We start from the raw sequence: 113,031 nt of genomic DNA, 5'->3' as shown, positions 1-113,031 counted from the left end.
GGAAGGTTCGTGCTTCTTTCAGAGTCGGATTCGAGGCCGACCAGAGCCGAGCTGACCTGCCAGAGGCGGTCAATATCGGACTGGCTGTAGCTGCGTTTTGATGATTTCTTGGGAGTGCTGCTGGCAAAGTACTGGCCGGTGACGTTTTCGAGCTCCGGCGCCGAGGCAAGGTAGATGGAGGTCCGGGCGCCCTGCTCGGGGGTTTTCATCCACCGCTGAACCAGCGGTGTCAGGAACTCTTGCAGCCGGCCCGGATCTTCGGCTCCGAACGCCGTCGCCACGACTCCGGGGTGGAGCACATTTGCGGTGACGCGGGTGCCGGAGAGACGTGCGGCGAGTCCGTAAGTGAACAAGACGTTGGCCAGTTTCGACTGGTTGTACGCCCGCTGCCCCGAGTAGGACCGTTCGGCCAGCAGGTCCGCGAAGTCCATCCGGGCCATGGCCTGGGCGCCGGACGAGACCGTTACGATCCGCGCCGGTCCGCTCTCCTTCAACCGTTCAAGGAGCAGGTTGGTGAGCAGGAAAGGAGCAAGGTGGTTAAGGGCGAAGGTGTACTCAAGTCCATCCACGGTGACGCGGCGGGTGTTCCAGAATCCGCCCGCATTGTTGACCAGCACATCGAGGCGGTCCAAGGTATTCAGCACCTCCTCGGCCAGCCTGCGGACTTCCCGCTGGGAGGAGAGATCGGCGGTGAACACCTCGACGGGGGCCGACGCCACAGCGCGGATCTCCTCAGCTGCCCGAGATGCCCTGTCAGCGTTGCGGCCGGTGATGGCAACCCGCGCACCCAGGGCGGCCAGACCCAGAGCCGTGGCCTTGCCGATCCCGCCGGTGCCTCCGGTGATCAGAACTGTCTTTCCTGCCATTGACAGCATTCGGTTCTCGCTCTCGGTGTTCGTTGCCGCAAAGCTGCATGAGTGGGGTGTAGACAGGTTTGTCTACATCGGGAACGAAGGTATCAGACAGAACTGTCTGTGCACAAGCAGCGGCCGGCCCTGCTCCACCGCGGGGCGTTCGGGTCGGCTGACGGGCTCCGCAGTGGCCGTCCGGGCGGCCGCCGGGCGTATGCTCTTGGCATGGCGAGATACTTCGATGTGCACCCCGAGAACCCCCAGCACCGTTCGATCCTCCAGGCGGTGGACATCGTGCGCTCAGGCGGCCTGATCGCTTACCCCACGGATTCCTGCTATGCGCTGGGCGCTCAGCTGGGCAACCGGGAGGCCCTGGACCGGATCCGGACCATCCGGCAGTTGGACGGCAAGCATCATTTCACCCTCGTCTGCAAGGACTTCGCCCAGTTGGGCCAGTTCGTCCAGATCGACAACGATGTGTTCCGCAGCATCAAGGCCGTCACGCCCGGCAGCTATACCTTCATCCTGCCGGCGACCAGGGAGGTCCCGAAACGTCTGCTGCACCCGAAGAAAAAGACCGTTGGCGTGCGCATCCCGGACAACCACGTCGTGCAGGCGCTGCTCGCTGAGCTCGGCGAGCCGCTGCTGTCGAGCACTTTGCTGCTTCCCGATGAGGAAGAGCCACTCACTCAGGGGTGGGAGATCAAGGAACGCCTGGACCACGTGGTGGACGCCGTGATCGATTCCGGCGACTGTGGTGCCGAGCCAACCACGGTGATCGACTACTCCAGCGGCGTCGCGGAAATCGTCCGGCGCGGCATGGGTGATCCGTCGCGCTTCGAGTAACAGTCGCGCTTCGGTTAACAGACGACGCCGGCAACGGCATGGCGCCGGCCGGGCGCCGGGGCGGACCAGGCGGGGCGGACCAGGCGGGGCGGACCAGGCGGGGCGGACCAGGCGGGGCGGACTAGGCGGATTCCGCCGTGGCCGCCTGCCGGTTCCGCAGCCACCGGCGCACGAGGTCGATGGCGGCGACAAGCCCGGCCAGGGGCGAGAGCACCGCTGCGGCGTAGACGAACATCATCCACGTCAGGGTGGTCACCGGGCTTTGGCGGGTGCTCAGGAGGGACAGTCCGCCGAAGAGGCCCAGGACCCAGAACAGGATGACTCCGGACAGCACAGCGGCTGCGGGGAAGTACTCGTTCGTGACGACTTTCTTCAAGGTTTCCATGGGCCCTCCTCACACCTGGCGGTGGGACTGCCCGCCGGGGATATTCCCAGTATGGGGCCCGGCGCGGCGGAATTCCCCGAGAATCCCGGCCACGTGACGAAGCTAACGCCCGCGTCCGGTTGGCGGCCATCCCGGTCATCAATTGGGCGCCGCCGGTCCACCGGTGGCGGCCCCGCGGGGGTCAGACCGCGGCCCGGACGCGCTGGAGGAAGGAATCAAGCACCCGCCCGGCGTTCTCATGCATGCGCCGGGACTCGGCCGCCGGCAGCTGCCGGCTCTTGGGCCCGTTCAATCGCTCGCCCAGATAGAGCAGCGCCGCCAGTACCTCGGAGAGTTCGGAGTTGCTTTCCGCACGCTGCCGCAGGAGCCGCAGATGAGCTTCCTGGAGGGCCGGACCGGGGCTGCAGCCAAGGTCGCGGTCGAAGAGCCGCCGGCAGCGGTCATAGGCCGAGAGGCCCTCCGCCGGCAGGCCTGCCTGTTCATAGGCCGTCACCAGCACCGTCCAGGCCCGCTCGTTCAGGGGCTCCGCGCGAATGGCAGCCTGGACCAGGTTGACGGCATCGTCTGGTTTGTCCAGCAGAGCCGCCGTTTCTGCCGCGAGGATCTGCAGCGCCACCTTTTCGGCTGTATGACGTGCGCGCGCCTCTTCGGCCCAATCGGAGGCAAGTTCGAACCCGAGCAGCGGCTCCGCGGAAATCTCCAGGGCCTCGAGCATCAGGGGGTAGGCCTCCGCCGGAGGCAGCTCACCCGCGTCGCGGACCAGGTCACGGAACCGGAACAGATCGAGGTCCACGAGCGTAGGGTCCAGCACGTAGCCACTGTTGGCCGTGCGGAGCGGGCCGGTCTTAGTCTGCCCCGGCTGGATGGCACGGCGGATACCGCTGATATAGCTCTCGAGGGTCGCTACGGAGCCGTCACTGGCTCCTGCTCCCCAGAGAAGATCGATCAGGCGGGTCTTGGACACGGGCGTGCCAAGGTTCAGGAGAAGGATTTCCAGTATGTGCCGGGGCTTGCATCCGCCCATGTCGGCGGCGGTGAGCGCCACGCCGTCCCGGCGCACTTCGAATGATCCGAAGAGGCGGACCGAAATGGAAGGTGCTGTTTCCTTTGGGCTATCCACGATGTTCTCCGATTTCCCCAGGTAAAACGAACTCAATCGTCTATGGAGAGCCGGATCAACATTGAAACCAGGCCGTACTGAGGCTCTGTTCCCTCCGGCTTTCCAATGACACCGTGACACGCCCGGCGGGGCGCAACAAGGCATGCCGCTACCCGATCTTTCGCCCAAAGAAAGACGCGTACAGGGGTCAGTACCGCTGAGTAAGCGGGCGGAGCGGAGGGCAGGTGATTGCGGCGCCAACCAAGTAATTCCGCGGGCCGCCGCCATGCGGACCCAAGTAGTTTAGGCGGGCAAGGAATTGGCCCCCGGCGGCCAAATTCCAGCACGTTGAACCGCGGGTCCGGACCGGGTTCCCTACTGGTTATCGGTCATCTCGGCGGGCACAGCCACCAGTCGCAGGTCCGCGCCGTCCCGGAGCACGGCAAGGTCCAGCGGCTCCCCGATCGCTTCGGCGAACAGCAGTTTCTGCAGGCTCTCGGCGTTGGACACATACATGTGTCCAACCTTCAGGAGGATGTCGCCGGCCCGTAGCCCGGCCCGCTCGGCGGGGGAATCCGGAAGGACTTCGACCACGAGCAGGCCCTCCCTGCGGCCCGTCCGGACGACGGCGCTCGGCTGCAACTGGATGGGTGTGTTGACCAGGCCCAGGTAGGCCCGGCGGACGCGGCCGTCCTTGAGCAGCGAAGCGATGATCCGCCGGGACGTCGCGTTGATGGGAACGGCCAGGCCGAGCCCAACACCGGCCACGGCCGTATTGATGCCGACGATCCGCCCGCGGGCGTCTGCCAGCGCCCCGCCGGAGCTGCCGGGGTTGAGGGCCGCGTCGGTCTGGATGACGTCCTCGATCACGCGCCGGCTCCGTCCGGACCAGACCGGGATCGAACGGCCCAGCCCGCTGACCACCCCGGCGGTGACGGAGCCGGCAAGCCCGAGCGGATTGCCCACGGCAATGACCAGCTGGCCGACCCGAAGGGACTCGGCATCGCCGAGTTCAGCCGGTGCAGCGGTGGGTGCCCTGCCGTGGACCACGGCAAGATCGGAGAGCGGGTCGGCGCCCACCACGTCAACAGCCGTGCTGGTGCCGTCGGCGAAGACTGCGTGGCCGGACTGGGCGCCTCCCACTACGTGGGCGTTCGTCAGCAGATATCCGTCCGTGGTGAACAGCACGGCCGACCCCGCACCGACCCTCAACCTGCCGTTGCGCCCGTTGCCGGTCATCTCGAGCGCGGCGACGTGCTGGGTGACAGCCTCGGCCACGCGGATGACCGTTGCGGAATAGGAATCCAGCGGGTCTTCGGACACATCGGATCCGGATACCCTGCTGATTGACGCGGCCACGGTGCACCTCCTGCTGAACGGTACTCATCCAAGTCAACCACCGCCGTCCCGGGAGTAGTCCTGGCGGGCATACGCCGTCAGAGAAATACGCAGGATGAAGCGGCGGCGGTGCAACAGTTCAGCCCGGCGCGGATCCGCGGCTAGGCTCGGACGTAGATCCGCCCGACAGCCCAGGAGAACCTACGTGACACCAACGTCCGCCTCCCCCGCCCCGCTGCCCCTGCCGGGTCTGACCTGGGGCATCAAGCGCAGCTTTATGGATTACATTTCGGGACTCCCGGACGGTGCTGTTTCCGCGGCCGACGGCGCCACGGTCACTGCGTCCGGAGAGTTCTGTTTCGCTCCCGCCGGTTCCGAGTACGATCCCGCCAGTGGCACCGGGGTGCTGCGGTTCCGCGGCGATGTCCGCGTCGCCGGGCACCACGGAATGATGTTCGTCCGGCTGCTGGATCCATGGGTCGAGTTCGCGGCCGGGCACGGGGTCCTGTCCATCAGCACGGGCGACGGCGGCGGGACCGACCGCTCGGATGTCGGCACCCTGCGCACTGCCGCGCCCCGCAACATGGAAGGGTTTCTCGTCTGGGAGCGCGTCGAGGTCGCCATCTCCCAGGCCGGTTCGGAACTGTTCGACGGCCAGTACGCCGACGGCCAGGCGATGGACCCCCTCGTCATCCGGGTGCCGGCGTAGTCAGGACGGGCCACTGCGCGGAAGCTAGCGTGGAGGCACCGGACGCACCCTCACCGGCGCGATGATCCCGATCAGGGCCACGGCGGTCATGGAACCTGCCGCCATGATCGAGGCGAGGACGACGATCTGGAAGCGGCCCGCTTCCAACGGTGAAAGGCCGCCGAAGATCGCACCCACAAACGCCCCGGGCAGGGTGACAAGTCCCGTCGTCTTAGTCTGGTCGGTCGAAGGAATGAGGGCTGAATAGACGGCGCGCCGGGCCAGCTCCAACGTCGACTGACGCCGCGTCGCCCCCAAAGCCAGCCACGCTTCAACCTCATCCCAACGTTCATTCACCGACTCGGCAAAGTGCCGGCCGGCCAGGGTGGCGATGGTCATCGCATTGCCGATCACGATCCCCCCAATTGCCAGCGCGTAGCGGGGCGTCAGGGCTATCGCGCCCGTGCCGAAAACGATCGCCAGGGTCACCAGGATGCCGGCCGCCATCGAGCCGCCCACTACCGCCAGGCGGCCCCAACTCCACCCCAGGCGACGCGCGGCCGTCACTGCGGCCACCGAAAACATCACGAGAAGTGCGGCGCCGACCCAGACCGGACTGGTGATGACAGTGCCCAGTATGAGGCTGATGACAGCCAGTTGCACAGCCCCGCGCAGGATGGCCAGCGCCGGCGCCGTTCGGTGCGGGATCCGGAAAACCGCAAGCAACCCCACGGTGACCAGCATCAGGAGCCCGACGCCCAGCAGCGTGGGCAGGAGATCAGTCAGGGCGGTCATCACGCCAGCCTATAGACCTTCCCGGCAGCACCATGGGCGGCATCGGCTGTCGGCTGCCTTCCCCCGCCGGACACGGCTGCCGTGCTGGGCACCCGCGCGTCCGTCTGCAAGGATGTGAACGGTCGTCGCGCCGTCGGGGATTGAAACTGGTCAAAGGAGATGCTCCATGGTTGAACCCGCCCTCTTAGCAGACGGCGTCGACAGCGAGGCCCGCCGGCATGTGCTCCGGGCCTTAGCGGCGGGCACGGGCATCGGGTGGGACGGCGCGGACCGGGCCGTCTTCGAAGAGCGCTTCGACCGTCATTTCCCGGCCTTGTTCCGGCTGTTCCACGATCTCTACGGCGCACGGCCGGATTGGCTGGATCAGCTCACCGACCTTGTGATGCAGTCTGCCCGCTCGTGGGCAGAGAGGCCTGCCGCGCTCAAGGGCCTCGACGCCGAACGGGAACACAACAGCGGCTGGTTCCAGTCCAACACCATGCTCGGCGGCGTTTGCTACGTCGACAGATACGCCAGGGACCTCGAAGGCGTCCGCGCCCGGATCCCCTATTTCAAGGAACTGGGCCTGACCTATCTGCACCTGATGCCGCTGTTCCTGGCCCCCGAACCGCACTCCGACGGCGGCTACGCCGTTTCCAGTTACCGGGACGTCAATCCCGGGCTGGGCACCATGGAGCAGCTGCGCGACCTCGCCGCCGAGCTGCGGGAGAACGGTATCAGCCTCGTGGTCGACTTCATCTTCAACCACACCTCCGACGAGCACGAATGGGCCCGGAAGGCGGCCGCGGGCGAGCCGGCCTACAGCGACTACTACTGGATCTTCCCGGACAGGTCCATGCCGGACGCGTTCGAGCAAACTGTGCGCGAAATCTTCCCGGACGACCATCCCGGCTCATTTGTGGATTTGCCGGACGGACGGTGGGTCTGGACCACGTTCCACACCTTCCAGTGGGACCTGAACTACTCCAACCCGGACGTGTTCCGGGCCATGGCGGGCGAGATGCTGTTCCTGGCCAACCAAGGCGTGGACATTCTCCGGATGGACGCCGTCGCCTTCATTTGGAAGCAGCTCGGCACACCCTGTGAGAACCTTCCCGAAGCCCACACGCTGCTGCAGGCGTTCAACGCCGTGTGCCGGCTGGCGGCGCCGTCGCTGCTGTTCAAGTCCGAGGCGATCGTCCACCCCGACGAGGTGGCCCGCTACATTGACCCCGCCGAGTGCCAGCTCTCCTACAACCCCCTGCAGATGGCGCTGACCTGGGAGGCGCTGGCCACCCGCGACGTGTCCCTGCTCACCCAGGCCCTGGAGCGGCGCCACAATATTCCGGACGGCACGGCGTGGGTGAACTATGTCCGCAGCCATGACGACATCGGCTGGACGTTTGCGGATGAGGACGCTGCCGAGCTTGGCATCAATGCCTTCGAGCACCGGCGGTTCCTCAATTCCTTCTTCGTCAACCGTTTCCCTGGCAGCTTCGCCCGCGGCGTGCCTTTTCAGGACAACCCCCGCACCGGCGACTGCCGGATTTCCGGCACAACGGCGTCGCTCTGCGGGCTCGAGGGCGGAACCGCTGCGGCGGTGGACCGGATCCTGCTGGCCCACTCGGTGGCCTTCAGCACCGGGGGCATCCCGCTGCTGTATCTCGGTGACGAGGTCGGCCAGTTCAACGACTACGGGTACGCCGCCGAGGAAGGCCACGGAACGGACAGCCGCTGGGTGCACCGGCCGCACTACCCGGCCGCAGGGTACGCGCGGCGCGCGGAGCCGGAAACCCCCGCCGGGGCGGTCTTTGCCGGGCTGCGCCGGATGGTGTCCGTACGGTCCGCGACGCCGGAACTGGCCGGGACCCGGCTGGTCGGGTTCGCCACGAACAACCCGGGTGTCCTGGGGTACCAGCGTCCCGGAAATGGAACGCTGATCCTCGCCCTGGCCAACTTCAGCGACGACCCCGAGGAGGTAACGGCGTTGACGCTCTCCGGCTTCGCGGCCGGCGCCGTCGACGTCCTGACCGGCGCCCACGTGTGCCTCGACGCGGGACTGGTCCTGGACGCCCGGCAGTTCGTCTGGCTCCGGGTGACGCCCCGGCCTTGAGGCGCTGGCCCGCGGCTTATCGGCATGGAATATCGGTAGCGGCTGTGTCGGCGTCCGCTGCGCCGCTTCGCCCGGGTGCCGTGTCCGGCCGCACACTGGTTGAGGAGAGCGTGCGGCCGGAATCTGTGGACGAACGGCCCCGTGGCGGCCGGCGGCCGGTCTTATGCGGCCTATTTCCACTCTCCCCCATCCCGCTGAGAAGAGACTGAGAGCAGCCTCTCCCTGGGGACGTGCGCGCATGCAGGAGCGCTCCGGCCACCGCCGGGGGTGCCGGCCGGGCGGGCGGCGCCGGCAATGCGGCCGCGGTGGTTGTCCCGAACCGCGCATTGACGCATTCTTGGAGCATGGCACTGGGCAAACGGGCCCCCTCCGGCCCCGGCACGGGCGAGATTCGATGGGGCGTGCGGAAGCGCTCGACGGCGGTCGCCGTCGGCGTCGTAGCCGTGGCGCTGCTGCTCGGCGGCGTCGTCCTTCTGGTCCTGCTGCAGGCGTCCCTGGCGCGGTCGAGCGACGCCGCAGCCCAGCAGAAGGCCCTGGACGTGGTCGCCGAGATGGAGGACATGGACATCGAGGATGCCCGCGCCTACATCATTGACACCGCGCATGCGGGCCAGTTCGTCCAGGTGCTGGATGCCGAAGGGTATGTCCTGGCCAGCTCGGACCCCGAGGTCGCCAACGCCCCGCTCTCAGCCCAGCGGCCCAGCCCGGGCCACACCATGACCCAGGACGTCTCGAGCCTTCCGAGCATCGGGGACACCGACGACTACCACATCGTCACCGTGGGAGCACGGACCGGCACGTTGAGCTATACCGTGGTGGTGGCCCAGGCATCACAGATACAGGCGGACACCATTTCCACCGTTGCGTGGTTCATGCTGGGAGCCACGCCGCTGCTGCTCGGGACCGTGGCCGTGGCCGTATGGCTCCTGGTGGGGCGTTCCCTCCGCCAGGTTGAGCGGATCCGTGGCCAGGTGGCCCGGATCAAGGCCGAGCGGCTGGACGGGCGCGTCGACGTCCCGCCCACCAACGACGAAATCCACGCCCTGGCGCTGACCATGAACACCATGCTGGACCGGCTGCAGGCCTCGGACACCGAACAGCGCAGATTCGTCTCGGACGCCAGCCACGAGCTGCGCAGCCCGCTGGCCACGCTGAGGGCCGGGATCGAGATCGCGGCGGCGGACCCGACCGGGGCGATGTGGCTTCAGATGAAGGATGTCCTCTCCGAGGAGACGGCCCGCATGAGCTTCCTCGTGGAGGACCTGCTGACACTGGCCAAGGCCAACGACGGCGGCCTGCGCGTGGAGCAGAAGGACGTCGATCTTGACGACGTGCTGGACCAGGAGATCCGCCGGCTGCGGTCCACCAGCCGGAACCAGATCTCGGTGCAGCTCGTTCCGACCCGGATCCGCGGCGACGCCCGGCGGCTGGCGCAGGTCCTGCGGAATGTCCTGGACAACGCGGACCGCCACGCCCTGTCCCGGATCGCCGTGGACCTGCACACCGCCGGGGACCGGGTCATCCTCACTGTCGACAACGACGGCGACCCCATCCCGGAGGCGGACCGGGAACGGATCTTCGAACGGTTTGTCCGGCTCGATGGCAGCCGTTCCCGGGAAGGCGGCGGCAGCGGACTTGGCCTGGCCATCGCGGCTGGAATTGTGGCCGCCCATCATGGGAGCATCCGTCCGACGGACGGACCGGCGGGTCACTGCCGCTTTGAGATCACATTTCCCCTTCCGGAACCTGTGGAGCCGGCCGACGTCACTCCTCGGAACTCCCGGCGGCACGGGGTTCAGGGGTCGGGTCGGCGCTGAGCAGATAGCCCATGCCGCGCACCGTGGTCAGGCTGTGGATCCCGAACGGGACATCAATCTTGCGCCGAAGGTAGCCGATGTACACCTCCACCACATTGTTCGCGCCCTCGAAAGCCGGATCCCAGACGTTTTGCAGGATTTCCGCCTTTGAGACGATCTGGTCATGCCGGCGCATCAGATAATGCAGGAGCCCGTACTCCCTGGCCGTGAGGCTGATGAGGGTGTCGCCGCGGCGCACACTGTGGCTGACGGGGTCCAGGGACAGCGTGCCAAGTGTCATGATGACAGGCCTGGCGGGCGCTCCGCGCCGGATCAACGCCCTGATCCGGGCCACCAGCACCAGGAAGCTGAACGGCTTGGTGAGGTAGTCATCAGCGCCCAGGTCGAAGGCATCGGTCTGGTCGTATTCGCCGTCCTTGGCCGTGAGCATCAGCACCGGAGTCCACACCTTGCGTTGCCGCAGTTCCTTCAAGACGTCGTAGCCGTTCATCCGCGGCAGCATGAGGTCCAGCAGGATGGCATCGTACGCGTTCTCCAGCGCCGCCGCGAGTCCCCGCACGCCGTCGTGGGCGACGTCGACGACGAACCCCTCGTTCTTCAGCCCGCGGCGGACTGTTTCCGCCAGGGCATGCTCATCCTCCACCATCAGGATCCGCAATCCAGCCCCCTCTCTTTGGGCCAGTATGGCCCTTCCGGGGCCGGGCTGGAAGGAACCTGGCGGGTCCAGTGGGAGGGGATGCCCGTCGCTGTTCGGTCAGGCCTGTTGGGGAGGACCGAACAGCCACCCCGAAACGTCGCTGCGCAGGACCACGTGCGGTCCGCCGGTGGAACTGACGCTCCCGTTGGGGACGTAGTAGCCGCGCCCGGCTCCGGGGCCGCCGGCTGCGCGGTCGATGGCGTCGGTCAGGCGCCGGGTCAGGTGCCCGCTGGGGCCCAGGGACCGCAGTTCATTGAGTTCGTCCTGCGTGAGCCGTCCCAGCACTGCAGCAATATCGGCCATGGTGAATCCTCCCGACGGATGGTGCGGATGGTGCCCAAGGTGGATGGTGCCTAAAGAATCAGGCTAGGGCACCCAAATTAACGGCGCGTGACGCCCCGGTGACGAGTGGCGAACAAAGCAGGAAGGCCGGCGTCGGGGGCGTCCGCCTCCGGGTGTCATGAGCGTCACTGCCGCGACTGCCCCGGTCCCCAGCATTTACACGGCGTCATGCTGTACGGTTCAATCCCGGAGATCCGGAGATCCGGAGATACAGAGATACGTAGATCCGGCGACACGTAGATCCGGAGAGACTCCGAATCACACGCCCAGCAACTGAAATGAGTATCACCAGGTGGCAACCGATTATGACGAAGTACGCTCCGACGTCGCGGAATCCCGCAACGCTTCCCTGGAGGCGCTCCGTTCGGCGAATGCGCCTGACGCGCGAAGCGTTGTCCGCGAACTCGACGAGGCCGATACCTCCGAAGGCGTGGAACTGCCGGGGGCAGACCTGTCCGGCGAGGAACTGACCGTCACGGTCATCCCGCAAAAGGAAGACGAATTCACCTGCTATTCCTGTTTCCTGGTGCGCCACCGGTCCCAGCTGGCCAAGGAGAAGGCCGGCCACGCCTACTGCGCAGACTGCCTCAGCTAGAGCCCCCGGCAGGACCGGCTCAGCCGGTCCGGGGACGTTCAGCGCGGCAGGTGTGGTTCCGGCACCGGACGCTACCCGCCGGGCCACCCGTCGAATACACTTCTGTCACATGCTTCACAATAGTGTCGGGAGGCGGCCGGACATGACCAGCCGGGGCAGGTTCGGCTACGCTCCTGTTTGACGATGCGGCGATTGCCGGCACACGGCCGGAGGCTGATCATGCGTAAATCCACCAGCAGCTTGGCTGACCCTGCTGCTGTGCCGCCGTCGGCCGCCGCCAACGACGCCAGTGGACCCGAACGATCCGACGGGCCGGCCATGCCGTTTGAAGGGCCGGCGGGCACCCGTACCCCCCGCACCGGCAAACCCGCCCGCGCAGGGAGCCTGCAGCGCGAATGGTCCAGGGCATTCATCCTGGTGATCCTTGCCCTGCTCGCAGGGGCCGCGGTAACTCTGGTCGGCGTCCGTTTTGTCACGGACCAGATCCAGCACGCCGCCGCACAGCACCGCGTCGAGTCGGAGGCCATCTCCGAGCTCCGGACCGGCATCGAGACCCACGAACAAGCCGGACTCCAGCTGTTGTCCGCAGGACCCGCAGATCCGGCCGCCTTTTTGCTGCAACAAAAGGACCTCTCCGCCCAGTTCGATGCCACCGCCCGGATCCTGCCGGAGGCGTACGGCATGCGGGCCACAGTCCGCGGGGCCCGGGCCGCCTGGCAGGAGGGACTGTCCGCGCACAATCTCTGGGGAAGCCAGGTGGCCACTCTCCACGGCAACCGAGTGGCGGAGGCGCCGGCGTTCGCCGAATCCAGCGCCAAGGCCCGCGCCCTGCTCGCCGACGTCCGTCGCGCTTCGCTCGACGCGCTTGACGACGGCGTCGCCCGTGGGGCCGGGCTTCAGCAGATGGTATCGACCGTCCGCACGGCCCTCTTTGCGCTGGCCGCGGGCGGGGTGTTCTTTTTCCGCCGGCGGATGACCAAGTACCTGATGCGCCCTGTGGAGGGTCTGTACCGCGGGGTCGTGAAGCTGCAGTCCGGTGATTACAGCCACCGGATCAGCGTTGTCCGCAATGACGAACTTGGCCAGCTGGCCGAGGCCTTCAATTCCATGGCGGCCACCGTGCACGACAACCACCTGGAACTGACCTTCCGCGCCACCCACGACCCGCTCACGGGACTGGCCAACCGGGCAGTCCTCACCGAACGCCTCTCCGCCGCGTTCGACCCCGGAACAAAGAACCCGGAAACAGCTGGCGCCGAGGTCTGCGACGGGCGTGAAGGCCTGCTGGTCATCGACGTCGACGACTTCAAAGACGTCAACGACTCGCTGGGCCATGAGGGCGGCGACGCGTTGCTCATCCAGCTGGCCCAACGGCTGCGGGGCTGCGTGCGCGGACATGACCTCGTCGCCCGGCTGGGCGGCGACGAATTCGCGATCGTCGTGACGGATGAGGGCGGCACGGCGACGGACGACGTCGCACGGCGCATCCAGGACACGCTGCGGGACCCTTTCTGCATCGATGACGTCCGGCTGAAGGTAACCGTCAGCATGGGCGCCGCCCAGCGCAGCGCCGCCACTGCAGATCCGGCCGAGTTGATGCGGCAGGCGGACTTCGCCATGTACATGGCCAAGCACGGCGGCAAAGGCCGCTACCAGCTCTTCGATGCCCGGGGATATGACGAAATGACCTACCGGGCCGCTCTCCGGGCGGACCTCGCCACAGCCGTGCAGGCCGGGCAGTTGCGCCTCGACTACCAGCCCGTCGTGAATCTCGGCACCGGCCAGATTGCCGGGGTGGAGGCCCTGGTCCGCTGGGAGCACCCGACCCTGGGCAGGCTGGGACCGGCCGACTTCATCCCCTTGGCCGAGGAAACCGGCGAGATAGGGCCCATCGGCTGCTGGGTCCTGGACACCGCAAGCCGTCACGTCGCCGGCTGGCGCCGGTCCCCCGGCACTGCCGAAGACTTCTGGGTCTCGGTCAATCTTTCCACTCTTCAGCTATCGAGTGACCGGAACCTGGCAGCCCTGGAGCGCATCCTGGCCCACCCCGCCTCGCAGGCCGACAAGGTGATCCTCGAGGTCACCGAATCGGCCCTGGCCACGAGCGCCGACGGCGGGGTCGCTGCCCTGAACCGGCTGAAGAGCTTCGGCGTCCGCATCGCAATCGACGACTTCGGGACCGGCTTCTCCTCGCTCAGCACGCTCGCTGCGCTGCCCGCGGACATTCTCAAGATCGACCGTGCCTTCCTGTCCGGGCTGCCTGGGGACGCCCCGGCCGCGGCGATGCTCGAGGGCATTCTGGAAGTGGCCCGGAAACTGGACCTGGCTGTCATCGCCGAGGGCATCGAGCACACCGGGCAGCTGGATCTCCTGCGCTCGCTCGGCTGCGGCATGGGCCAGGGCTTCCTTCTGGCCAGTCCCAGCCCGTCCCCCGTTCTCGAGGCGCTGCTGGCCTCCGGGGCCCGCCTGCAGCCACCGGCCGGCATGGACGCGACGGCGGCAGGCGCCTGAGCCAGCCGAAGGACCGGACCCGGAGGTCGGCGTTGTGCTCAAACGGCGGGGAAGACCAACGAGGGCTCGTCCGCGGTGGCCAGTGTCAGGACGGCCTCTTCCACCGTTTCGTGGTCCTCAAGTTCGCGTTCAACGCGGCGTAGGGCCGCGGCGACGTCGTGTTCCCGGAGGTCCCCCTGTATGTCCACGGCCGCCACGACGTAAAGCTTGCGCGGGCCGACGTATTCGAGATGCAGGTACGTGATGCGTTCGATCGCTGGGTGCTCGAGGAGGCGGCGGGCCATGGTGCCCTCGATATCGCCGGTCACGGCTTGCCCCACCAGGAAGCGCCGGTTCCGGTCGATCAGCACGACGGCAACCACGGCCAGGAGGATGCCCACCAGAATGGACCCCACGGCGTCCGGCACGGAGGACCCCGTGACCTGGTGCAGGAATATCCCGGCGAAGGCGATGAGCAGGCCAACAAGCGCTGCCCCGTCCTCGGCGAAGACGGCGCGCAGCGTGGGGTCGGAGCCCTTGAGGACCTGCTCCAGGGTGTTCCGGTCCAGCTCTCGCGCCGCCTTCCGGTTTTGCCGGAACGCCTGGATGAAGGACACGCCTTCAAGGACGAACGCGATGGTCAGCACCAGGTAGGCGATCCCATAGTCACCTGGCGGTTCCGGGGTGATCAGCTGCTGGATGCCGTGCATCACCGACACCACCGCGCCGGCCGTAAACAAGCCAAAGGCGGCGATCATTGACCATACGTAGGCCTCGCGCCCGTAACCCATGGGGTGGGCTTTGTCGCGTTTCCGCGCGGCTTTCCGTTCGGCGATGAGCAGGAAGACCTGGTTGCCGGTATCGGCCCAGGAGTGGGCCGCCTCGGCAGTCATGGACGCCGAGCCAGAGATAAGTGCGGCCACTGTCTTGGCTGCCGCGACAAGGACGTTCGCTGCAAAGGCAATCAGCACCGTGAGCGATGCGGACCAGGACTTCTTACGCTTCACGCCATTTTCCTCCCTCGGCTGCAGGATGCATGCCAGGGACTACGCTATCTCCCCGGGCTGTCCCGGACCGGCGTTCGACGCAGACTGGTTCCATTCGTGCCGGTCAGGCGCACAATATAGCTAGTACGTTCATCCGCTCGTTTCCTCAAGCCGCTCGGGGTGGTGCGCAATGAATGCTCGTCGGAAGCTGTCATCGCTATGGGTGCTCCTGATCTTGCTGGGCGCCGGCGGGTGCGCCGGCGGCAGCGGATCGCCGGCGTCGACGTCGGCGCCCCCACCCGGCCCCGCCTACGGGGCCGGCCCGACGGCGGGCACCGCCGCCGCCACCACCATCACCATCAAGGACTTCGCCTACGGCGACCCGCTCACCGTGGCCCCCGGCGCGGCGGTCACCGTAACCAACATGGATGCCGCGGCGCACACGGTCACGGCTGACGAAGGCTCAGCGTTCGATGCCCAGGTCAAGGGCGGCGGCACTGCCACCTTCACCGCGCCGACGAAGCCCGGATCCTACGCGTATCACTGCACCTACCATCCGGGCATGCACGGGACGCTGGTGGTCAAATGAGCGCCCAGAGCCCCGGACGGGCCGTGCGGGTCCATACGGCCGGCATGACACTGCGAATCCTCACGGCCGTTGCCCTGTTCATTGACGCCGCCGTCCACATCCACCTGGCCCCGGGCTACCAGGCGGGGAACTCCGCGGGAATCGGCCAAGGGAACCTGTTCCTGCTGGAATCAGCTGCCGCTGTGCTGGCCGGGTTGTACGTGCTGCTGCGCGGCAGCAGGGCGGCCTTCGCCGTCGCATTCGTCGTCGCGCTGAGCGCCTTCATGGCCGTGGTGGCATACCGTTACGTGAATATTCCCGCGTTCGGGCCTTTCCCGTCCATGTACGAGCCCATCTGGTTCTTCGAGAAGTCTGTCAGCGCCGTGGCTGAAGGCGCCGGAGCCGTCCTGGCAGCCATCGGTTTCGTCCGGGCCGGACGGCGGACGAACGGGCAGGGCACCCAGTCCAAGCATTGACCAACCCCGGGCCGCGGACTTGCTAGCATGTGGGCGGGGTGGTTCAGGCTGAAGTCGTTTGCAGAAGGCACGAAACAAGAGGACACGGCGTCTACAGGCACGGGGTCAGCAAACGTGCCTGGAATCCGGCCTGCAGAACCGACGAGGGGCACCGCTTCCCCGGCGCCAGGGCAGACCGGGCCGGGATCGGCAGCCGCCCGCCGTGCCGTGGCGGATGCCGGCACCGCCGTCGGCGCCTATCTCGTGGTGTGGGCCTGGCTCGGCGCGGCGGTCCTCACGGATCCTGTGCCCTGGCTCCTGGCCCTGGCGGCGGGGGCCGCGGTGATCACCCGGGCCGCCGGCTCCGTTCTGCGGCGGAAACCCCCTTTTTCCACCCCCGCGGACCGCGTCACCCTCGGCAGGGCCGGCATCGTGGCCTGCTGTGCCGCCGAAACGGTGGTGGGGTTGATCGCCGGAGCCGGAACCGGACCAGACCTTCTGGTGGTGGTCCTGGGCACGGCCGCGTTCCTGCTCGATGCCGTCGACGGACGGGTGGCCCGGTTCACGGGATGTGCCACGGCCGAGGGTTCACGCCTGGATTCGGATACGGACGCCGCGCTGGTCCTGGTGCTGTCCTGCGCCGCGGCGGGAAAGTTCGGCCTGTGGCCCCTGGGCATCGGCCTGATGTACTACGCGTTCCTCGCAGCGGCCTGGTTCCGGGCGTCCCTGAAGAACCCGCTGCCGTCCAGCACGGTCCGCAGGGTCATCGGAGCCACCCAGCCGGCCGCCCTGCTGTTCGCCCTGTTGCCGGGGGTGCCTCCGCCGCTGGGAGCCATGGTGCTCGGGCCGGCGCTTGGGCTGCTGGCCTTTTCATTCGGGCGGGACGTGGTCAAGCTGGAACGGCTCCGGGCAAGCCGCGCTTCGGCCGCCGGCTCCCCCGCCATACGGGCCGGAACACCGGCAGGAACCTAACGCGGTGCGGGTCTCGGCGCCAGGTCCATCGTCGCCGGGCCCTGGATGACGGCGCCGTCGGCGGAAAACCGCGAGCCGTGGCAGGGGCAGTCCCACGTCGAATCGTCCGCGTTGAACGCGACCGTGCAACCCAGATGCGTGCAGATGGCCGAGACGGCGAGGAGGCCCCCGACAGCGCCAGCGTAGACGGCGGTCATTTCGCCATCGATCTCCACGACGGTGCCTTCGCCGGGTCGCAGCCCGGCGACGGCCGGTTGATCCGGCAGCCGGTGTGGGGGCGGCTGGTCCGGTTGCTGCCGCACCCCGCCGGCCTGGCCGGCGGAAGGGCGGTTGGTATCGAATACCGCGGCCCAGGGGTTGTGACGGCCCGACAGGGTGTCGGCCAGGATCAGGGCGGCCGCGGTGCCGTTGGTCAGGCCCCATTTGCGCAGGCCGGTGATCACATGAAGGTGCGCCGCCGTCGGAGTCAAAGTCCCGGCGTAGGGCAACCCGTCGACGGGCATGTTGTCCTGCGTGGACCAGCGGAAGCTGGTCTCCCCGGTGCCGAGGCGTTCCCGGGAGAAAGCCGCGAGGCGGCGGTACCGCTCGGCGGCATCGCTGGCCTCGGCGGCACGGTGCCCCTCGCCGCCGGTGAGAACGAATCGGGAACCCTCAATGTCGATCGCCAGGATGGAGCGCATCGGCTCGTCGAAGCTGATGAAGGTTCCGTCCAGGGGCACGGCGGGTGCCAGGCTGGCAACGACGTAGGAACGGTGCAGGTAGCAGCGCTCGGCAAACAGGCCGGCGTCGCCTACGGGGACGTTGGTGGCAATGATCACCTCGCGCGCCCGGACGGTGCCGCTCCCGGTCCCGACGACGGCGGGCACCCCGTCGTGGACCGAGGTGACGCGCGAGTCCTCCAGTACGTGGCTTCCGCTCCCGTCCACGGCGCGGGCGAGGCCTTGGAGGTACTTGACCGCGTGAAGCTGCGCCTGGCCGTCGAACCGGACTGCGCCCCGGGCACCGAACGGCAGCGGCACCTCGGAGGTAAAGACGGCTGGCAGGCCGAGCCGCCCGGCCAGGGCCGCCTCGCCGCGGACCCGGGCGAGGGCGTCGTCGGATTCTGCGTAGGTGTAATTGGATACCCTGCGGAAGTCGCAGTCGATGCCCTCCTCCGCGACGACACGCGCAATGTGCTCGATGGCGGCCTGGTTGGCCTGCCCGTACGTGCCCGCGACGTCCGGTCCGTGCCGGTCCGCGAGTTCGGTGTAGGCCAGCCGGTGCAGGGAGGTGACCTTGCCGGTGGTGTGCCCAGTGACGCCGGTGCCAATGCGGGCTGCCTCCAGGACCGCGACGGTGCTGCCGGCGCGCTTGAGTGCCAGCGCCGCCGTCAGGCCGGCGATCCCTCCCCCGACGACGGCGACGTCGACCTCAAGATCCGTGTCCAGGGAGGGATAGCGGGTGGTACCGGTTGTGGCGATCCAGAGCGAAACCTGCCGTCCTTCGAGCATCCGCGATCAGAGGCCCTCAGTAGCTTCCAGCCGCCCTGAGCGAACCGCGTCGGCGAAGGCCTGGTAGTCCTTTTCGTTCTGGTCCGCGTACCGCTCGGAGAAGTCGGTGATGGAGCGTTCGAACTTGTCGCTCTTGCCCAAGTAAGTGGCGATTGCGATCGGGTCCCCTGACCGGGCGTGGGCACGGGCGAGGGTCCAGCCGCAGGCGTTGGCGTAGAAACCCATGCCGAGCGGTTTCATGCCTTCCACAATGGCTGAGCCCTTCATGTCACGCAGTTGGCGCCAGTAGAGGTACCGGTTGTCCTGCACGCCCTTGGTCCACCCCAGGAAGATGTCGCTCGCGGCCTGCATCATCCGCTGGCCCTGCACCACGCGCTCGCCCGGCTGCTTGAACTTGCTCTTCGGCAGGTGGTCCTCGAGCACTGACCTTGTGGCCTCCTTGACCTGCAGAAACAGCGGATCCTGCTCATCGCGGCCCTGGAGCAAGGCGATGAACGCCCGTGTGCCGACGCTGCCGACGCCCACCACCTTGCGGGCGACATCGATGACCTCGAAGCGCTCCAGCAAGATTCGTCGGTCGTCTGGCAGCGTGGCCCGGTAGGAACGGAGCTGCTCACGAACCGCTTTCTGAATCCCATCCGCAGACATGCCGAATGATTCCCCCAGCTCCCGTGAGGGAATGACGATCGGCGGCTGGCTGACGATCCGGTACTCCCCGTCCACCCGCTCGGCGAGCTTGGAGAGTGCCTGCAGGCTGTCGCGGGTGTGGGCCTTGGCGACGTTCTGTTTCGCCGTCTTTTCCATGCCGTGGGCTGCCTTCTTGAGGGCCTTGCCCTTTTGGGTTGCCACGGCCAGCTCAATGGTTTCCATCAGCTGTTCCTCGGACAGACGGGCGTACCAGATGTCCAGGGTGCCCATCTGTGCGAACTCTGCCATCGCCTCGCGGTAAGCCCGAACGGCGGTGAGTGTCGCGTCGCGCGTTTCTTCCTTGGTGAACGCGTTGTTGCGGGCCGCGATAGTGAAGCTCGCGGCCATGCGTTTGACGTCGTACTCAAATGGGCCGGGAAGTGTTTCGTCGAAATCGTTGAGATCGAACAACAGGGTTCGCTCTGGTGAGGCGAAGACTCCAAAGTTGGAAAGATGGGCGTCGCCGCACAGTTGGGATACCAGGCCGGCCCGGGGGGTGTCTTTCAGATCGGTTGCCATGATCTTGGCGGCGCCCCGGTAAAACGTGAACGGTGAGACCAGCATCCGGCCGTGCCGCACCGGCACGAGGTCTTGTTCGCGGGTGAGGTTCTGTTCCTCGAGCAGCGCGACCGGATCCGGGCGGTCGGGCGCGGGAACCCAGCCTGTGTGGCTGGAGACGGGCGTTTTTTCCCGGCGGCCCTTGCCCTTCGCAGCACGCTCCTCGACACTCGGATGCTTGACTTTTTTGGTCTCGGCCATGATCGGCGACCTCCCTGTTAGGTCCGGAACCGCCACCGGCACTGCTTGCCTGGGTCAGTCCCCGCCGAGCGCGCCACTGCGTCTCGGCTCAAGCTACTGCGATTCTGGCCCCGAACCGGCCCATCGTCAACGCATCGCTGATGGATCCCGCAGCGCAGGCTCAAAACGCCATCTGTTCCGCAGCCGGGCGACTGACCCATCGATTCATGCGGTTCGGGTGATGCCACCCCTGGTCGTGGCGGGTTACGTTCATGACGAGTCGGGCCGATCCGCTCACGTCGCGTCACTCGGCGCACAACACTGAAACCAGATGGAGACATAACCATGGCCGAAGAAGAAGCACCTGTTCTCGCCGTCCTCGCCGACATCACCGCCGTTTCGCTCGAACGCTCCACCCTTGAGCCTCGCGAACTGATGCTGGCCCGGATTGCGGCGCTCGCGGCAGTCGACGCCCCGGGCGCCTCCTACCTGTTCAACGCCGGTACCGCCGTAGACGTCGGCATCACCTTGGAGGATGTCCGGGGCATCCTGATCGCCGTTGCACCCATCGTCGGCACTCCCCGGATCGTGGCGGCGACCACCAATCTCGTCCAGGCGCTGGGCTTTGCCCTCGAAATGGCGGAGGAAGAACTCGAAGCAGGGACCCCGGACTAGTACCCTTACTTACGAACCGCACGTCACGGCGTCGGCAGTTCCTCGTTGCATCTGCCACGATGCCCTGACTAAAGGCGGCCCATGAACAAGAACCGGCTGGAGGCGTTCAGCGACGGCGTGCTGGCGATCGTCATCACCATCATGGTGCTGGAGCTTCACGTCCCCGCCGAACCGACCTGGCCGGCCCTGCTTCACGAGCTTCCAACGCTGCTCAGCTACCTGCTGAGCTTCATCTATGTCGGGATCTACTGGAACAACCACCACCACATGCTGCATCTGGCCGGGCGGATCAACGGTGGGGTGCTCTGGGCAAACCTGCATCTGCTGTTCTGGCTCTCCCTCATCCCCTTCACCACCCGGTGGATAAATGACACGGGCCTGGCGGAGGTACCCGTCCTCGTCTATGGGCTGGACCTGCTGTTCGCCGCCATTGCCTACTACATCCTGAAAACAACCCTGATCCGCCAGCAGGGACGCGGCGGCGCGCTGGACCGGGCCATGGGGCAGGACTGGAAGGGCAAGGGATCGCCGGCGCTCTACATCGCCGGGATGGGGCTCAGCCTGGTGAACCCGCTCTTGGGGATCGCCGCCTATTCGGTGGTCGCCGCGATCTGGCTCATCCCGGACCGGCGTGTGGAGCGGTTCATCGCACACACGTGAGTCCAGAGGCGCAGGTGTGTCCCGGAGCGGCTACTGCCGGACGCGTTGGGCCAGCGAGGCGCTCAGGAACCGCAGATGCGCCGGTGCCGGCGGTACCACGTGGGCCGCATAGCCCGGGTGCTTGCCCAAGTACTTCTTGATGTAGGGACACACCGGAACGATCGTGAGGCCCGCGGCGATAGTCTCATCGAGTGCCTGCTCGGCCAGCACCCCGGCCAGCCCGCGGCCGCCATATTCCTCGTTGATCTCCGTGTGGTAGAAAATCCGCTGGCCCGCCCCGACGTCGTCCACGTAAGCGGCCTGGCCGATCACGGTGCCGGCGTCGAGCACTTCGAAACGGCTGCGCTGCGGGTTGTTACTGATGGTGATCGTGGTCAATATGGTCTCCTTGAGCGGGCCGGATTGGCCAGGCAGTCGGGCTTACGGGTGCAGGGCTGGCTGGGCCTGCCGGAATGAACAGGTCAGCCGCGGGGCCGGATGCGGGCATTCGGCAGGGCCGGGGCAGGGAGAGCGGCGGGGCCGCCGGGCGGGAACGGGCCGAACCGCAGGTCGGATGCTCCCCCGCCGGCGTCCGCGCCGGAGTCCTCAGTGCCGGCGCCCGCGCTGGAGTCCGCAGGGCCGGCGTCCGCGCCGATCTCGGACTGCCACTGGTCCCTGTACGCGACGATCTCCTCATGGCTGCGGCCGACGAAGTTCCACCACATCACGATTTTTTCGCCCAGCGGCTCTCCGCCAATGAGGAGAACGCGGGCTCCCTCGCTGCCCGCGACCAGGGTCAGGGACCCGTGGCCGACGGGCAGGTACGCGAGGTTGTCCGTCGGGACCGGCTGCCCGTCCAAGGCAAGGTTGCCCGAGTCTACGAGCAGGCCGTGTTCGAAGGACACATCTGTTGCAAGCGTCAGCTCCGTCCCCGCTTCGAGCAGGAGCTCGGCACCGAGCAGGGGCGTGTGGGTGGTGACGGGCGAGACGGACCCGGCGAGTGCGCCCAGGAAGACGCGCATGGTCCAGCCGTTTCCGCTGACCGGCTCCGGACGGTAGTGCTCAAAAGTGGGCGCCATGTGGCGTGCCGTGTCCGGCAGCGCCACCCACAGCTGCGCGCCGTGCAGGACGGTGGTGTCCGGGGTGGAAAATTCCGAATGGCTGATGCCGCGGCCGGCGGTCATGAGGTTCACTTCACCGGGCCGCACCGCTGCGTGGAAGCCGGCCGAATCCCGGTGTTCGATTTCGCCTGTGAACAGCCAGCTGACGGTTTGAAGCCCGGTGTGCGGGTGGCGCGGGACTTTCATGCCGCCGGAATCGCCGACCTGGTCCGGGCCGTAGTGGTCCAGGAAGCACCACGCCCCGATGAGGCTGCGCTGGCGCTGCGGAAGGGTGCGCCGCACATCCATCGCGCGGGGGCCGCCCAGCGGGACCTGCCGCGGAACCAGGAGTTCGACGCCGGCGCAGGTCCCGTCCGTTTCGCAAAGGATTTCCTGGGGCGCGACTTCGGTATTGCTCATGATGACAGCCTAGCTTCGCGCGGTCCGCGGGTCAGCCTTCGGCACACGGCCTGGACTTCCAGGACCGGGCCTCACATCCAGGCCGAACGGCGCAATGGGGGTTCCGCGCCGCCCGGGCGCTGGACCAGGATCTGGTTCACGCCCGTGATGCCAGCCTCGAAGCCGAGTGCGCTCGCGGCCATGTAGAGCCGCCACACCCGGGCCCTTCCCAGCCCGGCCAAGCGCACGGCCTCGTCCCAGTGCTCCTCCAGGTTCCGCACCCACGCCCTGAGCGTCAGGGCATAGTGGGGCCGCAACGCCTCGACGTCCATGATCTCCAGGCCCGCCGATTCGAGTGCCGCGACCATCTCCGAGAGGCTGAGCATCTCGCCGTCCGGGAAGACATAACGGGGAATGAAGGAGTCAGGGTCCGGCGGGGTCGCGCCGGCGTTCCAGGAAATCGCGTGGTTGAGCAGCCGTCCTCCCGGGCGGAGCAGGCCCTGCAGGTGGGAAGAATAGTGCTGGATCTGCTCGCGCCCCACATGCTCTGACATGCCGATGGAGCTGATCGCGTCGAACGGCCCGTCGTCCACGTCGCGGTAGTCCTGCACCCGGATGTCCACCCGGTCCGTGAGTCCGGCGTCGGCCGCCCGCTTGCGGGCCCGGGCCGCCTGTTCGACCGAGAGCGTCACCCCGACGACGTCGGCCCCATAGTGTTGCGCGGCATGCAGCGCCAGGCTGCCCCAACCGCATCCCACATCCAGCACCCGCATGCCCGGCTGGAGCCCCAACTTGCGGCAGACCAGATCGAGCTTGGCGTTCTGGGCGGCGTCTAGCCCGGTCTCGTCCGACTCCCAGACCGCGCACGAGTACACCATGGAAGGGCCCAGGACGAGGGCGTAAAAGTCGTTCCCGACGTCGTAATGGTGGGAAATGGCCGCGGCATCGCGCCCCTTGGAATGCCGCCGGCCGTGCCGGCTCACGCGCGCTTCCTCCGGCGGCGGCGCCGGGTTCGTTCCGAGCGCGCCGAGCCGGACAGCTGTTTTGACCAGCGCGAACACCTCGCCGGGCGTCGGCGGCCGGAACGGTCCGGGCTCGGCGAACTTTCCCGCCGCACTGATGGCCGCGAAGGCAGCGAAGATGTCGCCGGGTGCCTCGATATCGCCGGCCACGTAGGCGCGGCTCAGTCCAAGCTGTCCCGGGGACCACAGCATCCGTCGAAGTGCCCGCCGGGACCGGAAAACGACGACTGGAGCGTCTTCCGGTCCCGCTTCCGAGCCGTCCCAGGCCTTCAGCCGCAGGGGGATGCCGTCGGTGCCAAGGATGATCGCCAGCGCGTCAGCCAGCCGTGAAGCCGCATTCGTGGATGCCGTCATGTCCAGTGCCTCAATTCCAGTGCCTCGTCTCCGGTGCTGCGGGCTGAGCCCGCCAGTTCCAAATCTAAGGGCATGACACGCCCGGCAACCAGAGCTTTGGTGCCGATTCCTTTCCCCGCCCCCTCCCGTCTTCCCTGCACACCACGCCTGCCCAAAGCATCAGCGGCGGACGCCTCTGGCGCGTGGGGGTGCTGTTGCCTATGGTGTGTCCTATGTCTGAGTCTTTCTCGTCCCTCGTGGACACGTTCAAGAATGTCGGTGTGTCCCGGGCCTACGGGCCCGCCGTGAACATCGCAGGAGAAGAGATCGTCCCGGTAGCGGTGGTGTCCTTCGGCTTCGGCGGAGGCAGCAGCCCGGAAGACGCCCAGCCCGGCAGCGGCGGAAGTGGAGGCGGGGGCGGCGGCTTCGTCTTGCCCCTGGGCGTCTACGCCAAGGGCTCCTCGGGCCGCATGACGTTCCGGCCGAACACCGTCGTCCTTCTGGTGGCGCTGGCCCCTCTGGTGTGCGCCGTTGGCGTTTCGATCCGCGGCATTCTTCGCACTGTCCGTTCCCACCGCTAGCACCGCGGCCGCAGGGCCAAGGATTCCCCAAGCCCGTCCGGGCATCGTTGGGTCTGGCAGCCTGGGTCTCGGGCAGCCCTGTGGTCGGGCGTCGGACGGACTTGATCGACGATGAACTTATTCAGAACTGCATGTGCAGCAAGCCTGGGCGCGGCGCTCCTGATGACGGGTTGCGGCGCTCCCCCGGCCATACCGGGCCCCACAACCACGGTGACGGCGACGGCCCCGCCGTCGGTGGTGGTCTTCGATCCGCAGACCAGCGGCAAGGTTCTGGCCGAGCGGATCAAGGCCCGCGCCAAACCCACGGACCCTGGTGTCACGATTTCCGAAGTGGAGTGCAAGAACTTCCCGGATATCAAGGTCAACACGCATACGGATTGCCAGATGGTGGTTAACGGGGTCAAACGCGGGTACCGGGCCACGTTCACCGAGCGGGACGGCCACTACGTAATAAAGGCCCAGGAACTTACCTGGTAGGGGTCCCGGCGTAGGACATGGCGGGTTCCCGGTCGTCGTCGGCGTCGACCCAGGCCGCGAAGTCCTTCAGCGACATGAAGCAGTAGTAGTCGCAATACCGCAGGTTCTTCTTCTCCGACTTGCTCATGCCGGTAATTCGATGCAGGAGCGGCCACGGATGGGCCGGCGGGTGTTGCCCGTCCGCGCGGGCAGCCTCAGCCGCTGTTGCGCGCCCGGCTCGGCTGCACCCGCGGCGGTTCCCCCGGCATCTTCGGGAAGTCCGGCGGGAACGGCAGCTCCCCCAGCCCGGCTTCGAGGTCTCTGTTCCACCATTCCAGCAAAAGATCGACGGAGCCGGCGCCGCCTGCGTGCATGCCCTCCCACGGATCGCCGGAAACTTTGAGCCGCTCCGGAACGGTGGCGATCGTGAAATCAGCCGGGTCGACGGACCCGAGCTCTTCCCAGCGGATCGGGCACGACACCGTCGCGTTGGCGAGTGCGCGCGGGCTGTAGGCCCCCGCGATCGTGCGGTCGCGGTTCGCCTGGTTGAAGTCGACGAAGATGCGGGCGCCGCGTTCCTCTTTCCACCACGCGGTGGTGACTTGCGCGGGCATCCGACGCTCGAGTTCGCGGGCTGCCGCGATGACGGCGTGGCGCACGTCCAGGAACTCCCGGGTCGGCTCGATCGGGGCAAAGACGTGAAGCCCCCGGTTCCCCGAGGTCTTGATGAAGGCCTCCAGCCCGGCCTCCGCGAGTACGCGCCGCAACTCCCGTGCAACCGGAACGGCCTCGGCGAACCCGGTACCGGGCTGCGGGTCGAGGTCGATCCGCAACTCGTCCGGATAATCCGGTTTGCCGGCCCGGGAGGCCCAGGGGTGGAAGACCACCGTATTCATCTGCACCGCCCACACCGCTGCGGCGATTTCGTCAATGACCAGCTGGGGATGCGTGCGTCCGCTTGGATAGACGACGTCGACCGCGCGGATGAAGTCCGGCGCACCCTTGGGCGGGTTCTTGGAGAAGAATTGCTCGCCGTCCACCGTGTCCTTGAACCGCTGGAGCGTTACCGGCCGGTCCCCGTTCGCGGCCAGGAAGGCGTCCCCGACGTCCACCAGGTACCGGGCCAGGTCCAGCTTGGTCAGTCCCGGGCCGGGCCAGAGAACCCTCGCCGGGCTGGACACCCTCAACTCCCGGTCGCCGTGCGGACCGCTGACGGTGAGGTGGACTTCTTCCTTGGCCATGGGGACAACCTACCCCGGCGGCGTGGACAGTTGAAGAGCGGAACAGTTGTCCACCCGGCATGATGGACACATGACAACGCCCGAGTTCCCGATCACCCTTGAAGCCGGCGAAGCCGCAGTGTCAGGCGTCTTTGCCGGGCCCGAGGACTCCTTCGCAACCCTGGTTGTTGCCCACGGCGCCGGGGCGGGAATGGACCATCCGTTCCTTGTGGGCTTCACCCGCGCCCTGAACGAACTCGGCGTCGCCACCCTGCGCTTCAACTTCCCCTACCGCGAGGCAGGACGAAAATTCCCGGACCGGCCGCCGGCAGCCATCGCCACCTGGCGGGCGGCCATGGCCGCCGCCGCGTCCCGTTCCGCGGGCCGGCCGCTGTGGGCCGCCGGGAAATCGTTCGGCGGACGCATGGCCTCAATGGCCGTCGCGGAAGGCATGCCTGCCGCCGGGTTGGTCTATCTGGGCTACCCGCTGCACCCGCCGGGGAAACCGGAAAAGCTCCGCGACGAGCACCTCTACGGGCTGACGCTGCCGATGCTGTTCCTGCAGGGCACGCGGGACACGTTCGCCACCCCGGAACTGCTCGAGGCCGTGGCGGCCAAAATCGGGCCGTCCGCGACCGTGGAGTGGCGCGAAGGCGGGGACCACTCCTTTGCCGTTGCCGGCGCGAAGCGCAGTGCCGACGAGGCGGGGGCGTCACTGGCGGCGACGGTCGCCGACTTCCTGAAAACACACGGCGATAATCCCGCGGCCGCGCTCCCCTGACCGGTCTGGCGTCACGGCCCGGCCTAACCGACGTCGCCGAACCGGCCCGCCCCGTGCTGCACACGCGCCTCGATGGCGTCGGCGGCAGCCACGGCCCCTCCCGCGCTGCGGACAACATCGCGCATCGCGGCCAGGTTGCGCCGGACCAGCTCGTCCGTATGGACCGCGGTGACCGCGGCCCGGAGCGCGTCGGACCCGACGTCCTCCGGCGCAAGGCGCCTGCCCAGACCCAGTTCTTCCAGCCGGCGGGCGGTGGCCGCCTGTTCCGGCTGCTGGGGCACGGCCACCATTGGGACGGCGTAATACAGCGCTTCCATGGTCGAATTCATGCCGGCRTGGGTGATGAAGACGGCGGTCTGGCGCAGTACCTGCAACTGCGGGAAGAACGGCCGGACCCGGACGTTCGGCGCAATCGTGCCGAGATCGGCCAGGCTGGTCTGGTCCCCAACGGCCATCGCGACGTTCCACTCGCTTCCGCCGAAGGCATCAAGGCACATCCGGAAGAAGTCCGGCCGGCGGTTCAGCGGGGTGGTGCCCAGCGAAATAAACAACAGCGGTCCCGTTCCCTCACGCTCCCATTCGCCGTCGGTATCCCGGCCGCCGACGCTGGGACCCACAAACCGGAACCGGTCATCGAAGGTCGCCCCCATGGGCTGGAATTCGCGGGGTAGGAACACGATGTTGAACGGCGCAGGCGGACCATCGAACATCCGCGGTGTCCGCACGCCCTGCCCGGCCGCGAACTCCGCCAGCAATCGGCCCATGGCCAGCGCAACCTTGGCCATCTCATCGGCGCCGTCCGGTGGCGGGGCAGGCATCAGCGATCTCAGCGAGAAGTGCTCGTTGGTGGCATAGGTGGGCATGAGGGCAATGGCCGGGGCGCCGATCTTTTCCGCCGCCATGCTGCCGCTAAGCGTCATCGCGTCAAAGCAGATAGCGTCCGGCGGGTCCTGGCGGAGTTGCTCGACCAACGCCGGAAAGCTGGTTCTGAGGTCCTCGAACACGCGGTGCATGATCGGCAGCATCAGGTGCGCCTGTGCCCGCTGCCCGGGCCCCAGGGCGGGCAGCGATGCCATCCAGTTCCCGCCGGACGCGTGAAAGTCCGCGCCGGCCTTGCGGATCAGCGGTCCGAAGTCGGCGGACGTGAAATATGTGACCCTGTGCCCCCGCGCCACGAGCTCCGCCACCAGCGGCAGGGTCGGGTTCACGTGTCCGTAGGCGGGAATGGAGACGAACGCAAGGTGCATGGCCATCACTCTTCATCGCGTGGCTGATTTTTGTTTGACGGGCAGGTTTGACCGGCCCGTTTGACCGGCCTGTTTGCCCGGCGTCCCGCGGGCCGGGAGGCCCGCCGGTGTCGTGCTCCTTCATCATGCCCCTGTTGCCCGGGCGGCGCGAGTGGTCAGTTGGCAGCGCCGGGCTGCTGGTCCGGCGTCAGTTCCGCGGCTTGGTCCGGGCTGTCGCGGGTGCGGTCCATGGGTCTTCTGGCCACGGGTGCCGCGGATAGCGGCCGCGCATTTCGGCCCGGACCTGGGCATAGGGCCCGGACCAGAAGGACGCGAGATCGTCTGTCACGGCCAGGGGCCGGCGGGCCGGCGAGAGCAGATGGAACAGCACCGGCACGCGCCCGTCGGCCAGTCGCGGCGTCTCGGCCCAGCCAAAGCACTCCTGCAGCTTGACGGCCACTACAGGCCGGCCGGTGGCGTCTGCCGCGTCCGGGTAATCGATCCGGATCCGGGATCCGCTGGGGACCGCCAGCGACTCGGGTGCCAGTTCGCCCAGCCGGGTCGCCTCGGGCCACGGCAGCAGCCGGCTCAGCGGGCCGGCGAGGTCGATCCCGCCCGTCGACGCCCCGCCGGCCAACGCCGCGAGCTCCGGGGCCAGCCAGTCCTGCAGCCGGGCCAGCAACGCCGGTTCGGAAACGTCGGGCCATGCCCCGCCCAGCTCCCGGTGCAGTAGGGCAAGACGGCGGCGCAAGCCGTCCGCCGCGTTCGACCATCCGATGGTGGCCAGCCCCTCGCTGGCCAGGGCGCGGGCCACGGCTGCGCGGCCCTCCTCCGCAGGAGGCCGCACCGGGGTGGACGAGAGCACGATCGCGCCCAGGCGGCGCTCCCGCCGGGCCGAGACCCGGCCCTGGCTAAACCGCGCCTGCAGCGTGTCGCTCAGGAGGTTGCCGGCGGCGGCCTCTGCGGTGTCCGCGGTCAGCGGCGCCGCAGAGCGGATGACGGCACCGGTCCCCGCGGCGTCGCGCCCTTGTGCGCGGGACACTTCGGCCACTCCCAGCCATTCGTGCCCGGACAGGGCGCTGCCGGCCGGCAACCCGGCCCGCGTTCCGGAGGTCAGCAGGTATTGCGCCGGCCCCTGGCCCGGAACGCGGCGCGCCACCCGGTCCGGGAAAGCCAGGGCGACGACGAACCCGACCGCCTCCGCGGCACCAACGGCCCCAGCAGATGCAAGCGGCGCGGCGCCGGATGGCTTCTGATGCCCGCCACCGGTGGATTCCTGCCGGGCGATTGACTCCATCCGCCGGACGTCCTCCGACCAGCGCCGGGATCCGGGATCCCGGCCCGTCCGCAGCGCGGCAAGCAACCTGGAGAGGTCTGCGCCCGGTGCGCGCTGGTCCCCCGAGACCAGGGCAACGGCCTCGGCCGCCGTGCGGTAGCCCACCGTCGCGGCGCCGTCCAGCAGGGCGCGGGCCAGCCGGGGATCAGTCGGGACCCGGGCCAGGGTCTTGCCCACCTCGGTTGCGTGACCGTCCGCGGTGACGGCGCCGAGTTCCCGCAGCACTTCGACGGCCTCGTCCATCGCGGCCCGGGGCGGCGCGTCCGGCAGCGCCAGTCCCCGGCCGCCGGGGGCTCCCCAGCAGGCCAGGACCAGGGCGGCGCCGGTCAGGTCAGCTGCCGCGATCTCCGGCGTCGGGTGCGCCGGCGCGGCGCCAAAGGCCCGCTGGTCATAGCAGCGGATCACCGTGCCCGGGCCCTGGCGTGCGGCACGGCCGGCACGCTGGTCCGCGGACGCCCGGGAGCAGGACACCGTCACGAGTCCGGACATTCCGCGGCCGGCGTCGCGCCGCGGCTCGCGGGACAGCCCGGAATCGATAACCAGCCGGACGCCCGGAACAGTGAGGGAGGACTCGGCGAGTGCGGTGGAAACGATGATCCGGGCAGCCCCGCCGGGCTCACGCCCGGAGACGGCGCGGTCCTGCTCCGCCGGCGGGGCCTGGCCGTGGAGTTCAAGAACCTCGGCGCGGCTCCGGCCGCGGAGCCGCGCAGCCACGTAGGAAACCTCCCAGGCGCCGGGAACAAACACCAGGGCGTCCAGATCCCGTCCGCCAGCCAACGCGGCCGCGTGCCCGGCCGCTGCCGTGTCGGCCACATGGTCCAGGAAGGCCCGGGCCACGCCCCGCTCATCCAGCCGCGGCGCCGGCGCGGGGGCCCATTCCACGTCCAGCGGAAACAGCACGGACGGACAGTCGATGACCGGTGCCGGGCCGCCGCCGTCGTCAATTCCGTCCGCCGCCCCACCGATCGGTGCGTCTCCAATCAAGGCGGCGAAGCGGGGGGCATCGAGGGTGGCCGACATGGCGACGAGGGCGAGGTCGCCGCGCAACTGGCGGACTTCGGCGAGCATGCCAACGAGTAGGTCGGTCTCCAGCCCGCGTTCGTGGACCTCATCGAGGATCACGGCGTCCGTGCCCTCGAGCCCCGGGTCCGCGAGGAGGCGGCGCAACAGGATGCCGGGGGTAACGAACTCGATCACGGTACCCGGGCCGGTCTGGCGTTCCCCGCGGACCGTGTAGCCCACGCGGTCGCCGAGCCGGGTGCCGTCCAGGGCGGCCATGCGCCGGGCGGCCGCACGGGCAGCGACGCGGCGCGGCTGGGTGACCACGATCCGCGGGCGCCCGCCCCCCACGCCGGCGGCGATGTTGGCGAGCAGCGGCGGCACCAGTGTTGTCTTGCCTGTCCCAGGAGGCGCCTGCACCACCGCGGACGCCCCCGCACCGCCGGCCTGCAATGCCGCCGCGAGGGCTCCCAGCGATTCAGCAAAAGCCAGGCCCGCCCCGATGGCGCCGAGATCGAAAAGCCCCTTCGCGCAGGCTGGGTCCAGGGGTGCGGTCGCGGAAGTCACGCCTCCATTGTCCCTGCAATGGAGTCCTGGCCATCCATCCGGCGCCGCGCCGCTGATCCGGCGCTACGGGCGCGCGGCCAGCAGCGTCTTGCCGCTCGCGACGGCACGGATTTCAATGCTGCGGATATCGGCTCTCGGGACAACCGTGGTGGCCGTCGGCGTCGCCACTGTCCCCGGCGTTGCTGTCCAAGTGGCCACCTGGGTCGTGGCGCCGCGGGAGTCGACAACCACCAATCCGTACTCCTCCGGCGCGCGGAGACCGCCCGGCAAAGCGTAGTCGGCCGGGGACGGCGTGTACGTGCACTGCCAGTCGATCTGCGTTCCCCACGGCTGCGTGGTCAGGGATCCGGTGGCCACCATGGCGCTGTCGGCGACCGGCGTGAAGTTCAGGGCCGTCGCGGATGCGGCCTGGATCTGGGCAGCCGGGGGCGGGGAGGCCGTGACCTCAACGTAAACCGCGCCTGCGGCGGCAGCGGCACCCAGCATGATCCCGGCGACAGCCAGGCGGGTGCGCCGGCGGCCGCGTTGGACCTTATGCGCCAGCCCGGGCTGCAACGTCGGCGTCCGCCGTTCGCCGTCCGTCCGCCCGAGGGACTGGGCTTCCTCGGGTGAGAGTGCTGCCAGCAGCGACGGCAGTCCGGCAAGGTCGGCGACGGCGGCCCTGCAGCCCGCGCAGCCGGACAGGTGCTCCTCGAACTCGCGCCGCTCGGAGGAGATGAGGGAACCCAGCACGTACGCGGCATCCCAGCGGCGGTACTCATCGGTTCCGTTCTGGTTCATGGCGTCACGCCTCCCTCCTGCAGGGCCAGCCGCATCGCCCTCAGCGCGTAGTGCAGGCGCGACTTCACCGTTCCCTCGGCCAGTTGAAGATTTTGCGCGATCTCGGCGGTCGTCTCCCGCAAATAGTACGAATGAATGACGACGGCCCGGTGCTCGGCGGACAGCCCGGCGAGCGCATCCGAGACAAGCCACCCGTCCAGGATCCTGTCGACCCGGTCCGCCTCCGGAATCTCAGGCAGCTGATCGGTTCCCGTTTCGTGCCGGCGCCGGGCGCTGCGCCGGTCATCGATGACGAGGTTGCGGGCAACCGTGTAAAGCCAGGCCCGCACCGCCGTCTCCGGGCGCCGCAGAATCGCCGGGTGTTTCCACGCGCGGATCAGCGTCTCCTGCACGACGTCATCCGCCAGGGCAATGTCACGGGTCATCCCCATGACGAACCGCCATAGCGCCGGGCCGTAAGCCTCCTGCAGCGATCGCAGTAACTCGGCCTCCTGATCGGACATTTCCGCCTCCTTGGAGGTAGGACGACGCCGGGCGGCAAACAGTTCACTTGCGCCCGGCGCGGTTAATGGCCGCAGCCAGCGTTGAACCTGCAGGCTGCCGGAACCGTTGTAGGGACAGGTCCGGCCGCCCCTGGCCGGCCATCCCAAAGGAGAGCACAATGAAGATTCTTCGCCCGGCGACTGCCGCCGCGGCGTTGGGCGCCATCCTGCTGCTGGGGGCCTGCTTCGCCGGGCGCACAGCGATGCCGGCACCGGCCCCCTACACAGTCCCGTCAGTTCCTGTGACGGGGACCCCCACGCCGTCGCCCAAGGACCCAGCCAGTAACGCGGCTCCGCCGTCGACCGTTGCCCCGCCCGTTGTGCCGGCTCCGCCGTCGACCGTTGCCCCGCCCGTTGTGCCGGCTCCGCCGTCGACCGTTGCCCCGCCCGCCCCGGCGCCCATGATCCGGCCGCCGGCGCCCGCCCCGCGGCGCGTCGTTCCACCGGCGCCGCGGCCCATGGTTCCGCCGCCCGCCCGCGTGCCTGCCGGAAACGATCATGATGCCGACAACAACGGAGGACCGGACGACGGTGACGGCAACAGGTAGCAGCCACGGGGCGCTTGGGCCGGGCCCCGGCAGGGGGCTCCTGTTCGGGGTGCCGGCGGCGCTAGCGGCTTTGGCCCTCAGCGCGTGCGGCAGTCCGGCCGGGAACCAGCCGGCGGCGCCTGCCTCCGGCCCCACCCCGTTCGCGTGGTTCCGTGCCGGACCGGCCCCGGCAGGATGGCAGCCGCTGGAGCTTCCGGACACCACAGCCGTGCTGGCCATCCCACCTGATGCCGCTCCCGTGCCGGGCGACCCCGGCAGCGTGTCCGCGACCGTCACCGCCCCCGACGGGGACCTCCAGATCTATCTCAACGCCACGCCGCAGCAAGGCGACGAGTCGCTGGCTAATTGGCCCGAATTCCGGCTGGCCCATCTCACGGGCGAGAACGCCGCATCCGCGAGCCGGCTGCAGTACCGCGCCGGAATGGGGTTCCGGGGAGGCAACGGTTCCTGCGTGGAAGACACCTATGTAACGCGGATCGGTGCCCACAAATACCGTGAAATAGCCTGCCTCGTTGCAGGAACCCGGGGAAGCAGCGTCCTGGTTGTGGCCACGCCGGCCGATTCCTGGGACCGCTTCAGCCCCGTGCTGCAGCAAGCGGTGGACGCGTATGCCCCCGAATAGGGGCACGGCCCCATCCCCATCGAGCAGGGTGGCCTGGACCGTCGAAGGAAGCCGGCTGGTCCTGGCCGGTTGGTTTAGTCACAACGAAGGCGGGAGACTGGATCAACTCGATCACGAAAGTGGGAACCACATGATCAATCTCAAGCAAGACGCCGAGGGGTTCATCCGCATGAACCGGCACTTCCCGGAAAAATCGCTCATCAGCATCACGTTCACCGATGGCTCAGAACACGTCTATTCCGGGCACCGGCTCAACGGCATCTACGACGAGGCCCTGGCAGAGTACCGGGCGCAGAACCACCTGGATGCCAAGGGGTTCTCGCGGGCGCCCAGGAAAACGGTCCAGCCCGCGAACAAGATCGAATTCGTTCCGGTGCACGCCGGAATGGACCCGTAGCGGCGCCCCTGGCCACCCAACGTCCGCCTTGGCCGTTTGCCGCGGCCGGGTCGCCGTGGGCCCGGCCGGATCAGCCGACGCCTACCGCGCCCGGCCCGTGCGCCGGGCGGCGGAGGGCGCGGGCGCGGATCCGGAGGTCGTTGTCGTGCACCCGCCGGTCGACGCCGGGCACCCGCGTCGGAGTGCTTCTCGGCCGCGGTGCCGCCGGACTTACCGGCGGCTCCGGGCACAGATCACTGATCAGCCCCATGCCGGCGTACTCGCGCACCGCGGTGATGCCGGCAACCGCTGCAGGCTTGTCCGCGAAGCCCTTTGACACGGCCAGTACTGCCCCGTCCGGTGCCCTGAGCCGAAACCTGAAGCAGGCATCGGCGTCAACGAAGAGTTCAAATGTGCCGGCCATGACGATCCTCCCGATGCGCGGGCTCCCCGTCCGGGCATCATTGCCACGGGGTGAAGAGGAAAGCGTCGCTGCTGCCCGCTGGTTTGGTTTGTCCCTGAGGGCTGAACGGATGATGTCAGCCCGTCATTAAAGTCTCGCTGCGTCCGTGGAACGCCCACAAGGCAAGTCACGTAAATCCCAGGTAAATAAAAGCCAACAGCCGTGCGCGGGCAGCCGCCGTCTGGGTCCGCCGCGGGCAGGAACACTGGCGCCTCCGCGGTACCCCTACAGGGGCGGCCAATGGTCGCGGCAGTAGTCACCGCGGCTGGCGCCGGGAGACCCTTGCGGGATGACGCGGTCCCAGGAGGGGGCGACGGCCTCGCTCCGCTCTGAAGGCTCGGCTGCCGCCGTGCGGCCTGCGTCGCCGGGAAACCAGGTCATGACTGAATCGTTGGACAACGTACCCCCCATTGTTCTTGGCTGGAGGCGCACCGGCTCGCATTACGGACCGCCATGCGCCTCACGCAAGACTAACCGGGAGCACTGACACCAAAACAGGGACTTTGGACCGTATCGGCGAAAGGCGGCGGGCGCCTACCCGTGACCGCCCGCAGGCCGCCGCCAACGGCTTCCCGGCGCCCAACAGCCCGGAGCGACGGGCAGAAGTGTTTCATCCATTGGAAATGGAAGTCGCAGCGGCGGAGAATCAGGGGCAGTCTTGGGGGCAGCCCGCGCTCCACAGACAGGAAAGAAGGATGCGATGTCCCTCAGCGTTGAGGAAATGAACAAAGAGCTCCCGTTGGCGAATGTGCTGCCGGGCGACGCCGTCCCGTACTACATGGCGTCGGGCGAAGGCGCCCGCTATGAGATCAACGGCCAGCTGGTCACGGTGATCGCCCGTGCGGCGGACACCGGCGGCATTTTCAGCGCCGCCTACATCTCCGGCGGCATGGGGGCCGAATCGCCGTTTGTGAGCCACGCGGTGGAACACAAAACGCTGTATGTCTTCGACGGCATCCTGCACGTCTGGCTGCCGGGCGAAAGCCGCATCCTGACTCCCGGGGATTCCGTGGTGATCCCGCCGGGAACCCCGCACGCGTACCGGATGGCAAGCCACTACACCCGGTTCCTGAACTGGATGACCCCGGGCGGCGCCGAGGCCTACTACGAACGCGTCGGCACACCCATCGATTCGCACGTCCCGCCTGTCACCCCGGGCCGGAAGCCCAGCCTGCAGGAGTGCGCGGCGGTGGGCGCCGAATTCGGCATGACGTTCCCCGACGTCGAACGCGTGGCACCGTCTTTCCGGCAGGACGCCGGGCTGCCGGCGGCCCAGAGCCCGTACTTCCTCAGTGCCGGCGAGGGCGAGCGGATGGTCAGCTACCAGACCATGTTCACTTACCTGTCCCGGCCGGCGAACACGGGATCGAACTACTTCGCCGTCCACACCAAGGGCGCCAAGTCCCCCTACATTCCGCTGCACTTCCACGAACAGCACACGGAAAACTTCCTCTGCACCGAGGGCCGGATGTGGATCTACGCCAACGGCCGCGAAGTGCTGCTCACCAAGGGCGACTTCCTCCACGCCCCGGCCGGGACCATCCACTCCTTCGCCTTCGATTCCCACAACACCCAGATGGTCGGGTTCCTGACGCCGTCGGTCTTCAACGGCTTCTTCGAGTACTTCAACAAGCCCACGGAGGACTACATGTACACCGAGGGCGGCGAGCCCTACATGGACATGGAGGGCTTCGGCCGGGCCCAGGCCGAGATGGACCTGACCGTGGTGGGTCCCCCGCCGCAGCGCAGGGCTGCGCTGGACATCTAGCCGGACCGGGGCATCTGACCCGGTTTTCCGGTCCGGCTGCAGGTCCCACGCGAATGGCCCGGAACCCCCCGCGGAGGGTTCCGGGCCATTCGCGTCTGTGGATGGCTTGTCAGCGGTTCATGATGCGTGCAGAGCCTGGCGCACCAGCTCGCGCCCGTAGTCGTTGCCGTTCGGGGTGCGCAGCACCGTGTGCATGTGGAACGGGGCCGGGGTGTCGTTGCTGAGGAAGACGCCTGTGTGGTGGTCCAGTTCCATGACCAGCACGGGGCTTTGCAGTCGGAAGTAGAAGGCGTCCTGCGCCTCCCATCCGCCGATCCAGCAGAACCAGGTTTCGTCCCAGTGGGCCGCGATCTCCCGCCGGCGGGCGGTCCGCGGCCCGTCGGGGAGGAACGCGATGAAGTCTGCCACGAGCTCGTCCAGGATCGCGCGTGCCGCGGCGGGCATCGCGTTGACCGGGATGCCCTCGTAGGGAATCACGCGGTTGTCCTGGAAGCAGCCGGCCAGGTGCCGTTCGTCCCCGGGGTGCAGCCTGCCCTCCGGCATGGCCGGGTCCTGCATGTCCGCGAAAAGCGTGGCCTCGTCCCGCAGCGGCCCGGGCAGGGATTGCATCAGGCGCCGCGCCAGGGCGATCCGCTCCTTGAAAACGGCCACGCCCTGGTGCGGGCCGGCGTCGATGACGTCCGGTTCGGCGCCGAGGAACACCGGCGAGACCACCAGCTGGGTCCCGGCCACCAGGACGTTGAGCGCCACGTGGTGGCCGAAGAGCTGCCAGCCCCACGGGGCCGTCTCCGACGGGTCACCGTAGAGGGCGAAGTTGTAGCTGAACTCGTTCATCAGCTCCGGCAGCTCCACCAGGCCGCCCAGGAATCCATTGATCCGCATCAGGTTCCGGACCAGCCCGTAGCCGGCCGGACTCAGGCTCTCTGCCAGGACGGCCAGGATCTGTTCGCGCACACCCTGGTCCAGCTCGTCCAGGCGCAGGCCCGTATCATGCTGCAGGAATTCCGGGTTGGCCCAGCTCTGCCATTCGTGCGCGTCCACCCCGTAGCGGAGCTGTTCGGCCTGGGCCGGCGTGAGTCGTGCCAGCAGGTCCCGGGCGGCGGCTGTCATGGCGGCCGCCGGCGCCTCCTCCCCCGCCGGCGCCGGCGCGAGGGGGTACAGCCCGGCTTGGTGGACACCGTCGCTGGTCACCCCGGTGAAAGGCTCGGGGTATTGGGCGGCCCAGCCCTGGATCATGGGACCCGCGAAGGGATCGGTCTTTGCCGCCTCGGCATAGCCGCGGGCATCCAGGCCACGGATCTGCGCCACCCGCGGGTGGTCGGGCGGGTAGAGATAGTCACGGAAGGACGGCACGGACACGTGTTCTCCTGTCGGGGTCTTCGGATGGTGTTGCCAGCGGCCAGCCGGCGGCCACGCCAATGGCCGCGGCGGCCCCCGCGGGGTCGGTCCCCCGCCAGGCGACGTGCTGGTCCGGGCGGACCAGCACCGCGGCGGCCTGCCAGTGCGTGGTCATCGGGGTTCCGTGCTGGTCGGGTCCGACGTCGACGACGGACAGCGGGATTTTGTGGATCGCGGCGGCGGCCAGGACCGCCGCGTAGGCCTGTCCGGCGGCCGCGCCGCCCAGGCTGTCGCGGTCCACCAGGAGGGTGAAGCCGGTGTCCAGCAGGTCATAGAGCGACGTTGTCGCGTCGAGCCAGGCGTGCGGCAGCAGCGATCCGGGGCTGGCGGAGGGGACGTAGCTGACGGGGTCCTCGGCGGGGACGGGCAGGCCGTCCGGGACCACCAGAGGCGAGGAGCCGTACGTGTAGCCCAGCACCAGTCCCAGCGAGTCGAACTCGCTTTGTTTGACGGCCAGCGCCTCCTTGGCGACCCGCCGGGCTGCCTCGCCGTCCGCATCCGCCCGGCCCAGGGCCGGGTCCGCGAAGTGGTAGGCCAGCGACTTCCCGTTGGCGGCGGCGTCGCGGATGGTCCGGGCCGCGACGGGCCGGCGCTCCAGCTCGTAGCTGCCGGGCAGGGCCGGGCCCGCCCAGCCCGCCAGGGCGGCGGCGATCTTCCAGGCCAGGTTGGCGGCGTCGCCGATGCACGTGTTGAACCCGTGCCCGCCCCAGGGCGGATTCAGGTGCGCCGCGTCCCCGACCAGGAACACGCCGTCGTGCCCGTATCCCGGGGCGAGCAGCATGCGGGCCGTCCAGGGGTCGGTGGCGATGACCTCGACGTCGACGTCGGCCCCGACGAGCGAACGGACCAGGCGTCCGGCGTCGGGTGATGCGCTGCCGTCCACGCCCTGGATGATGGCCCACCAGGTGCTGCCGAGGTCCAGCCGCCCCACCATGCCCGAAACCTCGGGTCCCAGGACCCAGTACTGGACGGCCGGGTCCAGGGTGATCGCGGCGGCGAGGGTGTCGGAACGTAACAGGACACTGATGTTGGAGAGCTCGGCGGAGCCCCCGGCGAGGCGGATGTTCAGCCGGCGGCGCACGGTGGAGGAACCGCCGTCGGCCGCGGCGACGAAGCTGCAGTCCACGGCCTTGCGCCGCCCGGTTGCGTCGGACACCGCCACGCGCGAGCCGAAGCGCGGCCGGCCCGGGCCCGGCGTGCCGCCGCCCTGGTTGATGTCCAGGTCTTCCACGCTCAGGCCGGTCAGCAGCGTGATGAGTGGGGATTCGGCGGCGGCCTCCCGCAGCACGGCCTCCATGACGGGCTGCGGGACCTGCTGCCCGCATTCCGGCTGGGGACCATACCGGCCAGGGACGAGCTGGAAGGCCTGGCGGAACCGGGTGACTTCGTGGCCGGTGAGGGCGGAGCAGAAGATGACGTCCTGGGCGTAGGAGACCGGCAGCGGCGCGGCGTCGCGGAGTTTGTCGGCAAGCCCGAGGCGGCGCAGGTGCGTCATGGTGCGGGCGTTCGTGGTCTTGGCGCGCGGCCGGTCCTGGTCAATGGTGGTCCTCGGCTCGATGACGAGGCTGTGGATGCCGCGGTGCGCCAGGTCCAGGGCCAGGAACAGCCCGCTGGGTCCTCCGCCGGCGATCAGCACCGGCACCCGCTCCGGCAGGTCGCCGAGGGCCGCGTTGTTGACGGCCGTCATCAGGCCCGTGCCCGCAGTGACGGGCCGCCCACGGGCGTGGTGAGCGTTCCCAGGGTGTCGATTTCCACTTCGACCGTGTCGCCGGGCTGCAGGAGCCACGGCGGGGTCCGGACGTAGCCGACCCCCTCCGGGGTTCCCGTGGCAATGACGTCACCGGGATGCAGGGTCATCGTCTGGCTGATCAGGGCGATGATGGCCGGGACGGAGAAGATCATGTCCCGGGTGTTGCCGTTCTGGACCTCGGTGCCGTTGACACGGGTCCGGACCTGCAATCCCTCGCGTAGGTCCCCGGCCTCGTCGCGGCTGACCAGCGGGCCGAGGGGGCCGCTGAAGTCGCCGTTCTTTCCCAGGGTCCATTGGGCGGTGAGCTTTTGGGCCCGCCGCGCGGTGAGGTCGTTGAAGGCGGAGTAGCCGAAGACGGCTTCCGCGGCGGTGGCCTCGTCCGCGGATTCGACCCGCCGGCCCACGTAGGCGGCGACTTCGCCTTCCCAGTCCAGCCCGGCCTCGCCCGCGGGCACCGGCGCGGGGACATTGCCGACCGAAAGGGACGCGGTCCACCGGCCGAACAGCGTGGGGTATTCGGGCACGGAGAAGGAACCCTCAGCGGCGTGGGCGCGGTAGTTCAATCCCACGCAGATCACGCGGGCGGTGGGCGGGACCAGCGGGACTTCGGTGGCGTCCGCCCGGTTCAGCGACGCGCCGCCGGCCGTCAGGGACAGGGACTTTTCCTGCCAGCCGGCGGCATCCGCCCAGAAATCCTGGACCGGAGCCAGCGGGTAGACCCGGCTGTCGGCCAGGGCCGCAACCCAGGCCGCGCCGTCGTGGGTGATGCCGATGTACTGCATGTGAAGGGCCTTTCAGGTTCCGCCCGGACGGGCGCGGTGAGGGAAGTGGTGATCGTGGAAAATTGGCACGGCAAAGCTGCCCTGGTCAGGCCGAGGCCTGCACTGGCTTCGCGGGGACGGGTCTGTCAGGGGAGGTGGGCCTGGCGGAGGAAGAAGTCGACGGTGGCATCCATGGCCTTCTCCGCGGCCGCCTGGCTGTGATCGGGCAGTACCCACATGTGGTCCGCGTCCTCGATCAGGAGCAGTTCGACGTCGGTACCGGCGGCTTCCAGCGCCGCCGCGAGGGACGTCGACTGGGCCGGCGGGACGAAGCGGTCGGCGGTCCCGTGGACCAGGAGGAAGGGCGGCGCCGCCGGGGTCACATGGCCCATGGGGCTGGCGGCAGCGGCCTTGCCGGGGGCCTCGGCCAGCACCGCTCCGATGAGCAGTTCTTCGCGTGAGGCGGGGTCGTCGGCACGGGCGACGGCGTTGGGCAGGCTTTGTTCGGCCATCGTGGCCAGGTCCGCGGGCGCGTACCAGGCTGCCACGGCAGCGACCGCGGCGTCGCCGGTGTCGCCAGGGGTGCCAGGGGTGAGCCCCACGAGGCTGGCGAGATGCCCGCCCGCGGAGTCGCCCCACGCGAAGATCCGGTCAGGATCCACGCGGAACTCCGCCGCATGGTTCCGAAGCCAATCCACGGCGGCCTTCGCGTCCTCCAGCTGCGCCGGGAACCGGGCGGCCGTACTGAGCCGGTAGTCCGCGGAGACCACTACGAAGCCTGCGTCCGTGAGCCGCCGGAACGGGCTGAAGCCGAAGCCGTCCAGGACCGGGCCGAGGGAGGATCGCTCCCCCGTCCGCCAGCCGCCGCCGTGGAAGTGCACGATGGCGGGGAACAGTTTCGGGGACGGCCCTTCGGCGGGGTGTTCTTCGGCGGCGGGGAGGTAGACGTCCAGCAGCAGGGGTTCGGCGCCCCCGGGGCAGGCGAACTCGATCCCTTCCAGGATCTGTTCTGCTGTCATCGTCGGCTCCATCTGCTGCTGGCCGGCCTCTCGAGGTGTTCCGGCGTCTGAATCAAGGGTGTCGGATACCGGGCCGTGCCGGCACCGGGCATTTCAATCATTGGAACGGCTTTGCCTCCACCAGGGCCCGGGCCAGGAAGGCGAGGCCGTCCTGCACGATCCTAAGCCCCGCGGAATGGTTGAGATAGCCGTGGACGGCACCGGCTTCGAGGCGGAAGTCGACGTCGGTTCCGGCACGCCGGAGTCCTGCCGCGAAAGCCTCTGCCGAGTGCCGCAGGTCGTCGTATTCGCATGCGATGATCGCCGCGGGGGGCAGGCCGGAGGGGTCCGCGTTGCCGGGCATGGCATAGGAGGACGCCATGGCGACAGGACCGCCGATGTAGTTCTCCACGAGGGCGCGGCAGTCATCGGCAGTGAAGCGCAGCAGCCGCGGAAGCCCCTCGAGCACGCCGGGTAAGGATCCCGGGACGGAACCGGGCCCGGAACCGGCGCCGGATCCGGATTCGGAACTGGAACCGGAACCGGCGCCGGATCCCGGACTGGAAGCGGTGCTGGAACCGGGGTTGGATCCGGTGCTGGGCGCTGGCAGGTCGGCGTGCAGGAACGGGTACGCGAGCAGCAGTTTGGCCGGCAGTGGCAGGCCGGCGTCCTTGAGGAAGAGCGCGGCCCCAACGGCGAGATTGCCGCCCGCGCTGGCGCCGCCCAGGCACACGCGGTCGGGGTCGGCGCCCAGCTCCGCGGCGTGCTCTACGGTCCAGAGCCAGGCGGCCAGGACGTCCTCGTGCGGGACGGGGAAGTGCACGCCGTCGCGGGCCAGCCGGTAGTCCACGGACACCACCACGCCGCCGCTGCGGGCGGCGACTTCCCGGGCCAGTTGGTCCGCTTCGCGCATCTCCGGCCCGCCGCCGGCAAATCCCCCGCCGTGCATCCACACGAGCGCGGGACCGTCATGGCCCGGGGCGCCGCCGTAGACCCTGACAGGGACGGTCCCGTTCGGACCGCGCGCCCCGGTTTCCCGGAAACGGACGGCTGGAGCCTGGTAGGGCACGGCACCGCCGCTGAAGGCCTCGAGCCGGTCCAGGCCGCCGGGCTGGCCCAGGAGGTCAGTGATCGAGCCCGCTCCGACCAGGTGGTGCAGGGCGCCGGCCAGGTCCGGGTCCAGGCTCATGGCCGGGACCCGGTCGCGGTCCGGGCCCAGGGCAGCGGCGCCCCCAAGTCGACACTGTCAACCGTGCCGGTAGCGGCCCCCGCAGCGGCCCCGGACGCGCCGGCGCGTCCGGACCGGGGCAGGGACAGTCCATGGCCAAAGCGGAAGACGGGGTCCTCGGTGTCGAACGGCATGTCTTCCCGGGAGGCTTCGAYGGCGGCCATGGACCGCGGGAGGTCGAACGGCAGACGGCCCTCCGGCACGGCACGCCCGGTGAGGATGTCCGCCAGGGCATCGGAGTCGGATCCGTAGTTGGCCAGCAGGGCCGCGGCGTGGTCGGCGATTTCGGGCAGGACGGCGGGCCGTTCCAGGTTGATGTCGATCACCGTGGGGACGGCCCGGCAGATGGCGGTGACGCGTTCGATCTCCTCCGGCGCGAAGGCCAGGTTGCCGCAGTGGAAGAAGGATTCGAAGCCCTCGCCGCGGACTTCGAACGGGGTCCCCAGCCGGAGGATGGCGAGGTCCGCGGCCTCCGGCGTCGGAACCGGGATGAAGCCCGGCCCCAGGTCCGCGGCCGTAATGCCTTCGAGGTAGACCCTGGCGCCGGCGGCGAGCGGCAGGACGGGGCCGCCGTCGACGTCCTTGTTGGCCAGGAGCGTGTAGGAGCGGCGCTGCATGGCCCGGCCCGCGGCGCGGAACTGCGGGGTCCCCACTGCGGAGTCGGAGGCGGCGGCGTCCACGAGGGGGTTCTCGAAGAGCCCGAGGAGGAACTTCTCCTCCAGCAGTTTGCGGACGGAGACGTCGAGCCGGTCTTCGCTGAGCTTGCCCGCCCGGACGGCGCCGGTCAGGAGGTCGACGCAGCTTTCGCCGCCGATCTGGTCCACGCCGGCGTCCAGCGCCTTGAGCAGCCGTTCCTGCGGTGTCAGGTGTTCCACGCCCCAGGCCCTGGCCGGGAACACCCTGCCAAAGATGTCGCCGTCGGTGAGGATGCCCCAGTCCGAGCAGACGATCCCGCCGAAGCCGAGTTCTTCGCGCAGGAGTTCCGTGAGGATGCGCTTGTTGAAGGCGAAGCCCACTTCCTCGTATTCCGTGCCGACCGGCATGCCGTAGTACGGCATGATCTGCCGTGTGCCGGCGGCGACGGCGGACCGGAAGGGCAGCAGGTGATAGTCGAAGTTGCCGCCGGGATAGACCTGTTCGCGGCCGTAGCTGAAGTGCGGGTCCTCGCCGTCGAGCTGGGGGCCGCCGCCGGGGAAATGCTTGGTCATGGTGGACACGGACGCTGTCCCGAACGCGTCGCCCTGGAAGCCGCGGACGTAGGCGCCCACCAGCTCCGCCGCGAGCTCGGCGCTCTCACCGAACGTGGCCGCGCCGCGGGACCAGCGCGGTTCGGTGAAGACGTCCACCTGCGGGTGCAGGGCGGCCCGGATGCCGACGGCGAGGTACTCCTGCCGGGCGATATCGGCGAACTCTTCCACGGCGTCGGGGTCTCCGACGGCGGCGAAGCCGAGCGCCTCGGGCCACTGCGAGAACGGCCCGGCCAGGGCCCCGGTGCCGGGGTTGTCGGTGTAGGCGTGGCGCGGGTCCGTGGAGAGCGTGACCGGGATGCCCCAGCCGGTGTCCAGGGCGAGACGTTGGATGCTGTTGTGCCATTCGGCGAGTTCCCTGGCCTGGGTTGCGGCGCCGATGATGTTGAAGTGGTTCATCCGGCGCCCGCCGATCAACTCCACGGCCGGGCCGGTGCCGAGCGCGAACGGCAGCGCGCCGTGGAACATCAGGCCCGCCTTGTCCTCGAGCGAGAGCCGGGAGAGCAGGTCCTGGACGCGTTGCCCGACCGGCAAAGTGGCGTCCTGGTAAGGGTACCGGGCGGTGGCGGGGGTCATGGCTGGCTCAATTCGTTGGAGAGGAAGGTGATGGCTGTATCCAGGATGCTGTCGATCCGGTCTTCTGCGCCGAAGAAGCAGTGGTCGGCGCCCTCGATGACGACGACGTCGTTGCGGACGCCGGCGGCGCTGAGGGCCTGCGCGAGGAGCTCGCTCTGGGACAGGGGCACGAGGGCGTCGCTGTCGCCGTGGATCAGCAGGAACGGCGGCGCCCCGGCGCTGACGTGGCCGAGCGGACTCGCGGCCGCCAGCCGGTCCGGGTCGCTGGAGCCGCCAACGAGCATGGGTCCCGGTTCCATGCTCATGCCTGCCGGAACGGCGGCCACCATGGGTCCGGTGAGGAGGCCGGCCGGGAGCTGCATCGGGGGCATGAGGGGCAGCGAGGACACGCCGTAGAAGTCCACGACGGCGCTGACGGCGCTGGAGTGTCCCTGCGCCCCGAGTCCGCCCTCGAGGTCTTCGCGGCTGCCGGTCAGACCCAGCAGCGCGGCCAGGTGGCCGCCGGCCGATTCGCCCCAGGCGCCAAAGCGTTCCGGATCGATCCGCAGCTCCTGTGCGTGCGCGCGGAGGTAGCGGACCGCCGCTTTCAGGTCATGCAGCTGGGCCGGGAAGGCGGCTTCGAGGGCCAGCCGGTAGTCGACGGTGGCGCAGGCGATCCCCGCCGCGTTGAGCCGGGAAAAGACGGAGTCCGCGGGGAACGTGGGCGGCAGCTCACGGCGATCCCCCAGCTGGAAGGCGCCGCCGTGGACCCACAGCACCAGCGGAACCGGCCGCGGCACCGGACCCCCGGCCGTCCGCGGAAGCCAGATGTCCATGCTCAGCGGCCGGAACCCGACGGTCCGGGCGTAGCTGACTTCGCGGTGTACCGCGGAGACCTCGGATACCTGCACGGCCGTGCCCGGGCCGTCGAAGGCAGGGAACGCCGGTAACGCTGGACCAGAAGGCGGGCCGTCCTTCCCTGCGGCGGCGTCGGGGCTTGCCTCGGTGTCAGTCGTTGGGGATTCGATTAAGGTCATGGTGCGCTCCTGGTGAGGTGGGGCAGGGATGCCGGGACGGCCGGGCCGTACGGGACGGAGAAGGTGTGCGTTCCGGGCCCGACGACGGCTCCCGCCCGGCCGGGCAGGCGGACTTCGGCGCTGGTGCCGGCCGGGACGACGGCGTTCAGGGTCAGCCCGCCGTCGTCGATCCGCCAGCTGGCCGAAACCAGGCCCTGGGGGCCGCGGTGGGATGTGCTGGCGGATGAGAGGCCGGCGCCCGGGCGCGGTTCGATGATGATTTGTTCGTAGGCCGCGCTCCCCGGCGCCTGCCGGAGTCCGGCGGTGTAGCGGTGCAGGAAGGACACCACGGCGCCCTTGCTGTAGTGGTTCAGGGACTGCTGCGCTGTGCCGTCCGGGCCGATGCCGTTCCAGGCTTCCCACATGGTGGTCGCGCCGCGGTCCACCATCACCAGCCAGGACGGTTCGGTGTCCTGCATGAGCAGCTCATAGGCCAGGTCAAGGTGGCCGTTGTCGGCAAGGACCGGCAACAGGTCTGCGGTGGCGAGGAACCCGGTGCCCAGGTGGGTGCCGGCGTCCCGGATGAGGCCGGCCAGTTGCGCCGCGACCGCCGCCCGGTGCTCGTCGGCGACAAGGCCGAAGGCGAGTGCCCGGACACAGTTTGCCTGGCTGGGGTCGAACAGTTGCCCGGTGTCATTGACGTATTCGCGGGCCCAGGCGTCGCGGACATTGGCGGACAACTCTGCCAGGGCGGCGGCCTCCGTGTCCTTGCCCAGGACGGCGGCGATCCCGGCCATGATGGCGGCGGAGTGCCGGTAGTAGGCGGTGGCCACGATGCCGTGGTCGGCGGACCTGGCCGCGAACAGGTCCGGTTCCGGCCCGTCGGGTTCGAGCCATTCAGCCCAGTGGAAGCCGGTGTCCCAGAGGAACTGCTCGTGTGGTTCCGGCGTAGGTCGGGTGACGGCCCGGGCCGGGTGCCGGGCGCCTCCGGCCGCGCTGCTGATGAACCCGAGCCAGCGGTTCATGGCCTCCCAGTTCTGTTCCAGGATGGCCGTGTCACCCGTGGCCCGGTAGATCTCCCACGGCACCAGGACGATCGCGTCTCCCCAGCCGGCCGAGCCGTTGACAAAGGCCATGTGATCGGCCGCGGTGGCGTCCGGGCCCGCCGACGGCGAAATGTTAACGATCACTCCGTTGTCCCACTGATCAGCCCGGACATCATTGAGCCACTTTCGGGAGAAGCCGGCAACGTCGAAGAGGTAGGCCGCGGTGGGCACGAACACCTGCCAGTCGCCGGTCCAGCCGGCTTTCTCCCGCTGCGGGCAGTCCGTGGGGACCTCGCAGGCGTTGCCGCGGAAGCTCCACTCGACGATCCCGTGCAGCGTGTTGAGCCGGTCATCGCTGCAGCTGAACGTGCCCACGCGTTCGAGGTCGGTCTGCACCATCCGGCCCACGAGATCCCCCGGTTCCAGCGGGTCCGCCAGCCCGCGGACCGAAACGTACCGGAAGCCGTGCGTCGTGTGGCGCGGCTCGAAAATTTCGCCGGGCGCGCCGGAGGACACCACGGAGTCGATCTGCCCGGCGGACAGGAACTGGCCCGGGTTGCGGAAATCGTGCGGCCGCAGGTGCTCCTGCGTGACCTCGCCCGCGTCGTCCAGGGCTTCGCCGTACACCAGCGTCACGGCGTGGCCCGGGGCGCCGAGCCGGGTCAGGCGCACCCAGCCGTTGATGTTCTGGCCCAGGTCCACCACCTGGTGGCCGCTGGCCAGCCGGGTGATGGACACCGGGGCGATGTCCTCCACGGCGCGGGTGGGCGGTGCGACGGGACCCGTCAGTGTTTCGAAGCTGCCGTCACGGAGCACAGCGTGCCCGCGACGGCTTCCGGAGCGAACGCCTGCGGCACGGAAGTCGACACGCTGCCCGGCCATGAGGTCCGCGCTGACAATTTCGGACGGCTCCACCAGCCAGGTGTCATCGGTCCCGACCACCGTCCGACCCGCCGCGGATGCCAGCTCGATCTGTACCAGCAGCGCCGTCGTGGTTCCGTACATGTCGGCGTCGCGCGTGTACCCGAACGTGCCGCGGTACCAGCCGTCGGTGAGGACGCCCGTGACGGTGTTGCTGCCGGTCTGCAGCAGCGTTCCGACGTCGAACGTCTGGACTTGCAGGGTGCTGTGGTAGCTCGTGGAGCCCGGGGTGAGCTCCTGGTCGCCTACCCGGTGGCCGTTGATGAAGAGCTCGTAGATCCCGTGGGCGGTGGCGTACGCCCGGGCCGAGTCCGGGACCGCGTCCAGCTCGAACGTGGTGGACAGTGCGTAGCCCGGGCGCTCGCCGGCCGCGGGGATGGCGGCCTCGCGCGGGCCGATCCACTGTGCGGCCCAGTCGGCGGGGTGCAGCAGGCCCAGTTCGACCGGCATCGGGTCCGCCCACCTTGAGGCTGACTCGCTGCCGTCCGCGGCAAGGTCCCAGGTCCGCACCGTCCATTCAAAGTGGTCCCGGGAGCCCAGCGCCGGGCCGCCGTAGGGCACCAGGCGGTGGGTTCCCGATTCCACCCGGCCGGTGTCCCAGCCGTTGCTGGCGGTGATCTGGTAGGCGCTCTGCCGCACCGTCCCCTCCGGCGGGGTCCAGCTGAGCCGGGGACGGGTGGTGGTGATGCCGAAGGCCTCGCTGAGGTGCTCAACGCGCAGGTGTGTGGGCTGGTTCACGGCTGCCTACCTCGTCCCGTCGAGGGCGGGGACTGACGCCGCCGGCCTGACGGAGGCCGCGAGGGGTCCGGCGAGCGCGTCGCGCGCGTCGCCGGCGTGCCCGGCGGGCGCGATCCTGAAGGTTGTCTCCTCCCCACACCAGCCGCGCCCGGCGTCCCAGTGCTGGAAAGACCGCCCGGGCAGTGTGACCCGGATGTCGCGGCGTTCCCCGGCGGGGATGAGGGCCGTCGCGAAGCCTGTCAGCCAGAACCCGGGCCGGTCCACGTCCGTTTCCGGGGCGTCGGCGTAGATCTGCGCCAGGTATTTTCCGGCCCGGGCACCGGTGTTGCGGACCGTCAGGACGGTGTGCACGTCCTCCCCGGGTGCCGCTTCCTCCAGCTGCGCGAACCCCTCCACGGCGAAGGTGGTGTAGCCCAGTCCGTGGCCGAGCCAATACGCCGGAGCGGCAGCCTGCGTGGATTGCGCGGCTTGTCTTGCCCAGCCGCGGTAGCCGACATCCAGCCGTTCTGTGTACTCGAGCTGGCCGTTCCGGGGGTGCGTGTCGCGGACGGGAGCATCGGCCAGGGCGGCCGGCCAGGTGGTTGGCAGGTGGCCGCCGGGCTCGGCGTCGCCGAACAGCACATCGGCCAGGGCGTTTCCGAATTCCATGCCCGGGAACCAGACCAGGAGCACCGCCGCGGCGTCGTTCCGCCAGGGCATCTCCACCGGGGCGCCGGCGTTGACCACCACCACGGTGCGTGGGTTCGCTTCGATGACGGCGCGGACGAGGTCGTCCTGCCGGCCCGGCAGCGCCAGGGAGGTTCGGTCAAAGCCTTCGCTTTCGACGGCACCGGAGGTCCCGACCATCACGACGGCGACGTCGGCGACGTCGGCGGCGCCGGCCGCGGCAGCCGCCTTGGCGATCTCGCGGTCCGCCGATTCCCGGGGTTCGTCGATGGCCAGCCCTATGCGGAACAGAGTGGCCTCCGGATGCCAGGTGTAGCGCAAGGTCAGTCGCACCGGGGTACCGGCGGTCAGGACGACGCCGGCTGATTCGTCCGGCGCGCCGATCAGCACGGCTCCAACGTCGGCGTAGCGGTCCCGCGAGTCGGCGGCCGCCACGGCGTCGCCGTCGACCTCCAGGCTGGCGCGGCCGATGCCCTTGAATCCCAGCTTCCAGGTGCCGGAGACGTCCGGCGTGAAGATCGTTTCGATGTCGACGGCGGTGGCGCCGGCGGGGATGGCGCCCGCGCCCCGGGTGAGCGTGGTCCGGGGACCGTATTCCTCCGCAACTGTGCCGGCGGGCCCCCGCCAGGTCAGCCGGACGCTTCCCTCCCCCTGGCCCGGGGCGTGGCATTCCGCGTTCCGGGGTTCGCGAAGGCCCCCGGAGAGCCAGGCACCCTGGACGGTCGTGAGCCGGACGCCGTCGCCGGCCCGCGCGCGCAGCCCCGCGGCGGGCGCCACCGTGTAGGCCGGGAACACCGAGGCGCTGCCGCCGCCCTGGGTCCGGGGATCCAGCGCCGCCGGTCCCACCACGGCGATGGAGGTGAGGTCCCCGGGCGAGAGGGGAAGGACGCCGGCCGGATTTTCCAGCAGCACGAATCCTGCCGCCGCGGCCTCCCGGGCCACGGCGGCGCCGGCTTCGGGTGCCGCGGGTTCGTTCCGGCGGCCCTCCTCGACCCGGCGGCCCAGGGTGACGAGCCGGCGCACTTTCTCGTCAATCACGGCCTCGGGGACCAGACCGGCGGAGATGGCTTCGACGAGCCCGTCGCCCCACAGCTTCTCCGGTCCCGGCATGGCGAGGTCCGTGGCCGAAAGGGCGGAGTCCACGGTGGAGTACACCGCGTGCCAGTCCGAGACCACGGCGCCTTCGAATCCCCATTCGGTCTTGAGCGGGTTCTCCGTGAGGGGATTTTCGGTCATGGCCTTGCCGTTCACGCCGTTGTAGGCCGCCATGATCATCCAGGGCCGGGCCTGCCTGACGACGCGTTCAAACGGTGCGAGGTACACCTCATGCAAAGTCCGTTCGTCGAGCACGTTGTTGACGGTGGTCCGCTCGGTCTCGGCCTCGTTGGCGACGAAGTGCTTGGGGCAGGCGCCGATGCCCTGGCCCTGGATGCCGTCCACGTACGCGGCCGCCAGTTCACCGGTGAGGAGCGGGTCCTCGGACAGGCACTCGAAGTTCCGGCCCGCCAGCGGTGAACGGTGCAGGTTCATGGTGGGGCCGAGCACCACGTCCACCTGCTGACGGCGCGCCTCGGCCGCCAGCAGCTTCCCCACCCGCGCCATCAGCCGCCGGTCCCAAGAAGAGGCCAGGCACGTGGCGGACGGCAGGTTCACCGAGCCGGCTGCCTCGGTGTCGCGGTGGCCGCGGACGCCGACGGGCCCGTCGGAAACCGTGATCTTCGGCAGTCCCAGGCGCGGCTCGGCCTGGGTGTGCCACAGGCCGGAGCCGCTCAGGAGCCGGACTTTCTCTGCCACCGGCAGGGTGCGGATCGTTTCTTCGACGTCGGCGTCAAAGCTCGTGGAGGTCATTCGTTGGTGCTCCTGATCGTTGGTTTCGTCAGCTATCAGCATGGGTTTGCGGCGGCGCGCCCGGACAGCGCAGTTTCATTGGTTGACACGGCGCTGGGTGGAATTTAGGAGGCGACGGCCGCTGAGGTGGCGGCGGCGGTCAGGCGGTGCGTGCCCGCCCCCACGCTTCGGCCGTCCTGCCCCGGCAGCCTGATCTCCGCCTCCACGCCGTCGGGGATTTTTGCTTCGACTTCCAGCACCCCGTCGCCGGTGGTCCGCCACTCGACGGCGATGGTGCCGTGCGGGCTGCGCAGGCTGGTCTTGGCCCAATCGATGCCCTCGCCGGGCAGGGGCGCGATCAGCACCCTGGAGTAGCCCGGGGCGAGCGGCCGGATTCCACCGACGTACTTGTGCAACCAATCAGCAATGGCGCCGAGCGCGTAGTGGTTGAAACTGGTCATTTCGCCGGGGTTGATGGTGCCGTCCGGGAGCATGGAGTCCCACCGTTCCCAGACGGTGGTGGCCCCCATGGTCACCGGGTACAGCCATGAGGGGCATTCCTGTTCGAGCAGGAGCCTGTACGCCGCGTCAGTGTGACCGGTATCGGCCAGGGCGCCGGTGATGAAGGGGGTCCCGGCGAACCCGGTGGAGACGCGGTAGTTGTTGTTCCGTACCAGTTCGGCGAGGCGGTTGCCGGCAAACTCCCGCTGCCGGCCGGTCTGCAGGATGTCGAAGGCGATGGCCAGCGCGTAGACCGTGGTGCAGTCGCTGTGCACGGTTCCGTCGGCGGCCACGTAGTGGGTGTTGAAGGCCGCTTTGACCCGTTCGGCGAGGCGGCCGAACGCGTCGGCGTCGGCGTCGTGTCCCAGGAGCGCAGCCGTCCGCGCGGTGATGGACGCCGTGCGGTACAGGCACGCTGTGGCGACGACGCCGGTGTCCGCCTTGGCCGCCCACGGCTGGTCCGGCGCGGCGTCCGGGTCCAGCCAGTCGCCGAACTGGAAGCCTTCATCCCAGAGCCCGGCGGGCGAGAGCAGTCCCTCTACCCGGCGGGTGTGGGAGGCCATCGAGTCGTACTGGTCCTTCAAGACGGTGTCGTCGCCGTAGGCCTCCCACAGCGCCCACGGAACCCACACGGATGCCTCGCTCCAGATGGCAGAGGATTCCGGTGCCGGGAATTCCGGCGGCTGGGGGCAGTACTTCAGTGCGTCCGGCACGGTGATGGGAACGAGTCCGCCGGCAGCCTTTTGTTCCGCGGCGAGGTCGAGGAGCCAGTCCTGCAGGAAGCCCTTGACGTCGTAGAGGAAGGCGGCCGTGGGGGCGAAAACGGCGATGTCCCCGGTCCAGCCGAGCCGCTCATCGCGCTGCGGGCAGTCGGTGGGGAGGTCCAGGAAATTGCCCTTGAGGCCCCAGACGATGTTGCGGTGCAGCTGGTTCACCAGCGGGTTGGAGCACTCGAAGCTGCCGGTGCGTTCAAGCCGGGAGTGCACCGCCACGGCTTCGAGGGATTCCGCCGTCAGCTCGCCGGGCCAGCCGGATACTTCCGCGTAGCGGAACCCGTGGAAGGTCTTGCTGGGTTCGAAGAAGTCCTTGGCGCCGGAGAGGATGAACGTGTCGGTGGCGGCGGCCGAGCGCAGCGGCCGGGTGCCCAGCTCACCGTCCTCGAGGACTTCGGCGTGGCGCACGGTGATGGTGGCGCCGGCGTCGCCCTGGACGGTGAAGCGCAGCCAGCCGACCAGGTTCTGGCCAAAATCCACCAGCGTCTTGCCGGCCGGTGAGGTGAAGACCTCCACCGGTTTGATGACCTCGTTGCGCACCACCGGCGGCCCGACGGGATCCGCCAGCCGGCCGGCGTCGAACTCCAGGGCATGGACCCCAGTCCAGGCGCCGGCCCCCACAGCGGCAGCGTAGGCCTCCGGACCGGCTGCGTCCGCGGCGAAGCCCGGCCGGGCCCAGCCTGCCGGTTCCCGCCGCGCGTCGATGCGCTGTCCGTCGTAAAGATCGTTGGCCGTGGTGCCCGAGGGCCCGGACTGCCAGGACGTGTCCGAGGCGACCGACTGGACGTGGCCGTCGGCGAATTCGATGTCCAGCTGCCCGAAGAACCCGAGCTCATCGCCGTACAGGCCCGACTTGCCGTGCCAGGCCAGGCGTCCGCGGTACCAGCCGTTGCCGAGCGCGACGCCGATCACCGTGGCCGGGCCCACGAGCGCGGTCACATCGTAACTGCGGTAGCGCAGGCGCCATTCGTACGAGCTCCAGCCCGGACTCAGCACGTCCTCACCAACGGGGACGCCGTTGATCTGCGCCTCGTAGATCCCGAACGCCGTGGCCCGCAGGAGCGCGCGCTTCACGGGTCCGTGGCCTTCGTCCAGCCGGAATTCCTTGCGCAGAAGCGGGGCGCCGTCGAAGTCTCGATCCGGCGCGATCATCGTGGCGGACCAGGGTGCGGGGGTCATGTGGTGTCGTCCATTCTTGTGGGGAGTTGCCATGCTGTGGGATTTGCTCGGTACCGCTGGTGCCGCGGGATCAGGCTCGGGACCGGTGCCGCTCAGGCGTAGTGGCAGGCGACGTCGGACGCGCCCACCTTCCGCAGGGCCGGCCGTTCGGTCCGGCACAAGTCCGTGGCCAGCGGGCAGCGCTGGCTGAAGGGGCAGCCGCCGGAAGCGGCAGCGGCGGCCGCCGCGGTCCGCACGCCCAGCGCTTCGCGTTTTTGCCGCCGCTCGGCCTGCTCCGCCGGGCGGGGCACGGGCGAGGCCGCCACGAGCGCCTGGGTGAAGGGGTGTTGGGGCGACTCCGTGACGGCTGCCGCCGGGCCGCTTTCCATGACCTGGCCGCGGTAGAGCACCACGACGCGCTGGGCGAGGAACTGGACCACGGAGATATCGTGGGCGATGAACAAATAGCTCAGCCCCCGCTCGTCCCGGAGGTCGGCCAGGAGGTTCAGGACCTGGGCCCGCGTTGAGAGGTCAAGGGCGCTGACCGCTTCGTCGCACACCACGAGTTTCGGCTCGCAGATCAGTGCCCGGGCGACGGCGATCCGCTGCCGCTGGCCGCCGGAAAACTGGCCGGGAAAGCGGTCCACGGCCTCGCGCGGGAGTCCCACCCTGGCCAGCATGTCCTCGGCGCGCTGCCGGGCCTCCCGGGCGGCCACGCCACGGATCCGCAGCGGTTCGGCCAGTGAGGCACCGATGCTCTGCCGGGGGTTGAGTGATGAGTTCGGGTCCTGGAACACGGCCCGGAGTTCGCCGCCCAGTTCACGCCGCCGTGCGGGGCTGGCATGGGTGATGTCCGTGCCGTTGTAGCTGACCGAACCCCCGCTGCTCTTTTCCAGGCCGAGGATGGCTTTGCCGATCGTGGACTTTCCGGAGCCGGACTCCCCCACCAGGCCCACGGTCTCCCCGTGCCGGATGCTGAAGCTCACGCCGTCCACCGCGGCCGGTCTGGCGGCGGCCTTCCGGCCCCGGCCGTAACGGACCACGAGGTCCACCACGTCCAGGAGCGGCTGCTCGGGAGCCTGCGCTGTTCCGCCCTGGCCTACCGCTGTTTCGATGCTCATGTCCTGTCCTTCTCAACTGTGCTGTCCATCTCAAGAATGTCGAGGACACGGTGGGCGGGTACTTCGGTGGCCACCCAGGCCAGGCCTTCCACGGCCAGTTCGTCGGCCTTGACGCAGCGCACCACGCCGTCGTCCGAGCCCGAGGGAACCAGCGGGACCGGCGCCACGCAGGCCGAGCCTGCGAACTGGCAACGCGCCATGAACCGGCACCCGCCCGGCCAGTCCTTGGGCTGCGGCACCTGGCCGTTGATGGTGGCGAGCCGCTCAGGCATGTCCTCGGCGGTGTTGGCGTGCGGGTCGGCGGCCAGCAACGCCAGGGTGTACGGGTGGCGGGGTTTGTCCAGGATGTTGGCGGTCCGGCCGCTTTCCACCACCTGGCCGGCGTACATCACGGCCACGGTGTCGCAGATGTCGGCCACTACGCCGAGGTCGTGTGTCACCATCACCACGGACATGCCGGTGTCCTTGACCAGTGCCCGCAGCAGCGAGAGGATCTCGGCCTGCACTGTCACGTCCAGCGCCGTGGTGGGTTCGTCGGCGACCAGCAGCCGGGGACGGCCGGCCAGGGCCAGGGCGATGGCCACGCGCTGGGCCATGCCGCCGGAGATCTGGTGCGGGTAGGTGGTGAGGATGCGCGCGGCGTCCACGATGCCCACCTTTTCGAGCAGGCTCAGGGCTTCGGTGCGTGCTTCGGCTTTGCCCATGCCCCGCAGGCGCCGGATGGCGGAGAGCAGCTGGTAGCCGACCGTGAACATGGGGTCGAGGGCACGCATGGGTTCCTGGGAGATCAGCGCGATCTCCCGTCCCCTGACGCCGGCCAGCTCATTTTCCGTGGCGGCCGCGAGGTTCCGGCCGTTCCACAGGATCTGGCCTCCGGTGACGGATACGCCCGAGGGCAACAGGCCCAGCAGGGACAACGCCGTCATGGTTTTGCCGCAACCGGATTCGCCCACCAGCCCGAGCACGGTGCCCTGTTCGACGTCGAAGGAGACCTCCGTGACCAGGGGCGTGCCGGCGTCGACGCCCACCGAGAGCCCGCGGACACTCAGCCGGCCGGCCGCGTCCGGCGCGGCGGCATCGGTGGACGGCGCGGGGGCATCGGTGGACGGCGCAGCCGCGGACGCAGCGGCCCGGCGTCGGCGGTCAGCGGCGGAGGGCAGGTGGGAGGCGGCCGCGTTCGGGCTTTTCCCCAGGGCATTGCCGATGGCATTGGCCGCGAGGACCGTCAGCGCGAGGACCGCACCGGTGGGGACCATCAGCCAGGGGGCGTCGTAGACGTGCTGGGATGCGCCCTGGATCATGCCGCCCCAGCTGGGCTGCGGGATGGGCGGCCCAAATCCGATGAACGCCAGACCGGCCTGGATCAGCATGCCCACCGCGAAGATGAGGGCGGACTGCACCACGATCGTGGTGTTCAACCCGGGCAGCACGTGCCGCAGGCTGATGCCGAGCGTGCTCACGCCGTCCACCTTGGCGGCGTCGACATAGAGCTGTGACTGCAGCGCGGTGGCCTGGCCCAGCATCACGCGGTAGATGCCGGCCGAGATGAGGACGCCCAGAATCGCCATGACGACGGGAATGTTCGTGCCCACGGCACCGATGACCGCCAGGATGATCACCGTACCGGGCAAGGACATCATGACCTCGGTGACGCGGCTGATCGGCCCTTCGGTCCGTTGTTCAGCGGCGGCGACCATCGCCAGGACGGTGCCGAGCCCGACGCCGACAATCACCGTGATGAGCGATGTCCCCAGGGTGCCGGCGGCCGCGGCGAAGATGCGGCTGAGCAGGTCCCGCCCCAGTTCGTCGGTGCCCAGCCAGTGGGCGGCAGTGGGGCCGGACAGGATGGCGGCGAAGTCCTGGTCCTCGGTCTTGTACGGCAGCCACCACGGCGCCGTGAGGGAGGCAACCACCAGGACCGCCAGCCAGAGGACTCCGGCCACGGCACCGGGCGCCGCGAACAGGCGGTGGGCAGGCCTCCGGCCGACGCCAGTTTTGGGACCGGGGCCGGGACCGGGCCGGCCCGTGGCGGTGTTCGCGGGTGGGGCTCCGCCTGTGCCTGTATCTTCCGCATTCGCGGTGGCGGGGACGGGCGCGGGGGCAACGGAGGGGATCATGAGGCACGCAACTTCGGGTCGAGAAACTTGGTGGCGAGCTCCAGCACGAGGTTCACGGCCACCACCACAACGGTGGCGACCACCACGACGCCCTGCACGGACGGGGCGTCGTGGGTGCTGACGGAGGTCTGGACGGCCTGGCCAAGGCCCGGCATGGCGAAGAGCTGCTCCGCGATCACCGAACCGCCGAACAGCCCGATGAACTGCAGGGCGATCCCGGCCACGATCGGCAGGCTGGCATAGCGCAGGGCGTGGACGTACAGGATCTTCCAGGTGGGGGTGGCCGTTGCGCGCAGGGTCCGGATATGTTCCTGCTGCAGCGCCTCCAGCATGGATGCCCGGGTCTGGCGGGCGATGAACGCCGCACCGCCGACGGCGAGGGTGATCACCGGCAGGGCCAGGGACAGGGCCCAGTCCTGGGGTGAGACCTCGAAGGGGACGTAGCCGGTGGCCGGAAAGACCGAGGACTGGACGGCGAAGAGGTACACAAAGATGATGCCGATCCAGAAGGCCGGCAGCGCCACGGCGAGGCCGCAGACGGCTCCGACGATCCGGTCGACCACGCCGCCGCGGACGGCTGCCGTGACGCCAAGACCGATGCCGAGTACGGCGCTCAGGACCGTGGCCCCGGCCGCGAGGGCCGCCGTCACCGGCAGCCTGCTGGCCAGGTCGGCGCTCACGGACCGGCCGTCGATCAGGGACACCCCGAAGTCTCCCTGCGCGGCGCTGCCGAGCCAGCGGAAGAACTGGACGGGGAGCGGATCGGACCAGCCGAGCCGGCTGTTGACCTCGTCAATGGCTTGCTGGGTGGCGCCGGCGCCGAGGGACACGGCGCCGGGGCTGCCCGGCATTGCGTGCACCAAGAGGAACGCCAGCACCGCGACCACCAGTACGGTGGCCAGCGCCATGAGCAGGCGCTTTGCGACGTAAATCGCCATGATGACCTCCATTGGTCAGGTCCTGCCGGACGGCCTTCGCCTTAGGGGTGAAGGCCGCCCGGCAGGGTGGGGGTCAGTTGGCCGGGGCGTAGGACGAGAGCAGCGGGTACACGTTGCTGCCGGCGAACTCCACCGGCTTGACCTTCTTGGTGTTGTAGCCCTGGTTGGTGAGGGATTCGAAGAGCGGGATCATCCAGCCGGATTCGACGAGCCGGGTGTTGAGCTTGGTCAGCGCGGCTTTCCGGGCGGCATCGTCCTTGGCGGCGGCGACCTCGCCGGTGGCGGCGCTGAGCTGGTCGTCCGTGGCCTTCTGGACGTTGGTGAAGCCGTTGAGGATCGCGCCGTACATCAGGCCCACCGGGTTGTCCCAGCCCAGCGGCGCGTAGCCCAGCGGGGTGGTGGCGACGGCGGCGAACGCCTCATCTGTCGACGTCGCCATCTTGACCTGCATGGTGATGCCGACGGCGGCCAGGTCCTTCTGGACCGCCTGGAGGTCGGTCTGGGTGGTGGCGCTCGCGACGATGGTGAATTCAAAGCCGTTGGCGTAGCCGGCTTCCGCCAGCAGGCTCTTGGCCTTCGCGGGGTCGTAGGCGAACTGTGAGTTCAGTGTCTCCGTGAAGCCGGCCGAATCCTTGGGCAGGGCGTTCCACGCCGGGATGTCACCCTTGTGCAGGGCATCGACCAGGGCCTGCCGGTTGATGGCGTACTGGAACGCCTGGCGGACCTTTTCGCTGGCGAAGGCCGGCGACGTCTTGCCCGTCTTGTCGAAGGCGACCATGGTCTGGACCGTGCCGCCGATCTGGGAGACGCCGACACCCTTGGCCTTGACGAAGTCAACGGTCGGTGAGGTCAGCTGGGCGACGTCCACCTGGCCGGAAACGAGGGCGTTGGCCCGGGCCTGCGGATCCTGGATGACGCTGAAGACGATCTTGTTGTAGGGGTATTTCGCGGCGTCGGTGCTCTTGTCGTTCTTCTGCAGGACGTACTTGTTGCCCTTGACCGTGGTTCCGGAGTCCAGCGTGTACGGACCGGAGCCGTCCGGCTTGGCGGCCAGGCTTGCCGTGTCCGCGGCCCCCGCCTTGCCAACGATCATGCCGAGGGTGGAGGTCAGGTTCTTCTCGAAGCCCGGCTGCGCCTTGGCGAACTTCAGCGACACCTGGGTGGGGCTGATGACGTCCACGGATGTCAGTTCCTGGGCGCCGCCCTTGGCGATGGCTGAGTACGCCGAAAGGGCGGGATCCGTGCGGCGGTCAAAGTTGGCCTTCACCAGTGCCGCGTCCAGCGTGGACCCGTCCGTGAACGTCACGCCCTGCTTGAGCGTCAGGGTCAGCACCGTGTTATCGGCGTTGTAGCTGAAACCGGTGGCCAGGCCCGGCCCCACGGAGCCGTCCGCCTTCAGGGTCATGAGGTTCTCGTAGAGGCCTTCGAAGAACTGACGCTGCGCGTCGGAGACCCGCAGCGGGTCGAATCCGAAGGACGCGCTGTCACTCTCGACGCCGATTGTCAGGGTGGTCTTATCCACGGTGGATGCCGCCTGGCCGGAGCCGCCGCAGGCGGTCACGGAGCTGAGCATCAGGACGCCGGCCAGAACGGCCGCGCTCCGTCGGGCGGTGGGGTTCAGAAGTTTCATGTAGTGCGCCTTCGCATTCGTTCCAAAACAACGGGGGTTTTCGGCATCTGGTGGTGGTCGGGACTGGAGCGGACCGGCCGGACGGTGGCCGTCCGGCGCCGGTGCGTTCCGGGCCCTTCCGCCAGATGCGGTCGGGTGGACCGGCTCCATCAAGAGTCGTAGGCGGACGCAATGACGTCACACGAGAATTTCATTGGTTGGAACACTATTGTGGTGAACGTCACTGGCGACGAAGAAGGAACGATGACGAATGACAGCACCCGCGGATACGCATTCCCCCGCTGAAAACCCGCCCGCCGCGCGCGGCAAGCGGCCCAAGCAGGGCGAACCGGTGATCGACCGGGCCCTGAGCCTCCTCGCTGTCTTCACGGACCGCCGCCGGGCGCTGACCCTGTCAGAGATGGCCCGTTATGCGCAGATGCCCGCCCCGACGGCGTTGCGCCTCATTGCCCGGCTGGTCGCCTGGGGCGCTCTGGAACGGCTCGACGACGGTCGCTACGTTGTGGGCGTCCGGCTGTGGGAGATAGCGTCCCTCTCCCCAAGGGGCCACGGGATCCGCGAAATCGCGTTGCCCTACCTTGAGGACCTCTTCGAGGTGACGCGCCATCACGTGTTGCTGGCCGTGCGGGATAGGGACCAGGCCGTCCTGATCGAACGGCTTTCCTCCAAGCAGGCCACGGAAGTCGCCTACCGGGTGGGTGGCCGGCTCCCCCTGCGCTCCACGGCCGTCGGCCTGGTCCTGATGGCCGGCGCGGACGCGGCATTCCAGGAAAAGATCCTCAAGGAACCCGCGGAAACGGAACCGGGCGTGGCTCCCATGCCGGAAGGCCAGCTGCGGCGCACCCTGTCCGACGTCCACCGGACGGGGATTGCCATGATCCGCCGGTCCGCGCCGTCGCTGACTGTTTCCGTGGCGGCGCCCGTCTTTGATGCCCAGGGCACGGTGGTGGCCGCACTGTCGATCGTTGTACCGGACGGGACCACCCCGCCCAATGTCCTGGCTCCGGCGGTGATGGCCACCGCGAGGGCAGTCTCACGAAACCTTGGCTACCGGACTGCCCTGGCCGAGGACGTCCGGACCCTGTCGGACGGCTGACCGCGGAGCTGCCCACCGCCGGCCCTTCCAACCAGTGGAAAGGCCGGCGCGGCGTCGGGATGAAGGGTCATAATGTTGAACCTGCGGGGCGCCCGGCTCCCCGGACCCCCGCCTGCTTCCGCGAGCCCTTGACACGCCCGGTGGCGGCGTCTAGGACTGGCCTTGTCCAGTCCAATCCACCAGCCTAGGAGTTGTTATGGCCACCACGCCCTACGGAATCGTGCACTTCTTCCCGGGAGGCACCAAGGAACAATACGAGGCGTCGCTTGCAGCCGTCCATCCAGGCGCGGGGCTCCTGCCCGAGGGGCAGATCTTCCACGCCGGCGGGGCATCCGAGGGGGGCTGGACGGTCTTGGCAGTCCACGAATCGAAAGAAAGCTGGGAAAAATTCCGGGACACGATCCTCCTGCCCCGGATGCAGGCGGGTATTGAGGGCGGCTTCGCCGCTCCGCCCGAAGAGACGGTGATCGACCTCTACAAGGTTCTGCCCTAGCAGCACGTAACCCACACAGCCACTTCAAACGGCGCGCCCGTACCAGTCGAGTACGCGCAACGCGCGAAGGGTGTTCCACCGGCTGGACCGGCCGTCACCGGCATCAACCGGGAAATGGACGATCCCGGGATGCGTGTTTTCGAGCAACCAGGTCCCGTCCGGCTGCTCCTTTGACCGGAGCACCTCCACGGCTTCGGCCATGCGCGGGTCCGGGGGCTCTCCGGTCGAACGGAAGTACTCCAGGGCACGGAGCACGTCGTAGTGCCAGCGGGTCGGAAAGGAGAACGTCAGCCAAGCCGGGTCTATGACCGCGCCGGTGCTCTTGCGTCGGAACAGGCCCCGCTCCAGCAGATACTCCTCGCCCCGGCGCCGCGCGTCCACGGACTGCGCCGAGCCGCCCGTGACCCGTTCGTGGGCCAGGAGGCCCTCGAGGACGTTGATCGTCGTGGCGGCCGAGGACACCACGGCGCCGGACTCCGCCCAACAGTTCCACCCGCCGTCGTCCAGTTGCCCGCTGACAAGCCGGGAGACGACGCCGTCGACGTCCTGATCGAAGTACGCGCCGAGCGCCACTGTCATTCCGTTGATGCACGGCTCCACCTCGCCTTGGAAATACGGCTGGCCGCCCTCCTCCCAGCGGCAGTTGTCCCTGACCAGCGCTATGGTCTGGCGCATCTGCTCACTTCGCGGGTCGATCCCGAAGTCACGCAGCAGGAGCAAGCTGTACGTTGTGGCGGTCCAGGGCTGGGGGACACGGTCCCAACCTGTGTCACCGCCGGCATCATCCGCACCGCCGCCCTCGGGACCGCCGCCCTCGGCACCGCCTCCGTCGGGGCGGTCGCCCCGGGCGGGGAAATATGCGCCATGCGCCCATTGGCCGTCCTCGTCCCGCAATGCCAGCAGGCGGGCACCCCAGCCTTCGGTCGCTACCCGCGCGCGCTCTGCGGTAACGACCTCGGGCGCGGCGTTGCTGAGATCCTGCAACACCTGCCATCGAAGGGAAGGATCTGAATCCATCAGCCAGTCCAGGACGGTCATACGCCGATGGTAGCGCTCACGGCTCGCTGGCATCGGGTGCTCCCAGTCGAGTGGCCACGCGGCATTGCCCCGGACGTCAGTGGCCAGCGGGCCGGACGCTCAGGAAGCCTTCGGCCGGATCACCAGGACAGGGCACGGGGAGTGGCTGGCCACCTGGGCGGAGACCGATCCGATGTGCAGCCCGGCGAAACCGCCGTGGCCGCGGGAGCCGACGATCACCAGGTCGGCTTCCCGTGCGGCCTCAAGTATTGCCGACGCCGCTGAGTCGTTTTTGATGGACCGCGTCACGACATTGACACCCACTGCGGATTTCGCCGCCTCGGCGCCCAGCGCTTCAGCCTGCTGCTCCGGGGAGTCCTCCGCCACGATTTCGCCTGCCGCGGTTTCCAGCATCGCCGGATACCACGCCATTGGCGCCTTGTTCCAGACAGTCAGGACCCGGAGCTCCGCACTGCGGTACCGGGCCTCTTCAACACCCCACGCCAGGGCCTCGTGGGATTGCTTCGAGCCGTCAAATCCGATCACGATCACAAAGGGATCAACTTTTTTCATGGTTCCAGACTTTCACTGCCGGTTTGCGGCGCCTAGGGGCCTCTGACCCCATCCGGGACCGGTGCCTCGCCGCGAAGCCCATCAAGGCCGCCGCGGGGTTCAGACGATGCCACGCTTGGCGGCCGTCTTGAGCGCGTCGCGCCTGCTTACCGCCCCGAGCTTGCGGTAAATGGACCGTTCGTGGGTCTTGACCGTGTTCACGGAAATGTACAACGCCTCGGCAATTTCAGCAGCGGTCATGATCGAGCGCATGTAGGAAAGGACTTCGCGTTCGCGCTCGGTCAGGTTCCAGTAGGACTGTGCCCGAAGGCGGGTCTCACCCTGTGCCTCGCGTGCCATCAGCGCTGCGATGAACGACTCGTGCGCGGTGCCCCACACAGCGTGCTCCACGAGCAGATCCGCCAATTCCTCTCTCCGTTCGGCGAAAGGACGCAAGACGGTTTCAGGCTCGGCACGAAGGACAGCATGTTCAATCCGCTCGTGTGCCGCCGCGGCATCTCCGGCTCCATGGGCCATGATCGCCTCGGTCAGGCTCAGGCAGGTGTCGATATATGAGCTGCCGCGGCGTTCGGCCAGTGATTCGGCACAGCGTTGCGAAGCGGCGGTGTCACCTTCGCGGCGCAGCAACTCCGCCAGCAGCGTATCCGCCAATGCGCCGTGCCCCCCGGCCCCGAGTGGTTGGACGGTCCGCAAAGCTCCGTCCCGGTCGCCCCTGGCTTCGGCAATTTTCGCCACCGCGATGGTCTCCAGGGCATTCCATGACACGGCGTACCGTCCCCGCCCGTGAAAGGACTCCAGCGCCGCACCGGAGTCGGCCAGGCGGACCAGGTCGCCGGCGGCGCAATCAACCAGGACCCGATAGATGGCGCTGAGCGGACCGGTCGGGAACAGCTCGCTGCCCAATCGCTGCGCTTTGGTAAGACAGGTCCGCGCAGCCTTCAGATCATCATTCCAGTAGCACGCGATGCCACGGGCCAGCCAGGCCGGAGCCATCCGCTGCCGCGAATTCCAACCCAGCGCCTCTCCCCGGTCCAACGCCGCCGTGCCAAGTTCGTCGGCGCTCACGAGGTCACCGGCGATGGCGTGAGCCAACGCGAGCTCGGCCTGGGCGCAGATTTCCACGGCCTCCAGCTGTTCAGGGTTGCCTGTGGCCGCCGTTGCCTGGAGCAGCGCCGTGCCAAGTTCGCCGGTGCGGTGCAGCCGGAACTCTGCCTGGGCCAGCAGGAAGAGTCCTGTCGAGAAGGAGCTGGAGCGGCCATCTCCTGAAATGTCCGTCGTCGACCGGCTGTCGTCCGTCTCGGTGTGCGGGTCCAGCCGGCCGTCGGCAGGCAGCGGCTCGTAGAGCGCCCGGTAACTCTCCAGTCTCCGGCGTCGAATTGCGTCCAGCGCGAAGGTCCGCGACAGCGCCCGGTCGGTGAGCTCGGCCGCGGCGGTGCCGTCGCCGGAAAGGGCACGGCAGACCGATCGGATCATCAGGATCTCCGGATCCTCGCCCCACGGTGCGGGGAGATCCAGGCACAGCCGTTCAAGGGTCTGCACGTCGTTTCCGAGCAGGAATTCGAGCCAATGGGCGCCGAGGGAAATCACGGCTTGCCGGGGTGCGCTTCCTTGCAGCGCCTGGGCGACGCCCTCGACGACGTCGACGTCCTGGTAGTACCTCGCCGCCACGCGGTGCAGACGCTCGGCGAGCAAAGGGTCACGCCGCTGCAGGATGCGCCGGCACTGCGCCGCGAAGAGGGAATGCCACCGGAACATCGATTCGCCCGCACGGTATTCGTGCTCCTCGATGAAGAGCCCGTTACGGAGGCATTCCTCAAGCAGCACGCCGCCGCGGGGACGGCCTTCGAGTTCGACGGCGAGCCGGCGTCCGAGCCAGTCGCTGGCAGTGGCCCTGAGAATGAATTCGGCCAGCGACGGTTCGATCTGGTCGAGGATCTCTTCTGCGACGTAGTCGGCGAGCGGGACGTGCGTAGGCGCGGAGCCTGGCGTTGTAAGCGGCACGTTGCGGGCCTGCGCCAAGGAGACCAGGCTGGCGTGGACTGCCACAGGCCAGCCGGCAGTCATCTTCCAGAGCGACCCGGCGTCGAACGTTTGATCTTGTCCCAGCGCACTGGCGAACTGGGCAACTTCCTCCCGCGTGAAGGCCAGTTCGGCGGCGCGAAGTTCACCCAGTCCCTCGCCGTACCGGAATCTTTCGAGCTGAATGGACGTATGGCCGCGTCCCGAGAGGACCAGCCGCAGTGAGGGGGGTGCCGATGCGGCGAGCACCCCGACGATTCCGTTCGCCAGCCCCGGCCCGGCCAAATGGACGTCATCGATCACCAGGACAATCGGTTCAGTGAGGTGCTCGAGTGCCCCGAGGAGAAGGTCGTAGGAGGCCGCCCGGTCGTGGGCAAGGCTCGGGTCCAGGGCGAGGAGGGCGTCGGTTCCGGGTAACGGCAGTTTGCCCGCCGCGGACTGGATCGCCCCAACAACACCGTGAAACAGCCGCGCGGGCTGCGTGTCGAACCTGTCCAGCGACAGCCATGCGCACGGCAGAGCGCACTTGCGGACCCAATCACCCAGAAAAGTTGACTTGCCGTAGCCGGCCGGGGCCGCGACGAGGGTCAGGCGGTGCGAATCCGCGGCCGCGGACAGGGCGCTTTCCAGACGTGGACGCTCCAACGCTCCGAGACCGCGCACAGGCGGGCGGATCTTGAACTGTGGGCCCGGTACCCATTCGGCTTCTAGCCTATCTCTCACATTCCACATGCTAGGTGGGGGCAAAAGGGCACCAACAGGGCGCAAAGACCCCTTGTGCGCCGCTCCTTAGTGCGACAATACGGCGATTAGGGCGACCCGATTGCGGCACGGCACGAATTGGGTGCCCGGCTGTATCATCAGTCATGCCTATGAAGCACGGCAGCCCGACAGACCCGATTTTCCTTCATGACCTCGACAAGGCCGACCGCAGGCGGGTCATTATTTTCGCGATTGCACGTCTCATCGCATTTTCGGTTGTGGTCCTCGCCCTGTATTTCTTTATTCCCGTCGGGGGATTCAATGACGCCGATCCCGCGGCCGCCTGGATCCGCCTGGCGGGTGTCGTGCTGGTCTTTTTCACAGTCCTGGCAATTCAATTGCGGCTGATACTCGTGGCGCATATCCCGAGGGTTCGGGCGGCCGCGGCTGTCGCCGAAACCCTGTTGATGTTTTTGTGTCTCTTCGCGCTGCTTTACACATCAATGTCGATCACATCTGCGGCGGCGTTTAGCGAGCCCCTGAGCCGAACCGATGCCCTTTACTTCACCACTTCCACGTTTGCCACCGTCGGGTTCGGGGATATTACGCCGGTAAGCCAGCTGGCGAGGGGTGTCGTGTCCGTCCAAATGATTGCCGATTTAGGTGCACTCCTATTGATCGCAAAAGTGGCATTCTTCGCGGCAGGGCGGCGGCTGGGCGGCGAATCCTGAACCCGCCGCCGTCATCACCCAAAACGGATGACAGCAGGCCGGCCGGCTGAAATTTCGCGGGCAGGGCCGGGATTCGGTGCGCCACTTTGCACGTCCGACGCGCGGCGTCCAGCCCGTAGGGACGGCCGTGGCGGGCCCTTCCCCGGCGTGACAGATCACCCTGTGTGGGTGGGGCTGGACCGGCACGCCGAGTGAACAATGAAAATAGCCGTGAAATGCCCAGCCGCGGAACACAAGCTAAGGCGGATCCCCTCATGTCGCTGAACGATCAGCCCGCTGGCCCCGCTAGCCCGGAACAGGAAGAAATTCTGCGGTTACGGGCCGAAGTCGCCCGTCTCCAGCAGGAACGGGACAGTGCCCGCAAGGCCCCGCCGAGGCCGGCCGTGCGGCATCCGGGGCTGGCCCGGCGCATTGTGGCAATCGTGCTGGTGGTTATCACTGGCCTGTTGGCCTTCGCGACAGTTCCGGCCCTCTACCTGCGCAGCGAAGTCATCGACACCGATCGCTACGTCGCCACCGTCGCACCGTTGGCCTCGGACCCTGCGATCCAGGCCGAAATCGCCGACAAGGTCACCCAACAGATCAACGACGCCGTGGATTTCCAGACCATCACGCGCGATGCCCTGAACGAGCTCGCTAAAACGGCGCCCCGCGTGGCGGCCGTGCTCACCGGGCTGGCCCCGATGCTTGCGGAGCAGACCAAAACGCTCATCCATACCGCCGTTGCCAGATTCGTGGCGACACCGCAGTTCCAGGACCTTTGGATCCAGGTGAACCGGGTGGCGCACCAGGGGCTGGTCAACCTTGCCACGGGAAGCACGGGAGGCACGGTCAGTATTGATGAGAATGGCACGGTGTCGATTTCCACGAAAGAGATCATCGCCCGGGTCAAGACTCTCCTTGTCCAGCAAGGGGTGGATATCGCCTCGAGGATCCCGGAAGTTGACGCGCAGATCGCCCTGTTCCAGTCTCCTGAACTGGTCCGTGCCACGGAAACCATCCGGACCTTGGACCGGCTCGGCCCAATACTGGCGTGGCTGACGGTGCTCAGCGCCGTGGGCGCCATTGCCGTTGCCCCCCGGGGCCGGAGACGGAGCACGACGAGCGGCGTGGGGTTGGCCGTGGCGGTGTCGATGGCGGTGCTGGCGCTGTCCCTTGTGATCGGGCGAAGTTACGTCCTGAACTCGATTCCATCGAGTGCTGTCTCCCCTGCGGCGGCCGAAAGCCTGGTCGAGGCACTCCTGGTACCGCTGCGCACCAGCCTGCGCCTTGTCTTCGTCGTCGGACTGCTGATCGCCCTGGCAGCTTTTCTGGGCGGCCACTCGCGTCCCGCGGAGTATGTCCGGCACGGGCTGGCGACGGCGGGCGACTACATCACCGGCAAGATCGGCGGTGGCCAGGCCAAGCCATGGCAGCTCTGGTTGGCCCGGTACCGGCGGATCATCGAAGCCACCGTCGTCGGCATCGCTGTGCTGGTGCTGATCTTTTGGCAGGACCCGACGGCGGCCGTCGCCATCTGGACGGCCGTCCTGGCCGTGCTGGTCATTCTCGTGGTCGAACTGCTGTGCCGGCCGGCCGTAGCCGGCGGGCTGGGCGCCGAACCCGGCGGCGGGCCGGGCGCCGAACCCGGCGGCGAGCCGGGCGTCGAGCCCGGCGGTGAGTCCAGTGTCGAGTCCGGCGGCGTGCCAGGCGGTGAGTCGGTCACGGCGGGCGGCCCTCCCGATGACACGTATCCCACGATTCCCATCCCCCGGGCGCCCGACGCCGGAGGAACCGGCGTGTGAAGGACCGGCGGGACCGGACCACCAGTTAGCGCCGCGCTAGCTTGTGCTGAGCGGCAGCGGCACTAGCCGCAGACACTAAGGGGGCCGCAGCCGCCGACACTAGGCCGACGCTAGGGGGCGGTCGGCGAGAACGGGAACAGGTCCTCGCCGGCGCCGTGCACCACCACACAGGTAGCCTCAGGTACTTCCCGCCACGCCCCGCGGAGATCCCCCAGCGGTTCGGAGACGACCAGGCGCGCGTTGTCCGCCAGGTCATGAAGCAACGGGTTCTCCGGGTACTGGACGCGAAGGGTCGCGACGTCGGTGCTGTGGAACAGCGACCGGGACTGCCGTTCACTCGAGTAGCGGAACGCCCAGGTGGTGTCGCCGTCAGTCGTGGCCACTGTCATCTGGATTGGCTGCTCGATCCCGTGGCGCCGGCCGACGTCTTCAATCAGTCCAACCGCGGCAGCTACGGCCGCCCTCGGGTCCTGCTCCAGCCCGAAGGTCAGGGCGAGGAAGAAGAAGAGCTCTGAGTCCGTGGCTCCCTCGATCAGCGGAAAGAGCGATGGCTCAACGGCTATGGCCAAGTCGCGCTTCACAGTCGGGAACTCCCGGATGAGTCCGTTGTGCATCCATAGCCAGCTGCCGTGGCGGAATGGATGGCAGTTGGTCTGTTGGACTGCCGATCCGGTCGAGGCCCGAATATGTGCGAAGACCCGGCCGGCCGACGCCTGGGCCGACAACTCGCGAAGGTTGCGGTCATTCCACGCGGGCTCCGTGCTGTGGAACAACCCGGGATACGGCGCGGATCCGTACCAGCCCACGCCGAAGCCGTCCCCGTTGGTGGTTTCAACGCCCATTCGGGCGTGCTTGCTTTGCATCACGAGCGAGTTGGTGGGTTTGTACAACAGCTCCTCCAGTTGCACCGGCGAACCCGAATACGCTAGCCAACGACACATGGCATCCTCCCTCAGTTGTGGACAGCAGTCCATCACGGCGACGGAGCGGGCACATCATCACCCCGGGGTGATTCGGGCCGCGGGGTGGGAGGTAATGGGGTCCCACCCGCGTTCGATAGTTCCGTCGTCGCGTCCCCGCTGGTCAGCGGCGCGCCCGGCACGGAGAGCCGCGCGAAAGGATCACCCGCGGCGGGTGACGCGCAAGCCGGCCCCTCACCCAACACTGGTGGTACCTGCCAGTGATTGGGCTGCCAGGCGAAAGCCCATGGAGAGGTGAGTCCAATGTCGAAACCAAAACCAGTCCTCGCGCGAATGTCTGCGCTCGGGGCGGCGGTTGCGCTGCTCGCCGGCTGCGCCACCTCGGGACCCAGCAGCAGCCCCAGCGCGAGCCCGACGGCGAGCGTTTCACCGGTTTGCGCTGCCGCCACTGACTTTTCAACAGCCCTGACGAATTTCAAGGACTCCCTCAAGCCAGGCGCCACGATCGGCCAGATCCAGGCGGCCCGGGATCAAGTTCGGAAGAGCTACGACGATCTGGTCAACGCGGCCAGCGACGCGGCCAAAGATCGGGTGGATGCCGTCAAAGCTGCCCAACAGAAGTTCACCTCCGCTGTGAACTCCGTTCCCGACGACGCCACCCTGACGCAGGCGGCCAACTCGCTCAAGGACGAAGCCGCGAACGTGCAGGCCGCCATCAGCGATCTCTCAAATGACGCCAAGTGCTAGTCCGGGCCTCCTGGAATGCCCGCGGTGAAACCCATTCCCATCCAAGGCTGCGTTCGTAGGCGACGCCGCACCAAGCGAAAGTAGGGAAGCCAAAATGAATTTCTTCGAGAACTTTTGGGATATTCTCTGGTGGCTGTTTATCTTCTATGCAATTATCGCCTTCCTGTATGCAGTGTTCATGGTGATCGGCGACCTCTTCCGCGACGACGAGCTCAGCGGCTGGTGGAAAGCCGTCTGGATCGTTCTTCTGGTCTTCATTCCGTTCCTGACCGTGCTGGCATACATGATTGCCCGCGGCAAGGGCATGGCGGAGCGGTCAATGGCGCGGGCCCGCAAGTCCCAGCAGGAAACCGATGCCTACATCCGCAGTGTCGCCACGGCCAGCCCCACCGAGGAGATCGCCAAAGCCAAAGCACTCATGGACGCGGGAACCATCAGTGCGGAGGAGTTTGCCCAGATCAAGAGCAAGATCGTCGTCTGACTCCGGGTTGAGGCGCGAGGAGCAGGCCTGGCCAACTCGCTATTCATGAGGCCATGAGGCTTCTAAGATATGGCTAGGCTGAACCAAGGAGGGCTCATGGAGCCGGAACCATCGGAATCCAATCCACGTTCGGCCCTCCCCCGCACCCTCATAATCCTGCTCGCCCTGGCCAGCGCGACGATTGCAGCGTTCGGCCTCGGCGCGATCCAGGGAATAGTCACCCCCGTCTTTTTTGCCTTCGTGCTGACGCTTTGTGTCCATCCGCTGCGCCGCTGGATGCAGGCACGGGGAATTTCCCGGGGCATCGCCACCGGGACCACTATCGCGGCTGTCTTCGGGTTGCTGACCGCCTTCGCCGCAGTCCTGATTGCCTCGCTCGCCCAGTTCTCCGCGCTGCTGCCGCAATACGCCCCCCAAATGGCCGAGATCGGCGCCAGGATCTCCGCACTGCTGGAATCTGTTGGATTTGGCCCGGAGCAAGCCCAGGCAGTCCTGAACGGGTTTACGCCGGGCCGCATCATCGGGTTCCTCGGCGGCCTCCTGGGAAACGTCGCGAGCCTGGTGACCAGCCTCGTGATCATACTGACGATGCTCATTCTTATGGCGATTGACGGCTCGCGCGTTCCGGCGCTCCTGATTCATCTGAACTATCACCGGCCGGCACTGGTTTCAGCGCTCAACGGCTTCGGAACCGGTGTGCGCCGCTACATGGTCGCCACCACGGTCCTCGGAATCGCGCAGGGGTTGTTCAACTGGCTGGTTCTGGTCATCCTGCAGATCCCTGGCGCCCTGCTCTGGGGGCTGCTGTCTTTCATCTGCAGCTTCATCCCCAACATCGGGTATTTCATCGCCATCATCCCGCCCTTGTTCTTCGGCTACCTCACCGGGGGCTGGCCGACCGTCGTGGCAGTCATCATCATCTATGGCGGAATCAACAGCATCATCCAGTCGATCATCCAGCCGAAATATGTGGGCAACGCGGTGTCGCTGAGTGAGACGTTGACCTTCTTCTCCGTCCTCTTCTGGGCAGTGGTCCTGGGTCCTGTCGGCGCCGTCCTCGCCGTCCCCCTGACGCTCTTGTTCCGGACCATCCTGCTCGATTCCGACCCGACACTTGCATGGTGGCGGCCGTTGACGGGCGACAAGAAGGACCTCGAACTGCTCATCAAGGAAGAAGACAAGGCGATCCGGGCCCGCCGCGGACGACTGAAGACGGGCCGTCCGGACACCGGAAGCGGGCCGAAGGCATGACATGCCGTCGGGGTGCTGCCGGGGGACGGTGAGGGGGGCATGCTGAGCACTCTCAGCAGCCTGGCTCTCTTCGCCCTGGCCGGGGCTCTCAGCACAGTGCCTGTCAGCGTGACGATCATGATTCTGCTCTCGCCAACTCCGCGCCGCGGCGCCCTTCCCTTCCTGATCGGCAGCCTCGCGGGTTCGATCGTGGTCGTGGGCCTGGCAGCGGTCGGGCTGCAATTCCTGCCCGTCAAGCCGCCGCGCCTGCGTAGGGACGAATGGGTGGCACAAATTGCCATTGTGATCGGTGCGCTTCTGGTTGCGTACGCCGTGTACCTCCTCGTGAGCAAGGGCGGCCGGGACAACGCCATGCTTGGCAAGATGAAGTCGCGGTTCCGCTCCGCCCGGCCCTGGGAATTCGTCGTACTGGGCCTGGGCTTTAACCTTCGTCCGAAGGCGCTCCTGCTGGCCGTCACCGCCGGTGCCGTGATCGGTGTCCAGGAACTGCCGCCGCTGCCAAGCAGCCTGCTTGTCCTCGCCTACGCCGCCGTGGTCCAGTCAGCCGTCATCATTCCGGTCGCTGTGTGGCTGCGCTCCCCCGAACGGGCCCAAGTGCCGTTGACCGCCCTATACAACTGGCTGCAGCGCAATGGCCGCAGGATTGCGGCGATCGCGACGCTGACGATCGGGATCTTCCTCGTCGGCTACAGCCTTCTCCAGCTCTAATCGGGCTGCCCCGAAACCACGCACCCCGCCGGATCCCGGGGAACTCCGCTGTCAGGGGGTGCAGCCTGGACGCTCGCCGCTGTGAACTTCAGCCCAGGACGCTCCCCTCGCCGGTGCCGGCGGGCTTGGGGTCAGGGATCCGAATCATGCGGAACGAGGTGCCGAGCCCGGCGAGGCCGGCAAGGATCGGGACGAACAGTGCAATCTGGAGGGCCAGGGGCCGTGCCTCCGTGTTGATGCGGATGATTTCGTTCTGGATGTCCTCCGGCTGGCCGGCGATCTGTTCCTGGAGTTGCGCGTCGCTCATCACCTGGGCGTCGTCTTCCAGTACCGTCGCGACCTGCTGCTTGTCGTCGGGCGGGAGGACCGTGCTGGCATCCGACAAGCCGATGAAGATGGTCGAGAGCGATGCCAGCATGATGCCGCCGGCGAACGCGAGTCCGAAGGACAAGCCGAACGATCCCGCGGCCGAGTTCACGCTGGCGGCCTCGCTGACCCGCTCGTCCGAAATCGGGGACAAGGTGTAGTTGTTGAGCTGGGATACCAGCAGCCCCAGGCCAAAGCCTGAAATGATCAGCGGGATCAGCAGCCACCAGCCGGAGTCAGCTCGCGGCACGATGGGGACCAGCACCACCAAACCCGCGATCAGAAACAGAAAGCCCCAACGTATGAGGCTGGCCGGGCGCCGCCTCCCGGACCTCTTCCCGACGATCATGGCGACAGCGAACATGGTCAGCGAGAGCGGGGCGATGGACAGACCTGACTGCATCGCGTTGTAGCCGAGCACCATCTGAAGGTAGATGGGCAGCACGATCATGGTGCCGCCCAGAGCGATCTGCTGGAGCATTTGTCCCGTGGCACCAAAGCGGAAGGCTTTTGCCTGGAACAGGTCCGGATCCAGCAGCGTCGGCTTGTTGCGGCGTTTGCGCTGAAGGAGCCAGTAGACCAGGCCGCCCAGTCCGACGGCACCCACGGCCAGGAGTGCGCCCACTGCCTCGCCGCCTTCCTGCCAGACCAGGATTCCGAGCACGACGCCGCCCATGCCGACGATGGACAGAAGTGATCCGAAGAGATCCAGTTCCCGGGGCCCGGTGTACGGCACGTCTTTGACGAGCTTGATTCCGGACAGGACGACCGCGATGATGAGGGCCTCGAGCAGGAAGGCGACGCGCCAGGACAGGAACGTGGTGAGGAAGCCCCCGAGCAGAGGCCCGACGGCGGCGGCGATCGCGGCCGACGCGCCGACCAGGGCGTAGACCCGGTGCTGGGCATCTCCCTCGAAATTTCCGTGGATGAGGGACTGCATGGCGGGAAGGAGCAGCGAGGCGCCAAGGCCGCCGATCAGGGCCCAGCAGATGATCACCGGGAGGAGGGTCTGGGCCAGGGTCATCGCCACGGCGCCGACGGCGTAGCAGGCAAGCCCAATGACGTAGGCGCGCTTGCGTCCGATGAGGTCGCCGATCTTGCCGCCGATCAGGATAAAGGCCGCGGATACCAGCGCCTCGAGGGCGATTGTCGACTGGAGTCCGCTGACGGTCGCACCTATGTCGTCCACCACCGCGGAGATCGAGACGTTCATGATCGACGTGTCGACAACCAGCACGAACATCGCCATCGCCAGCAGCAGCGCCAGCCTTTGGTTGAACTGCACCGGCGGGGTCCCGGCGTCCTTCGGAGAGTTCATCGCGGTCCGCCTCCCACACTCGATGGCTCGCTCGGGTCCACCACACAACCGGACATGTCGCCTCCTCTGGAGCAGACCGGGCAGTTCACGCATGAGCATGGTCCTGCAGGCACATCCCACCAGCGCCCACCGCAATGCGATGCTGATGCAAAGCTAGCGGTCCGGCGTCCTGACCGAATCATGCCCAGCGGGTGAGGTTGCTGCCACCTTCCGCCGGCAACGAGGCGGGGCTGCGCTCCGGTGGTGCCCGCGATGGCCTAACGTAGAAGGCTGCCCGGGTTTCGTTCCCGGGCGAAATTCACCACCCACCGCTACAGACTGACGCCCGGAGGAAATCCCAGATGCTGGAACAACTGGCAGCCTTCGTGCTGACCTGCCTGGTCGTAGTGGTGGTGCCCGGACCCGACTTTGCGCTTGTCCTCAGGAATGCCCCCCGCGGCACACGGGCGGCAACCACAGCCGCCGCCGGCATCATGGTTGGCAACACGATCCTTGCCGTGCTGGCGGTGCTCGGTGTCACGGCGCTGCTGGGGGCCTCGGAAGTTGTCGGGACCGGGATCAGAATTGCCGGGGCCGCCTACCTGCTCTACCTGGGCCTGCGCRCCTTCGCTGAGGCGTTCGCCAGAAAACCCAAACCCAGCCAACCACCGTCACCGGCAGCAGAACGCCAACGCGGCGGCAGCTCACCTTTCGTGCAAGGAATGGTGAGCAACTTGCTCAACCCTAAAGTCGCCGTCTTCTACTTGTCGCTGTTCCCGCAGTTCACTGTCGCCCCGTTGCCGCCCCTCGCCCAGCACGCATTGATGGCGGGCATCTTCCTGCTTATCGCGTTGGCCTGGTACGTGCTGCTGCTCAGCGCGCTCAAGAAAGTGACCGGAGTCCTCGCCCGGCCCCGGACCAGCCGGATCGTCGTCGGGAGTTCAGGCGCCGTCCTGGTCGGGGTTGGCGGCACCATCCTGACTCAGACGCTGGCCTCCGCCTAGCCGCCCGGGCACGCTCCCGCGCAGCGTCCCCGGGTGTCTAAACTCCGGATCAACCCCGGGGGCGTTGATAAGCGCCCCACAGGGCGGGATGATCAGCACATGCCCGGCAACCGTCACCGAAGGAGCCCGACCGTGAGCGCCGCCATCAAGACAACCGAGAAGCTGATCATCATCGGGTCCGGTCCCGCGGGCTACACCGCGGCGATCTACGCCGCCCGGGCCGGGCTCAAGCCTCTCGTCATCGCCGGTGCGGTCACTGCCGGGGGCGCTCTGATGAACACCACCGAGGTGGAAAACTTCCCCGGTTTCCCGGGCGGCATCCAGGGCCCCGAACTGATGGACGGCCTGCAGCAGCAGGCCGAAAAGTTTGGCGCGCAGGTGGTGTTCGACGACGTCACCGAGGTCCGGCTCGCCGGGCACCTGAAGCGTGTGGTCACCGGCGCCGGGGCGAGACATGAAGCGCCCGCCGTCATCCTCGCCACGGGCTCGGCGTATAAGGAACTGGGCCTGCCGGAGGAGAAGAAGTTCAGCGGCCACGGACTGTCCTGGTGCGCCACTTGCGACGGCTTCTTCTTCCGCGACCAGGACATCATCGTGGTCGGCGGCGGCGACTCGGCGATGGAGGAGGCCACATTCCTGACCCGCTTCGGCAAATCGGTGACCGTGGTGGTCCGCAAGGGCGAACTGCGTGCCTCCCGGATCATGGCCCAGCGGGCCAAGGACAACCCCAAGATCAGGTTCGCCTGGAACTCCGCCGTCACCGCGATCCACGGCAACGGCAAGGTCACCGGAGTGACCCTGACCGACACCCGCACCGGCGACACCCGGCAGCAGGCCGCCACGGGCATCTTCGTCGCGATCGGGCACGTGCCCCGGACCGAGCTTTTGGCCGGACAGATTGACCTCGATGCCGACGGCTACATCCAGGTCGACTCCCCTACGACGGTCACCAACCTGACTGGCGTCTTCGCCTGCGGCGACGCCGTGGACCACCGCTACCGCCAGGCCATCACCGCCGCCGGCACCGGCTGCGCCGCGGCCTTGGACGCCGAACGCTTCCTGTCCGCGCTCGAGGACGCCGACAGCATCGCCACAGCGCTGGTCGAAGAACCGACGCACTCCTAGGCGAGCCTTGAAGCGGCCCTTCCCGACGGCACTCCCGGCGTCGGCACTTCCGTCGTCGGCAGGCCCCGCGGCACTTACGGGTCGGGCACTGCGCTGTCTGTTGCGGAAACTGGCCGGTTCGCAGGCTCAGCCGGCGATGGCAGCGGCCGGGCCGGCAGGTTTGCCTCAAGCTGGTCGGCATCAACGGCTGCGAGGTTACGGATCAGGATGATGAGCCAAGCGAAGATCAGCGACGCGGCGATCAGCTCCACCGCGGTCAGGTTGTAGTAGCCGACAGGGAACCACAGCACCGCGGCGACGACGATGACCGCCAGGAAGAGCCACCCCAGCGCAGCGAAGGTGGCCGAGACGGACGGAACCAGCGTGCGGATGCGGACAATCAGGGACGCGAAGACCACCACCATGCCGGACGCGACCAGGGTATGGAGCCCGAAGCGCTCATCGACGGGGAACAATCCCACGCAGGCGAGGAAGAGGCCGATCAGGGCGATCCCGCCTTCGAGCAGCCTCACCCGATGCAGCGCGGACGGGGACTTCGCGGTCGCCGCGAGGGTCGCCGTCGCATATCCCGCCAGCGTGGAGATGACGACGCCGGCGACGATCAGGGTGAAGTTGAACGCCACTCCGGAGACGTCGGAGCTCATGCCGAGGGCACTGAGGTTCTCCTGCCACCACAGTGGATCCTGTGCGGTGAGCATGCTCGTGAGCAGGCCGGTGACCAGGAAGCCGGCGAGGAGGGCGGCGAGCCGGTAGGCGGTCATGCTGAGCGCGGACAGGTAGGCGATATAGGCGCTGATGGCTCCCGTGGTCCCGACCAGGACAGCGGCCGCGAACGGGTAGACGACCGCACCGATGAACGCCTGCTGAAACAGCGAAAAGAGCGCCAGCCAGCCGAGCAGGAAGATGCATGCGTGCGCCAGCGCGAGTGCGGCGATATCGATGGACGTGCGGATCCGGCCTCCCCCGCGGGCCTCCGGTGCCACAGCCGGACGACGTTGCAGGCAACCGGCCACCACCGCCCCGGCGCCCACCACTGCCGTGCCGATCGAGGCAATGTCACCGACTGAACCCCGTCCGGACAACGGGACCGGTTCCCGCCCGATCAGCAGAAAAGCGATGCCGCCCAGGACGAGGAAGGCGGCGCTGCCGACGAAGAGCGCCCGCGCCTCTGACGTGACGGCTGCTGGCTTGTTCGGGTTTACCATCACTCACTTCGATTCGCTGGCGTTGACTGCTCGTGCAGTTCCGCCGTCAGCGTCAGCCCCTCGTGCTCCAGCAATCTTTCGCATCCCGGGCGCTCGCACACCGGCGGTACTCCAACGCTATGGCCGCGGCGGCCCGGGGCCGTCACCCGGAACGGATGAACCCGCGCCGCCGGCCTCAGGTTTGTTGGCGCGCTGCTGGCGCGCTGTTGGCCCGCTGTTGGCCCGCCTTCGGTGGACGGAACGCACGGCCGGCGCGTGCGTCACTGACCCGCGTGCGGAACGACCAGTACGGGCCGGCCCTGCAGACGGGTCAGGGAAACGCTGACCGAGCCCTCCAGGAGCCGGCCCATCTGGGCAATCCGCCCAGGCCGCTGCCCGCCGACAATCAGCGCAGCCGCGTCCGCGCTCTGCGCCAGCCGGTCCAGGGCGTGGGCAACTTCGCCGTTCAGCACCCGGAAGGACCATGCCCCGCCGGGAGGACCGAGAATGCCCTCAAGGCAGCTGAGCAGCTGTGAGGCCGGGTATTCGGCTTCGACATTCGGGGCGGGATCCAGTGAGGTGCCATCCAGGACTCCGGCGGGCTCCCACTCCGTGAGGTAGCTCGCCGGGTCCACGAACGCGCAAATCAGGTGCACTCCCATGATCGCGGCGAGCCCGGCGGCGGCCCGTATCAGGCGCCCGTCGAATTCCCACGGCACACCGACAACCAGCGGGCCGTCCGACCATTCGCCGGCCCCGGCCTGCTGAAAATCACCGGGAGTTTCCATGGGTCCTGTCAGTCGAGGCGCGCACCCGCAGGATGTCTATGCCTTGCGGGCGCAGCGGGAATCCACGCCTTCATTATGCCCACTCCCGGCCTTCCGGTCTCGCGGCCTCCCTGGGGAGTGCGGATTAGCTCGCGGCGGCGGACGTCAGAGCCTGCAACAGCGGCGTCGTCGGCCGCCCGATCAGCCGGGACAGCTCGCCCGTGACGGTGGCCAGCAGGCCCGCCTCGGTGTCCGCGTCCAGGGCTGCGAGGAATCCCGCGGTGCCCGCGTCGAGGCCGGCCGCGGTCRGGACCTCAACCAGTTCCGGGGCGGAGACGGGCTGGTAGACAACTTCCCGGCCCGTGATCCGGGTGATCGCCGTCGCCAGTTCCTTGAAGTTCCAGGCGTAGTCGCCGGAGAGTTCGTACGTGCGGCCCTCGTGCCCGGCGGAGCTGAGCACCGCCGCGGCCGCGGCCGCGTAGTCAGCCCGCGTCGCGCTGGCCACCCTGCCGTCACCGGCAGCGGCCACGACGGCGCCCGTCTGCTTGGCCGTCGCCACGGTCTGGGCGTAGTTCTCGGTGTACCAGCCGTTGCGCAGGATGGTGTTGTCGAGTCCCGACGCGCGGATGAGCTCCTCTGTTGCCTTGTGCTCGGGCGCCAGGATCAGTTCGGTGGTGTCCGCGGCCAGGACGGATGTGTAGGCGATGAACCCGACGCCGGCGGCCCTGGCCGCGTCGATGACGTTGCCGTGCTGCGCCACCCGGGAGCCCACCTCGCTTCCGGAAACCAGCAGGAGCCTGTCAACGCCCGTAAGCGCAGCCTCGAGAGCCGCGGGATCGGAATAGTCCGCGACGCGCACCTGGACGCCACGTGCAACCAGCTCCCGGGCTTTCGCGGCGTCGCGCACGATGGCCACCAGCGAATCCGGTTCCTGGCTGGTGAGCAGTTCATCGAGGACCAGCCTGCCCAGCTGTCCTGTCGCACCCGTTACTGCAATCGTCATGTTGTGCTCCTCATCAGTGGTCAAGCCACGTCACGTTATGGTTGGCCGGCGATCCGGCACTGGCGGGCATAACCGGACCCCGGTCCGGTTCATTCCCCTTGTTACGTTGTGCGACCTCTACGTCAGGGTCCACGACCGCTTGGACAACCCGAACCAGAACCCGTCGATTGCTGTCCTGGCCTGGATGTCTCCCGAGCCGTACGCAGCCCCGAGGGCAACATAGAGCGGAGCCCAATGCTCGCTGCGGGGGTGCGCTTCCCGGGCGGCGGGTGCCTTGTTCAGGAAGTCGAGGATGGAGTCGACATCGCCGCGGGCCATGGCCTCCTCCGCCCAGTGGTCGAATTCACTGGAGGCCGCGGGAGGGGCGGAGTCCGGTCCCCCGGCGGGATTGAACCAGCGCAGGTTGTGCGTCGTGAATCCCGATCCGACAATCAGCGTGCCCCGCTCCCGCAAGGGCCCCAGCGACATGCCGAGGTCGAACAACCCCTGAGGATCAAGCGTCGGCATGGACATCTGCACGACCGGCACGTCGGCGTCGGGGTACATCTCCTTCAGCGGAACGTAGGCGCCATGGTCGAGCCCGCGGCTTTCATCGCGCTCCACGTGATGGCCGTGGCCGGCGACGAGCTTCTCGACTTCGGCAGCCAGCTCGGGCGCCTGCGGGGCGTCATAGGCCACCTCGTAGTACTTTTGCGGGAAGCCGCCGAAGTCGTAGACCAGGCCCGGATCCCGCCCGGTTGCACTGAGCGTCACGGGGGCGTTTTCCCAGTGGGCGGAGACCATGAGGATGTCCCGGGGCTTGCCGAAGGTGCCGGACCAGTCGTGGAGTTCGCGGGTCCACGTGGAGTCGTCGGCCAGCGGCGGTGCGCCATGGCTGAGGAAGAGAACTGGGGGGCGGTCAGTGGTCTGAGTCATGGGATCACCCTAATCCATTTTGATTGAAGCTTCAAGCTTTCGGTCAGAACGAGGGCACACTGAACCCAAGACCCAGAAGGCCCCGGCCCGCCTGCTCGAGAACCGGATCCCTCGTCAGCGCCGCATGGTTCATCAGGACACTGACGTCGCGCTGGATCCGCTGGAGCGGATGCGACAGCCGGTGCACGCCCCCGCCGGATCCCAGCATGATCACCCGAACCGCCTCGGCCGACGCCTCGCCGCTCAGGGCGAGGGACAGCCGGTACTGCCCGCGGTCCGGCTCCGTCATGGTCGAAGGCCCGCGCGCATGGGCGGCACAGACCACCCGGACCGCCTCCTGCCAGTGCAGCCGCGCGGTGGCCACCAGCCCGAAGGCGTGCGCATACCGGACTTGCGCGAGCGGGGAGTCCGCCTGGCGGTTCTCCACGGTGTGCTTGACCTTCCGGACCAGAATCAGCTCGCGGAACAGGTCGAGCGCGTATTCGGCAGACCCCAGGGCAGCGGCCGGGGCCACCATGTTCAGCAGCGCGCCCATGGGGGTATGGATCAGCGGATCCGCGTGGAGCAGGCTCCCCGGATTGGTTTCCGCGCCCAGGAGTTCCCAGTCCAGAGTTCGATGCTCCGGGACGAACAGGTTCCCTGCCCGAATGTCGTTGCTCCCGGTACCCCTCAGGCCGGCCGTCTGCCACACGTCGAGGAGCTCGACGTCGGCCAGCGGCACCAGGCACTGGAGGCGCACGTCGCCGTGCTGCGCGGCGAGCAGCGCCCACTGGGCATGCATGACCCCGGAGGCAAAGGTCCACCGGCCCGAGATGGAATAGCCTCCCGGCACTTTCCTGGCCACTCCAGCCGGCGCCCCGGTAGCGGCCGCCAAGGGAGCCGGTCCGTTCGCAAAGACCTCGTCCTGCGCCTCCCGCGGCCACCGCGCGAGCATCCAGACATGTTCGATCAGATGGCCGGCACTCCACGCCGTGGAGGCGCACCCCCGGGCAAGCCGGCGCACCACCTCCACATAGGTTTCCAGGCCCATGCCGAATCCGCCGACCCCCTTCGGGGAAAGCATGTGGAAGATTTCGGCCGCGTGCAGCTCCTCCATGGTGGCGTCCGGAATGCGCCGGAGCTCCTCGGTTTCCGCGGCCCGCTCGCGCAGGCCGGGCACGAGCCCCTGGACCCGGGCGAGCATGTCGTCATGGGTCGGGACGGCCGCCGCCGCCCGGGCACCGGCCCGGGACGCAGCCCCGACGTCGCCAGGGGCACCGCCGGGCGCACCGGCGACGGGTCCGGCGTCGGACGGGAGCACGAGCGTGTGGCCGGTATGGTCGCGTTTTGCGGCCAGGTACCGAAGATTGGCCGCCGAGGCATGGACGCCGGTGGCGACCTGCCCGGACACTTCGAGGCCGAGGCCGGTCAGCTGGGCTGCCTTGTCCGGGTTGTTGCTGAGCAGCCGCAGCGTGCCGGTACCCATTGCCCCCAGCATCTGGGCCGCCGCCGTGTAGTCCCGCTCGTCTTCGCCGTGGCCCAGGGCCAGATTCGCGGCGTAGGTGTCCAGGCCGCCATCCTGCAGTGCGTAGGCGTCAAGCTTCGAATACAGGCCGATGCCGCGGCCTTCCTGGCGGAGGTAGAGCAGGAAGCCCCCCTCGGCGGCAATCCGCTCCACGGCCTCCCGCAGCTGCGGGCCACAATCGCACCGCTGGCTCCCGAATACGTCGCCGGTGAGGCACTCGCTGTGCAGCCGCACCAGCGGTCCGGCACCGCCTTGCGCCGCGCCCTGCAGTGCAGCCTCCCACTCGCCGAGGGCCAGCAGCAGGTGCTCCTTGCCGTCGGTGAGCCCGCTGAAGCTCAGCACTTCGGCAACGGCTTCGAACCCGTCCGGGAAGCGCAGCGGCACGACGACGCGGCTGCGCACGGCGGCCGAAGGTGCTGCGGCCTTCGGGGTTGCAGTGGTTTCTGGCGCAAGGGTCATCTCGGGTCCTCAGGTATGGGGCAACAGGTGCTGACGTCGGCGGGGGCGGAGCCGTCAAGCCAGTCGGCTTCGAGCGGCACAACCTTTCCCGCCAAGTTTACTTGAACCTTAAAGTTATAGGCCCGGGTGGCCGGTGATGCAAGCGATGACCCCGCATGACGGCCGGGCGGGCGCGTCGGCGCGCACCGGCCCGGATAGGCAACCAGCCGGTGCCATCATGAGGGCGTGACTATCCCGAAAACCATCCTGTTGTTCGTCCTCGCCGCCATTGCCGAAATAGGTGGGGCCTGGCTCGTCTGGCAGTCCGTCCGCGAGGGCCGGGCCTGGTGGTGGGCCGGGCTGGGTGTCGTGGCGCTGGGCATCTACGGCTTTGCCGCGACATTGCAGCCGGACGCACACTTCGGGCGTATCCTCGCCGCGTACGGCGGCGTGTTCGTGGCCGGCTCACTGGCCTGGGGCATGATCTTCGACGGCTTCCGGCCCGACCGGTGGGACGTCCTGGGTTCGGTGATCTGCCTGTTCGGGGTCGCCGTCATCGTGTTCGCGCCCCGCGAGGCCGGATGACCGCCGCTGTACCCAGGAAAGGATCCAGTAACCATGACCCGATTCGTGATTGGCCCGGACGTTGCCCTTCATCTTGCCCTCGAAAGGCCGGCGGTTTCAGACGATCACCAGCTGCTGGCACCGACGCTCCTCCGCTCGCAGGTGCTCTCACACCTGTACCAGTCAGTCCGGCGCGGCGACGTGACGCGGGCCGATGCCAATCGTCAGCTCGACTACATCCGGGGCCTTCGCATCCGGCTCCTCGGCGACCGCGTCCTGCAACGCACCGCGTGGAGCCTCGCCGAGGAACTTGGCTGGGATGACACCCTCGACGCCGAATACGTGGCCCTGGCCCGGCTTCAGGCAGACGCCTTTGTGACGCTCGACGCCGGGCTCGCCCGCTCCGTGCAGGGCCTCGTGACGCTCGCGGCACCTGAGGCGCTACTCACTCCGCCATAGGGCGGCGGCGGCCGACTACCGCCCGGCGGTGCGTTCGAGCACCTGGCCGAGGATCCGCGCGCCTTCCCTGAAAGCACCCGGATTGGGTCCGGCGAAGTTCAGCCGGATGAACGGTCCGGCCGGTTCGGCCGGGAACCACTCGGTACCGGCCGCGATGATGACCCCCGCGGCCTCGCAGTCCCCGACGAACTGGTCGACGTCGGTCCCGTCGGGAAGGCGGGCCCAGAGATTGAGTCCGCCCGTGGGCACATGCTCCACGTGGGCCAGCGGGGCAAGTTCCCGCAGGCTGCTGAGCATGAGATCACGGCGGGACTGGAGCTGCAGCCGCAGTCCGCGCAGGTGCGTCTGCCATCCCGGCTGCGTCACGACGTCGAGGGCGGCCGCCTGGAGAACACCGCTGACATACATCGATTCGGCTCCCCGGTCGGCCAAAATGCGCTCACGCGCCGGGCCGCGGGCGATCACCGCGGCAATGCGTATGGCCGGGGACACGCTCTTGGTCAGCGAGCGGAGGTAGACGACGTGGCCGGAATCGTCGAGGCTGGCAACGGGCACGGAATCGGTGGTGATGCCGAAATCATGTGCCCAGTCATCCTCCACCAGGAACGCACCGTGTTCGCGCACCACGTCGAGCACCTGCTCGCGCAGGCGGGCAGGCCATTGCGCGCCAGTGGGATTGGCATAGTTCGGCTGTGCGTAGAACAGCCGCGCGCCGGTCTCGCCAAAGGCGCGGGCCAGGTCCTCGGGGTCCGGGCCTTCGGGACCGCTGGGTACCGGAACAACCCGGACACCGGACTGCGCCGCGGCCTGGAGCGCCCCCCAGTAGGTCGGGGATTCCACCAGCAGCGGCTGCCCGCTGCCGACCAGCGCCCGGAACACGGAACTGAGCCCGCCCTGGCTCCCCGGGAGTACGATCACGTCGCGCGGCGTTGGCGGGGCGACGCCGGCCCCAGTGGCAGCCCGGAGCTCGTGCGCGAACCAGGATTGCAGGTCGGGCTGGCCCGCTGCAGGCGGACGTGACAGGGCAGCCTCACCCCGGGCAGCCCGGGTCAGGGCCGCCCTGACCAGCCGCTCGGGCAGCAGTTCCCGGTCCGGATAGCCTGAATGGAAGGCGATGACATCGTTTGGGGCGCTGCGCATCGCAGTGGAGACGGGGCGGAGCGGCGCCCGGGGCGATCCCAGCGCCGTCGTCTGCCAGCCGTAGTCCGCGGGCCGGGCTGTTCGAACGGCCCGCACGAACGTCCCGACGCCGGGGCGGCTCTCGATCAGGCCCTGCGCGGAGAGGGTCCGCAGGACCTTTTGCACGGTCACGGGGCTGGCCTGGTACTCGGCGACCAGGGAACGCGTGGAAGGCAGCCGCGCGCCCGGCGCGGCGGCCGCAATCCATTCCCGGAGCCGCGCCGCCATCCGCGAAGTGCTATCGTAAGACATGAAAGACAATAGTAGCGCTACTCAGGGAATCGATCAACCGTTATCGTCCCGGCAGGCGGCCGGCCTGTGGTGGGGATTCGTCGGCGTCGCCGCATTCTCCTTCACTCTGCCGTTCACCCGGGTGGCGGTTGCGGGGTTGTCTCCGTTGTTCATCGGATCGGGCCGGGCTGTTGTTGCGACCGTTCTCGCCGCGTTCGCCCTCACTTTGACCCGGCAGCGCCTGCCCCGGGGAGCCCAGTGGGCGCGTATTGCGGTGGTCGCCGGCGGGGTGGTGATCGGATTCCCGCTGCTGACCTCCTTCGCCCTCACCTCGGTTCACGCCAGCCATGGCGCGGTTGTTATTGCGCTGCTCCCCGCGGCGACCGCAACGATGGCGGTCATCCGCGGCCATGAACGGCCGCCCAGGTCTTTCTGGGTGATCACCGGCGCGGGCGCAGTGGCGGCGATTGGTTTCGCCTCTGCGCAGTCCGGCGGCATCGGGCAACTGCAATTGGCCGACCTGCTGCTGTTCGGCGCCGTCCTCTCGGCGGCAATCGGCTACGCCGAAGGCGGACTGCTGGCCCGCGAACTCGGCTCGTGGCAGACCGTCTCCTGGGCCCTCGTTCTGTCCTCGCCGCTCATGGCCGGCATCGCGGCGTTCTCTATGGCCAGCCAGCCTCCCTCTGCTACTCCCGTGCAGTGGGCGGCCTTCGCATACTTGGGCGTCGTGAGCATGTTTTTCGGCTTCTTCGCCTGGTACCGCGGCCTGGCCATCGGACCCATGGCGCAGGTCAGCCAGATTCAACTCGTCCAGCCGGTCTTGAGCATCTGCTGGGCCGGGCTCATACTGGGCGAAGACTTGACCTGGGCGACCATCATCGGCGGCACGGCGGTCATCCTCTGTGCCGGCCTGGCCGTCCGCTCCCGGCCAAGTGCGGCGAGGGCGGCGGGAAGCAATCCGTTCGTGCTGGACAGCCCGAAGGACAACGCGAGGGCACTGTGACAGTGAAACAATCCGGCTGATCTGATCACCTGCCCCGCCCCCGAAGCCGCCCAGCCCCAGACCGATCCGCAATCCGAATGGAAGTTCCGTGTACATCCCCGCACATTTCGCCGCCGGCCCCGATGCAGTCCGGCATCTGCTCACGCGCCCGTCCGCGGCCAACCTGGTCACCGCCACCGCGAAGGGCATGCTTGCCACGCTGTTGCCCTTCGTCTTCGACCCCTCGGCCGGTGAGCACGGCGCCCTGCACGCGCATCTGGCCCGCAACAACCCCCAATGGTCTGAACCCGCCCTCGGCGAATCGCTCGCCATTATCCAGGGCGCGGACGCCTACATCTCGCCGCGGTGGTACGCGTCCAAGGCGGAGCACGGACGCGTGGTTCCCACCTGGAACTACTCCACGGCCCACGTACACGGCACCCTGGTCATCCACGACGATCCCGCCTGGCTCGCCAGCCATGTGAGGCGGCTGAGCAACCACAACGAGGCCGGCTCCGAGCAGCCCTGGACTGTCGAGGATGCCCCGGAGCGCTACATTGCCGGCCAGCTGCGCGCGATCGTCGGCGTCGAGCTTCTCATCACGCGGATCGAGGCGAAGCACAAACTCAGCCAGAACCGGTCCGACGCCGATGTTGACGGTGTGGTGGCCGGGCTGCGGGCCCGCGGTGACCTGGCAAGCGCCGCGGACGTCGAGAACGCACGTGAGGGCCGCGAGCAGATTCGCTGCCCGCACTCCGACTCCCCGGCCGGTCCTGCTTCCTGATCCTGGCACCGGCTGCGCCTGCATCCTGATGGCCGAAGGCTGACCCCGGCACCTGGCCCCGGCCCGGCCGTTTCGCTAGGATTTCGCTACGAATTCGGGCCGGCGCCGCGGAAAAGGTCAGGCGCTACGGGGATCCCCGTAGCGCCTGACCTGTGGCGTGTCACGTGTCCGTTTCCGTAGCGGAATCCTGTGCCATCTCGTGGCCGAGGTTCATCACCCGGCGCGCCAACTCCCCCGGGTCCGGTTCCCCGGCGCCCAGCGCCCCCGTGCCCAGTTCACCCGCTCCCAGTTCACCCGTGCCCAGTTCACCCGCTCCCAGGTTCCCGGCGGCACGCAGGTCTTGCCGCTGCAGCCCCGGCCTGCCCAGCAGGACAGCGGACCACAGCGCCTGCACGGTTGATACGGCCACTGTGGCTCCCGTCGGTCCCGCGACCAGCCAGCCGCCGCTGGTCGCGGCCACTTTCGGGGCTCCCGGCCAGGATTTGCTGGCACCATTGATCGTTTGGGCGACGATCAGGTGCTGCCGCAGCGTCCTGACCGGGCCCAGGACGGGATCGCTCACCACATTTCGTCCGCACGCACCGCACATGTGAGCGTCCCTCCTAGGGCATGACGTCGCCGGAATTGGGCCCGAGTGTCTGCCCCACGTACAGGTTGCCGCCGGGATCGCTGGCCAAAAGCAGCGCCGTCGGGGCAACTTCGGCCGCCAGCCCGAAGCGCAGCAGCGGCAGCCCGGCACGCTTCGCCGCTTTCCACTCTTCCGAGATGCCGTCAACCAGGGGCGTTTCGATGGGTCCCGGGGCAATGTTGTTGACCAGCACGTTGTCGGCGGCAGTTTCCAGGGCCAGGGCCTTGGTCAGCCCCACGACTCCGGCTTTGGCGGCACTGTAGTGGCTGAGCCCGGTGCCGCCCTTGATGGCCAGCTGGGAGGCGATGTTGATGATCCGGCCCCACTTCTGCTGCCGCATCTCCCCCACCACCTCCCGGCAGCAGAGGAAGACACCGGTCAGGTCAACGGCAATCGTCTCGTTCCACATGGCAAGTGTCATGTCTTCCAGCGGCGATTCCGTCAGCAGGCCGGCACTGTTCACAAGAATGTCGATGCTGCCGAGCCGGGACCGTGCTGCGGCAAAGGCCGCCTTCACGCTCGCCTCGTCTGAGACGTCGACGGCGATGCTTCCCGCCGCGCCCGACCGGTCCAGGATGGCGACTCTGTCGCCGTTGGCGGTGAAGGCCTCGGCGATGGCCTTGCCGATGCCGCTGGCTCCGCCCGTGACCACAACGGCGCGGCCCTCCGTGTTTCGGGAGGCGTCAGGGTTGTTCATGTTTGTCCTTCCGAGGCTTTTCAGGCACGCATCTTGATGGTGAGGCCGCCGTCAACAATCAGGGACTGGCCCGTGACGTAGACAGCGTCATCGGAGGTCAGGAAGCCGATCACGCTGGCAACTTCCTGGGGCCGTCCGACGCGGCCCCAGGGGATTTCCAGACCGGCGCGCTGCAGGCCCTCGGGCCCGAGGGAATTCACCGGATCCAGGGACTGGGGAGTTTCGATCAGTCCGGGGATAACGGCGTTGGCGCGGATGCCGCGCGGCCCCAACTCGGCGGCCACACTGCGGATCAGGCCGAGCACGCCGGCCTTGGCGGCCGCGTAGTGGGCATGTTCCTCCCAGCCGTAGACGCCGCCGGCAATGGAGGATACGGCAACCAGCGATCCGCCGTCGGTCATCTTCGCGGAACCGGCGCGCAGGGTCCGCATCACGCCGGTGAGGTCGACGTCGAGCATGTCGTGCCAGCGCTGGTCGGTCATCTCCGCCAGGGGCGAGTTGCGCAGGATTCCGGCGTTGGCCACGGCGTAGTCCAGGCGGCCGTATTCCTGTATGGCGCGGTCGGCGAAGGCATCGACTGACGCGGTACTGCGGACGTCCACTTCGTGGATGACCCCCTGGCCGCCCGCGTCCTTCACGAGGCGAAGGGTTTCCTCCGGGTCGTGCGGGTCGCCGGGAAAGGTTCCGATGACAGAATGCACGCCGCGGTGGGCGTAGTGGACCGCGAGGGCCCGTCCAATGCCGCTGGCCGCTCCGGTGATCACGGCCACCCTGTTCTCAGGCGTCATGGGGGTGGTCCTCGAGCAGGGCTTCGACCGGCGGCTTCGCGGCGATCATCAGCAGGCCGGAGAAAAGGGTTCCGGCCGCGCCGACCCACAAGGCTGCAGCACCGGTTCCTACGCTGGCGGCCGCTAGCGTGAACAGGAAACCACCGAGAATGGTGCCGGGCTGGCTCATTGCGCCGATAAAGGCTGTGCCGGTGGCACGGCAGCTGACAGGGTAGCACTCCGCCATGAAGTACTGGATCGCGGCGTACGGTCCGACCAGGAAGAACAGTCCGGCGCCGTAGGTGACGATGATCATGAAGGGGTCCGTGGCAAGGGGGCTGAGCATGATGGCGAAGGAGATGCCGGAGATAATCCAGCCTCCGATGATGGTCCGCTTGCGGCCGATCTTGTCACCGAGCCACCCATGGAAGACATAGCCGAAGTACGCCAGCCCGTTGATGACGATCAGCATCCAGAAGGCGTCAGAAAGTTCCACACCCTTGGCGTTCTTCAGGACAGAACTGCCGAGAATGCTGAAAATAAGGATGCCGAAGAAGTTGAAGATCCAGGCCAGCGACAAGACGATCGTATTCCGGCGCAGGTGCGGCTCCCAGATGCGCTTGAGCGGGGCCGCGGAGGAGTGCTCGACGCCGAAGGCGTGGGCCAGGGAATGGGCTTCCTCGGTCTTGCCGCTCTTCTCGAGTTGGGTCAGCTTGTGGTGCAGTTCGAACTGCGGCGTCTCCTTCAGTTTCTTTGCGATGACCCACACGATGATCGCGGCCGGAACGGTCGCCATCAGGTACAGGGCGCGCCAGCCGAGGGACGGGAGGAAGACGAGGGCGAGGGCGCTCGCAAGCAGGAAGCCCAGCGGCCAGCCACCCTGGATGAAGGAGTAGTGGAAGCCGGGGCGCTTGCGCTTATCCGCGACTTCGGTGACCTGGTAGACCTCGTTCATGTAGGTGGCGTTGACGGCCTGCTCCGAGAACCCGAGCCCGCCGAAGGAACGGACCAGCACCAGCAGGCCGTTGCTGAGGAACGGGATCCCGGTCGGAATCAGGGCCGTCAGGCCCGAGACAATGGCGGTCCCGCCGATAGTGGTCATCATGCCCTTGCGGCGGCCGAGCCGGTCAATGACCGGGCCGATTCCGAAGCAGACGATCGCGGTGCCGACGGCGATCCAGGTGTTGATTGCGTACGCTTCGGTCGCGGTCCAGCCGAACTCCTGCTGCATGGCCGGCAGGAGGGTGCCGAAAAGTCCGAAGTCGAACACGGCGACCGTCCAGGCACAGAGCGCCAGGACGGTGGCGACGGTTGTGTGGTGCTTGGAGAATACCGGGAAGCGGCGTTTTTCGTCCGGTCCGGGTTGCGTCAGATCGACGGCGGGCTGCTGGATGGTCATTACTGGTTTTCCTTTCGGGGGCTGCGGGCGAGGAAGGAGTCCGCGATCTGGTCGAACTTCAGCCAGCTGACGCCTTCGTGGGAATTGATGTGTTCGATGAGGCGCTCGAGCATGAGCAGCACTTGGGGGCGGCCCGAGACATCCGGATGGATGGTCATGGTGAAGACGGCCTGATCCATTTCCCGGTACACCCAGTCGAACTGGTCGCGCCACATTTGTTCGACGTCCCGGGGACTGACGAATCCGTGGGAGTTCGGGGCCGCCTTGATGAACATCATGGGAGGCAGGTCGTCCAGGTACCAGTTGGCCGGGATCTCGACGAGGTCGGTTTCGGTGCCCCTGACCAGCGGCTCCATCCAGGTTTCCGCGGCCTTGGTGTAGTCGATCTTCTTCCAGCTGTCGCCGACCCGGACGTAGTAGGGCTCGAAGTCCTTGTGCATCAGGGAGTGGTCGTATTTGATCCCGCGTTCGAGCAGGATCTCGTTGGTGACCGGGGAAAATTCCCACCAGGGAGCAACGTAGCCCGTGGGCCGACGGCCGGAGACTTTCTCGATGAGTTCGATCGACCGGTCCAGGATGGCCGTCTCCTGCTCGCGGGTCATGGCGATGGGGTTTTCATGCGAGTACCCGTGCACGCCGATTTCGTGCCCGGCGTCGACGATCATCCGCGTCAGGTCCGGGAAGGTCTCGATCGAGTGGCCCGGCACGAACCAGGTGGCGGGCAGGCTGTACTTCTCGAAAAGCCGGATGAGCCGAGGGCCGCCGACCTCGCCGCTGAACAAGCCGCGGGAGATATCGCAGGGCGAGTCCTCGCCCCCGTAGGAGCCGAGCATTCCGGCAACTGCGTCCACGTCCACGCCGAACGCGACTTGGATGTCCTTAGTCATGAGATCAACCTTTCACTGCGCTTTTGTTGAGGTTTGGCTTCTTGTTGAGGTTTGTCTTTGGGCTGTGGATTGTTGGTGAGGCTCGGATGTTGGGCGGCAACTAGTCAGGAAGCGTGCCCCTCAGGGCGAAGGCCTCCGCGATCCCGGCGGCGGGAGTGCCGAGCCTGAGCAGAAGGCTCAGCAGGACAAGCGATTGGGATGGCTTGAGCAGCCCGGCGGGGATGGCACCGGCAGCGCGCAGGTCCTCGCCGCCGCCGTCGCCGTACCGGGGCACCACGGCACCGGCATCCACCCGGGTGCTCGTCACCACCACGACGCCGGCAGCGGTGGCGCGCGCGACTTCCTGGCACAGCACGCGGTTAGCGTTGCCCGTTCCCGTCCCCTGGAGCACGATCCCTGCCGCCCCGGCCTGGAGGGCAGCCCGCAGGAGGGTGGCGTCGGCTCCGGGGTAGGCAGCAATGAGGTCCACGCGCGGCGAACCGGCGTCCGCGCCCGGCAGGGGCAACGGGGGAAGGCCTGGTCGTACCGGCTGGATCTCGACCTCGCCGGAGTCGGACACCGATCCGACGGTTCCGAAGTCCGGGTTGGCGAAGGCATCGAGGCTGGTTGTGTGGCGCTTGCGCACTCCGGCCGCAGGGAAGATGGTCCCGGCAAAGGCCAACAACACACCGGTTCCGCGCGACCGCGGAGAACCGGCGACGGCGATGGCACGGGACAGATTGCCGGGTCCGTCCGGGGAGTCGGCGTCGGCAGCCTGCTGCGCTCCGGTGAATACGACCGGGCGGGGATCATCGTGGGTGAGGTCAACGAGATAGGCCGTTTCCTCCATCGTGTCCGTCCCGTGGGTGACCACGACGCCCAGAACCTGCGGGTCGGCCAAGGCCTCCCGAATCGTGGCGCAGATGGCGATCATGTCCTCGACTGTCAGCAGGTACGAGCCCTTCCGGAAAACGTCGAACACGCGGACCGGATGGGCCGCTGGCACGCCCACGCTGGCAAACACCTGCTCCCCCGTGTCGGACGCCACCGCGGCTCCGCCGGCCTCGGACGCACGTGAAGAAATCGTTCCTCCCGTGGCCAGCAGGACCACGTGGGGGCCAACTAAATCTGTGACGGTCATGTCCACTCCGTTTGTTCTGTAACTGTTTCCGCACACTTACCCAATCGATTGGGTTGGTGGCTAAAAGTTATTCCTGCCATGTTTCCTGCAGATGCTCCCGGAAGTTTCAGGGGGGTAAATACTTCGCCGCCGGCTCCCGGGATTCCGTCTACCCAATCGATTGGGTACGCCGTTTGATTGACTATAGAATGTGAGGTGGGACACGTCAAGAGTGCCTGGACCAGAGATCCGGGCATTATCAGGCACTCTTGGTGATGACGACCTTTTGAGCTGAGGCAGGGGACTGAATGGAAGAGAGCACGGCCGATGGCCGCACCATCACGCTGAAGGATCTCGCGAGCGAGCTCGGAATCCACCCCTCGACCGTATCCAGGATCCTGCACTCGGGCTCCGAAGTGGCGCGCGGGGCAGCCTCTGTAGCTACCGCCGAACGCGTGCGCGAGCTCGCGCGGAAGCGCGGCTACTCCCCCGACCCGCAGGCCGCCGGCCTGCGGACGCGGCGCACGCATCTCATGGGCGTGATAGTTCCCCGGCTTTCGGACCTCGTTCTGGCGATTATGTACGAGGGCATCGACGAAGCCGCGGCGGAGCTCGGCTATTCCACGTTTGTTATGAACTCGCGCGATGAGCCCGAGGAACAGCGCCGCAAGACGGACTCCATGCTGGCCCGACGCGTGGACGGGCTGATCATCGGCGACGCACACCTGGACAGCGGCCTGTTGCGGGAGCTTGCCTCCCGGAAGGTGCCGTTCGTGCTCATGAACCGGCGCGTCCCGGGCTTCCCGTCGGCCACCTGCGACGACGTCCTTGGCGGCGAGCTTGTGGCCGACCACCTGTGGGGCATGGGGCACCGGGACGTCGCCGTGATCGCCGGCGAGCCCTATGCCAGCACGGCCGTCGACCGGACGGCCGGTTTCGTGGACCGCTGGCGCGCGCTGGGCGGGAAGATTCCCCCTGACGCCGTTGTGTGGTCCCGATTCGATACCGGCGGAGGACGGGAAGCGGCCGAGACCATCCTGGCTCACGGCAACTCCCACCCGACTGCACTGTTCGCCGTCAACGACTTCGCGGCCATCGGCGCCATGGGAGCCCTGCGGTCCCATGGCCTCGGCGTCGGCCGCGACGTGGCGGTGGTTGGCTTCAATGACACCTCGCTGGCCGCGGAACTGCCCATCCCACTCTCTTCGGTCCGCTCGCCCATGCTTGATATCGGGCGGACGGCGGTGCAGCTCCTCAAGGGCGTCCTGGACGGCCGGGAGGTCGAATCGGTCAGGCTGGAGCCGGTCCTGTGCGTGCGGGAAAGCAGCGGCTTCGGCATCGCGGTGTGACACTGCAAGAGAATCCTCCAGTCAGTCGAATCAGTGAGTGGAATCGGGAGGCCATGCGGGCACGCGCCGTCCGTCAATCCGTAGCCCAACCGTGCAGGCTCCACGCCCATGAGTTGAGGAGCCCATGACTTGAGAGTAGTGACCCGGGTCACAGCGTCCTATCGGAGGTTCGCCCAAGATTGGGGCGACTTTTAGTGCAAACTGCCCAGTCCCTTTAGCGGGCGGCCGCAACGATGCCGAGGGCGAGCATGCACGTGGCGCGGACTTCGCCATCGGACAGGTCCAGTTTCAGCAGCTCCTCGATTTTCCGCAGCCGGTAGCTGAGCGTATTCCGGTGGATGAAGAGTTCATCGCAGATCTTCGCGGAGTTCCCGCTGTGGCGCAGGTACGCGCCGAAGGTCTCCCGCAGCGAGCTGCCGCCGTCGGAGGCCAGGGGCGCCAGCAGTCGTTGGCACATCGCAACCAGACCCGGACTGGGCAGTCCCTGCACAATGCCGGCGAGATCTGCCAGCGGCGCCTGGTGCACCCCGGGCCGTCCCACATGACGGCGGGCAAGCTGAAGCGCCAGCGGCAGTTCGCTGAGGCCCGCGGATTCCGAGACGATGACGGACAGTTCCGGGGCGTCCGTAAAGAATCCGCGCGCAGCATCCAGTAAGTCGGCCGCCGAGTGCCGGTGCTGCAACAAGAGAGTCGTGAGTCCGGCCTCTTCCATGAACCGCACAGTGCCGAACCCGGCCTGTAGACCCACCCGGGCGCGCCATGCGATGGCGCGCAGCTTTGCGGGGGCCACCTCTTCTGAGCTGCCGATCAGCACCGCACCCCAGTCGCTGTCAGGATCGAAGCCGGACTCGAGGGCGTAGCGGCGCAGCGGCGTGGACGGCTCGCCGCGGTCCTCATAAAGGGCCTCCATGAAGCGTGCGGCTTCCCGGGAATGCAAGGGCGAATGGGACCCGAGGGTATAGCTAAGCTGCATAGCGATGACGGCGGCCACGGGGCCCAGAATGGGCTGCAGCACAATGTTGCTCCCGATCCCCTCAATGGCAAGCCTGAACTGCTCGGACTCGCCGCTGGGAAGGCGCAACGCGGTCCGCGCGGTCCCGCCGTGAGCCGCTCCCGCGGAAACAAGCTCGAAGGCGTTCTGGTCGATCACGGCCACCCTCGCATCGATGGCATCCGCCACCCTCTCCAGGACCTCCGCCAGGGAATGCCCGTCGGCCGCCAACCGGGTGCATTGGTCCGCCAGTTCCCAGCCCTTCCGCAACTCCTCATAGCGCTCGGCAGCGATGACCCGCTCCACGTGCCGCATGACCAACACAAAGGGCACCTGCGGCGCGAGCTCCAGCAGCGGCAGGCCGTGCACCTCGCAGGCACGGAGCAGGCCGGCCGGCAGCTCGCTGTGCGCCGCGCCCAAGCCGAACGCCAGCCCTGAGACGGGGACGGAAACCAGCCGTTCCACGTAGGCGTCCCAGGTCCTGAAGTCCTTGACGTTCAAGCCCATGCCGTTGGTCAGCACCAGGGCGTTCACGCTGAGGAAGGGCGTGGGGTCCATGTGTTCGGTGGGAGCGCACCAGGTGATGGGCCGGGCCAGTCGGCCCTCGCCGCCCGCAACCCGAAGCCGGATGTTGAGATCGGCGTTGTCTGCTAAATCAGAAATTCGCACGGGGCCCTCCCACTACGGCGGGCGTCCCCCACCGGACAGTGCAATAACCATAATTGATGCCCGCAGCTTCAGCGACCTGCACAATATCGGGCACGTGAATTGCTGAGTAGCGTTGCACCCATGCAACCCAATGTGACTCCCGACACTTCTTCAGGCACCTCAGCCCACGCCTCTCCCTTCAGCGCTCCCCCCGCCTCTCCTTTCGGTCAAAGGCGTGTGCTCTTGAACTCCGATATGGGCGAAGGCCTTGGCCTCCACGAGTTCGGCAACGACGAAGAACTCATGCGCATCATCGACGTCGCCAACGTGGCCTGTGGGTATCACGCCGGCGATCCCGACGTCATGGAACGGACCGTGGCGTTGGCTGCTGAGCACGGCGTGGCGGTCGGAGCGCACCCCGGCCTGCCGGACATTGTGGGGTTCGGACGCCGCCGAATGGTTCTCACCCCGGCCGAGGTCGAATCGATCATCTTGTATCAGACCGGAGCCCTGACGGCGTTCCTCGCAAAGTACGGGCTGGAACTGAACCACATCAAACCCCACGGTTCCCTCTACGGCATGCTGGCCGGCGACGAGGAACTGATGCAGGCTGCCGCCGGCACAGCCTTGCAGTTCGGCGTTCCGTTTTTCGGGCTCGCGGGGACCGCCCACGAAAGCGTGTGCCGGTCCATGGGGGTGGATTTCGTGCCCGAACTCTATGTTGACCTCAACTACGGCCCGGCCGGTGAGCTGCTGATCCAGCGCCGCCCGGCGCCCACCGATCCCGACGCCGCCGCCGAGCGTGTCAGCAGGGCGCTGGCCGGCAAGCCCGTCCTCGCCGTTGACGGCACCGAGCTGGACATCCGGTTCCAAAGCATCTGCGTCCACTCCGACGCACCCAATTCGGTCGCAGTGGCCACCGCAGTGCGTGCGGTCCTGGGCTGAACCGATCTATCCAAACCATCTGAAAGAGAGCATCCCGTGGCAACCATCGTTTCCCCGCTCCCCGGCGTCTTTTATCGCAAGCCCGGCCCCGGCAAGCCGCCTTTCGCCAATGAAGGCGACGCCATCGAGGTCGGACAGACCCTCGGCATTATCGAAATCATGAAGCAGTTCACCGAAATCCAGTCCGATGTGGCCGGCACCCTGGAGTCGTTTGAGGTCAACGAGGGCGACATGGTCAACCCAGGCGACGCAATCGTCGTCGTCCGGGAAGGATAGCCATGAAGAAACTGCTCATCGCCAACCGCGGCGAGATTGCCGTTCGCATCGCCCGGACCGCCCGTGAAATGGGCATCGAAACATTCGTGGTGGCCAGCGAAGCCGACGTCGAATCCTTGGCTGCCCGGTCCGCTGACCACGTCGTCGTGGTGGGTCCGGCGCCTGCCACCGCCAGCTACCTGAACCAGGACGCCATCGTCGCCGCGGCCGTGGACAACGGCTGCGATGCCGTCCACCCGGGCTACGGGTTCCTCTCCGAGAATGCGGACTTCGCCCGGAAGGTCGCTGATGCGGGCCTGATCTGGGTGGGGCCGCGTGCGGACGCCATCGCCATGATGGGCAATAAGTCCTTGGCGAGGGAATCGGCCCGGAAGGCTGGCGTCCCCGTGCTCCGTGGCTCGGACGGCCCCCTCGATCCGGCGGCCGACGCCGTAGAAATCGCCCGCAGCATCGGCTACCCGCTCGTGATCAAGGCTTCCGCCGGCGGCGGCGGCCGGGGCATCCGCTTTGTGCACAGCGAAGGCAAGCTTCCGGAATCCATTGAGCAGACACGCGGCGAAGCGGCTGCTGTCTTCGGCGATCCCACCGTTTACCTGGAACGCTTTGTCCAGCATGCCCGTCACGTGGAGGTACAGGTCCTCGGCGATGGAACAAACTTCATCCATCTCGGCGACCGCGACTGCTCTATGCAACGGCGCTCCCAGAAGGTCATTGAAGAAGCACCGGCGCCGGACCTCCCGGACCACGTCCGCCAGAGGATCCGGGATTCCTCCGTGGAACTCGCCCGCGAGTGCGGCTACAGCGGCGCCGGAACGGTCGAATTCCTCTATGACCCGGTCAACCATGAAGCGGCGTTCATCGAAATGAACACCCGTATCCAGGTTGAGCACCCGATCACCGAGCAAATCACGGGCGTCGATCTGATCCGCGAACAGCTGCAGATCGCGTTCACCGGGGCGATGTCCCTCCGCCAGGACGACATCGCATTCAATGGCCACTCCATCGAATGCCGTATAAATGCCGAGGACCCCGACCACCACTTCTTCCCCAGCCCTGGCCTCATCACGGCCATGGACTGGCCCGCCGGCGCAGGCGTCAGGGTGGACACCGGGGTGGAGACCGGTTCCACGGTCACTCCGTACTACGACTCCCTGATGGCCAAGCTGATTGTGCATGCGGACACCCGCGAAGCGGCCATTGAGGCGATGCTGACGGCCCTGGATGAGACCCGCATCGAAGGCGTCAAAACCACCATCCCGGTGCACAAGAAGCTGCTGAGCCGGCCCGAATTTGCGGCCGTCACCCACCACTCGAAATTCCTTGAAACCGTCCCCGATCTGATGGAGGCACAATGAGCAGCCCGGAACCCGCCGTGTTGGAGGCCCGTTACACCTGGGGCGGAGACGAATTCCTGTTCGTTGAGGTCGCAGAGTCCATGAGCCTGGCCGCCAACTTCCGGGTGATGTCCATAGCAGCGAAGCTTTCGGCCATGCAGCTGCCCGGCATCGTGGACATCTGTCCCGCCAACGCCTCGCTGCTGGTGCGGTTCGATCCCGATGTCCTGCCGCCGTCGACCCTTGAAGAGACCGTCCGGACCATTGAAGGGGATCTGGCGCACCATCACGACCATTCGCTGGAAACCCGGATCGTCGAGGTCCCGGTCTGGTACGAAGACCCTTTCACGGCGGAAGTGGCCGAGCGATTCCGCGAAGGATTCCATCAGGAGCCCGGCGGCACCGACATTGACTACGCAGCCAAGGTCAACAACCTCAAGGACGCCGCCGAATTCATTCAGCGCCACCATGAGCAACCATGGCTTGTCTCCATGGTTGGCTTCGTCGCAGGCCTCCCGTTCCTCTTCCAGCTGGTGGAGCAGGAAAAGCAACTCGAAGTACCCAAGTATCTGAGTCCGCGCACCGACACCCCCAAACTGACCGTGGGCCACGGCGGCTGCTTCGGCTGCATTTACTCCGTGCGCGGTGCCGGCGGCTACCAGATGTTCGGGGTCGCTGCCGCGCCCATCTTCGATCCTGCCCAGTCCCTGGCCGATTTCAAGGACTTCATGGTGTTCTTCAAGCCGGGCGACATCGTGAAGTTCAAGCCCGTCACCGAGGCCGAATACAACACCATCCAGTCTGAGATCTCCGCCGGAACGTTCCGCTACCGGCAGGTGCCCGTGACATTTGATCTGTCCAGGGCGCTGGCGAATCCCGCGGGCTACAACCAGGAACTCATGGAGGCCCTCAATGGCGTTTGACATCAAGAACCCCGGCCTGGCCACCACAGTCCAGGACCAGGGACGCACCGGCCACTACAACGTGGGCATCCCGCAGAGCGGTTCCCTGGACCAATACTCGGCCGAACTCGGAAATGCCCTGGTGGGCAACACCGCCAAGGAAGCCGTCCTCGAATGCACGTACCTGGGCCCGCTGCTGACCACCGACCAGGATGCCGTCGTCGCCGTCACCGGGGCACCGGTTGAGGTAAAGGTCAACGGCGACGCCCGGCCCCAGTGGACCCGGCTCCAGCTGAAAGCCGGCGACGAACTCAGCTTCGGGGTCATCCGGGGAGGCACGCGCTACTACATCGCCGTCCAGGGCGGCATCGATGTTCCCGAGGTGCTCGGCAGCCGGTCCACCTACAGCCTGGGCGCTATCGGCGGGTTCCATGGCCGCAAGCTGGAGGCCGGGGACCGGATTCCGGTGGGCGCCCCGCTCAACGCCGGAGCCCTGCCCGACGCCGATTCAGTTCCGGAGGAATTCCGTCCCCAATTCGCCAAGGAACAGGCCGTCCGGATCGTCCTGGGCCTTTACGACCACCGGCTCACCGACGAAGGACTGGACAATCTCCTCCACAGCGAATGGAAGGTGACCCCGGTGGCTGACCGGATGGGGCTGAGGTACTCAGGTCCCGGAGTGCAGTGGAAAGAGCGGGAACAGCCATTCGGCGCCGGTTCCGACCCGTCCAACATTGTGGATGCCGGATACGCTGTCGGCTCCATCCAGATTCCCGGCGGCACCCAACCGATCATCCTGCACCGCGATGCCGTCTCCGGCGGCGGTTACGCCATGGTGGGCACGGTCATCAGCGCCGACATGGATCTGGTGGCCCGGGCCGCCCCCGGCACATCCACCAGGTTCGTGGCAATCAGCCTGGACGAGGCCCTTGTGGCGCGCAAGGAACTCGCCGAGCTCAAGAGGAACGCCCGTGCGGCCATCGGCGCCGGCGGCTGAGTAGCGGCCGGCGGATCAGGGCGAACGGACCGGCACACGAACCTTGTGCTTCTGTGCCCGCGGGTCCTTACTGGTGGGAGGAGACCAGGCCGCCCGCCACCAGGGCGCGACATCGCAAGGATCCAGCTCCCGGTTCAACGGTTGGGGCGGCAGGCGCTCCAACCGTCGAACCTGGATCTAGGAGGATGGACATGTTCGCTCGCGTCAGCACGTATCAGCCCGGCCCGGACAGCTCCGGGGCACCGTCGGAGGACACCGTGAACCGGGTGCTCCAGCTGCCGGGATGCCTGGGCATCTACTACCTGCTGGGGAAGGACAGCAAATCACTGTCAATCACGCTGTGGGCGGACGAGCAGGCCCTCGCCGGCAGCCAGGAGGCCGCAGCCAAAATCCGCACCGAAACCAGCGCCGAGCAGCACATGCAGATCCTGGGCGTGGAGGAATTCGAAGTGCTGACCAGGCAGCTCAAGGACTGATCGTCAGGACGGGGCGTAGCCAGGGGCCAGGGACGACCGGCTGAAGTCGGTCTGCCACACATCCATGTCCTGCCCGTCGGCGTCGGTGAGGACGTAGTCGGGCCAGCGGTCAAACGCGGAACAAGGATGGGAAATCCCGAAATCCAGCGTGTCGGTGACATCCACTCCGGACACCCCGGAGAGCACCGTGTGATGGTCGAAGAGATTGCGCACCGCTGCGGTTGCGCCGGGCTTGAGGGCTCCGTCCGCGGTCCGGACCGAGAGGACGCTGGGCAGTCCGGCGTCGTAGGGAAGGTCCCGCTTGCCGGCACCGACGACGGCCATCCCGTCTTCGGGGGTGGACAGGACCATCGCGCGAACGGACAGCGCCGGAATGAGTCCCGGAACGGGGCTGACGGCGGCATAGGTGCCGTGGTCGTGGGTGACGTAGCAGCCCGATCTGAGAACAATTCGTGTTCCGGGCACCTGGCCGCGATCGGGAAGGAACTCAACCACGCGGTCCGGGAACGCGGAACCACCCATGGAGTAGATGGGAGTGGCTGTCTCAAAGAACTCCGCCGCTTCCAGATAGATGTCCCGCACCAGCCGGCAGTGCCGGTCAACCGCTGTGACGTTATCCTCGGCCCTGCTGTTGGGCACGACGCCTTCATACCCGGCAACACCCACCAGCCTCAGTCCCGGCGTGGCACGGACCAGCCCGGCCAGCCGCAGACCCTCGGACAGGCTGCGGATGCCGGTGCGCCCGCCGGGAGTTCCGACGTCGATCAGCACCTCCAGGTCGGCCGCCGCGCCGTCGAAGATCTCGGCAGCCACCTTCACGCCTGCTGCCGAATCGACGAAGCAGCGGATTTCCCGGGCGGGATCTTCCTCCAGCCACGCACGGACACGCGTTAGCCCGGACCTGTCGACGATCTCGTTGGCGACGAGGACGCGCTGATGACCCCAGCGCAGTGCCGAGGCGACTTGATCCACGGTGGCGACGGTGACACCGACGGCGCCGGCCGCCAACTGCCGCTCGATGATTGGTGCCGACATCGTTGTCTTGACGTGCGGCGCGAGATCCACGCCCCGCTCCCGGCACCACGCCGCCATGACCCGGATGTTGTTCTCGAGGGCAGCGCTGTTGAGCCGCAGTTGCGGATACGCCGGCGCCGTGAGGGGCGTTGCCGCGAAGTCCGCATCGGTTCCGTCCGATCTTCCGCTCAGCCTGCTCACACGTATCCCCTGTTCTTCGATCCCAAAATTCTGCCTCGACTCCGACAAATCTACTGGACTGACGTGTCTACTGGAGTGACGTGCCTCTGGCGGCACGCCCTGGCCCGGGCCGCCTAGACGTCCAGCGCCGGGTTCCGGTCGAAGAAGCCGGCCGGCTTGAGCCAGAACGCGACTGTGTCCACCGGCATGACCGGCCACTCCTCCGGCCGTGGGATGTGGTGAATGCCGAAAACGTACCAAAGGACGACGTCGGTGTTTTCAACGGACCGCCCCTGCCGCACCCATTCGGGCATTCCCAGCCCGCCTGTGCCCTGGTTCACGAATTCGCCGGCGGGCCAGCGTTCCGCGGCATCGTTGGGCGTCACCCATACCGTGTGCCCGATGACCTCCGCACGCTGGAAAACCGGAGATGCCGGGTCAAAGAACGACGGGAAAGCTGCGCCGGGCACCAGCTTGTACGACACCGGGGTCCCGAGCCCATTGACCGAGTTGTCGTTCGTCACCGTCCAGGCCCGCTGGGTCTCCCAGGAGTAGTCGTCGTGCCCCTCGGTCGTGATGGGGGTCTTGTTCTGATGCAGGGCGAGCCCGTACGGATTGTCCGGACCCATCGGGACCATCGCGGTTTCCGAACGGTAAACGGTATTTGCGGTGCCGTCGATGTCCAGGTCGAGCCGGGCCACGAGGAAGTGCTGGTGGAAGGGTGCATAGGTCCGGTTGTCCACCAGCGTTCCGCTCGGATGCTGCTGGCCCTCGCCGAAATGGCTGACCACCATGATGCCGGTGGCCCTCACCTCGCACTCAATGTTCCCGTCCTGGTAGAAGCGCCAGTACACCAGGTATTCATAGTTGGCCACGGTGACATGGAAAGAAATCACCAGTCGACGTATCCGGCGCACTTCCATGCCGCCGTCGTGGTCGATGTGCTTCCATAACACCGCCCCATCCTCTTCGTGGATGCAGATGGCGTTCCTGATGGTGTAGGGCTCCCCCGCAGAATTGTGCATGACCGCATCCAAATACCGGATTTCCCCGAGGCAGTCGCAGCCCAGTTCCAGCGACGTCGTCATGAATCCCAGACCCCATTCGCCGACGTCGAACGCGGTGCGCCGGTAGTGGTCATCGCTGGGATCCCGGTAGGGAACGGCCATTTCGGCGAAGGACAGGCGGTTCGCGATCGGCCGTTCGCGGCCGCCGTCGCGATAGCTGACCCGGTGCAGCGTCAGCCCTTCGCGGTAGTTGAACCCGACGCGCAGGGACCAGTTCTGCCAGCTGATCCTGTTGCCGTCCATCTGAAAGGAAACGCCTTCGGGCTGGACAATGTCCAGCGGCTTGAGCGGTTCGCGGGTGCTTGCGTCGCGGAGCCGGTCCGGGATCAGCGCCGGGATATATTCGCCCATGATCTCGGGACGGTCCACCGCAAAAGTGTCCTCGATGTCCAGCAGCTCCATGGACGCCAGGTCAATGACGCAGTGGAACCCGTTGACCGGCCCCGCATACGGGTTGGCGCCCGCACGGGCACGGACCCACGTGTCGGACCAGCCGATCCGGCGCCCCTGGTGCTTCTCCGGGATCATTGACAGGCCATAGGTCCACACGTCCATGAAGACCAGGGACAGATCAGTGATGCCGCGCTTGGCAAGCGCAGCGATCACCTGCGGGTGGCTGCGCAGCGCTGCGTCAGCTTCTTCCCACTCGTCGACGGTCATGTTCGCCTGAACGCCAGGGATATGGGTGAAGGAGAGGACAACCCCGTGGGTCAGCGATAACCGCGCCTGGTAGGTCTTGTTGGAGGACCGTTCGAAGCAGTTCACGCCGACGATCCGTTCCGGAGCCGGCGCGTCGGCAGCGGCTTCGAAGGCGGCGACGGCAGCCTTTTCCGGTTCGATCAGCTCGATTGCGGCAAGCCGCCACGCCGGAAACGTGACGCCTTGTGCGCTGGCGAGCAGCTCCGCCGCGGCACGGAACTCGTCCGCGCTCAGCGGATCCAGCGGATGAGACGGTGCGGCCCTTCTCACGGCGCTCTCCTTCTGCGGGTCACGTTCACGGCCCGCTACGGCTTATCTTCCTCGGCGGCCTCGGTGAAGAGGGCACCCTGCGCGGCTCCCGAGCCCGACCTCCCGCCGCCCGCTCCGCGCAGGATGAATGCGATACCGACGGCGGCCGCCGCGCCGACCAGCGGCCCGGCGACATACACCCAGTAGTCGCTGAAATTTCCGCTGGCGAGATCCGGCCCGAACGTTCGTGCCGGATTCATCGACGTGCCGGAGATGGGGCTGCCCCACAGGCCTGCCAAGGCAATGTATGCGCCGACACCGAACGCCCCAAACAGCCCGACGTTCTGGGCCCCGGAGGCGGTTCCCAGGATGACGCTGACCAACACCATCGTCAGCAGTGCCTCCATCAGGAACGCGGCGCCGGCCGAATAACCAGCCGCCGGATAGTTTGAACCGTAGGTGGCGGAGACCCCGATCACGCCCTGCAGCAGCAGGCAGGCGAGCGTCGCGCCAATGAGCTGAACGACGATGTAGGCCGGCACCCGGCGCCACGGGAAGTCACCGCGGAGCGCGAACGCAATGCTGACCGCAGGGTTCAGATGCGCGCCCGAGATCTTGCCCATGAACAAGATGATGCCCATGACCATCAGGCCCGGAGCCACCACTGCCGCCGTGCGGCTGATGACGCCGGGGAACGCCTGGCCCATCATGCCGCCGCCGGCCGCGACGACCACGAGCAGGAACGTGCCGTATAACTCCGAGAACAGGCGCCGCCATTCCTGGCGCGGATCATTAAAGTCCTCAATCCGCTGCAGGACGCTTTGCTCCACTATTTCAAGTATGTTGGGTATGACGTCGTGATGCGCGTGGTCCCGGCGAGCGCCGTCTTTGTCCTGATTTGCCGCCATGGCTGTCCGCCTCCGCAGGTTCTGGCCATGTGGTCTGCCGTGCCCAGCCTCGGTCTGCCACCTCAGAAGGCCAATGTACCGCTGACGGCGACAGTTGTCAGCGCTCCGCGGGTGGCTCGCTGCCAGCGGGTGGCTCGCTTAGGGTCAGTGTGGCAATTTCGAAGGACATCCGAGGGACAAAGTCCTAGCATTCAGCCATGAGGCAAGAAACCTGGCAAAAGTATTCCGAGTGGCCCCTCGTCGGTGCGGCTTTTGTTTTTCTGGCGGCCTACTCCATCCTCGTCATTGCAGAACCGCCGCAGCCCTACGCCGACCTTCTCGGAATCGTCGTGGGGTCAACGTGGGTCGCCTTCGGCGCCGACTACATTGTGAAGTTGCTCCTGGCGCCCCAACGGGGCCGGTGGTTCGTCCGCCACCCCTTGGACCTGCTCATGGTGGTGCTCCCCGTTGCGCGGCCGTTGCGGCTCCTGCGTCCGTTCACCTTGCGCCGGGTCATGGAACGGGCCCCGGGCACCGCCATCAGGACCCGCGTCCTGGCCTACGTCATTGTCTCCGCGGTCCTCCTGCTCTACACGGTCGCCCTGAGCGTCTTCAATTTCGAAAAGGGCGCACCGAACGCGAATATCACCTCGATGGGCGACTCGTTGTGGTGGGCAATTGTCACCATCACAACGATCGGCTATGGCGACTACTACCCCGTAACCGTTCCGGGCCGGTGGGCTGCGGCCACGCTGATGGTCGGCGGGTTTGCAGTCCTGAGCATGGTCACGGCGGTGGTGTCCTCCTGGCTCGTTGAAAGTGTGACGGCAGCAACCAATCTGCGGAGGCGATCGGACGAAGGCATCGGCAGCGAGGAACGTGCCCGCCTCGTGGCCCAGATCAGCAGGCTCCATGACCAGCTGGCCCAGGGACCGGGCGATTCCGGCAGTACCCCGGCCCTCGGAGGGGCACCCAAGGAACCGCCTCAGGGGCATTGACGCTGCCTCCGTTGCGCTTGGACTTTCCTGACGCCATGGCCGCAACCGGCCGGAGCGGGTACAACTGTTTCATGACCACCCCTTCCCTGGTGCTTGGCCCTATGGTGCGGTACGTGGATGAGACGTCGGCGAGTGTCTGGGTGGAGACCCAAACCGCTGCCCGAATTTCCATCCGTGCCGGCGGCCGGGGCTGGGAGGCCCGCACATTCGCAGTTCACGGCCACCACTACGCGCTGGTGGAATTGGACGGGCTGGAGCCCGCCACGGTGACGCCGTACGCGCTCGATATCAACGGAACACAGGCCTGGCCCGACCCCTCATCCGGGTTTCCGCCGTCCATGATCGCCACACTGGCCACCGGTAAGCCGCTGCGGATGGCATACGGCTCCTGCAGGACCAGTGTCCCGCACGATGCATCCGGCAACCGGACCCATGGCGTCGACTCACTGCGCGCCTATGCGCTGAAGATGGCCTCCGGCGGAGACTTGCCGTGGCCGGATCTTCTGGCCTTCCTCGGAGATCAGGTGTACGCGGACCTGACCAGCGAACAAATGCAGGAGTTCATCCGCGGCCGGCGAGACATCAAGGCACCCCCCGGCGAAGAGCTCAAGGACTACGAGGAATACGCCCACCTGTACTTTCTGGCCTGGTCAGACCCGGCGAACCGATGGCTGCTGTCGACCCTGCCCAGCGCCATGATCTTCGATGACCACGACATCCGCGACGACTGGAATACGTCGCTGAGCTGGAAGAAGAAGATGGAGGCGACCTCGTGGTGGCGTGGGCGGATCGTCGCGGGACTGGCCTCGTACTGGGTCTACCAGCATCTGGGGAACCTGTCACCGCAGGAACGGGCTGAGGATGCCGTGTGGCAGCGGATCATCGGGCACACAGGCGGGGATGAGCTCGATGTGGGCGCCGAGCTGGACAGCTTCGCGGAGCGGGCTGATCGTGACCCGAAATCCTATCGGTGGAGCTACTGCCGCGACTTCGGCGACACCCGGCTCATCGTCGTTGACTCCCGCGCAGCCCGGGACCTGACGCCGGACGATCGGGCACTGGTCGATGCGGTGGAAATGGCCTGGCTGGACGACCGGATGCAAGGCGGCTTCCGCCACCTGCTCGTGGCGACGTCCCTGCCTTTCCTGTTGCCGATGGGCCTGCACTACGTCGAGTCGTGGAATGAGGCCGTCTCTGAGGGCGCGTGGGGGAACCGTGCCGCCTGGGCCGGCGAGAAGCTGCGCCAGGCGCTGGACCTGGAACACTGGGGCGCATTCCAAAACAGCTTCCGGGAACTGGCGGCCATGGCCACCGAAGTCGCCGACGGCAAACGCGGCCCGGCACCGGAAACAATCACCTTCCTATCCGGGGACGTCCACTACTCCTACGTTGCGGAGGTGGAGCGTGCCTCTGGCAGCCGGATCCTGCAGGCCGTCTGCTCCCCCATCCGCAACCCGTTGCCCCGCCTGATGAGGTCCTTCGCGGCCATCATGTCCTACGGCTTGGCCACCCCGGTGGGCGCCTTGGTCGCGCGCTCCGCCAAGGTGCCGGACCCGCCGTTCCACTGGTCCGGCATCCGGGGGCCCTGGTTCCAAAACAACGTGGCCTATCTGGAGGTGGTACCGGAAGGGCTGAAATTGTGGTGGCAGACCGGGGTGGTGGACGACGGCGACCACCTGAATCCGAGGCTGGAACGCGTCGCCACCCTCACGGTGTCTCCGCGGAGCGCGCACGACCCCGTCCAGGGACAGCAGGGGCAACAGCGAAACGCATGACGCGAGTTTCTTGTGATCCCCGCGTCGGCGCAGACGTTCTACCGAAGGTCGCGGTCAGCGGCTGCCACGTTCTCGACGGCGACCGTTTCGATGATTCTGGTCGATGGCTCACCAACCAGCGCCGGCGCCGTCACACCCGTTTTCCACGTATCGTTCTGCAGCCGGCCCAGGAAGTCCACCGCCGCCGCCTGCGTATCGAAGTCCATCTCCAGCATTACGTAATCCTGCTGGTCAAGCGGGCGCGAGATCCGGAATGACCGCACGCCCGACGCAGCGCGGTCCAGCGGATCGCTGTCGAAAGCCCTCCGCCACATGTCAAAATCCCGGACCTGGTGTTCGATCTGCAGGGTAATCACTGGGGCGCTCCTGTCGACGGTTCTACACGCCCACTGTAGGCCCCGAAGGCCCCGCCAAGTAAGGAGCATGGCCGAAGTGTTATTCCGGCTGGCGTCTTACGCCGGCTGGGATCCGGTGTTGGTGCTGGTCGGGGCGTTGGACTGATCGGCCTGGTGGCGTTGCCGGCGGCTCGCCAGCAGGAACGGCACCGCGATCAACTCGATCACGCCGCCGATGGCCAGCGACGCGGCATAGCCGTACACATCTGCCGCCCGTCCGAGCAGCGGCTGGACCACGACGCCACCGCTTGAGCCCATGAGTGAATCGAAGCTGAGCACTGTGGCGCGCTGCTTCGAGGCGATCATGTCGTTCAGGTACGCCTGCCGCACCGGTATGCCCGCCGATGACACCACTGCCCAGAGCGCCAACAGCACCAGGGCCAACCAGAATACGTGGGTGAACCCGAGCACCACCAAGATCACCGTGTCCACGACGCTGCTCAGGATCAACACGGTGGTGCGCCGGCGGACAAGGCGCCGGATGCGCGGAGCCATCCAGCCGCCGAGCACCTGCGCCGCGGCCACGATGGCCGCCGCCAGGCCCGCGACAGAATACGCGTGGGGGTCCCCATAGAGCTCGAGCAGGTACGGCTGCAGGGCGTAAAACACATAGATCCCGACGCCGAAAGTGAACGGCGCGGCCAGCATCACGTAACGTACGGGCGGATTCTTCAAGCCGTTCTCGATCGAGGCGGCGAGTACAGCACGGGTCGCCTGGAGGGGATGGGTCGAGCGTTCGGGGGTGAACCCGACGTCGCGCATGAGCCCAAACGCCACCGCGAACATGGCCAGCAACACGCCCACGCGCATCAGGAACGGCACGCCCAGATTGGTGGCCTGCGCGATCACGCCGCCGGCAACAGAGCCGGCGAGCATCGCGACTCCGGCGACCATCTGGCCTCGACCGAGCACCGCTTCCATCCCGCCCTCGAACCCAGAGAAGCGCAGTGCATCGACGAGCCAGGCCTCCACCGCTCCGGAGAAGAAGGTGAAGCCCAGGCCGAGCAGGACCGACACCACCGCCCACCACCAGAACGGGGCGGAGAACTGCCAGAGCAGGTAGTAGAAGTAGGTCGAGACGGCAAGGGTCACGGTTCCGAGCAGGAACGAGACGCGCCGGCCCCAACCGTCGGCAACCACCCCGGTGGGCACCTCGAACAGCACCATGCCGGCCGTGAAGAAGGCATTCGCGGCAAACGCCTCGAAGTTGCTGAGACCGGCGTCGAGCAGGAAAAGGGTGTTGATCCCCCAGATGAACGAGGCCGCAAGGGTATTGCCCAGCGTCAACGTCAAATAGATGCGCTGAATCTTTCGGGCGGCGGCGTTCATCGCGTCGCCGTCCCCGCCAGGGCGAGGAGGGAGCACGAGCCCATTCTCGTCTCCGCTGCCGGCACGCGCCAGTGCACACCAGGCGCAGGGCAGGACGCGAACGGTCGAGCCGACGATGCCCGGTCTGCTCAGCTGCCCTGGTTCGTGTAGAACGACCGCCGGCGGGCGTACTCATGGACCCGGTCCAGGGTGGCGATCTGGTCGCGTGCCTTGGTGGCCAGTCCGTCGAACCTGGAACCGTCCAGTCCCAGATCGCCGGAGAGATCCTGCAGCGTCTGCCACAGCCCTAGTTTTCCCATCACCGCCGACCGCATGACCTCGGACTCCAGCACCAGCGTCATCGGCGAGCGGCTCACCACCCGCCCGTTGAGCTTGAGTCGGCCGGCACGCTCCGCAACCCACGCCGCCACCCGCCGCGGAGTTCGCCGTGGCAGGCCAAAATCCCCCACTAGTCCGCGCAGGTACTCCCGCTCCTGCCTGATTTGGGTGGCAAGTGCCGCAAGTTCGGCGTGGAAGGGGGTTTCCGTGAAGTCGCGCGCCATGCGCTCTATGCGGCCCTGCCCCGCTGTGGCTCCCGCGAGGTGGTCCGAGAGGTAGAGCCCGAACAATTTCTTATCGATTTTTCCGGAAATCTGCGGTGCCATGAATGCTCCACTCTGATCGAAGGGTTGCTTCGGGAAACATCACCCTACCGGAGGGCATGGCGGGCCCAGAAGTTCTATCGGGGCGCGGAATCGTCGTGCGCCGGCCGCACTGACCCGGCGTCAGGATCCATCGCCACGAGCCCGGCGTCGTCCTTCACCTCTGTCAGTTCCTGCGCCACGTCAGGCTTGAGCCAGGACGCCACCACGCTGACTCCGCCTCCGTCGTCGCGGTCGATCACGACGTCGATCTCGGAGGCGGCCGCCCCCATGCGCGACAGCTGCTCGCGATATGACGCGACGAGCATCTCCAGGCTTTCCTCGGTCCACTCCCCCGGCCGCATCCTCGTTGAGATTTCGACCGGTTCAGGCTGATACAGCGTCATGAAAGTCCTTCCCGTGGGGTTCGATCAGGGTGAGCACGACCCCATTCTCGCCCCCTGCGCCGGTGTGCGCCAGAGCAGGGACATCGGGCCGCCATGGCGCCAGGGCGTTCCGAAGTGAACTACGGCTATTCCCAAGTACTCCCCGCACTCGATCACCTGGGCGCGATGCACAGCGACGTCGTCGTTCCTCTCCTGCAGGCCTGGCTGGGAAAAGTGGGCCGGCAGCAAGTAGGAACATCTCCCCGGGACTGTCGCGGCGCCGGTTCCTATGTGCTGAGGCGGAAGACGTCGGCTTTGATCGCGTGGCGTCCGGTCTTGCGCTTCCCCGACGGCGTCCCATACAACACCAAGGCCGACCGGTCATCGTCGAGAACGGTGATCCCCTCGGCATGGTCCTCGTCCTCACCGAACGGCGCGTCAAATTCGCAATGCAAGTCGTCTTTCGGCAGGACGGCCTCGGCCTGCGACGTCAGCGCGCCCCGCCAGCGAAACACGGCCGCGCGCCCGTCGAGTTCCATGGTGGGTCCTGCCAGGACGAGCAGGTCCCGTCCGTGACGGCACAGATCCCGCACGCCCAAACCATGCAGGCGAAGGAAGTGCTTGCGGTAGCGACGATTCCCGGGACCGATCGGCTGCGGCTCCAAGCCGGGCCCGCCGCCAACCTGGAGCTCTATGATCATCGCCCACCCACGCAGCACCGGCCCCCGCAGACCGATGAACACCCGGTCGCCCGCTACGGCGAGGCCCTCGCAGTCAATGCCGTTGTCCTTGCCCGGGATCGGGCGACCTGTCGTCGAGGACTGGATGAAGCTTCCAAGATGTGGGTCATCAGCCAGCAGATCCACCAGGCCCGTGCCCCGGCCGAGGCCCAGCACGGCGGGGCGCTGCTGCTGCCCCGTCCGGCCGCCGTCCGGATCGAGGAGGGCCTTAGTCGAAAGCCGGGCCAACACCCGACGGCGCTGGCTGACCTCCACTGTCGCCAGGGAATCCTGCGCTTCTGCGGGTGTGGCGTTGTTCTTGACCTGTTTGCGGGCCGAGCTGTGCGATCCAAGCAGCCACAGCGTGTCATCCTCGACATCGAGGCCCTCGATGTCCATCTCACCCCTGTCCCCGGGCAGCTCAAGGAGGTGGGTGAGGTCGAAGCTGCGGTGGGTGCGGGCCTGGCCGCCGGCCTCCAGGGTGAGCCGTTCGAGGCTGGTCGTCTCGTCATTGGCGACCCAAAGGTGGGAACCCTGCCGGGCGACCGCGGACAACCCGTCGCGCAGGTCAGCCTTCGGATCCAGGGTGCTGCGCTGGTCGAGTACGAGGCTGATTTCGCCGGAGGGCTCGTCCGGCCGCGGCCATCCGCTCACCGCGGCACACCCATCCTCGTCAGCGGTGATCGGCAGCTCATTCCCGCGCTCTCCGTTCGCGCAGCCAAGGGATGAGGCCACCTGCCAGGAGCATGTCCACCTGACGGCTGGAGAGACTGTGCCGCACAGGGTAGACCTCGTCTCGGGTCCGGTTCTCCACGAGGATCTCCTTGCCTGTGAGCAGGGCGTCGTGTATCCCTGTCAGCGCGAGCACATCGTCCTGTTCGATGCGGTCATGATCGGCCGCATTTGTGAACTCGACTGCGAGGACGCCGAAATTGGCCAGGTTTTGCCAGTGGATCCGCGCGAAGGAGACGGCCACCACTGCGCGCAGCCCGAGGAAGCGCGGGGTGATAGCTGCGTGTTCCCGTGAGGATCCCTGGCCGTAGTTCGTGCCGCCGACCAGGATGTGCCCGGTGGAGTCGCGGGTTTGGGCGGCGCGGGCGGCGTAGGTGGGGTCGAGCTGGTCGAAGGTGAATTCGGCGAGTTTGGGGATGTTGCTGCGGTAGGGCAGAACGCGCGCACCGGCTGGCAGAATCTCGTCCGTCGAGACATCGTTGCCCACCACCAAGGCCACTGGTGCCTCGATGCGGTCGGCGAGTGGGCCGAAGACCGGAAGCGAGGAGATGTTTTCGCCCTTGACCAGCGCTACTTTGCCGGCTTCCTCCGGCGCCAACGGCTCCTCCAGCATTGCCACGTTCACGCTCGACACCGCGGGAAGTTCGATCTCGGGATACTCAAGGTCGAAAAGCTCCGTCAGGTCCCGCGGGTCGGTGATAATTCCGGTGAGCGCAGCAGCCGCAGCCGTCTCCGGCGAGCACAGGTAGACCGAGTCCTCCTTCGTGCCCGAACGGCCGGGAAAGTTGCGGGGCATCGTGCGCAGGCTGTTGCTTCCGTTCGCGGGGGCCTGTCCCATCCCGATACAGCCCATGCATCCGGTCTGATGCAGTCGGGCTCCGGCGCTGATCAGATCAAACGTGGCCCCCATCCTGGTGAGGTCCTGCAGGATCTGCCGGGAACTCGGGTTGACGTCGAAAGACAGTCCAGGGTGGCACTGCCGTCCCTTCGTGATGGCGGCGACAATTGCGAAGTCGCGCAGGCCCGGGTTCGCTGAGGACCCAATCACGACCTGCGCCACCGGCCTCCCAGTGACCTCCCGCACCGGAACGACGTTCCCGGGCGAGCTGGGCAGGGCGATGAGCGGCTCGATCGAGGCCAGGTCGATCTCGTCGGTCACGTCGTAGGTGGCACCGGAATCGGCGAGGAGTTCGGTGAAATCGTCCTCGCGCTGTTCGGAGCGCAGGAAGGCCCGCACCTGGTCGTCGGCCGGGAAGACCGTGCTCGTCGCACCGAGTTCGGCGCCCATATTGGCAATCACGTGCCGGTCCATCGCGCTCAGTGTGGCGAGGCCGGGACCGTAGTACTCGATGATCCGGTCCTTGCCGCCCTTCACGCCGTGCCGGCGAAGCATTTCGAGGATGACGTCCTTGGCACTGGTCCACGGTGGCAGCTTGCCGGTAAGCCGCACGCCCCAGATCTCCGGCATCTTCAGGTAGAGCGGCTCGCCCGCAATGGCCAGGGCCACCTCGGTGCCGCCGACCCCGATTGCCAGCATCCCCAGCGACCCAGCGGCCGGGGTGTGACTGTCGGAACCGACCATGGTCGTGCCCGGACGGCCAAACCGCTGCATGTGGGTCGGATGGGACACCCCGTTTCCGGCCTTCGAGAACCACAGACCAAACCGGCGGCAGGCCGAGCGGAGAAAATCATGGTCCTCAGCGTTCCTGCTGTCGGCCTGCAACAAGTTGTGGTCCACGTACTGCACGGACACCTCAGTTTGTGCCCGGTCGAGCCCGATGGCCTCCAGTTCAAGCATGACCAGCGTCCCGGTCGCGTCCTGGGTGAGAGTCTGATCGATACGCAGGCCAATCTCACGGCCGGGAATCATCTCCCCGGCCAGCAGATGGGATGCGATGAGCTTTTGGGCCACGTTGTAGGCCACGGTGTGTTCCTTACTCGATGGCGAGGCCGGATGCCTCCGCCGTCAACGAACCGGGCACCGGGCACTCCCCTTTATCCCCAAATTAGCCCACTCCGGGCGCCGGGAACAGTGGGGATTTGACGCTCATCGTGGCCCTGCCGGAAACGGTGCGCTCCTGGTGTTCAACGAGCTGAGGAAGGCCAGTGCCGCGGCCAATCCCGCACTCAGCACAACGGCTCCCAGCCACATCGACACTGGCCATTGAATCGATGCCGCCAGGGCGATCCCAGCCAGTTGGCCGGTCCAGATGAGTGCCGCCAGCACGGCGGTGACCGCCGGCAACGTGCGCCTCAGCCACGGGCCCGGCCGTCGGGCAAGCAGCAGATCCGCCGCTACCGCGATTATCGTCGCTCCGGCAGCACCGGCGACCGCGGCCGGGCGCAGCCCCGACATGGCCAGCGGCAGCCACGCCACCACGGCGACCAGGATGGTGGCAATACCGAAAGGCGGCCTTCGGGCTCCGGAGAAGGTGTAGAGGAAGGGGGCGATAATCAGCGCTGTGGTCACCAAATAGCTGGCCAGTCCGAGGGCCGGGGGCAGCTCCGCCTGGGTGTGCCCGGGGCTCCCGATCGGCGTCTGCAGATAGGGGACAGCCGGCGGGGTCCGGACGAACGCCGAGCAGTAGATGAGGAAGAAGGCTCCCAAGCCCGTCATCAGGGCGAGAGACAACAATGCAGCCGGCGTCCATGAGAAGGCTTCTGCGCCGCCGGCGGCCCGTGCACTGCGGATACCGGTGCCGAGGATGAGGAAGAGGCTGAACCCCAACAGCAAGTGGGTGGGGCTCACCAGCGCATCGAGGGAGACTTCGATGCCCAGGATCTCGTGCCAGGCCAGATCCAGGACGCCCGCGACGGCGAACAGGACCAGTCCGATGACCGTGCCCCGGTAGCCGGCCGGCACCGACCGGGTCAATGGCCGCCCGGGCTGGCGGTTCCTCCAGATCACGCTTGCCGTCCACGCGGCGGTGGCCACGAGGCCCGAATAGAGTGCCGCGTGCCAGGGGGTGAAGAAGGTTTCCAACCCGGGAACGTGCAGGTGGGCCCAGCCGTCCAGGAACACAGCCAGGAGGAGCCAGATGCCCAGCAGTTGCGTCACAAGGTCGTTGCGCGCCCCGGCCCGAAGAGTCTGCGCTGCCGTGTCAACCATCGTCGCTCTCCTCGCACCCGCCGTGCCATCACCCTCGCCGTGCCGTCACACTCGCCGCGCAGTCCAGGGAGGCCGGGATGCCCACACTTGGCCCGCGTCGAATGGTTAAAGCTTGGACCTCCCGGTGTCCGACCGCCAGTGCTGCATTCCCTCAGTCCGTCGCTGGTTGTGCCGACAGGTTATGCCTGCGGGTTAAGCCTGCGGGTTATGCCTGCCCGGTGGTGACGTTTTCGAGCACGACGGCGAGGCCCTGGCCGACGCCGATGCAGATCGCGGCGACGCCCCAGCGCTGCCCGGAGGCCTGCAGGGAACGGGCCAGGGTGCCCAGGATCCGCCCGCCGGAGGCGCCGAGCGGGTGGCCCATGGCGATCGCGCCGCCGTGCCGGTTCACGATTCCCGC

The 113,031-nt window shown here is 67.7% G+C and carries 103 protein-coding genes and 1 pseudogene (1 of these 104 only partly in view); 40 read left to right on the top strand and 64 right to left on the bottom strand.

What is annotated here, in order from left to right; genetic code table 11:
- On the bottom strand, positions 1-866 hold the 5' portion of the coding sequence (locus AC1D1A_RS17465; RefSeq protein WP_476871520.1) for an SDR family NAD(P)-dependent oxidoreductase. It extends 4 nt beyond the left edge of the window; 866 of the gene's 870 nt are visible here — the first part of the coding sequence; its start codon is at positions 864-866; its stop codon lies beyond the left edge, outside the window.
- A 210-nt stretch (positions 867-1,076) separates the two neighbouring features.
- Here AC1D1A_RS17465 and AC1D1A_RS17460 point away from each other — a divergent pair, with 210 nt between their 5' ends.
- Entirely contained in the window at positions 1,077-1,697 is a 621-nt protein-coding gene (locus AC1D1A_RS17460) for an L-threonylcarbamoyladenylate synthase (RefSeq protein WP_079549522.1), read from the top strand.
- A 121-nt stretch (positions 1,698-1,818) separates the two neighbouring features.
- Here the strand turns inward: AC1D1A_RS17460 and AC1D1A_RS17455 are convergent, their stop codons facing one another.
- The 3 genes from AC1D1A_RS17455 to AC1D1A_RS17445 all read right to left on the bottom strand — a co-directional run bounded on the left by AC1D1A_RS17455 (position 1,819) and on the right by AC1D1A_RS17445 (position 4,540).
- Positions 1,819-2,082, bottom strand: coding sequence for a hypothetical protein (locus AC1D1A_RS17455; protein WP_476855967.1), 264 nt, complete (start codon positions 2,080-2,082; stop codon positions 1,819-1,821).
- A gap of 181 nt (positions 2,083-2,263) precedes the next feature.
- Positions 2,264-3,202 (bottom strand): AfsR/SARP family transcriptional regulator, encoded by a 939-nt coding sequence (locus AC1D1A_RS17450; RefSeq protein WP_476849580.1) that lies wholly within the window; start codon positions 3,200-3,202, stop codon positions 2,264-2,266.
- Positions 3,203-3,556: 354 nt separating this feature from the next.
- Positions 3,557-4,540: a S1C family serine protease gene (locus AC1D1A_RS17445; RefSeq protein ID WP_476871519.1), complete on the bottom strand. Its 984-nt coding sequence runs from the start codon at positions 4,538-4,540 to the stop codon at positions 3,557-3,559.
- 184 nt (positions 4,541-4,724) lie between these two features.
- On the opposite strand from AC1D1A_RS17445, the gene AC1D1A_RS17440 reads away from it, so the two are divergent.
- Positions 4,725-5,228 carry an HtaA domain-containing protein gene (locus AC1D1A_RS17440; protein WP_476871518.1) on the top strand — a complete coding sequence of 168 codons (504 nt, stop codon included), beginning with the start codon at positions 4,725-4,727 and terminating at the stop codon, positions 5,226-5,228.
- A gap of 24 nt (positions 5,229-5,252) precedes the next feature.
- Here AC1D1A_RS17440 and AC1D1A_RS17435 read toward each other — a convergent pair whose 3' ends face one another.
- Positions 5,253-6,002, bottom strand: coding sequence for an ABC transporter permease (locus tag AC1D1A_RS17435; RefSeq protein ID WP_476855969.1), 750 nt, complete (start codon positions 6,000-6,002; stop codon positions 5,253-5,255).
- Between the two features lie 166 nt (positions 6,003-6,168).
- On the opposite strand from AC1D1A_RS17435, the gene AC1D1A_RS17430 reads away from it, so the two are divergent.
- On the top strand, positions 6,169-8,094 hold the full coding sequence (locus AC1D1A_RS17430; protein ID WP_476948303.1) for an alpha-amylase family protein: 1,926 nt from the start codon (positions 6,169-6,171) through the stop codon (positions 8,092-8,094).
- A gap of 344 nt (positions 8,095-8,438) precedes the next feature.
- Entirely contained in the window at positions 8,439-9,911 is a 1,473-nt protein-coding gene (locus tag AC1D1A_RS17425; protein WP_230008876.1) for a sensor histidine kinase, read from the top strand.
- Here the strand turns inward: AC1D1A_RS17425 and AC1D1A_RS17420 are convergent.
- Both AC1D1A_RS17420 and AC1D1A_RS17415 read right to left on the bottom strand, forming a co-directional pair.
- Entirely contained in the window at positions 9,859-10,569 is a 711-nt protein-coding gene (locus AC1D1A_RS17420; protein ID WP_230008877.1) for a response regulator transcription factor, read from the bottom strand. The genes AC1D1A_RS17425 and AC1D1A_RS17420 overlap by 53 nt on opposite strands.
- Positions 10,570-10,665: 96 nt before the next feature.
- Complete coding sequence (locus tag AC1D1A_RS17415) at positions 10,666-10,911, bottom strand: hypothetical protein (RefSeq protein ID WP_230008878.1); 246 nt, start codon at positions 10,909-10,911, stop codon at positions 10,666-10,668.
- A 331-nt stretch (positions 10,912-11,242) separates the two neighbouring features.
- Between AC1D1A_RS17415 and AC1D1A_RS17410 the strand changes: the two genes are divergently transcribed.
- Entirely contained in the window at positions 11,243-11,545 is a 303-nt protein-coding gene (locus AC1D1A_RS17410) for a DUF4193 domain-containing protein (protein WP_028276793.1), read from the top strand.
- 219 nt (positions 11,546-11,764) lie between these two features.
- Positions 11,765-14,056, top strand: a complete 2,292-nt coding sequence (locus tag AC1D1A_RS17405; RefSeq protein WP_476948302.1) for a putative bifunctional diguanylate cyclase/phosphodiesterase — start codon at positions 11,765-11,767, stop codon at positions 14,054-14,056.
- A 38-nt stretch (positions 14,057-14,094) separates the two neighbouring features.
- Here the strand turns inward: AC1D1A_RS17405 and AC1D1A_RS17400 are convergent, their stop codons facing one another.
- Entirely contained in the window at positions 14,095-15,042 is a 948-nt protein-coding gene (locus AC1D1A_RS17400; protein ID WP_476948301.1) for a cation diffusion facilitator family transporter, read from the bottom strand.
- Positions 15,043-15,244: 202 nt separating this feature from the next.
- On the opposite strand from AC1D1A_RS17400, the gene AC1D1A_RS17395 reads away from it, so the two are divergent.
- From AC1D1A_RS17395 to AC1D1A_RS17385, 3 genes are all read left to right on the top strand, one after another.
- Positions 15,245-15,610, top strand: coding sequence for a cupredoxin domain-containing protein (locus AC1D1A_RS17395; protein ID WP_476849573.1), 366 nt, complete (start codon positions 15,245-15,247; stop codon positions 15,608-15,610).
- 44 nt (positions 15,611-15,654) lie between these two features.
- Positions 15,655-16,065 (top strand): hypothetical protein, encoded by a 411-nt coding sequence (locus AC1D1A_RS17390; RefSeq protein WP_476872598.1) that lies wholly within the window; start codon positions 15,655-15,657, stop codon positions 16,063-16,065.
- Between the two features lie 114 nt (positions 16,066-16,179).
- Complete coding sequence (locus AC1D1A_RS17385; RefSeq protein ID WP_476872599.1) at positions 16,180-17,016, top strand: CDP-alcohol phosphatidyltransferase family protein; 837 nt, start codon at positions 16,180-16,182, stop codon at positions 17,014-17,016.
- Here the strand turns inward: AC1D1A_RS17385 and AC1D1A_RS17380 are convergent.
- On the bottom strand, positions 17,013-18,506 hold the full coding sequence (locus AC1D1A_RS17380; protein ID WP_476948300.1) for an FAD-dependent oxidoreductase: 1,494 nt from the start codon (positions 18,504-18,506) through the stop codon (positions 17,013-17,015). The genes AC1D1A_RS17385 and AC1D1A_RS17380 overlap by 4 nt on opposite strands.
- A gap of 6 nt (positions 18,507-18,512) precedes the next feature.
- Entirely contained in the window at positions 18,513-19,952 is a 1,440-nt protein-coding gene (locus AC1D1A_RS17375) for a DUF2252 domain-containing protein (protein ID WP_476931734.1), read from the bottom strand.
- A gap of 324 nt (positions 19,953-20,276) precedes the next feature.
- On the opposite strand from AC1D1A_RS17375, the gene AC1D1A_RS17370 reads away from it, so the two are divergent.
- Both AC1D1A_RS17370 and AC1D1A_RS17365 read left to right on the top strand, forming a co-directional pair.
- Positions 20,277-20,606, top strand: a complete 330-nt coding sequence (locus AC1D1A_RS17370) for a carboxymuconolactone decarboxylase (RefSeq protein WP_476849568.1) — start codon at positions 20,277-20,279, stop codon at positions 20,604-20,606.
- An 81-nt stretch (positions 20,607-20,687) separates the two neighbouring features.
- Positions 20,688-21,266, top strand: coding sequence for a TMEM175 family protein (locus AC1D1A_RS17365; protein WP_028276784.1), 579 nt, complete (start codon positions 20,688-20,690; stop codon positions 21,264-21,266).
- Positions 21,267-21,296: 30 nt separating this feature from the next.
- Here AC1D1A_RS17365 and AC1D1A_RS17360 read toward each other — a convergent pair whose 3' ends face one another.
- The 3 genes from AC1D1A_RS17360 to AC1D1A_RS17350 all read right to left on the bottom strand — a co-directional run bounded on the left by AC1D1A_RS17360 (position 21,297) and on the right by AC1D1A_RS17350 (position 24,120).
- Positions 21,297-21,644, bottom strand: a complete 348-nt coding sequence (locus AC1D1A_RS17360) for a GNAT family N-acetyltransferase (RefSeq protein ID WP_476855979.1) — start codon at positions 21,642-21,644, stop codon at positions 21,297-21,299.
- A gap of 83 nt (positions 21,645-21,727) precedes the next feature.
- Complete coding sequence (locus AC1D1A_RS17355) at positions 21,728-22,765, bottom strand: pirin family protein (RefSeq protein ID WP_476948299.1); 1,038 nt, start codon at positions 22,763-22,765, stop codon at positions 21,728-21,730.
- Between the two features lie 71 nt (positions 22,766-22,836).
- Positions 22,837-24,120, bottom strand: coding sequence for a class I SAM-dependent methyltransferase (locus AC1D1A_RS17350; protein WP_476948298.1), 1,284 nt, complete (start codon positions 24,118-24,120; stop codon positions 22,837-22,839).
- 212 nt (positions 24,121-24,332) lie between these two features.
- Here AC1D1A_RS17350 and AC1D1A_RS17345 point away from each other — a divergent pair, with 212 nt between their 5' ends.
- Both AC1D1A_RS17345 and AC1D1A_RS17340 read left to right on the top strand, forming a co-directional pair.
- Complete coding sequence (locus AC1D1A_RS17345; protein WP_043436051.1) at positions 24,333-24,680, top strand: hypothetical protein; 348 nt, start codon at positions 24,333-24,335, stop codon at positions 24,678-24,680.
- Positions 24,681-24,890: 210 nt separating this feature from the next.
- Entirely contained in the window at positions 24,891-25,157 is a 267-nt protein-coding gene (locus tag AC1D1A_RS17340; protein ID WP_476849564.1) for a hypothetical protein, read from the top strand.
- On the opposite strand, the gene AC1D1A_RS17335 is transcribed toward AC1D1A_RS17340, so the two are convergent.
- Positions 25,147-25,284 (bottom strand): hypothetical protein, encoded by a 138-nt coding sequence (locus tag AC1D1A_RS17335; protein ID WP_164468558.1) that lies wholly within the window; start codon positions 25,282-25,284, stop codon positions 25,147-25,149. The two genes, AC1D1A_RS17340 and AC1D1A_RS17335, sit on opposite strands and share 11 nt — an antisense overlap.
- A gap of 67 nt (positions 25,285-25,351) precedes the next feature.
- The gene (gene ligD / locus AC1D1A_RS17330; RefSeq protein WP_476871506.1) at positions 25,352-26,377 is read right to left on the bottom strand and encodes a non-homologous end-joining DNA ligase; all 1,026 of its coding nucleotides are present in this window, start codon (positions 26,375-26,377) and stop codon (positions 25,352-25,354) included.
- A gap of 70 nt (positions 26,378-26,447) precedes the next feature.
- On the opposite strand from ligD, the gene AC1D1A_RS17325 reads away from it, so the two are divergent.
- Entirely contained in the window at positions 26,448-27,137 is a 690-nt protein-coding gene (locus AC1D1A_RS17325) for an alpha/beta hydrolase family protein (RefSeq protein WP_476948297.1), read from the top strand.
- A 23-nt stretch (positions 27,138-27,160) separates the two neighbouring features.
- Here AC1D1A_RS17325 and AC1D1A_RS17320 read toward each other — a convergent pair whose 3' ends face one another.
- The 4 genes from AC1D1A_RS17320 to AC1D1A_RS17305 form a co-directional block, all read right to left on the bottom strand.
- Positions 27,161-28,312: a macrolide family glycosyltransferase gene (locus AC1D1A_RS17320; protein ID WP_476948305.1), complete on the bottom strand. Its 1,152-nt coding sequence runs from the start codon at positions 28,310-28,312 to the stop codon at positions 27,161-27,163.
- A gap of 259 nt (positions 28,313-28,571) precedes the next feature.
- Positions 28,572-31,265, bottom strand: coding sequence for an ATP-dependent helicase HrpB (hrpB, locus tag AC1D1A_RS17315; RefSeq protein WP_476948296.1), 2,694 nt, complete (start codon positions 31,263-31,265; stop codon positions 28,572-28,574).
- A gap of 63 nt (positions 31,266-31,328) precedes the next feature.
- Complete coding sequence (locus tag AC1D1A_RS17310; RefSeq protein WP_476855986.1) at positions 31,329-32,045, bottom strand: anti-sigma factor family protein; 717 nt, start codon at positions 32,043-32,045, stop codon at positions 31,329-31,331.
- Positions 32,042-32,548, bottom strand: coding sequence for a sigma-70 family RNA polymerase sigma factor (locus AC1D1A_RS17305; RefSeq protein WP_476948295.1), 507 nt, complete (start codon positions 32,546-32,548; stop codon positions 32,042-32,044). The genes AC1D1A_RS17310 and AC1D1A_RS17305 overlap by 4 nt, the downstream gene beginning before the upstream one ends.
- A 537-nt stretch (positions 32,549-33,085) precedes the next feature.
- Between AC1D1A_RS17305 and AC1D1A_RS17300 the strand changes: the two genes are divergently transcribed.
- Together AC1D1A_RS17300 and AC1D1A_RS17295 are read left to right on the top strand one after the other, a co-directional pair.
- The gene (locus AC1D1A_RS17300) at positions 33,086-33,757 is read left to right on the top strand and encodes a hypothetical protein (RefSeq protein WP_476849558.1); all 672 of its coding nucleotides are present in this window, start codon (positions 33,086-33,088) and stop codon (positions 33,755-33,757) included.
- A 130-nt stretch (positions 33,758-33,887) separates the two neighbouring features.
- On the top strand, positions 33,888-34,154 hold the full coding sequence (locus tag AC1D1A_RS17295) for a hypothetical protein (RefSeq protein ID WP_476849557.1): 267 nt from the start codon (positions 33,888-33,890) through the stop codon (positions 34,152-34,154).
- A 70-nt stretch (positions 34,155-34,224) separates the two neighbouring features.
- Here AC1D1A_RS17295 and AC1D1A_RS17290 read toward each other — a convergent pair whose 3' ends face one another.
- Both AC1D1A_RS17290 and AC1D1A_RS17285 read right to left on the bottom strand, forming a co-directional pair.
- Positions 34,225-34,557, bottom strand: a complete 333-nt coding sequence (locus tag AC1D1A_RS17290; RefSeq protein WP_476855988.1) for a YegP family protein — start codon at positions 34,555-34,557, stop codon at positions 34,225-34,227.
- A 264-nt stretch (positions 34,558-34,821) separates the two neighbouring features.
- A complete protein-coding gene (locus tag AC1D1A_RS17285; protein ID WP_476849555.1) occupies positions 34,822-34,977 on the bottom strand; it encodes a hypothetical protein in 156 nt (51 codons plus the stop codon).
- Positions 34,978-35,296: 319 nt separating this feature from the next.
- Here AC1D1A_RS17285 and AC1D1A_RS17280 point away from each other — a divergent pair, with 319 nt between their 5' ends.
- Positions 35,297-36,364, top strand: coding sequence for a quercetin 2,3-dioxygenase (locus tag AC1D1A_RS17280; RefSeq protein ID WP_476849554.1), 1,068 nt, complete (start codon positions 35,297-35,299; stop codon positions 36,362-36,364).
- 117 nt (positions 36,365-36,481) lie between these two features.
- Here the strand turns inward: AC1D1A_RS17280 and AC1D1A_RS17275 are convergent, their stop codons facing one another.
- From AC1D1A_RS17275 to AC1D1A_RS17210, 14 genes are all read right to left on the bottom strand, one after another.
- On the bottom strand, positions 36,482-37,723 hold the full coding sequence (locus tag AC1D1A_RS17275) for a DUF3500 domain-containing protein (RefSeq protein ID WP_476855989.1): 1,242 nt from the start codon (positions 37,721-37,723) through the stop codon (positions 36,482-36,484).
- The gene (locus AC1D1A_RS17270) at positions 37,701-39,449 is read right to left on the bottom strand and encodes an FAD-dependent monooxygenase (protein WP_476855990.1); all 1,749 of its coding nucleotides are present in this window, start codon (positions 39,447-39,449) and stop codon (positions 37,701-37,703) included. Before AC1D1A_RS17270 ends, AC1D1A_RS17275 begins: the two co-directional genes overlap by 23 nt.
- Complete coding sequence (locus AC1D1A_RS17265; protein ID WP_476855991.1) at positions 39,449-40,294, bottom strand: fumarylacetoacetate hydrolase family protein; 846 nt, start codon at positions 40,292-40,294, stop codon at positions 39,449-39,451. Before AC1D1A_RS17265 ends, AC1D1A_RS17270 begins: the two co-directional genes overlap by 1 nt.
- Before the next feature lie 125 nt (positions 40,295-40,419).
- A complete protein-coding gene (locus AC1D1A_RS17260; RefSeq protein WP_476855992.1) occupies positions 40,420-41,292 on the bottom strand; it encodes an alpha/beta hydrolase fold domain-containing protein in 873 nt (290 codons plus the stop codon).
- 97 nt (positions 41,293-41,389) lie between these two features.
- The gene (locus AC1D1A_RS17255; protein WP_476855993.1) at positions 41,390-42,460 is read right to left on the bottom strand and encodes an alpha/beta hydrolase fold domain-containing protein; all 1,071 of its coding nucleotides are present in this window, start codon (positions 42,458-42,460) and stop codon (positions 41,390-41,392) included.
- A complete protein-coding gene (locus AC1D1A_RS17250) occupies positions 42,457-44,322 on the bottom strand; it encodes a glycoside hydrolase family 3 protein (protein ID WP_476948294.1) in 1,866 nt (621 codons plus the stop codon). Before AC1D1A_RS17250 ends, AC1D1A_RS17255 begins: the two co-directional genes overlap by 4 nt.
- Positions 44,319-45,338, bottom strand: coding sequence for an alpha/beta hydrolase fold domain-containing protein (locus AC1D1A_RS17245; RefSeq protein WP_476855995.1), 1,020 nt, complete (start codon positions 45,336-45,338; stop codon positions 44,319-44,321). Before AC1D1A_RS17245 ends, AC1D1A_RS17250 begins: the two co-directional genes overlap by 4 nt.
- Complete coding sequence (locus AC1D1A_RS17240; RefSeq protein ID WP_476948293.1) at positions 45,335-48,022, bottom strand: family 78 glycoside hydrolase catalytic domain; 2,688 nt, start codon at positions 48,020-48,022, stop codon at positions 45,335-45,337. Before AC1D1A_RS17240 ends, AC1D1A_RS17245 begins: the two co-directional genes overlap by 4 nt.
- A 6-nt stretch (positions 48,023-48,028) precedes the next feature.
- Entirely contained in the window at positions 48,029-50,536 is a 2,508-nt protein-coding gene (locus tag AC1D1A_RS17235; RefSeq protein ID WP_476948292.1) for a beta-glucosidase, read from the bottom strand.
- A gap of 104 nt (positions 50,537-50,640) precedes the next feature.
- Positions 50,641-52,968: an alpha-L-rhamnosidase gene (locus AC1D1A_RS17230; protein ID WP_476858659.1), complete on the bottom strand. Its 2,328-nt coding sequence runs from the start codon at positions 52,966-52,968 to the stop codon at positions 50,641-50,643.
- Between the two features lie 92 nt (positions 52,969-53,060).
- The gene (locus AC1D1A_RS17225; protein ID WP_476948291.1) at positions 53,061-54,068 is read right to left on the bottom strand and encodes an oligopeptide/dipeptide ABC transporter ATP-binding protein; all 1,008 of its coding nucleotides are present in this window, start codon (positions 54,066-54,068) and stop codon (positions 53,061-53,063) included.
- The gene (locus tag AC1D1A_RS17220; RefSeq protein ID WP_476948290.1) at positions 54,065-56,185 is read right to left on the bottom strand and encodes a dipeptide/oligopeptide/nickel ABC transporter permease/ATP-binding protein; all 2,121 of its coding nucleotides are present in this window, start codon (positions 56,183-56,185) and stop codon (positions 54,065-54,067) included. The genes AC1D1A_RS17225 and AC1D1A_RS17220 overlap by 4 nt, the downstream gene beginning before the upstream one ends.
- Positions 56,182-57,135 (bottom strand): ABC transporter permease, encoded by a 954-nt coding sequence (locus AC1D1A_RS17215; protein WP_476849541.1) that lies wholly within the window; start codon positions 57,133-57,135, stop codon positions 56,182-56,184. Before AC1D1A_RS17215 ends, AC1D1A_RS17220 begins: the two co-directional genes overlap by 4 nt.
- Positions 57,136-57,196: 61 nt before the next feature.
- Positions 57,197-58,753, bottom strand: coding sequence for an ABC transporter substrate-binding protein (locus AC1D1A_RS17210; protein WP_476856001.1), 1,557 nt, complete (start codon positions 58,751-58,753; stop codon positions 57,197-57,199).
- A gap of 250 nt (positions 58,754-59,003) precedes the next feature.
- Here AC1D1A_RS17210 and AC1D1A_RS17205 point away from each other — a divergent pair, with 250 nt between their 5' ends.
- Together AC1D1A_RS17205 and AC1D1A_RS17200 are read left to right on the top strand one after the other, a co-directional pair.
- Positions 59,004-59,849 carry an IclR family transcriptional regulator gene (locus AC1D1A_RS17205; protein ID WP_476948289.1) on the top strand — a complete coding sequence of 282 codons (846 nt, stop codon included), beginning with the start codon at positions 59,004-59,006 and terminating at the stop codon, positions 59,847-59,849.
- A 196-nt stretch (positions 59,850-60,045) separates the two neighbouring features.
- Positions 60,046-60,342: a hypothetical protein gene (locus AC1D1A_RS17200; RefSeq protein WP_223916956.1), complete on the top strand. Its 297-nt coding sequence runs from the start codon at positions 60,046-60,048 to the stop codon at positions 60,340-60,342.
- Positions 60,343-60,366: 24 nt separating this feature from the next.
- On the opposite strand, the gene AC1D1A_RS17195 is transcribed toward AC1D1A_RS17200, so the two are convergent.
- The 3 genes from AC1D1A_RS17195 to AC1D1A_RS17185 all read right to left on the bottom strand — a co-directional run bounded on the left by AC1D1A_RS17195 (position 60,367) and on the right by AC1D1A_RS17185 (position 64,614).
- Positions 60,367-61,380 carry a hypothetical protein gene (locus AC1D1A_RS17195; RefSeq protein ID WP_476948288.1) on the bottom strand — a complete coding sequence of 338 codons (1,014 nt, stop codon included), beginning with the start codon at positions 61,378-61,380 and terminating at the stop codon, positions 60,367-60,369.
- A 99-nt stretch (positions 61,381-61,479) separates the two neighbouring features.
- Entirely contained in the window at positions 61,480-61,932 is a 453-nt protein-coding gene (locus AC1D1A_RS17190) for a universal stress protein (protein WP_476849536.1), read from the bottom strand.
- Positions 61,933-62,031: 99 nt separating this feature from the next.
- Positions 62,032-64,614, bottom strand: coding sequence for a helix-turn-helix transcriptional regulator (locus tag AC1D1A_RS17185; protein WP_476948287.1), 2,583 nt, complete (start codon positions 64,612-64,614; stop codon positions 62,032-62,034).
- Positions 64,615-64,823: 209 nt separating this feature from the next.
- Between AC1D1A_RS17185 and AC1D1A_RS17180 the strand changes: the two genes are divergently transcribed.
- Together AC1D1A_RS17180 and AC1D1A_RS17175 are read left to right on the top strand one after the other, a co-directional pair.
- Positions 64,824-65,384, top strand: coding sequence for an ion channel (locus AC1D1A_RS17180; protein ID WP_476948286.1), 561 nt, complete (start codon positions 64,824-64,826; stop codon positions 65,382-65,384).
- A 254-nt stretch (positions 65,385-65,638) separates the two neighbouring features.
- A complete protein-coding gene (locus AC1D1A_RS17175; RefSeq protein WP_476948285.1) occupies positions 65,639-67,168 on the top strand; it encodes a hypothetical protein in 1,530 nt (509 codons plus the stop codon).
- Between the two features lie 110 nt (positions 67,169-67,278).
- Here AC1D1A_RS17175 and AC1D1A_RS17170 read toward each other — a convergent pair whose 3' ends face one another.
- On the bottom strand, positions 67,279-68,109 hold the full coding sequence (locus AC1D1A_RS17170; protein WP_476948284.1) for a class II glutamine amidotransferase: 831 nt from the start codon (positions 68,107-68,109) through the stop codon (positions 67,279-67,281).
- Positions 68,110-68,391: 282 nt separating this feature from the next.
- Here AC1D1A_RS17170 and AC1D1A_RS17165 point away from each other — a divergent pair, with 282 nt between their 5' ends.
- The 4 genes from AC1D1A_RS17165 (at position 68,392) to AC1D1A_RS17150 (ending at position 71,275) form a co-directional block, all read left to right on the top strand.
- Positions 68,392-68,835, top strand: coding sequence for a hypothetical protein (locus AC1D1A_RS17165; RefSeq protein ID WP_476858667.1), 444 nt, complete (start codon positions 68,392-68,394; stop codon positions 68,833-68,835).
- Positions 68,836-68,929: 94 nt separating this feature from the next.
- Positions 68,930-69,316, top strand: coding sequence for an SHOCT domain-containing protein (locus tag AC1D1A_RS17160; RefSeq protein ID WP_230010772.1), 387 nt, complete (start codon positions 68,930-68,932; stop codon positions 69,314-69,316).
- A gap of 96 nt (positions 69,317-69,412) precedes the next feature.
- A complete protein-coding gene (locus tag AC1D1A_RS17155; protein ID WP_476858668.1) occupies positions 69,413-70,567 on the top strand; it encodes an AI-2E family transporter in 1,155 nt (384 codons plus the stop codon).
- A 39-nt stretch (positions 70,568-70,606) separates the two neighbouring features.
- Positions 70,607-71,275: a GAP family protein gene (locus tag AC1D1A_RS17150; protein WP_476858669.1), complete on the top strand. Its 669-nt coding sequence runs from the start codon at positions 70,607-70,609 to the stop codon at positions 71,273-71,275.
- An 88-nt stretch (positions 71,276-71,363) separates the two neighbouring features.
- On the opposite strand, the gene AC1D1A_RS17145 is transcribed toward AC1D1A_RS17150, so the two are convergent.
- On the bottom strand, positions 71,364-72,959 hold the full coding sequence (locus tag AC1D1A_RS17145) for an MFS transporter (RefSeq protein ID WP_476948283.1): 1,596 nt from the start codon (positions 72,957-72,959) through the stop codon (positions 71,364-71,366).
- Positions 72,960-73,300: 341 nt separating this feature from the next.
- Between AC1D1A_RS17145 and AC1D1A_RS17140 the strand changes: the two genes are divergently transcribed.
- Positions 73,301-73,942 (top strand): LysE family translocator, encoded by a 642-nt coding sequence (locus AC1D1A_RS17140; RefSeq protein ID WP_476948282.1) that lies wholly within the window; start codon positions 73,301-73,303, stop codon positions 73,940-73,942.
- Positions 73,943-74,074: 132 nt separating this feature from the next.
- The gene (trxB, locus tag AC1D1A_RS17135) at positions 74,075-75,067 is read left to right on the top strand and encodes a thioredoxin-disulfide reductase (protein ID WP_476948281.1); all 993 of its coding nucleotides are present in this window, start codon (positions 74,075-74,077) and stop codon (positions 75,065-75,067) included.
- Positions 75,068-75,141: 74 nt separating this feature from the next.
- Here the strand turns inward: trxB and AC1D1A_RS17130 are convergent, their stop codons facing one another.
- From AC1D1A_RS17130 to ribA, 5 genes are all read right to left on the bottom strand, one after another.
- A complete protein-coding gene (locus AC1D1A_RS17130; RefSeq protein ID WP_476948280.1) occupies positions 75,142-76,275 on the bottom strand; it encodes a hypothetical protein in 1,134 nt (377 codons plus the stop codon).
- Between the two features lie 257 nt (positions 76,276-76,532).
- Positions 76,533-77,039, bottom strand: a complete 507-nt coding sequence (locus AC1D1A_RS17125; protein ID WP_476948279.1) for a universal stress protein — start codon at positions 77,037-77,039, stop codon at positions 76,533-76,535.
- 124 nt (positions 77,040-77,163) lie between these two features.
- Positions 77,164-78,021, bottom strand: coding sequence for an SDR family oxidoreductase (locus AC1D1A_RS17120; protein ID WP_476948278.1), 858 nt, complete (start codon positions 78,019-78,021; stop codon positions 77,164-77,166).
- Between the two features lie 117 nt (positions 78,022-78,138).
- Complete coding sequence (locus AC1D1A_RS17115; RefSeq protein ID WP_028276744.1) at positions 78,139-78,936, bottom strand: dioxygenase family protein; 798 nt, start codon at positions 78,934-78,936, stop codon at positions 78,139-78,141.
- A gap of 43 nt (positions 78,937-78,979) precedes the next feature.
- Positions 78,980-80,899 carry a GTP cyclohydrolase II RibA gene (ribA, locus tag AC1D1A_RS17110; protein WP_476872633.1) on the bottom strand — a complete coding sequence of 640 codons (1,920 nt, stop codon included), beginning with the start codon at positions 80,897-80,899 and terminating at the stop codon, positions 78,980-78,982.
- Positions 80,900-81,124: 225 nt separating this feature from the next.
- Between ribA and AC1D1A_RS17105 the strand changes: the two genes are divergently transcribed.
- A complete protein-coding gene (locus tag AC1D1A_RS17105) occupies positions 81,125-81,463 on the top strand; it encodes a YnfA family protein (protein ID WP_476872634.1) in 339 nt (112 codons plus the stop codon).
- A 33-nt stretch (positions 81,464-81,496) separates the two neighbouring features.
- On the top strand, positions 81,497-81,901 hold the full coding sequence (locus AC1D1A_RS17100) for a type II toxin-antitoxin system VapC family toxin (RefSeq protein ID WP_476872635.1): 405 nt from the start codon (positions 81,497-81,499) through the stop codon (positions 81,899-81,901).
- A gap of 15 nt (positions 81,902-81,916) precedes the next feature.
- Here the strand turns inward: AC1D1A_RS17100 and AC1D1A_RS17095 are convergent, their stop codons facing one another.
- Positions 81,917-83,332, bottom strand: a complete 1,416-nt coding sequence (locus AC1D1A_RS17095; RefSeq protein WP_476948277.1) for an aminotransferase-like domain-containing protein — start codon at positions 83,330-83,332, stop codon at positions 81,917-81,919.
- Between AC1D1A_RS17095 and AC1D1A_RS17090 the strand changes: the two genes are divergently transcribed.
- Positions 83,331-84,314 (top strand): DMT family transporter, encoded by a 984-nt coding sequence (locus tag AC1D1A_RS17090; protein WP_476948276.1) that lies wholly within the window; start codon positions 83,331-83,333, stop codon positions 84,312-84,314. The two genes, AC1D1A_RS17095 and AC1D1A_RS17090, sit on opposite strands and share 2 nt — an antisense overlap.
- A gap of 88 nt (positions 84,315-84,402) precedes the next feature.
- Positions 84,403-85,077 carry an FMN-binding negative transcriptional regulator gene (locus AC1D1A_RS17085; protein WP_476948275.1) on the top strand — a complete coding sequence of 225 codons (675 nt, stop codon included), beginning with the start codon at positions 84,403-84,405 and terminating at the stop codon, positions 85,075-85,077.
- Between the two features lie 160 nt (positions 85,078-85,237).
- On the opposite strand, the gene AC1D1A_RS17080 is transcribed toward AC1D1A_RS17085, so the two are convergent.
- The 6 genes from AC1D1A_RS17080 to AC1D1A_RS17055 form a co-directional block, all read right to left on the bottom strand.
- On the bottom strand, positions 85,238-85,639 hold the full coding sequence (locus tag AC1D1A_RS17080; RefSeq protein WP_476948274.1) for a hypothetical protein: 402 nt from the start codon (positions 85,637-85,639) through the stop codon (positions 85,238-85,240).
- Positions 85,640-85,679: 40 nt separating this feature from the next.
- Positions 85,680-86,402: an SDR family NAD(P)-dependent oxidoreductase gene (locus AC1D1A_RS17075; protein WP_476849520.1), complete on the bottom strand. Its 723-nt coding sequence runs from the start codon at positions 86,400-86,402 to the stop codon at positions 85,680-85,682.
- Positions 86,403-86,422: 20 nt separating this feature from the next.
- Positions 86,423-87,190 carry an SDR family NAD(P)-dependent oxidoreductase gene (locus AC1D1A_RS17070; RefSeq protein WP_476856019.1) on the bottom strand — a complete coding sequence of 256 codons (768 nt, stop codon included), beginning with the start codon at positions 87,188-87,190 and terminating at the stop codon, positions 86,423-86,425.
- Positions 87,180-88,568 (bottom strand): MFS transporter, encoded by a 1,389-nt coding sequence (locus tag AC1D1A_RS17065; protein ID WP_243177850.1) that lies wholly within the window; start codon positions 88,566-88,568, stop codon positions 87,180-87,182. The genes AC1D1A_RS17070 and AC1D1A_RS17065 overlap by 11 nt, the downstream gene beginning before the upstream one ends.
- Positions 88,568-89,455, bottom strand: coding sequence for a polysaccharide deacetylase family protein (locus AC1D1A_RS17060; protein WP_476849518.1), 888 nt, complete (start codon positions 89,453-89,455; stop codon positions 88,568-88,570). Before AC1D1A_RS17060 ends, AC1D1A_RS17065 begins: the two co-directional genes overlap by 1 nt.
- A gap of 100 nt (positions 89,456-89,555) precedes the next feature.
- Positions 89,556-90,575 (bottom strand): asparaginase, encoded by a 1,020-nt coding sequence (locus AC1D1A_RS17055; RefSeq protein WP_476948273.1) that lies wholly within the window; start codon positions 90,573-90,575, stop codon positions 89,556-89,558.
- Between the two features lie 287 nt (positions 90,576-90,862).
- On the opposite strand from AC1D1A_RS17055, the gene AC1D1A_RS17050 reads away from it, so the two are divergent.
- Complete coding sequence (locus AC1D1A_RS17050) at positions 90,863-91,903, top strand: LacI family DNA-binding transcriptional regulator (protein WP_476849516.1); 1,041 nt, start codon at positions 90,863-90,865, stop codon at positions 91,901-91,903.
- A gap of 214 nt (positions 91,904-92,117) precedes the next feature.
- Here AC1D1A_RS17050 and AC1D1A_RS17045 read toward each other — a convergent pair whose 3' ends face one another.
- Complete coding sequence (locus AC1D1A_RS17045; protein WP_476849515.1) at positions 92,118-93,563, bottom strand: PucR family transcriptional regulator; 1,446 nt, start codon at positions 93,561-93,563, stop codon at positions 92,118-92,120.
- A 216-nt stretch (positions 93,564-93,779) separates the two neighbouring features.
- Here AC1D1A_RS17045 and pxpA point away from each other — a divergent pair, with 216 nt between their 5' ends.
- The 6 genes from pxpA to AC1D1A_RS17015 all read left to right on the top strand — a co-directional run bounded on the left by pxpA (position 93,780) and on the right by AC1D1A_RS17015 (position 98,472).
- The gene (gene pxpA / locus AC1D1A_RS17040) at positions 93,780-94,487 is read left to right on the top strand and encodes a 5-oxoprolinase subunit PxpA (protein WP_308288969.1); all 708 of its coding nucleotides are present in this window, start codon (positions 93,780-93,782) and stop codon (positions 94,485-94,487) included.
- 36 nt (positions 94,488-94,523) lie between these two features.
- Positions 94,524-94,763 carry an acetyl-CoA carboxylase gene (locus AC1D1A_RS17035; RefSeq protein ID WP_028276237.1) on the top strand — a complete coding sequence of 80 codons (240 nt, stop codon included), beginning with the start codon at positions 94,524-94,526 and terminating at the stop codon, positions 94,761-94,763.
- A gap of 2 nt (positions 94,764-94,765) precedes the next feature.
- Positions 94,766-96,118: an acetyl-CoA carboxylase biotin carboxylase subunit gene (locus tag AC1D1A_RS17030; protein WP_476948272.1), complete on the top strand. Its 1,353-nt coding sequence runs from the start codon at positions 94,766-94,768 to the stop codon at positions 96,116-96,118.
- Positions 96,115-97,020 carry a 5-oxoprolinase subunit B family protein gene (locus tag AC1D1A_RS17025; RefSeq protein WP_476856024.1) on the top strand — a complete coding sequence of 302 codons (906 nt, stop codon included), beginning with the start codon at positions 96,115-96,117 and terminating at the stop codon, positions 97,018-97,020. The genes AC1D1A_RS17030 and AC1D1A_RS17025 overlap by 4 nt, the downstream gene beginning before the upstream one ends.
- Positions 97,010-97,996 (top strand): 5-oxoprolinase subunit C family protein, encoded by a 987-nt coding sequence (locus tag AC1D1A_RS17020; RefSeq protein WP_476948271.1) that lies wholly within the window; start codon positions 97,010-97,012, stop codon positions 97,994-97,996. Before AC1D1A_RS17025 ends, AC1D1A_RS17020 begins: the two co-directional genes overlap by 11 nt.
- Before the next feature lie 191 nt (positions 97,997-98,187).
- Positions 98,188-98,472, top strand: coding sequence for a hypothetical protein (locus AC1D1A_RS17015; RefSeq protein ID WP_476856026.1), 285 nt, complete (start codon positions 98,188-98,190; stop codon positions 98,470-98,472).
- Between the two features lie 3 nt (positions 98,473-98,475).
- On the opposite strand, the gene AC1D1A_RS17010 is transcribed toward AC1D1A_RS17015, so the two are convergent.
- The 3 genes from AC1D1A_RS17010 to AC1D1A_RS17000 form a co-directional block, all read right to left on the bottom strand.
- Positions 98,476-99,687, bottom strand: a complete 1,212-nt coding sequence (locus AC1D1A_RS17010; protein ID WP_476948270.1) for an alanine racemase — start codon at positions 99,685-99,687, stop codon at positions 98,476-98,478.
- A 113-nt stretch (positions 99,688-99,800) separates the two neighbouring features.
- The gene (locus AC1D1A_RS17005) at positions 99,801-101,702 is read right to left on the bottom strand and encodes a primary-amine oxidase (protein WP_476856028.1); all 1,902 of its coding nucleotides are present in this window, start codon (positions 101,700-101,702) and stop codon (positions 99,801-99,803) included.
- Between the two features lie 35 nt (positions 101,703-101,737).
- Positions 101,738-102,589, bottom strand: a complete 852-nt coding sequence (locus tag AC1D1A_RS17000; protein WP_476856029.1) for an MIP/aquaporin family protein — start codon at positions 102,587-102,589, stop codon at positions 101,738-101,740.
- 197 nt (positions 102,590-102,786) lie between these two features.
- Here AC1D1A_RS17000 and AC1D1A_RS16995 point away from each other — a divergent pair, with 197 nt between their 5' ends.
- A complete protein-coding gene (locus AC1D1A_RS16995) occupies positions 102,787-103,566 on the top strand; it encodes a potassium channel family protein (protein ID WP_476856030.1) in 780 nt (259 codons plus the stop codon).
- A gap of 71 nt (positions 103,567-103,637) precedes the next feature.
- A complete protein-coding gene (locus tag AC1D1A_RS16990; RefSeq protein ID WP_476856031.1) occupies positions 103,638-105,341 on the top strand; it encodes an alkaline phosphatase D family protein in 1,704 nt (567 codons plus the stop codon).
- Between the two features lie 38 nt (positions 105,342-105,379).
- Here the strand turns inward: AC1D1A_RS16990 and AC1D1A_RS16985 are convergent, their stop codons facing one another.
- The 8 genes and pseudogenes from AC1D1A_RS16985 to AC1D1A_RS16950 form a co-directional block, all read right to left on the bottom strand.
- Positions 105,380-105,697, bottom strand: a complete 318-nt coding sequence (locus AC1D1A_RS16985) for a hypothetical protein (RefSeq protein WP_476856032.1) — start codon at positions 105,695-105,697, stop codon at positions 105,380-105,382.
- Positions 105,698-105,793: 96 nt separating this feature from the next.
- Positions 105,794-107,065: an MFS transporter gene (locus AC1D1A_RS16980; protein ID WP_230008446.1), complete on the bottom strand. Its 1,272-nt coding sequence runs from the start codon at positions 107,063-107,065 to the stop codon at positions 105,794-105,796.
- 128 nt (positions 107,066-107,193) lie between these two features.
- The gene (locus AC1D1A_RS16975) at positions 107,194-107,709 is read right to left on the bottom strand and encodes a hypothetical protein (protein ID WP_476856033.1); all 516 of its coding nucleotides are present in this window, start codon (positions 107,707-107,709) and stop codon (positions 107,194-107,196) included.
- A gap of 74 nt (positions 107,710-107,783) precedes the next feature.
- Positions 107,784-108,092 carry a hypothetical protein gene (locus AC1D1A_RS16970; protein ID WP_230008448.1) on the bottom strand — a complete coding sequence of 103 codons (309 nt, stop codon included), beginning with the start codon at positions 108,090-108,092 and terminating at the stop codon, positions 107,784-107,786.
- A 266-nt stretch (positions 108,093-108,358) separates the two neighbouring features.
- Positions 108,359-109,444, bottom strand: coding sequence for a DUF3616 domain-containing protein (locus AC1D1A_RS16965; protein WP_476856034.1), 1,086 nt, complete (start codon positions 109,442-109,444; stop codon positions 108,359-108,361).
- A gap of 37 nt (positions 109,445-109,481) precedes the next feature.
- Positions 109,482-111,446: an aconitate hydratase gene (locus AC1D1A_RS16960; RefSeq protein WP_476856035.1), complete on the bottom strand. Its 1,965-nt coding sequence runs from the start codon at positions 111,444-111,446 to the stop codon at positions 109,482-109,484.
- A 123-nt stretch (positions 111,447-111,569) separates the two neighbouring features.
- A complete protein-coding gene (locus AC1D1A_RS16955; RefSeq protein WP_476856036.1) occupies positions 111,570-112,631 on the bottom strand; it encodes a hypothetical protein in 1,062 nt (353 codons plus the stop codon).
- A gap of 205 nt (positions 112,632-112,836) precedes the next feature.
- A pseudogene (locus tag AC1D1A_RS16950) lies at positions 112,837-113,031 on the bottom strand (3-oxoadipyl-CoA thiolase); the annotation flags it as partial.

Source organism: Arthrobacter sp. P1_B9, assembly GCF_056406495.1.
This window is presented reverse-complemented; position numbering and strand designations above follow the sequence as displayed.

Coding starts and splice junctions, on each gene's coding strand:
- AC1D1A_RS17125 (WP_476948279.1), bottom strand. CDS start 77,039: ATGGAAACTCCCGGTGATTTTCAGCAGGCCGGGGCCGGCGAATGGTCG.
- AC1D1A_RS17065 (WP_243177850.1), bottom strand. CDS start 88,568: ATGACCATCCAGCAGCCCGCCGTCGATCTGACGCAACCCGGACCGGAC.
- AC1D1A_RS17325 (WP_476948297.1), top strand. CDS start 26,448: ATGACAACGCCCGAGTTCCCGATCACCCTTGAAGCCGGCGAAGCCGCA.
- AC1D1A_RS16980 (WP_230008446.1), bottom strand. CDS start 107,065: ATGAACGCCGCCGCCCGAAAGATTCAGCGCATCTATTTGACGTTGACG.
- AC1D1A_RS17215 (WP_476849541.1), bottom strand. CDS start 57,135: ATGGAGGTCATCATGGCGATTTACGTCGCAAAGCGCCTGCTCATGGCG.
- AC1D1A_RS17265 (WP_476855991.1), bottom strand. CDS start 40,294: ATGCAGTACATCGGCATCACCCACGACGGCGCGGCCTGGGTTGCGGCC.
- AC1D1A_RS17285 (WP_476849555.1), bottom strand. CDS start 34,977: ATGACCTGGTTTCCCGGCGACGCAGGCCGCACGGCGGCAGCCGAGCCT.
- AC1D1A_RS17310 (WP_476855986.1), bottom strand. CDS start 32,045: ATGAACCAGAACGGAACCGATGAGTACCGCCGCTGGGATGCCGCGTAC.
- AC1D1A_RS17200 (WP_223916956.1), top strand. CDS start 60,046: ATGGCCACCACGCCCTACGGAATCGTGCACTTCTTCCCGGGAGGCACC.
- AC1D1A_RS17260 (WP_476855992.1), bottom strand. CDS start 41,292: ATGACAGCAGAACAGATCCTGGAAGGGATCGAGTTCGCCTGCCCCGGG.
- AC1D1A_RS17370 (WP_476849568.1), top strand. CDS start 20,277: ATGGCCGAAGAAGAAGCACCTGTTCTCGCCGTCCTCGCCGACATCACC.
- AC1D1A_RS17375 (WP_476931734.1), bottom strand. CDS start 19,952: ATGGCCGAGACCAAAAAAGTCAAGCATCCGAGTGTCGAGGAGCGTGCT.
- AC1D1A_RS17405 (WP_476948302.1), top strand. CDS start 11,765: ATGCGTAAATCCACCAGCAGCTTGGCTGACCCTGCTGCTGTGCCGCCG.
- AC1D1A_RS17205 (WP_476948289.1), top strand. CDS start 59,004: ATGACAGCACCCGCGGATACGCATTCCCCCGCTGAAAACCCGCCCGCC.
- AC1D1A_RS17245 (WP_476855995.1), bottom strand. CDS start 45,338: ATGACCTTAATCGAATCCCCAACGACTGACACCGAGGCAAGCCCCGAC.
- AC1D1A_RS17220 (WP_476948290.1), bottom strand. CDS start 56,185: ATGATCCCCTCCGTTGCCCCCGCGCCCGTCCCCGCCACCGCGAATGCG.
- AC1D1A_RS17075 (WP_476849520.1), bottom strand. CDS start 86,402: ATGAACAACCCTGACGCCTCCCGAAACACGGAGGGCCGCGCCGTTGTG.
- AC1D1A_RS17305 (WP_476948295.1), bottom strand. CDS start 32,548: ATGTCCGATCAGGAGGCCGAGTTACTGCGATCGCTGCAGGAGGCTTAC.
- AC1D1A_RS17230 (WP_476858659.1), bottom strand. CDS start 52,968: ATGACCCCCGCACCCTGGTCCGCCACGATGATCGCGCCGGATCGAGAC.
- AC1D1A_RS17195 (WP_476948288.1), bottom strand. CDS start 61,380: ATGACCGTCCTGGACTGGCTGATGGATTCAGATCCTTCCCTTCGATGG.
- AC1D1A_RS17145 (WP_476948283.1), bottom strand. CDS start 72,959: ATGAACTCTCCGAAGGACGCCGGGACCCCGCCGGTGCAGTTCAACCAA.
- AC1D1A_RS17290 (WP_476855988.1), bottom strand. CDS start 34,557: ATGGCCGGCACATTTGAACTCTTCGTTGACGCCGATGCCTGCTTCAGG.
- AC1D1A_RS17115 (WP_028276744.1), bottom strand. CDS start 78,936: ATGACTCAGACCACTGACCGCCCCCCAGTTCTCTTCCTCAGCCATGGC.
- AC1D1A_RS16970 (WP_230008448.1), bottom strand. CDS start 108,092: ATGACGCTGTATCAGCCTGAACCGGTCGAAATCTCAACGAGGATGCGG.
- AC1D1A_RS17425 (WP_230008876.1), top strand. CDS start 8,439: ATGGCACTGGGCAAACGGGCCCCCTCCGGCCCCGGCACGGGCGAGATT.
- AC1D1A_RS17270 (WP_476855990.1), bottom strand. CDS start 39,449: ATGACGGCCGTCAACAACGCGGCCCTCGGCGACCTGCCGGAGCGGGTG.
- AC1D1A_RS17380 (WP_476948300.1), bottom strand. CDS start 18,506: ATGCTCGAAGGACGGCAGGTTTCGCTCTGGATCGCCACAACCGGTACC.
- AC1D1A_RS17020 (WP_476948271.1), top strand. CDS start 97,010: ATGGCGTTTGACATCAAGAACCCCGGCCTGGCCACCACAGTCCAGGAC.
- AC1D1A_RS17170 (WP_476948284.1), bottom strand. CDS start 68,109: ATGTGTCGTTGGCTAGCGTATTCGGGTTCGCCGGTGCAACTGGAGGAG.
- AC1D1A_RS17190 (WP_476849536.1), bottom strand. CDS start 61,932: ATGAAAAAAGTTGATCCCTTTGTGATCGTGATCGGATTTGACGGCTCG.
- AC1D1A_RS17460 (WP_079549522.1), top strand. CDS start 1,077: ATGGCGAGATACTTCGATGTGCACCCCGAGAACCCCCAGCACCGTTCG.
- AC1D1A_RS17435 (WP_476855969.1), bottom strand. CDS start 6,002: ATGACCGCCCTGACTGATCTCCTGCCCACGCTGCTGGGCGTCGGGCTC.
- AC1D1A_RS17030 (WP_476948272.1), top strand. CDS start 94,766: ATGAAGAAACTGCTCATCGCCAACCGCGGCGAGATTGCCGTTCGCATC.
- AC1D1A_RS17050 (WP_476849516.1), top strand. CDS start 90,863: ATGGAAGAGAGCACGGCCGATGGCCGCACCATCACGCTGAAGGATCTC.
- AC1D1A_RS17210 (WP_476856001.1), bottom strand. CDS start 58,753: ATGAAACTTCTGAACCCCACCGCCCGACGGAGCGCGGCCGTTCTGGCC.
- AC1D1A_RS17100 (WP_476872635.1), top strand. CDS start 81,497: ATGACCCGATTCGTGATTGGCCCGGACGTTGCCCTTCATCTTGCCCTC.
- AC1D1A_RS17300 (WP_476849558.1), top strand. CDS start 33,086: ATGATGCCGACAACAACGGAGGACCGGACGACGGTGACGGCAACAGGT.
- AC1D1A_RS17165 (WP_476858667.1), top strand. CDS start 68,392: ATGTCGAAACCAAAACCAGTCCTCGCGCGAATGTCTGCGCTCGGGGCG.
- AC1D1A_RS17235 (WP_476948292.1), bottom strand. CDS start 50,536: ATGACCTCCACGAGCTTTGACGCCGACGTCGAAGAAACGATCCGCACC.
- AC1D1A_RS17365 (WP_028276784.1), top strand. CDS start 20,688: ATGAACAAGAACCGGCTGGAGGCGTTCAGCGACGGCGTGCTGGCGATC.
- AC1D1A_RS17280 (WP_476849554.1), top strand. CDS start 35,297: ATGTCCCTCAGCGTTGAGGAAATGAACAAAGAGCTCCCGTTGGCGAAT.
- ligD (WP_476871506.1), bottom strand. CDS start 26,377: ATGGCCAAGGAAGAAGTCCACCTCACCGTCAGCGGTCCGCACGGCGAC.
- AC1D1A_RS16995 (WP_476856030.1), top strand. CDS start 102,787: ATGAGGCAAGAAACCTGGCAAAAGTATTCCGAGTGGCCCCTCGTCGGT.
- AC1D1A_RS17175 (WP_476948285.1), top strand. CDS start 65,639: ATGTCGCTGAACGATCAGCCCGCTGGCCCCGCTAGCCCGGAACAGGAA.
- AC1D1A_RS17160 (WP_230010772.1), top strand. CDS start 68,930: ATGAATTTCTTCGAGAACTTTTGGGATATTCTCTGGTGGCTGTTTATC.
- AC1D1A_RS17070 (WP_476856019.1), bottom strand. CDS start 87,190: ATGACGCCTGAGAACAGGGTGGCCGTGATCACCGGAGCGGCCAGCGGC.
- AC1D1A_RS17295 (WP_476849557.1), top strand. CDS start 33,888: ATGATCAATCTCAAGCAAGACGCCGAGGGGTTCATCCGCATGAACCGG.
- AC1D1A_RS17350 (WP_476948298.1), bottom strand. CDS start 24,120: ATGACGGCATCCACGAATGCGGCTTCACGGCTGGCTGACGCGCTGGCG.
- AC1D1A_RS17455 (WP_476855967.1), bottom strand. CDS start 2,082: ATGGAAACCTTGAAGAAAGTCGTCACGAACGAGTACTTCCCCGCAGCC.
- AC1D1A_RS17255 (WP_476855993.1), bottom strand. CDS start 42,460: ATGAGCCTGGACCCGGACCTGGCCGGCGCCCTGCACCACCTGGTCGGA.
- AC1D1A_RS17095 (WP_476948277.1), bottom strand. CDS start 83,332: ATGTCTTACGATAGCACTTCGCGGATGGCGGCGCGGCTCCGGGAATGG.
- AC1D1A_RS17025 (WP_476856024.1), top strand. CDS start 96,115: ATGAGCAGCCCGGAACCCGCCGTGTTGGAGGCCCGTTACACCTGGGGC.
- AC1D1A_RS17055 (WP_476948273.1), bottom strand. CDS start 90,575: ATGACCGTCACAGATTTAGTTGGCCCCCACGTGGTCCTGCTGGCCACG.
- AC1D1A_RS17015 (WP_476856026.1), top strand. CDS start 98,188: ATGTTCGCTCGCGTCAGCACGTATCAGCCCGGCCCGGACAGCTCCGGG.
- AC1D1A_RS17355 (WP_476948299.1), bottom strand. CDS start 22,765: ATGAGCAATACCGAAGTCGCGCCCCAGGAAATCCTTTGCGAAACGGAC.
- ribA (WP_476872633.1), bottom strand. CDS start 80,899: ATGACCCTTGCGCCAGAAACCACTGCAACCCCGAAGGCCGCAGCACCT.
- AC1D1A_RS17430 (WP_476948303.1), top strand. CDS start 6,169: ATGGTTGAACCCGCCCTCTTAGCAGACGGCGTCGACAGCGAGGCCCGC.
- AC1D1A_RS16975 (WP_476856033.1), bottom strand. CDS start 107,709: ATGGCACCGCAGATTTCCGGAAAAATCGATAAGAAATTGTTCGGGCTC.
- AC1D1A_RS17225 (WP_476948291.1), bottom strand. CDS start 54,068: ATGAGCATCGAAACAGCGGTAGGCCAGGGCGGAACAGCGCAGGCTCCC.
- AC1D1A_RS17335 (WP_164468558.1), bottom strand. CDS start 25,284: ATGAGCAAGTCGGAGAAGAAGAACCTGCGGTATTGCGACTACTACTGC.
- AC1D1A_RS17000 (WP_476856029.1), bottom strand. CDS start 102,589: ATGGCGGCAAATCAGGACAAAGACGGCGCTCGCCGGGACCACGCGCAT.
- AC1D1A_RS17415 (WP_230008878.1), bottom strand. CDS start 10,911: ATGGCCGATATTGCTGCAGTGCTGGGACGGCTCACGCAGGACGAACTC.
- AC1D1A_RS17155 (WP_476858668.1), top strand. CDS start 69,413: ATGGAGCCGGAACCATCGGAATCCAATCCACGTTCGGCCCTCCCCCGC.
- AC1D1A_RS17090 (WP_476948276.1), top strand. CDS start 83,331: ATGAAAGACAATAGTAGCGCTACTCAGGGAATCGATCAACCGTTATCG.
- AC1D1A_RS16955 (WP_476856036.1), bottom strand. CDS start 112,631: ATGGTTGACACGGCAGCGCAGACTCTTCGGGCCGGGGCGCGCAACGAC.
- AC1D1A_RS17180 (WP_476948286.1), top strand. CDS start 64,824: ATGAAGCACGGCAGCCCGACAGACCCGATTTTCCTTCATGACCTCGAC.
- AC1D1A_RS17060 (WP_476849518.1), bottom strand. CDS start 89,455: ATGACTAAGGACATCCAAGTCGCGTTCGGCGTGGACGTGGACGCAGTT.
- AC1D1A_RS17390 (WP_476872598.1), top strand. CDS start 15,655: ATGACACTGCGAATCCTCACGGCCGTTGCCCTGTTCATTGACGCCGCC.
- AC1D1A_RS16990 (WP_476856031.1), top strand. CDS start 103,638: ATGACCACCCCTTCCCTGGTGCTTGGCCCTATGGTGCGGTACGTGGAT.
- AC1D1A_RS17345 (WP_043436051.1), top strand. CDS start 24,333: ATGTCTGAGTCTTTCTCGTCCCTCGTGGACACGTTCAAGAATGTCGGT.
- AC1D1A_RS17150 (WP_476858669.1), top strand. CDS start 70,607: ATGCTGAGCACTCTCAGCAGCCTGGCTCTCTTCGCCCTGGCCGGGGCT.